The sequence below is a fragment of the Amygdalobacter indicium genome, from assembly GCF_029101545.1.
GTDB classification, from domain to species: domain Bacteria; phylum Bacillota; class Clostridia; order Saccharofermentanales; family Fastidiosipilaceae; genus Amygdalobacter; species Amygdalobacter indicium.
In genome coordinates, this window is record NZ_CP118866.1 from 645,344 (window position 1) to 760,686 (window position 115,343).

General features: G+C 41.1%; 99 protein-coding genes, 2 tRNA genes and 1 pseudogene (2 of these 102 running past the window's edge). 84 read left to right on the forward strand and 18 right to left on the reverse strand.

Annotated features, from left to right (window positions below):
* The 8 genes from PYS60_RS02685 to PYS60_RS02720 all read left to right on the forward strand — a co-directional run.
* A protein-coding gene (locus PYS60_RS02685) for a PP2C family protein-serine/threonine phosphatase (protein ID WP_315570624.1) crosses the window boundary here: on the forward strand, positions 1–671 show its final stretch. Its footprint begins 937 nt before the window's first position; 671 of the gene's 1,608 nt are visible here — the last part of the coding sequence; its start codon lies off the left edge, out of view; the stop codon is at positions 669–671.
* A 109-nt stretch (positions 672–780) separates the two neighbouring features.
* The gene (locus PYS60_RS02690) at positions 781–1,344 is read left to right on the forward strand and encodes a DUF805 domain-containing protein (protein WP_315570626.1); all 564 of its coding nucleotides are present in this window, start codon (positions 781–783) and stop codon (positions 1,342–1,344) included.
* A 109-nt stretch (positions 1,345–1,453) separates the two neighbouring features.
* Entirely contained in the window at positions 1,454–2,821 is a 1,368-nt protein-coding gene (brnQ, locus tag PYS60_RS02695) for a branched-chain amino acid transport system II carrier protein (protein WP_315570627.1), read from the forward strand.
* A 181-nt stretch (positions 2,822–3,002) separates the two neighbouring features.
* Positions 3,003–3,896, forward strand: coding sequence for a sulfite exporter TauE/SafE family protein (locus PYS60_RS02700; protein ID WP_315570628.1), 894 nt, complete (start codon positions 3,003–3,005; stop codon positions 3,894–3,896).
* Positions 3,883–4,881: an ornithine cyclodeaminase family protein gene (locus PYS60_RS02705; protein WP_390866542.1), complete on the forward strand. Its 999-nt coding sequence runs from the start codon at positions 3,883–3,885 to the stop codon at positions 4,879–4,881. The genes PYS60_RS02700 and PYS60_RS02705 overlap by 14 nt, the downstream gene beginning before the upstream one ends.
* A 146-nt stretch (positions 4,882–5,027) precedes the next feature.
* Positions 5,028–5,153: a hypothetical protein gene (locus tag PYS60_RS02710; RefSeq protein WP_315570630.1), complete on the forward strand. Its 126-nt coding sequence runs from the start codon at positions 5,028–5,030 to the stop codon at positions 5,151–5,153.
* A gap of 277 nt (positions 5,154–5,430) precedes the next feature.
* On the forward strand, positions 5,431–8,193 hold the full coding sequence (mgtA, locus tag PYS60_RS02715) for a magnesium-translocating P-type ATPase (protein ID WP_315570632.1): 2,763 nt from the start codon (positions 5,431–5,433) through the stop codon (positions 8,191–8,193).
* Positions 8,194–8,206: 13 nt separating this feature from the next.
* On the forward strand, positions 8,207–8,416 hold the full coding sequence (locus tag PYS60_RS02720) for a hypothetical protein (protein ID WP_315570634.1): 210 nt from the start codon (positions 8,207–8,209) through the stop codon (positions 8,414–8,416).
* A gap of 77 nt (positions 8,417–8,493) precedes the next feature.
* Here PYS60_RS02720 and metE read toward each other — a convergent pair whose 3' ends face one another.
* Both metE and nhaC read right to left on the reverse strand, forming a co-directional pair.
* Positions 8,494–10,755, reverse strand: coding sequence for a 5-methyltetrahydropteroyltriglutamate--homocysteine S-methyltransferase (metE, locus tag PYS60_RS02725; protein ID WP_315570636.1), 2,262 nt, complete (start codon positions 10,753–10,755; stop codon positions 8,494–8,496).
* Positions 10,756–10,768: 13 nt separating this feature from the next.
* Positions 10,769–12,133 (reverse strand): Na+/H+ antiporter NhaC, encoded by a 1,365-nt coding sequence (gene nhaC, locus PYS60_RS02730; RefSeq protein WP_315570638.1) that lies wholly within the window; start codon positions 12,131–12,133, stop codon positions 10,769–10,771.
* A gap of 105 nt (positions 12,134–12,238) precedes the next feature.
* Between nhaC and PYS60_RS02735 the strand changes: the two genes are divergently transcribed.
* From PYS60_RS02735 to PYS60_RS02800, 14 genes are all read left to right on the forward strand, one after another.
* Entirely contained in the window at positions 12,239–12,550 is a 312-nt protein-coding gene (locus PYS60_RS02735) for a glutaredoxin-related protein (protein WP_315570639.1), read from the forward strand.
* 169 nt (positions 12,551–12,719) lie between these two features.
* Positions 12,720–13,733, forward strand: a complete 1,014-nt coding sequence (nrdF, locus tag PYS60_RS02740) for a class 1b ribonucleoside-diphosphate reductase subunit beta (protein WP_315570640.1) — start codon at positions 12,720–12,722, stop codon at positions 13,731–13,733.
* A gap of 1 nt (position 13,734) precedes the next feature.
* A complete protein-coding gene (gene nrdI, locus PYS60_RS02745) occupies positions 13,735–14,169 on the forward strand; it encodes a class Ib ribonucleoside-diphosphate reductase assembly flavoprotein NrdI (RefSeq protein ID WP_315570642.1) in 435 nt (144 codons plus the stop codon).
* The gene (nrdE, locus tag PYS60_RS02750; protein WP_315570644.1) at positions 14,162–16,321 is read left to right on the forward strand and encodes a class 1b ribonucleoside-diphosphate reductase subunit alpha; all 2,160 of its coding nucleotides are present in this window, start codon (positions 14,162–14,164) and stop codon (positions 16,319–16,321) included. The genes nrdI and nrdE overlap by 8 nt, the downstream gene beginning before the upstream one ends.
* 97 nt (positions 16,322–16,418) lie before the next feature.
* Complete coding sequence (locus PYS60_RS02755; protein ID WP_315570646.1) at positions 16,419–18,068, forward strand: alpha-amylase family glycosyl hydrolase; 1,650 nt, start codon at positions 16,419–16,421, stop codon at positions 18,066–18,068.
* Positions 18,069–18,074: 6 nt separating this feature from the next.
* Positions 18,075–18,815 carry a M48 family metallopeptidase gene (locus PYS60_RS02760; RefSeq protein WP_315570648.1) on the forward strand — a complete coding sequence of 247 codons (741 nt, stop codon included), beginning with the start codon at positions 18,075–18,077 and terminating at the stop codon, positions 18,813–18,815.
* A 153-nt stretch (positions 18,816–18,968) separates the two neighbouring features.
* Complete coding sequence (locus tag PYS60_RS02765) at positions 18,969–20,648, forward strand: leucine-rich repeat domain-containing protein (RefSeq protein WP_315570650.1); 1,680 nt, start codon at positions 18,969–18,971, stop codon at positions 20,646–20,648.
* Positions 20,649–20,690: 42 nt separating this feature from the next.
* The gene (locus tag PYS60_RS02770; protein ID WP_315570652.1) at positions 20,691–21,188 is read left to right on the forward strand and encodes a nitroreductase family protein; all 498 of its coding nucleotides are present in this window, start codon (positions 20,691–20,693) and stop codon (positions 21,186–21,188) included.
* A gap of 21 nt (positions 21,189–21,209) precedes the next feature.
* Positions 21,210–21,854, forward strand: coding sequence for a deoxyribose-phosphate aldolase (deoC, locus tag PYS60_RS02775; protein WP_315570653.1), 645 nt, complete (start codon positions 21,210–21,212; stop codon positions 21,852–21,854).
* 43 nt (positions 21,855–21,897) lie between these two features.
* Positions 21,898–22,356 (forward strand): divergent PAP2 family protein, encoded by a 459-nt coding sequence (locus PYS60_RS02780; protein WP_315570655.1) that lies wholly within the window; start codon positions 21,898–21,900, stop codon positions 22,354–22,356.
* A 13-nt stretch (positions 22,357–22,369) separates the two neighbouring features.
* Complete coding sequence (gene ruvC, locus PYS60_RS02785) at positions 22,370–22,900, forward strand: crossover junction endodeoxyribonuclease RuvC (protein ID WP_315570656.1); 531 nt, start codon at positions 22,370–22,372, stop codon at positions 22,898–22,900.
* Positions 22,901–22,914: 14 nt separating this feature from the next.
* On the forward strand, positions 22,915–23,604 hold the full coding sequence (gene ruvA, locus PYS60_RS02790; protein WP_315570658.1) for a Holliday junction branch migration protein RuvA: 690 nt from the start codon (positions 22,915–22,917) through the stop codon (positions 23,602–23,604).
* Positions 23,605–23,785: 181 nt separating this feature from the next.
* Positions 23,786–24,844: a Holliday junction branch migration DNA helicase RuvB gene (gene ruvB, locus PYS60_RS02795; protein WP_315570822.1), complete on the forward strand. Its 1,059-nt coding sequence runs from the start codon at positions 23,786–23,788 to the stop codon at positions 24,842–24,844.
* Positions 24,837–25,526 (forward strand): epoxyqueuosine reductase QueH, encoded by a 690-nt coding sequence (locus tag PYS60_RS02800; RefSeq protein ID WP_315570659.1) that lies wholly within the window; start codon positions 24,837–24,839, stop codon positions 25,524–25,526. The genes ruvB and PYS60_RS02800 overlap by 8 nt, the downstream gene beginning before the upstream one ends.
* Here PYS60_RS02800 and PYS60_RS02805 read toward each other — a convergent pair.
* Complete coding sequence (locus PYS60_RS02805; RefSeq protein ID WP_315570661.1) at positions 25,523–27,595, reverse strand: Rqc2 family fibronectin-binding protein; 2,073 nt, start codon at positions 27,593–27,595, stop codon at positions 25,523–25,525. The genes PYS60_RS02800 and PYS60_RS02805 overlap by 4 nt on opposite strands.
* A gap of 102 nt (positions 27,596–27,697) precedes the next feature.
* A complete protein-coding gene (locus PYS60_RS02810; RefSeq protein WP_315570663.1) occupies positions 27,698–28,039 on the reverse strand; it encodes a rhodanese-like domain-containing protein in 342 nt (113 codons plus the stop codon).
* Between the two features lie 227 nt (positions 28,040–28,266).
* Between PYS60_RS02810 and PYS60_RS02815 the strand changes: the two genes are divergently transcribed.
* From PYS60_RS02815 to PYS60_RS02840, 6 genes are all read left to right on the forward strand, one after another.
* A complete protein-coding gene (locus PYS60_RS02815; protein ID WP_315570665.1) occupies positions 28,267–28,545 on the forward strand; it encodes a hypothetical protein in 279 nt (92 codons plus the stop codon).
* A gap of 323 nt (positions 28,546–28,868) precedes the next feature.
* Complete coding sequence (locus PYS60_RS02820) at positions 28,869–30,449, forward strand: type I restriction-modification system subunit M (protein WP_390866543.1); 1,581 nt, start codon at positions 28,869–28,871, stop codon at positions 30,447–30,449.
* Complete coding sequence (locus PYS60_RS02825; RefSeq protein ID WP_315570826.1) at positions 30,449–31,540, forward strand: virulence RhuM family protein; 1,092 nt, start codon at positions 30,449–30,451, stop codon at positions 31,538–31,540. The genes PYS60_RS02820 and PYS60_RS02825 overlap by 1 nt, the downstream gene beginning before the upstream one ends.
* Positions 31,537–32,796 carry a restriction endonuclease subunit S gene (locus PYS60_RS02830; RefSeq protein ID WP_315570667.1) on the forward strand — a complete coding sequence of 420 codons (1,260 nt, stop codon included), beginning with the start codon at positions 31,537–31,539 and terminating at the stop codon, positions 32,794–32,796. The genes PYS60_RS02825 and PYS60_RS02830 overlap by 4 nt, the downstream gene beginning before the upstream one ends.
* Positions 32,711–33,436 carry a restriction endonuclease subunit S gene (locus PYS60_RS02835; RefSeq protein WP_315570669.1) on the forward strand — a complete coding sequence of 242 codons (726 nt, stop codon included), beginning with the start codon at positions 32,711–32,713 and terminating at the stop codon, positions 33,434–33,436. The genes PYS60_RS02830 and PYS60_RS02835 overlap by 86 nt, the downstream gene beginning before the upstream one ends.
* Before the next feature lie 20 nt (positions 33,437–33,456).
* Positions 33,457–36,732, forward strand: coding sequence for a type I restriction endonuclease subunit R (locus PYS60_RS02840; RefSeq protein WP_315570671.1), 3,276 nt, complete (start codon positions 33,457–33,459; stop codon positions 36,730–36,732).
* A gap of 79 nt (positions 36,733–36,811) precedes the next feature.
* Here PYS60_RS02840 and PYS60_RS02845 read toward each other — a convergent pair whose 3' ends face one another.
* The gene (locus tag PYS60_RS02845; RefSeq protein ID WP_315570673.1) at positions 36,812–38,716 is read right to left on the reverse strand and encodes a M13-type metalloendopeptidase; all 1,905 of its coding nucleotides are present in this window, start codon (positions 38,714–38,716) and stop codon (positions 36,812–36,814) included.
* 160 nt (positions 38,717–38,876) lie between these two features.
* Here PYS60_RS02845 and PYS60_RS02850 point away from each other — a divergent pair, with 160 nt between their 5' ends.
* Positions 38,877–39,527: a redox-sensing transcriptional repressor Rex gene (locus tag PYS60_RS02850; RefSeq protein WP_315570675.1), complete on the forward strand. Its 651-nt coding sequence runs from the start codon at positions 38,877–38,879 to the stop codon at positions 39,525–39,527.
* 78 nt (positions 39,528–39,605) lie between these two features.
* Here PYS60_RS02850 and PYS60_RS02855 read toward each other — a convergent pair whose 3' ends face one another.
* On the reverse strand, positions 39,606–40,631 hold the full coding sequence (locus tag PYS60_RS02855) for a radical SAM protein (RefSeq protein WP_315570677.1): 1,026 nt from the start codon (positions 40,629–40,631) through the stop codon (positions 39,606–39,608).
* 19 nt (positions 40,632–40,650) lie between these two features.
* Entirely contained in the window at positions 40,651–41,826 is a 1,176-nt protein-coding gene (locus tag PYS60_RS02860) for a Maf family protein (protein ID WP_315570679.1), read from the reverse strand.
* 303 nt (positions 41,827–42,129) lie between these two features.
* Here PYS60_RS02860 and rnhA point away from each other — a divergent pair, with 303 nt between their 5' ends.
* From rnhA to brxL, 19 genes are all read left to right on the forward strand, one after another.
* Positions 42,130–42,606, forward strand: a complete 477-nt coding sequence (gene rnhA, locus PYS60_RS02865; protein WP_315570681.1) for a ribonuclease HI — start codon at positions 42,130–42,132, stop codon at positions 42,604–42,606.
* Between the two features lie 29 nt (positions 42,607–42,635).
* Positions 42,636–43,220: an NUDIX domain-containing protein gene (locus PYS60_RS02870; protein ID WP_315570682.1), complete on the forward strand. Its 585-nt coding sequence runs from the start codon at positions 42,636–42,638 to the stop codon at positions 43,218–43,220.
* A gap of 39 nt (positions 43,221–43,259) precedes the next feature.
* A complete protein-coding gene (locus PYS60_RS02875; RefSeq protein WP_315570684.1) occupies positions 43,260–46,739 on the forward strand; it encodes a DNA translocase FtsK in 3,480 nt (1,159 codons plus the stop codon).
* An 18-nt stretch (positions 46,740–46,757) separates the two neighbouring features.
* Complete coding sequence (locus PYS60_RS02880; RefSeq protein WP_315570686.1) at positions 46,758–47,597, forward strand: bifunctional 5,10-methylenetetrahydrofolate dehydrogenase/5,10-methenyltetrahydrofolate cyclohydrolase; 840 nt, start codon at positions 46,758–46,760, stop codon at positions 47,595–47,597.
* A gap of 61 nt (positions 47,598–47,658) precedes the next feature.
* Positions 47,659–47,732, forward strand: a tRNA-Val gene (locus tag PYS60_RS02885).
* Between the two features lie 215 nt (positions 47,733–47,947).
* On the forward strand, positions 47,948–48,565 hold the full coding sequence (locus tag PYS60_RS02890; RefSeq protein WP_315570688.1) for an HAD family hydrolase: 618 nt from the start codon (positions 47,948–47,950) through the stop codon (positions 48,563–48,565).
* A gap of 10 nt (positions 48,566–48,575) precedes the next feature.
* Positions 48,576–49,328 (forward strand): DUF1461 domain-containing protein, encoded by a 753-nt coding sequence (locus tag PYS60_RS02895; RefSeq protein ID WP_315570690.1) that lies wholly within the window; start codon positions 48,576–48,578, stop codon positions 49,326–49,328.
* 198 nt (positions 49,329–49,526) lie between these two features.
* The gene (locus PYS60_RS02900) at positions 49,527–50,030 is read left to right on the forward strand and encodes a PTS sugar transporter subunit IIA (RefSeq protein WP_315570692.1); all 504 of its coding nucleotides are present in this window, start codon (positions 49,527–49,529) and stop codon (positions 50,028–50,030) included.
* A gap of 23 nt (positions 50,031–50,053) precedes the next feature.
* Positions 50,054–51,673, forward strand: a complete 1,620-nt coding sequence (ptsP, locus tag PYS60_RS02905; protein WP_315570693.1) for a phosphoenolpyruvate--protein phosphotransferase — start codon at positions 50,054–50,056, stop codon at positions 51,671–51,673.
* Positions 51,674–51,701: 28 nt separating this feature from the next.
* A complete protein-coding gene (locus PYS60_RS02910; RefSeq protein ID WP_315570695.1) occupies positions 51,702–51,959 on the forward strand; it encodes an HPr family phosphocarrier protein in 258 nt (85 codons plus the stop codon).
* A gap of 52 nt (positions 51,960–52,011) precedes the next feature.
* Complete coding sequence (gene nagE, locus PYS60_RS02915) at positions 52,012–53,511, forward strand: N-acetylglucosamine-specific PTS transporter subunit IIBC (RefSeq protein ID WP_315570696.1); 1,500 nt, start codon at positions 52,012–52,014, stop codon at positions 53,509–53,511.
* A 484-nt stretch (positions 53,512–53,995) separates the two neighbouring features.
* Positions 53,996–55,453, forward strand: coding sequence for an InlB B-repeat-containing protein (locus PYS60_RS02920; protein WP_315570697.1), 1,458 nt, complete (start codon positions 53,996–53,998; stop codon positions 55,451–55,453).
* A 353-nt stretch (positions 55,454–55,806) separates the two neighbouring features.
* Positions 55,807–56,058 (forward strand): helix-turn-helix domain-containing protein, encoded by a 252-nt coding sequence (locus PYS60_RS02925; RefSeq protein WP_315570699.1) that lies wholly within the window; start codon positions 55,807–55,809, stop codon positions 56,056–56,058.
* Positions 56,058–56,666: a DUF1819 family protein gene (locus PYS60_RS02930; protein WP_449224107.1), complete on the forward strand. Its 609-nt coding sequence runs from the start codon at positions 56,058–56,060 to the stop codon at positions 56,664–56,666. Before PYS60_RS02925 ends, PYS60_RS02930 begins: the two co-directional genes overlap by 1 nt.
* On the forward strand, positions 56,666–57,244 hold the full coding sequence (locus PYS60_RS02935) for a DUF1788 domain-containing protein (RefSeq protein ID WP_315570700.1): 579 nt from the start codon (positions 56,666–56,668) through the stop codon (positions 57,242–57,244). Before PYS60_RS02930 ends, PYS60_RS02935 begins: the two co-directional genes overlap by 1 nt.
* A gap of 11 nt (positions 57,245–57,255) precedes the next feature.
* The gene (brxC, locus tag PYS60_RS02940; RefSeq protein WP_315570701.1) at positions 57,256–60,906 is read left to right on the forward strand and encodes a BREX system P-loop protein BrxC; all 3,651 of its coding nucleotides are present in this window, start codon (positions 57,256–57,258) and stop codon (positions 60,904–60,906) included.
* 27 nt (positions 60,907–60,933) lie between these two features.
* Positions 60,934–64,698, forward strand: a complete 3,765-nt coding sequence (gene pglX, locus PYS60_RS02945) for a BREX-1 system adenine-specific DNA-methyltransferase PglX (RefSeq protein ID WP_315570703.1) — start codon at positions 60,934–60,936, stop codon at positions 64,696–64,698.
* Positions 64,699–64,719: 21 nt separating this feature from the next.
* Positions 64,720–67,242 carry a BREX-1 system phosphatase PglZ type A gene (gene pglZ / locus PYS60_RS02950; RefSeq protein ID WP_315570705.1) on the forward strand — a complete coding sequence of 841 codons (2,523 nt, stop codon included), beginning with the start codon at positions 64,720–64,722 and terminating at the stop codon, positions 67,240–67,242.
* Between the two features lie 25 nt (positions 67,243–67,267).
* Positions 67,268–69,385: a protease Lon-related BREX system protein BrxL gene (gene brxL / locus PYS60_RS02955; protein WP_315570707.1), complete on the forward strand. Its 2,118-nt coding sequence runs from the start codon at positions 67,268–67,270 to the stop codon at positions 69,383–69,385.
* A gap of 35 nt (positions 69,386–69,420) precedes the next feature.
* Here the strand turns inward: brxL and PYS60_RS06600 are convergent.
* Positions 69,421–69,546: pseudogene (locus PYS60_RS06600) on the reverse strand (hypothetical protein); the annotation flags it as partial.
* Positions 69,547–69,790: 244 nt separating this feature from the next.
* On the opposite strand from PYS60_RS06600, the gene PYS60_RS02960 reads away from it, so the two are divergent.
* The 6 genes from PYS60_RS02960 to PYS60_RS02985 all read left to right on the forward strand — a co-directional run bounded on the left by PYS60_RS02960 (position 69,791) and on the right by PYS60_RS02985 (position 73,402).
* Complete coding sequence (locus PYS60_RS02960) at positions 69,791–70,363, forward strand: hypothetical protein (protein ID WP_315570709.1); 573 nt, start codon at positions 69,791–69,793, stop codon at positions 70,361–70,363.
* Positions 70,363–71,130 (forward strand): RsmE family RNA methyltransferase, encoded by a 768-nt coding sequence (locus PYS60_RS02965; protein ID WP_315570711.1) that lies wholly within the window; start codon positions 70,363–70,365, stop codon positions 71,128–71,130. Before PYS60_RS02960 ends, PYS60_RS02965 begins: the two co-directional genes overlap by 1 nt.
* 201 nt (positions 71,131–71,331) lie before the next feature.
* On the forward strand, positions 71,332–71,856 hold the full coding sequence (gene infC, locus PYS60_RS02970; protein WP_390866552.1) for a translation initiation factor IF-3: 525 nt from the start codon (positions 71,332–71,334) through the stop codon (positions 71,854–71,856).
* Between the two features lie 41 nt (positions 71,857–71,897).
* A complete protein-coding gene (rpmI, locus tag PYS60_RS02975) occupies positions 71,898–72,095 on the forward strand; it encodes a 50S ribosomal protein L35 (RefSeq protein WP_315570714.1) in 198 nt (65 codons plus the stop codon).
* Positions 72,096–72,117: 22 nt separating this feature from the next.
* A complete protein-coding gene (rplT, locus tag PYS60_RS02980) occupies positions 72,118–72,468 on the forward strand; it encodes a 50S ribosomal protein L20 (RefSeq protein WP_315570716.1) in 351 nt (116 codons plus the stop codon).
* Between the two features lie 85 nt (positions 72,469–72,553).
* Entirely contained in the window at positions 72,554–73,402 is an 849-nt protein-coding gene (locus PYS60_RS02985) for a TrmH family RNA methyltransferase (RefSeq protein WP_315570717.1), read from the forward strand.
* A 101-nt stretch (positions 73,403–73,503) separates the two neighbouring features.
* Here the strand turns inward: PYS60_RS02985 and PYS60_RS02990 are convergent, their stop codons facing one another.
* Positions 73,504–74,046 carry an adenine phosphoribosyltransferase gene (locus tag PYS60_RS02990; RefSeq protein WP_315570719.1) on the reverse strand — a complete coding sequence of 181 codons (543 nt, stop codon included), beginning with the start codon at positions 74,044–74,046 and terminating at the stop codon, positions 73,504–73,506.
* Between the two features lie 261 nt (positions 74,047–74,307).
* Between PYS60_RS02990 and PYS60_RS02995 the strand changes: the two genes are divergently transcribed.
* The 10 genes from PYS60_RS02995 to atpC all read left to right on the forward strand — a co-directional run bounded on the left by PYS60_RS02995 (position 74,308) and on the right by atpC (position 83,989).
* Positions 74,308–74,922 carry a thioredoxin family protein gene (locus PYS60_RS02995; protein WP_315570721.1) on the forward strand — a complete coding sequence of 205 codons (615 nt, stop codon included), beginning with the start codon at positions 74,308–74,310 and terminating at the stop codon, positions 74,920–74,922.
* A gap of 16 nt (positions 74,923–74,938) precedes the next feature.
* Positions 74,939–76,123 carry a GTPase HflX gene (gene hflX / locus PYS60_RS03000; protein ID WP_315570722.1) on the forward strand — a complete coding sequence of 395 codons (1,185 nt, stop codon included), beginning with the start codon at positions 74,939–74,941 and terminating at the stop codon, positions 76,121–76,123.
* A gap of 627 nt (positions 76,124–76,750) precedes the next feature.
* Entirely contained in the window at positions 76,751–77,392 is a 642-nt protein-coding gene (gene upp, locus PYS60_RS03005; protein ID WP_315570724.1) for a uracil phosphoribosyltransferase, read from the forward strand.
* Between the two features lie 105 nt (positions 77,393–77,497).
* On the forward strand, positions 77,498–78,316 hold the full coding sequence (locus tag PYS60_RS03010) for a FoF1 ATP synthase subunit A (protein ID WP_315570726.1): 819 nt from the start codon (positions 77,498–77,500) through the stop codon (positions 78,314–78,316).
* 15 nt (positions 78,317–78,331) lie between these two features.
* Positions 78,332–78,562 carry an ATP synthase F0 subunit C gene (gene atpE, locus PYS60_RS03015; protein WP_315570728.1) on the forward strand — a complete coding sequence of 77 codons (231 nt, stop codon included), beginning with the start codon at positions 78,332–78,334 and terminating at the stop codon, positions 78,560–78,562.
* A 13-nt stretch (positions 78,563–78,575) separates the two neighbouring features.
* On the forward strand, positions 78,576–79,172 hold the full coding sequence (locus PYS60_RS03020) for an ATP synthase F0 subunit B (RefSeq protein ID WP_315570730.1): 597 nt from the start codon (positions 78,576–78,578) through the stop codon (positions 79,170–79,172).
* On the forward strand, positions 79,159–81,177 hold the full coding sequence (gene atpA / locus PYS60_RS03025) for a F0F1 ATP synthase subunit alpha (RefSeq protein WP_315570732.1): 2,019 nt from the start codon (positions 79,159–79,161) through the stop codon (positions 81,175–81,177). The genes PYS60_RS03020 and atpA overlap by 14 nt, the downstream gene beginning before the upstream one ends.
* Positions 81,177–82,124 (forward strand): ATP synthase F1 subunit gamma, encoded by a 948-nt coding sequence (atpG, locus tag PYS60_RS03030; protein ID WP_315570734.1) that lies wholly within the window; start codon positions 81,177–81,179, stop codon positions 82,122–82,124. Before atpA ends, atpG begins: the two co-directional genes overlap by 1 nt.
* Before the next feature lie 18 nt (positions 82,125–82,142).
* Positions 82,143–83,540: a F0F1 ATP synthase subunit beta gene (atpD, locus tag PYS60_RS03035; RefSeq protein WP_315570736.1), complete on the forward strand. Its 1,398-nt coding sequence runs from the start codon at positions 82,143–82,145 to the stop codon at positions 83,538–83,540.
* A 17-nt stretch (positions 83,541–83,557) separates the two neighbouring features.
* The gene (atpC, locus tag PYS60_RS03040; RefSeq protein ID WP_315570738.1) at positions 83,558–83,989 is read left to right on the forward strand and encodes an ATP synthase F1 subunit epsilon; all 432 of its coding nucleotides are present in this window, start codon (positions 83,558–83,560) and stop codon (positions 83,987–83,989) included.
* Positions 83,990–84,067: 78 nt separating this feature from the next.
* On the opposite strand, the gene PYS60_RS03045 is transcribed toward atpC, so the two are convergent.
* From PYS60_RS03045 to PYS60_RS03070, 6 genes are read right to left on the reverse strand one after another with little or no spacing between them, the layout of a single operon-like run.
* Positions 84,068–84,517 carry a hypothetical protein gene (locus PYS60_RS03045; RefSeq protein WP_315570739.1) on the reverse strand — a complete coding sequence of 150 codons (450 nt, stop codon included), beginning with the start codon at positions 84,515–84,517 and terminating at the stop codon, positions 84,068–84,070.
* A gap of 5 nt (positions 84,518–84,522) precedes the next feature.
* On the reverse strand, positions 84,523–85,458 hold the full coding sequence (locus PYS60_RS03050) for a hypothetical protein (RefSeq protein WP_315570742.1): 936 nt from the start codon (positions 85,456–85,458) through the stop codon (positions 84,523–84,525).
* A gap of 16 nt (positions 85,459–85,474) precedes the next feature.
* Positions 85,475–85,759 (reverse strand): hypothetical protein, encoded by a 285-nt coding sequence (locus tag PYS60_RS03055; protein WP_315570744.1) that lies wholly within the window; start codon positions 85,757–85,759, stop codon positions 85,475–85,477.
* Positions 85,760–85,806: 47 nt separating this feature from the next.
* The gene (locus PYS60_RS03060) at positions 85,807–87,477 is read right to left on the reverse strand and encodes a type II secretion system F family protein (RefSeq protein WP_315570745.1); all 1,671 of its coding nucleotides are present in this window, start codon (positions 87,475–87,477) and stop codon (positions 85,807–85,809) included.
* A gap of 2 nt (positions 87,478–87,479) precedes the next feature.
* Positions 87,480–88,715: a CpaF family protein gene (locus tag PYS60_RS03065; RefSeq protein WP_315570747.1), complete on the reverse strand. Its 1,236-nt coding sequence runs from the start codon at positions 88,713–88,715 to the stop codon at positions 87,480–87,482.
* A gap of 8 nt (positions 88,716–88,723) precedes the next feature.
* A complete protein-coding gene (locus tag PYS60_RS03070; protein WP_315570749.1) occupies positions 88,724–89,773 on the reverse strand; it encodes a hypothetical protein in 1,050 nt (349 codons plus the stop codon).
* A gap of 191 nt (positions 89,774–89,964) precedes the next feature.
* On the opposite strand from PYS60_RS03070, the gene metK reads away from it, so the two are divergent.
* From metK to PYS60_RS03120, 10 genes are all read left to right on the forward strand, one after another.
* The gene (metK, locus tag PYS60_RS03075) at positions 89,965–91,167 is read left to right on the forward strand and encodes a methionine adenosyltransferase (protein ID WP_315570750.1); all 1,203 of its coding nucleotides are present in this window, start codon (positions 89,965–89,967) and stop codon (positions 91,165–91,167) included.
* 189 nt (positions 91,168–91,356) lie between these two features.
* The gene (locus PYS60_RS03080) at positions 91,357–92,157 is read left to right on the forward strand and encodes a ComF family protein (RefSeq protein ID WP_315570752.1); all 801 of its coding nucleotides are present in this window, start codon (positions 91,357–91,359) and stop codon (positions 92,155–92,157) included.
* Between the two features lie 47 nt (positions 92,158–92,204).
* Complete coding sequence (locus tag PYS60_RS03085) at positions 92,205–93,305, forward strand: aldose epimerase family protein (RefSeq protein WP_315570754.1); 1,101 nt, start codon at positions 92,205–92,207, stop codon at positions 93,303–93,305.
* Between the two features lie 249 nt (positions 93,306–93,554).
* On the forward strand, positions 93,555–95,072 hold the full coding sequence (gene cysS, locus PYS60_RS03090) for a cysteine--tRNA ligase (protein WP_315570756.1): 1,518 nt from the start codon (positions 93,555–93,557) through the stop codon (positions 95,070–95,072).
* A gap of 2 nt (positions 95,073–95,074) precedes the next feature.
* Positions 95,075–95,533 (forward strand): ribonuclease III domain-containing protein, encoded by a 459-nt coding sequence (locus PYS60_RS03095; protein ID WP_315570758.1) that lies wholly within the window; start codon positions 95,075–95,077, stop codon positions 95,531–95,533.
* Positions 95,514–96,569, forward strand: a complete 1,056-nt coding sequence (gene rlmB, locus PYS60_RS03100) for a 23S rRNA (guanosine(2251)-2'-O)-methyltransferase RlmB (RefSeq protein WP_315570760.1) — start codon at positions 95,514–95,516, stop codon at positions 96,567–96,569. Before PYS60_RS03095 ends, rlmB begins: the two co-directional genes overlap by 20 nt.
* Positions 96,570–96,728: 159 nt before the next feature.
* Positions 96,729–98,333, forward strand: coding sequence for a hypothetical protein (locus tag PYS60_RS03105; protein WP_315570762.1), 1,605 nt, complete (start codon positions 96,729–96,731; stop codon positions 98,331–98,333).
* A 137-nt stretch (positions 98,334–98,470) separates the two neighbouring features.
* A tRNA-Arg gene (locus PYS60_RS03110) sits at positions 98,471–98,544 on the forward strand.
* An 89-nt stretch (positions 98,545–98,633) separates the two neighbouring features.
* Positions 98,634–99,914 (forward strand): DUF1576 domain-containing protein, encoded by a 1,281-nt coding sequence (locus PYS60_RS03115; RefSeq protein WP_315570764.1) that lies wholly within the window; start codon positions 98,634–98,636, stop codon positions 99,912–99,914.
* Positions 99,915–99,957: 43 nt separating this feature from the next.
* Positions 99,958–100,311 carry a hypothetical protein gene (locus PYS60_RS03120; protein ID WP_315570766.1) on the forward strand — a complete coding sequence of 118 codons (354 nt, stop codon included), beginning with the start codon at positions 99,958–99,960 and terminating at the stop codon, positions 100,309–100,311.
* Positions 100,312–100,418: 107 nt separating this feature from the next.
* Here PYS60_RS03120 and PYS60_RS03125 read toward each other — a convergent pair whose 3' ends face one another.
* Complete coding sequence (locus PYS60_RS03125; RefSeq protein ID WP_315570768.1) at positions 100,419–101,480, reverse strand: NAD(P)-dependent alcohol dehydrogenase; 1,062 nt, start codon at positions 101,478–101,480, stop codon at positions 100,419–100,421.
* Positions 101,481–101,739: 259 nt separating this feature from the next.
* On the opposite strand from PYS60_RS03125, the gene PYS60_RS03130 reads away from it, so the two are divergent.
* The 7 genes from PYS60_RS03130 to PYS60_RS03160 all read left to right on the forward strand — a co-directional run bounded on the left by PYS60_RS03130 (position 101,740) and on the right by PYS60_RS03160 (position 109,981).
* Positions 101,740–102,435: an MBL fold metallo-hydrolase gene (locus PYS60_RS03130; RefSeq protein WP_315570769.1), complete on the forward strand. Its 696-nt coding sequence runs from the start codon at positions 101,740–101,742 to the stop codon at positions 102,433–102,435.
* A gap of 149 nt (positions 102,436–102,584) precedes the next feature.
* Complete coding sequence (locus PYS60_RS03135; RefSeq protein WP_315570771.1) at positions 102,585–103,598, forward strand: methionine ABC transporter ATP-binding protein; 1,014 nt, start codon at positions 102,585–102,587, stop codon at positions 103,596–103,598.
* Position 103,599: 1 nt separating this feature from the next.
* Positions 103,600–104,268, forward strand: coding sequence for a methionine ABC transporter permease (locus tag PYS60_RS03140; RefSeq protein WP_315570773.1), 669 nt, complete (start codon positions 103,600–103,602; stop codon positions 104,266–104,268).
* Positions 104,269–104,302: 34 nt separating this feature from the next.
* Complete coding sequence (locus PYS60_RS03145; protein WP_315570775.1) at positions 104,303–105,205, forward strand: MetQ/NlpA family ABC transporter substrate-binding protein; 903 nt, start codon at positions 104,303–104,305, stop codon at positions 105,203–105,205.
* A 115-nt stretch (positions 105,206–105,320) separates the two neighbouring features.
* Positions 105,321–106,277: a DMT family transporter gene (locus PYS60_RS03150; RefSeq protein WP_315570776.1), complete on the forward strand. Its 957-nt coding sequence runs from the start codon at positions 105,321–105,323 to the stop codon at positions 106,275–106,277.
* Between the two features lie 144 nt (positions 106,278–106,421).
* Positions 106,422–108,146 carry an ABC transporter ATP-binding protein gene (locus PYS60_RS03155; RefSeq protein WP_315570778.1) on the forward strand — a complete coding sequence of 575 codons (1,725 nt, stop codon included), beginning with the start codon at positions 106,422–106,424 and terminating at the stop codon, positions 108,144–108,146.
* A 2-nt stretch (positions 108,147–108,148) separates the two neighbouring features.
* Entirely contained in the window at positions 108,149–109,981 is a 1,833-nt protein-coding gene (locus PYS60_RS03160; protein WP_315570780.1) for an ABC transporter ATP-binding protein, read from the forward strand.
* 38 nt (positions 109,982–110,019) lie between these two features.
* On the opposite strand, the gene PYS60_RS03165 is transcribed toward PYS60_RS03160, so the two are convergent.
* A complete protein-coding gene (locus tag PYS60_RS03165; protein WP_315570782.1) occupies positions 110,020–111,474 on the reverse strand; it encodes a TrkH family potassium uptake protein in 1,455 nt (484 codons plus the stop codon).
* On the reverse strand, positions 111,471–112,853 hold the full coding sequence (trkA, locus tag PYS60_RS03170; RefSeq protein ID WP_315570784.1) for a Trk system potassium transporter TrkA: 1,383 nt from the start codon (positions 112,851–112,853) through the stop codon (positions 111,471–111,473). Before trkA ends, PYS60_RS03165 begins: the two co-directional genes overlap by 4 nt.
* A 176-nt stretch (positions 112,854–113,029) precedes the next feature.
* On the opposite strand from trkA, the gene PYS60_RS03175 reads away from it, so the two are divergent.
* The 3 genes in view from PYS60_RS03175 to lysS are tightly spaced (at most 25 nt apart) and all read left to right on the forward strand, a layout consistent with a single transcriptional unit that may run on beyond the window.
* The gene (locus PYS60_RS03175) at positions 113,030–114,538 is read left to right on the forward strand and encodes an IMP dehydrogenase (RefSeq protein WP_315570786.1); all 1,509 of its coding nucleotides are present in this window, start codon (positions 113,030–113,032) and stop codon (positions 114,536–114,538) included.
* Positions 114,539–114,557: 19 nt separating this feature from the next.
* Positions 114,558–115,037 (forward strand): transcription elongation factor GreA, encoded by a 480-nt coding sequence (greA, locus tag PYS60_RS03180; protein WP_315570788.1) that lies wholly within the window; start codon positions 114,558–114,560, stop codon positions 115,035–115,037.
* Positions 115,038–115,062: 25 nt separating this feature from the next.
* On the forward strand, positions 115,063–115,343 hold the 5' end (the start) of the coding sequence (gene lysS, locus PYS60_RS03185; RefSeq protein WP_315570789.1) for a lysine--tRNA ligase. It continues 1,645 nt past the right edge of the window; 281 of the gene's 1,926 nt are visible here — the first part of the coding sequence; its start codon is at positions 115,063–115,065; the stop codon falls past the right edge of the window.

The following is a 115,343-nucleotide window of genomic DNA, read 5'->3' on the forward strand; positions in this document are numbered from 1 at the left end:
ATAATTTTCCGGCAGCGTCGATGCTTGATACCGGCGCAACGGGCGCGGACGGACTTGCAGATGAGGTTGAGACGGAGTTCAAGCATTTAAGTAAGGGTATCAGTAATTTTGACTTGTTGCAGCATCCTTATTTGGATTTTCAGAAGTTGGAAGAACAACAGGCCTTACAAGAAGCGGATAAACATGAAAAACAGCTGTTACAGGAAAAATTGTTGCAGACTCGGAATAATGAGCACGTTGAACGGCATGAGACAGTCGTCGATACTGTTGTTAATACGGGCGAAAACAAGGGCAGCAATATTTTGATCAGCCGCGTATCGGGCAATAATGCATCAGCCAGCACTTTAAGCTTTTTTGATGAAAATCGTACTTTGACGGAGCCGATTACTACCGATGATTTGCAACGCTTTAATCAAGCACGGGAAGCTGCCAGAAAAAGACAGATGGCCCAGCAGTTGAAGCAGAAAAAGCCGGATGAGGGCAAATACATCAGTCGCAATTTGCCGTATGTTACCCAAGCGTCGCCGGCTCAAACTAAAGGTAACTTTTCGGTAATTTGGCGCTTTATTTTGGCTTTGCTCGTTGTTATCGGCCTGGCGGCTTTTATCTATTATCTGTATCGCGTTTATGACTTTAATGTTGTCCTGTTTCTGCAGGATTTATTCAGTTAGGCCGCTTATAATGTGACGACGGTAACATTGATAAAATTGGTTAAAATAATTGTGTCAAAAATATAAACTTATGCTATAATGATAAAAATTACTGAACGGGGGACTTTCTATGTCGTTTATCGGAGATAGCATACGTAATTACTGTGTCAATTATTTTAACTTTAAAGGGCGGACAGGACGAGCCGAATATTGGACAGTAACACTGATTTTAGTTGTTGTGAGTGTTTTGTTGAATAGTTTGAGTTCTTCCTTGCAAACGCTTTTCAACCTTTTAACAATTATTCCAAATATGGCAATGGTTATGCGGCGTGCAAATGACTCTAATCTAAGTAAAGTCGTAGTTGTTTTATATTATGTTTTTTCTTTCATGGGCGTGATTTTAATACTTGTATCCTTACCCGCCGTAGCCGCCGTAACCACGTTTTCCCATGGCTTGAGCTCCACCTCTACAGGAGTTTATACTGTAATTTCTCTGATTTTCATTTCTTTTTTTACTATAGTCTCTACAATCATCGCCATTATTTTATGGCTGATAATAGCCTGCCGTAAGACAAGGGAAATTCCTTTTTCTACCAAGGATTCTGCCGCACATTTTGCCACGGATTTCACCACGGATTCCTCTATGGATTCCAACTCGGATTCCACCGCGGATCGGTATAACGTTAAACGATAATAGATTAAGCAAATTGAATTACTGCCGTTTATTAACCTGTATATCTGCCGGGATATTCGCTGCTGTGATTATGCTTTGCCTCATCTGAATAAAATTGATGGAGAGAATTATGCGGAAAAATTTTTCATTAACATCCACATTACAAGTAAGTTTGCTGCTTTTCGGCTTTTTTTTCGGAGCGGGAAACTTAATATTCCCGCCGTTGATGGGAAAAATGGCCGGAACGGAATTTTTGCCGGCAATCAGCGGCTTTGCTATTACCGCAGTTTTATGTCCGGTACTCGGTATTTTTTCCGTTGCTAAAATGGACGGTATGGACAATTTGGCGAAACAGGTAGACAAGTATTTCGGTTTGCTGTTCCCTTTGGTTATTTGTTTGGCTATAGGCCCGGGATTAGGTATACCGCGTGCCGGCAGCGTTCCTTTTGTGATGGCTTTGGAGCCTTTATTGCCGCCGGAAGTATCGTTACCTGCAGCCAGAGCCTTGTATACTGTAGTATTTTTTGCTATTGCTTTCTGGCTCTGTATTTCACCGGGAAAAATTGTACGGCGCGTCGGCAAATTTATTACGCCGCTGCTGTTGCTGTTGATATGCTCGTTGTTTTTTTCAACTTGGCTGAAATTTCCGTTCAGGCAGGGATTGGCCCAAGGACCTTATGCCGGAGCTTCGTTTTTAACAGGTGTTTTGGAAGGATATAACACCATGGATGCTTTGGCGGCTTTGAACTTCGGTTTTGCAATAACTATTGCTATTAAATCGCTCAATCTCAAAGACGGTAGGCAGAACGGCCGTTTCTATACTTATGCGGCAGCCGTTATCGCCGGTACTTTTCTTCTGATCGTCTACGGTATGCTGACTTATATCGGTGTAACAACAGCCGACTTGTTCCCGACAACGAAAAACGGCGCTGAAATTTTACGGTCTGCAGCCGCTATATCTCTAGGAAAATTCGGCTATGCCTTAATGCTTTCCGTTTTCAGCCTGGCGTGTTTAACGACTTGTATCGGCCTGATTGTCTCTTTATCCGATTATTTCAGTAAGATTTGCCCTTACTTTACTTATAAAAAAATGGTGACGATTATTTGCGTTATATCATGTCTTTTAGCTAATTTCGGTTTGGATGCGATTCTGAAATTTTCTTTACCTACTTTATTTATTATGAGTCCGGTCTCCGTTGTCTTAATTTTACTGGGTATAGGGGAACGCTTTTATCGCGGCAGAAGAATTGTTTTTTCTTTGACAGTTTACGTTTGTCTGCTGTTCAGCTTTATTGATGTCTTCAATAAGGCGTCTTGGATTCCGACACTGTTGCGTGATTTTATGGATTTATTGCCGCTGAGCGAATTCAAGTTGGCTTGGTTGGTGCCGACCTTGCTGGCTTTCGGGCTGAGTTTTATCGGCGATAAGCTTTATTTATGCAGCAGATGTCGTACAGCAGGCGCTTTGGACGTCAGTGAAAAGATGAAAACCGAATAAATTGCTGAATTACGTATTATCTATAAAGCAAATTATAATTATGAATAAAATATTGACAAATTTCTTATTTCTTCTAAAATAGACGTGGTGTGGTTAAGGTATGTTTACCTTTTCCGTGCGAAAATATTTTAGAAGGGATATTTATTTGCCGGTTTTCAGGCAAATAAATAGTAATGCAACAATGTTAGTTCCAATCATTTTAGGCTTAATAGTTATTGTTAACGCCTGTTTTGCTTTCACATTCGTCAAAGATTTGCTGAAGCACAAAAAAGAAACAGCGGCCGAACCGGGCAACCCGGTTGTCATGGCAATCGCCACATTCTTGATTTTCCTGCTTTCAACATTCGGAATTTCCGATTTTGCTATCGGTTCATCTTTGTATCCGAAAGCTAAATGGGTTAGCGACAAGAAATTGCCGGGTACATTGAACACTGAATGTGTTATACCGGTTGCCGTTATGGCTTTAGCCTATATTTCATCAATTAAAGTTGGTTTAATTACATTAGCTACAGCTATTGTTTGCCAAGTTATCGGTGCTTATGTCAGCCCTCGTTATGTTACGAAATTACCCACCAAGGTAATTAAAATTTTCGTATCAATCGGTTTAATTGTAGCGGCAATTTTGATTTTAGCCGGCAAATTCGGTTTGTATCCTGCAGGCGGCAATGAGAGTGCACTTACAGGTGGCAAGTTGATTTTATTTGCAGTTTTGTGCCTCATTTTCGGTGCGTTTAACAATATCGGCATCGGTTCATATCCTTTAACTATGGCTACAGTTTACGCTTTAGGCATGGACCCGGGTGTAGCATTCCCGATTATGATGGGTGCCTGCACATTCTCAGTTCCTATCGGTTCAATGCAATTTGTCAAGCTTGATTCATATAGCCGCAAAATAACGTTATTTACTTCCACTTTCGGTGTCTTGGGCGTATTGGTAGCCGCTTTTGTTGTTAAGAGTTTGAATACGGCAGCTTTACAATGGATAGTTGTTGTAGTTGTCCTTTATTCTGCTTTTACCATGATTCAAAGTGCTGTCAAAATGAACAGGGAGGAAAAGAAAAATGCAGAAAATTAGAATTCTCAGCGCAGCTGATATTAAAAAAGTTATGTCGATGAAGGATGCTATTGCCGCCGATAAAGTGGCTTTGCAAGTTTACTCGGAAAAAAAGTGCAACATTCCTTTGCGTGCCAATTTGAACATCCCGGAATATGACGGCCAAAGTCTTTACATGTATGGTTATGTTGCTCCCGCCAAAGCTTCCGGTGTTAAAATCGTTTCAGTTTATCCGCATAACATTGAAAAAGGCTTAACCAGTGTCCCGGCTACTATGGTGGTTTTGAACAGCGAGACAGGTGAAGTTAACTGTTTGATGGACGGTACTTACCTGACCCAATTAAGAACAGGTGCTGTAGCCGGTGCAGCAACAGATGAATTGGCAAGAGAAGATTCTCATGTCTTTGCTCTGTTCGGCACAGGCGGACAGGCTGAAAGTCAGCTGGAAGCAGTTTTGAATGTTCGTCCGATCAGAGAAGTTAAGGTTTTCGATATTTCGGCGGAACGGGCACAGGCTTTTGCCGCCAAAATGCAGGCTGAATACGGGCAGAAGTTTAATGTGGAAATTAAAGCAGTCGCTTCTGCGGCTCAGGCCTTGGAAGATGCGGATATTGTTACAGCTGTTACTACGGCTAAAAAAGCCGTTTTTGACGGTTCCTTGCTGAAACGCGGAGCTCATGTTAACGGTGTAGGTTCCTATACTCCGGATATGGCGGAAATCCCGGAATATGTTCTTACGCATGCCGGTAAAGTTTATGTTGATACTTTTGACGCTGTGAAAGAATCCGGTGATATTATTCAACCGATTAAAAACGGTGCCTTCAAGGAAACACAAATAACCGGTGAATTGGGCGAGAAATTGGCCGGATTCAAACCGGGAAGAAGTTCACAGGACGAATTGACTTTCTTTGAAACGACAGGCAGTGCCGTCTTGGATTTAGTGGTCAGCCAAAAAATTTATGAGGCTGCCGTCAAAGCCGGTATCGGTCAAGTTATTACATTGTAATTTCGGGAAACTTAACCCCGCAGACTAATACTACGAATCCTCTTTACCGTGTCGGTAAGGAGGATATTTTTTTGCCCGAGTACTGTATTTTTTTGACTTTAGCGTTATAATGACAGAAGTTAAATATTTGCAAGGAGGAAGCAGCTGTGCCGCAATTAATTCTCGGATATTTTAATTCAGTACGGGCGGCAATGAATAAGGCTGTAGCAGTTTTTCTCCTTATCATTGTGCAATTTAAGATTGCACGTCTTAAGTACGGAGCGTCGCATTGATTATTGCGATTGTGTACTGTACGAAGTCATAAGTATTTCAGAAAATTTTATATTCAGCGCTGACAGCCTTTTCGGAGCTTGCTCTGAAGTGGATGTTTTGAATTTAATTTTTTCTAAATTCTTTTTTCCTGAACAATTAGAACGGAGGTGAATGATATGGGACTTGATGATAGCCATAGTCGACGAAAAAACAGGCAGCATAAATTACATGGATTTTCGGACGTACCGTATCATTCATGTAAGATTGTCTGCCTCGAACTGATTGGAGGTAAGAAGAATGCAAATATTAAAAAAGAACAGTTCAATTACGCAAAATGCCAAAAAGGCAGCCATTCTCTCAGCTTTGAAAGTCAATTTGAAGATTTTGGCGGCCGCCTCAGTCTCTGAAGTTTTAGCAAAACTGCACAGCAATATAAACGGTTTGTCTGAGGAAGCGATTGCAGAAAGTTTAAGAGAACACGGGAGCAACGAAGTTACCCGGGAGAAAAAACCGTCGCTGTTTAAGCAATTAGTCAATGCTTTTGTTAATCCGTTTACAGCTATCTTATTATTTTTGGCCTTGGTTTCTATCCTTACAGATATGGTGTTCCCGTATTTTTCTCTATTTGCAAGTGAACCGGAAGATTTTAACCCGCTGACTGTAATAATTATTTTTACCATGGTCATAATTTCCGGTACATTACGCTTTGTCCAGGAAGCTAAAAGCGGTGATGCCGCCGCCAAACTGCTGGCCATGATTACGACAACCTGCACCGTTATGCGGGAAAAGGAAAAAAGAGAGATACCCTTAGATGAAGTTGTGGTCGGAGATATAGTTCATCTTTCAGCCGGCGATATGATTCCGGCGGACGTACGAATTATCAGTGCCAAGGATTTATTTATCAGCCAATCGGCACTGACCGGTGAGAGCTTACCGGTTGAAAAAACAGCCGATATCTGTACTAAAAATGTCTCACTAACTGAATATCCCAATATTGCCTTTATGGGCAGCAATGTTATTTCCGGCAGTGCGACAGCTGTAGTTATTGCTGTCGGTGATCACACTTATTTCGGTTCCATGGCTTTGAACGTCAATCAGGCCCCGGTTGAAACCAACTTTACCAAAGGCGTCAACGCTGTTTCGTGGGTTCTGATTCGTTTCATGATGGTTATGGTTCCTTTAGTCTTTGTCATTAACGGTTTAACTAAAGGTGACTGGTTAGCAGCCTTTCTTTTCGGTATTTCCATCGCCGTCGGATTGACACCGGAAATGTTGCCGATGATTGTTACAACTTGCCTGGCCAAAGGTGCTGTTTCTATGAGCAAGAAAAAAACAATTGTCAAGAATCTTAATTCCATTCAGAATTTCGGAGCTATCGACATTTTATGCACGGATAAAACCGGGACTATAACTCAAGATAAAGTTGCCTTGGAATATCATTGGAATATGGAGGGCAAAGACGATTTGCACGTTTTGCGGCAGGCGTACCTCAACAGCTATTTCCAAACCGGTTATAAGAATTTGATGGATCTGGCGATTATTCGCAAAACGGAAGAAGAAGAGGAACAAAATACCGATTTGTTGGATTTGTCGGAAAATTATACGAAAATCGATGAAATTCCTTTTGATTTTACGCGCCGGCGTTTGACCACCGTTGTTGAAGATAAACAGGGAAAAACGCAAATGATAACCAAAGGTGCGGTCGAAGAAATGTTGAAAATTTGTCGCTTCGTTGAATTGGACGGGCAGGAAGTGGAATTGAGCGAAAATGAACGTTGCCGCATTCAACAAACTGCAAGCGATTTGAACGATAAGGGTTTTCGTGTTTTACTGCTGGCTAAGAAAAATAACCCTTCCGTTGTCGGCAATTTCGGTGTTAAAGATGAAATAGATATGGTTTTAATCGGGTATCTGGCATTTTTGGATCCGCCGAAAGAATCAACAGTTCCGGCTATTAGAGCCTTGTTCGCGCACGGAGTGAAAACTAAAATTCTGACCGGTGATAACGATAAAGTAACACGGGCTATATGTAAACAGGTCAACATTAATTATAAAACCATGCTTTTAGGTTCCGATTTGGAAAAAATGGATGATACGGAGCTGGCGCTCGCGGTTGAAAAAACGGATGTTTTTGCCAAATTAACACCTGATCAAAAAGCCAGGGTAGTAACGGTATTGCGCAATAATAATCATATTGTCGGCTTCATGGGCGACGGTATAAATGATATTGAAGCTATGAAAGCCGCAGATATCGGTATTTCTGTTGACAGTGCCGTGGATGTGGCCAAGGAAACTGCGGATATTATTTTGTTGGAAAAAGATTTGATGGTCCTGGAAGAAGGAATTGTTGAAGGTAGAAAAACTTATGCCAACATGATTAAATACATTAAAATGACCGCTTCGTCTAATTTCGGTAATATGTTTTCCGTCCTTGCCGCCAGTGCTTTGCTGCCGTTTTTGCCGATGATGAGCTTGCATTTGATTTTATTGAATTTAATTTATGATCTTTCCTGCACGGCAATTCCCTGGGACAATGTCGATGAAGAATTTATTTTGCAACCGAAAAAGTGGGACGCTTCCAGTGTCGGCAATTTTATGATTTGGATTGGACCGACAAGCTCGATTTTCGATTTTACAACATATATTTTTATGTACTTTATCATTTGTCCGCTGTTTGTTTCCCACGGCATCTTATTCAACGATTTGCCGGCTCATTTCAGCGGTACGGAATTGGCCCATCTGCAAGAGCTGTATATCGGTTTATTCCAGGCCGGTTGGTTCGTTGAATCCATGTGGAGCCAAACTTTGGTTATTCATATGATTCGTACGCCGAAACTGCCTTTCATTCAAAGTCGAGCTTCCTGGAGCTTAACGTCATTGACTTTGTTGGGAATTTCGGTTTTGACGATTATACCGTTTACAGCAATCGGCAAAGCTTTAGGTTTTGTCGCTTTACCGGCAGCATATTTTGCTTACCTTATTCCTTGCATTTTGTTCTATATGTTGTTGGCTACAAGTTTGAAAAAAGCGTATGTAAGACGCTACGGTGAATTATTATAGGAGGTACTTTATTATGAGTTTTAGACAACTGTGGATATATTTATTCGGTACAAGCGAGTGGTTGGGCTTGGATATCGGCTTTTATGTTTCGTTGGGCTTAGTTGTCCTGTTAATTATTTTGATGAATATAGTGTTCTGGTCGCTTAAACCTTTAAATCCTCCTACCGCCACCGACAAGGTCCCTGTTTCCGCTGCGAAGCACGAGCAGGAAGAAGAGAAGTAAAAAGTAAAGTAAAAGGACTGTTTCTTGCATAAAACAGTCCTTTCGTTTAATATGCGGGTAGACGGCCAAACTGAACCTTATCTCTTCGACAGAGGCAGATTTTGCCGTATTTTGCGGCAGGCGGCGATCATGTTTTTCAGACTCGGGGCAAGCTCCTTGTAAGTCCTTGTTTTCAAGCCGCAGTCGGGAGCCACCCAAAGTGCGGCAGCCGGTATAACTGCTAAGCGCTGCTTAATTGCTGTTAAAAATTCTGCGACAGAAGGGATACATTCCGAATGCACGTCATAAACGCCGAGACTGAGAGCGGCATTTAACTGCAAAAACGCCGGATTTGGCAGACAGCTTTGGGAAGTACGGCTTGCTTCCAGTAAAATTACGTCAGCCTCCAACTTATTCAGCCAAGGTATTATATCGGTGTAATCGCTATAACAGATATGAGTTTGAATCATAGTTTCCGGTCGGCAGGAATTATGCAGGAACTGAAAAGCATTGATGGCAGTTTCCAAGTAAGCGGCCTGATCGACTTTGCGCAAAGGCAATTTTTCTCTCAGGGCCGGTTCATCAATTTGAATAATTTTGCTGCCGGATTTTTCTAAAGCCGCAACTTCATTTTTTAAGGCCGCCGCCAATTGAAGAATGCTGTTTTGCGCCGGAATATCTTCTCTATTAAAAGACCAATTCACAATCGTTGTCGGACCGGTCAGGACAGCTTTTACCGGTTTGGTCGTTAAAGACTGCGCGTATTTTATCCATTTGACGGTCATAGCTTGCCGATATTTAATGTCGCCGACAATAATCGGCGGTTTAACACAACGACTGCCGTATGATTGAATCCAGCCGTTTTGCGTGACGACAAAGCCGCTCAATTGTTGAGCGAAAAATTCTACCATATCGTTACGCTCAAATTCCCCGTGTACCAAAACATCCAAGCCTATTTCTTCCTGGAAACGGATACACTTTTTAATCGCCGCGTAATTGAATTTCTCGTAGTCCTGGCGTTTAATCAGCTGTTTGTTGTAAAGTCGGCGATTTTGTCTTACAGCTTGACTTTGGGGAAAGGAGCCGATTGTCGTAGTCGGCAGAAGCGGTAAATTTAAGTATTGTTGCTGTAATTTCGCTCTTTGTTCGTAAGTTACCTTGGCCTGCAGAGGCAAAAATTTCGCTCTGTTTTTCGTGCTGTTGTCGGTGTTGCTGACGCCAATGCTGTCGGCACTGCAGCAGTTGCTGTTTGCGGCCGGATCAGCGGCAGTCAGCTCTTTTAATAACCGCAATTCCCGGATTTTTTCTTCGCCGAAGGCCAATTTTTCTTTTAGCGCCGGCGGCAAATTTTTTTCGCCTGTCAGACTGTAAGGTACATGCTGCAAAGAGCAGGAACTTTGGAGGACGAGGTTGATGCCCTGTAATTGCAAAGTTTTAATTAACTTTAAGCCGGCAGCAGAAGAGCTGCGCCAAACGTTTCTGCCGTTTATAATTCCGGCAAATAATATCTTGTCAGCCGGAAAGGGCTTGGAACTTACAAGCTGCAGAGTTTTTTCGCCCTCGACGAAATCTAAGCCCAAGGCGTCAAAATCCAGCTTTATCAGGTCGTCATAACAATCACGAACATCACCGAAATAAGTTTGCAGCAGTATTTTCAGCTTACCTTTCCCGGCTAACAGTTCCGAATAAAGAGAATTCAACAAAATTAAATCTTCCGGATGCAAGTCTAAGGTCAAGGCCGGTTCGTCCAATTGTAATAAATCGACCTTCTCCTGTTGACAGCAACGGAAAAATTCAAGATAAGCCCTGATTAAAGTCGGAACATAGGCAGCGGGACCTTTAGAGCCGCTATATGCAGATAATTTCAATAAGGTGAAAGGTCCGAGCAGCAAAAGCTTTTTTTGCAGCTGATAAGAAGCTGCTTCCCGGTATTGCGCCAGAGGAGCGTCACTTATCAGCTTGATAGCGCAATCGTCGGAAAATTCCGGAACTATATAGTGGTAATTGGTGTTAAACCATTTTTTCATAGCTAAGGGAGCGACAGTCCCTTTTTCATCCCGATAACCGCGTGCCAGAGCAAAATAAGTATCGATGGCAGATAAGCCGAGGCGGCGATAACGGGTAGGAATAATATTAAACAAGTAGGCGGTATCCAATACGGTATCGTATAGGGAAAAATCATTAATTGTCAAATAATCCAAAGAGCCGTCAACTTGATTCTGCCAATGTACCTGTCTTAAGGCGGCAGCTTCCTTTTCTAAAGTGGCAGCAGAAATTTCTTTACGCCAATATTTTTCCAACAAATATTTTAATTCACGCTCTTTACCGATATGAGGATAGGCGACAATAGAAGTTTGCATTTTGACCACCTTATTATTTATCTTTTTTCAGACCTAAACCCGTAGCAGCTGAAATTAAGGAGAAAAGCGGCGAGAATAAGCTGAAGAAAGTGTAGGGCAGAAAGTCGCTTACTGCTAAACCTAAAGTTCCGGCAGCGAATGAACCGGCAACCGCCCAAGGCACAAGATAGTTAATGACACTACCGCCATCTTCCAAAGCGCGACTCAAAGTTAAACCGGAAATATGCTGTTGCTTATAAATAGCCTTGAAAGCCCGACCGGGCAAAATGATGGAAAGATATTGTTCGCCTACCAATAAATTAATGGCTATACTGCTGCAAATTGTCAGCAGGACTAAAGGAAAAGTTCTTTTAATTTTCCGACTTAAAGGTGTCAGAGCACTTTGAATGATGGCAAAATGCATCAGCAGACCGCCCAAGGCCAAAGTTGTGATAATCAAAGCCACGGTGTTCATCATGGAGGCAATTCCGCCTCTTGTCAAAAGCGCATTTAAAGCTGCATCCGGCGTAGCGGCAACATAACCGTTGCTGATCAATTGAATAATTGCCGTGAGAGAAATTGTCGGTTCCTGGACAATAATCAAAATCACGGTCAGAAAAATATTGCCGAAAAGAGTGGGAATAGCCGGAATCTTAAGGCGAGCGCAGATAAACATCAGCAGAATCGGCAGCAAAGTCAGGTATGAGAGGGAAAAATCAGACTGTAAAGCTGATATTGTTCCCTGCAGAGCGTGGAAAGAGATATTACTGTTCTGATTAAAAATAGTATAGAGGATAAGGGAGACTAGAAAAGCCGGCACAGTCGACCAAAGCATATTTTTGACATGCGCAAACAGTTCACTTTCCGCTACGGCGGCTGCTAAATTGGTAGAATCGGACAGAGGCGACATTTTATCACCGAAGACGGCCCCTGAAATGATGGCGCCGGCCACCAGACCGGGATTAATTTTCAGACTTATGCCTATGCCGAATAAAGCGATACCGACGGTAGAGATTGTCGTAAAACCGGAACCGATGGCAACGCCGATAATTGAACAGACCAAAAATACCGAAGGAAGGAAAAAATTACCGCTGATCAGACGAAAACCGAGATACATGATCGTGGGAATGGTGCCGCTTTTGATCCAGAGACTGATTAAAGCGCCGATGAGTAGAAAAATAAATATAGGAATTATAGCTACACTGATTCCGTCTTTGATAGCTGTATCAATTTCCTGCCAGGCGAAATGTTTGAATTTGGCCCAGATAATCAGTAATCCGATTGTGAACATAATCGGTACGGTGGGCTGCAAACGCAGATTAATTACACTGATACTTAGCAGCAGAAGCAGAACTGCCAAAATAACAATCGCTTCCCAAAAACTTACTTTCTGTTTCATAATATGCATCCTGTTGTCATCTAATAATTGCTGTAAGTATAATACAAAATATATATTGTAGTAACTTTAATGACTACAAAATATTAATATATAAGGAGAATAATTATGATTATAGTTTATGGTATGGAAAGTTGTCCCGATTGTCGCAAAGTTAAGCAAGTTATAGCAGCAGACGGTCGCTATGATTATCGTGATATCGGTGTTGATGTGCATAATTTGCGGGATTTTTTGCAATTGCGCGATCATAATCCGGTTTTTTCCGCCGTCAAAGCTGCCGGTTCTGTCGGTATTCCCTGCTTTCTTATGGAAGACGGCAGTGTCAGTCTGAAGTTACCTGCCTGCAAGTCGACTGAAGCTACGCAAGTCAAGACAAAAAATTCTACCGCAGCTTGCAGCCTGAACGGTCAAGGCTGTTAAGTAAGTCGTTAATGAAAATCTGTGTCGCAAGGCACGGAAAAATACAATATGTTGTGCTAACCTTTTCTTTGTTCGAGAATAAATCCTTTATTTTGTGCCGAAAGCTGTCGCTGCCGTTGGCGCTGCAGCTGAGTTTTCCACAGTAAAGGAGGCTAAGAAAAGGTGAAAAATGAAAACTGATTATTATCTTAATTCGCAAACGCCGGTGGAATATGCTTTTCACGACAAAGGCAAGGGTTTAAGAGCTGTTAACTGGAATAGAATCAGCGATGAGAAGGATCTGGAAGTTTGGAACAGAATAACCCAAAATTTCTGGTTACCCGAGAATATTCCCGTTTCCAACGACCTTCCTTCCTGGCAGCAGTTGAGCGCTGATTGGCAGCAATTAATTGTTAGAACGTTTACCGGTTTAACCTTGCTGGATACTGTCCAGGCGACAGTCGGCGATGTCGCTCAAATCAAGAATTCTTTGACAGATATTGAAGGAGCGATTTATGCTAATTTCGCCTTTATGGTGGCGGTGCATGCCCGTTCTTACGGTACGATATTTTCAACCCTCTGTTCCAGCGAGCAGATTAATGCCGCCCATGAATGGGTAGTGAATAATGCCAAGCTGCAAGCTCGAGCTTTGGCTCTCATACCTTATTACACTCAGGATGATCCTTTGAAATCGAAAGTTGCAGCCGCTTTGATGCCGGGATTCTTGCTGTATGGCGGTTTTTATCTACCTTTTTATTTGGCTTCACGTTCTAAATTACCGAATACTGCCGATATTATCCGCTTAATTTTGCGCGATAAAGTTATTCATAACTATTACAGTGGCTACAAGTATCAACAGAAGGTCAAATTATTAAGTACGGAGAAGCAAAAAGAAATGCAAAAATTCGTTTTCGATTTGCTTTATCACTTAATTGATTTGGAGAAGGATTATCTGCAGGATTTATATCAAGGATTTGATTTGGCAGGAGAAGCAATTAATTTCAGTATTTATAATGCCGGAAAGTTCCTCCAGAATCTCGGATACGATTCGCCGTTCAGCGAGCAGGAAACTTATATTACGCCGGAAGTCTTTGCTCAATTATCAGCCAGAGCGGACGAAAATCATGACTTTTTCTCCGGCAGCGGTTCTTCTTATATTATCGGAACCAGTGAAGAAACAACAGATGAGGATTGGGAGTTTTAGTATGCAGCCGTTAATTGTCTATTTTTCCAGCAAATCGAACAATACACATCGTTTTGTGCAAAAGCTTGATTTGCCGAATATTCGTATACCGGCGGATGAGCCGATTAAAGTGACAGCCGATTATGTTTTAGTTGTTCCCACTTATTCCGGCGGTCAGAAAAAAGCAGGGAAGCTTGATTTGCGCGGTGCTGTACCGAAAGAAGTAATTCATTTTTTGAATGAAGAGGAGAACAGACGGCATTGCCTGGCGGTAATTTCTTCCGGTAATACCAATTTCGGTGACAGCTACGCTATAGCCGGTCCGATTTTGGCAAGTAAATTACAAGTGCCGCTATTATATCAATTTGAATTACTCGGGACTAAAGAAGATGTAGCCAGAGTAAAACGCTTAGTTAATTACACCTTTGAGAAGCAGGAGCAGACACAAAATGCATGAACATCAGGACGCTTATATTTCTTTAAACGCTTTGAGCAAATTCAAAGATCGTCAGGGACATTATCATTTCGATGCCGATAAAGAAGCCGTTAAACTTTATTTGCAGGCGGTAATCGAACCGAAAAAGCATAAATTTGCCGATCGGGCCACGAAATTGGATTATTTGATTGCCCACAATTATTACGATAAACAGTTGTTGGAACGTTATGACCGCGCCTTTGTTTTGGCTTTATTCGCTGAAGCGGAAGCTTATAATTTTACCTTCGCCGGTTTGATGGGAGCACTGAAATTTTATAGTTCCTATGCTTTGATGAGCGACGATAAGCAGGAATATTTTGAGGATTTTGCCGATCGGGCAGTGATGAATGCCCTGTTTTTGGCTGACGGAGAAGAAAAAGCGGCCCGTGCCGTTTTACGGGAAATAATGAGTCAACGTTTTCAGCCGGCTACTCCCACCTTTTTGAATGCCGGCAAGGCCAGAAGAGGCGAGTATGTTTCCTGCTACTTATTGCGTTTGGAAGATTCGATGGAATCAATCGGCAGGGCTGTAGCGACATCTTTGCAATTGTCCAAGCGCGGCGGCGGCGTAGCTTTATGTCTAACAAATTTAAGAGAAACGGGAGCGCCGATCAAAGGCATGAGCAATCAGGCCTCAGGTGTAGTGCCGGTGATGAAACTGTTGGAAGATTCTTTTTCCTATGCCAATCAATTGGGGCAAAGACAGGGCGCCGGAGCGGTATATCTGCAGGCACATCACAAGGATATTTTACAATTTCTCGATACGAAACGGGAGAATGCCGATGAAAAAGTGCGGATAAAATCTTTGTCTTTAGGTGTAGTGATTCCGGATATTACTTTTGAATTAGCTAAGGCCAACAAAGATATGGCGTTATTTTCGCCGTATGAAATTCAACAAGTGTACGGAAAGCCGATGAGTGATATTTCAATTACCGCAGAATACGAAAATTTGTTGCATAATCCGGCCATTCATAAAACTTATATTTCCGCCCGACGTTTCTTTCAAACTATCGCCGAATTGCATTTTGAATCAGGCTATCCTTATATTCTGTTTGAGGATACCGTTAACGCGAAAAATCCTCAGAAAAATCTGGGACGAATCTGTATGTCCAATTTGTGTTCCGAAATTGCCCAAGTTTCTACCGCCAGTACATATGAAGAGGATTTGACCTTTAAAACGGTCGGTCAGGATATTTGCTGTAATTTGGGCTCATTAAACATTGCCGCAGTGATGGAAAATGCAGTTAATATGGCGGAAACTGTGGACGTTGCTGTCCAAGCTTTGGATACAGTGGCCCACAATACCGATCTTAATTGCGCGCCTTCAGTGAAGGAAGGTAACAGCCGTAATCACGCTATCGGCTTAGGAGCTATGAATTTGCACGGATTTTTGGCGCAAAACAGTATCTATTATGATTCTCCGGCAGCTGTGGAGTTTACGGATATTTTCTTTTATACATTAGCTTATTATGCTTTCTCAGCTTCCAACAAGTTGGCCAAAAAACGAGGAGCATTTGCCGGCTTTGCTCAGACGTCTTATGCCGACGGTTCTTATTTTTCGCAATATGTGCAGGCGGATAAAGAAGTGCAAAATCCGCAAGTTAAGGCTTTGTTGGCCAAGTATAATTTGCAAATTCCGACAGCGGAAAAATGGCGCAAGCTGGTAGCTGCCATTAAAACTGACGGTTTGGCCAATTCGCATTTGTTGGCAGTTGCTCCGACCGGTTCAATTTCTTATTTGACTTCCTGTACTCCGAGTTTACAAGCTGCCGTTTCGCCGGTAGAAGTACGCAAAGAAGGGAAAACAGGGCGGGTTTATGTGCCGGCTTACAGAATAAGTGCCGATAATTACAAGTACTACGAGAAAGGTGCTTATGAAGTGGGAGCTGAAGCGATAATTGATATTGCCGCCGCGGCTGCTAAGCATGTGGATCAGGCTGTATCGCTGACTTTGTTTATGACCGATAAATCAAGCACCAGAGACTTGAATAAGGCGTATATTTATGCTTTCAAAAAGGGCTGTCCGTCAATTTATTATGTCAGAATCAGACAGGAAGTACTTCCGGGCAGTGAGCATCTGGAGGATGATGCCATTATTGATACGCTCAATACCTGTCAGTCGTGCATGATTTAATATGCTTGTTCAGCAGTCGTCATCCGTGGTAAAATTTAACTATGGTTAAATTTGTGACAATTAATCTGCAATTTTCCGGTTGCAAGAAGAGGTTGATATGTATAAGAAATTTTTAGCATTGTTGACGACTGCTTTTTTATTAAGTTCCTTACTTGGTGCCTGCAGCCGGCGAACGCCGACTTTAACTAATTTTCAGGGCCAAAGAATTTATCAAATAATGACTGACAGATTTTATGACGGCGATCCGGGCAATAATGCTACAGGTGCAGCTTTTACTTATTCTGAAGATAAGCTCGAAGATTTTCTCTTAATGCACGGCGGTGACTGGCAGGGAATTATCGACAAACTTGATTATATAAAAGGCATGGGTTATACAGCTATTTGGATTTCGCCTATTTCCGATCCCCAGCTTTGGAGCTGTCCGGATGCAAACGGGAAACAGATGCCCACAGCTTACCACGGTTATCATACTTACGATCCTTATCGTGCCAATCGCTACTTCGGTGCAGAAGATCCCGATGCAAGTAAAGCCAAATTGAAAGAACTTGTAGATAAATGCCATCAGGCGGGTTTACGGGTGATATTCGATGTTGTGCCGAATCACGTCGGCGACTATATCAAAGGGGTAGGAAAAGATGCCCATTACTCTCAATCTTCCTCCGTCCTCCCGGGAACTCAGTTGCAGCCGGTTGCGCCTTTTAATAACCTTAATTGGTATCACAATTTAGGACCGATTGACTGGTCCAAAGAAAGACCGCATAACGAAAGCTCCGATAAAATGTTGTTCACCCATGATTTAGGCGAGCTGGACGATATTAATTATGATGTGCCGGAAGCTAAAGCGGCCATGTTCAAATCTATAAAATATTGGTTCGATTATTGTCATGCCGATGCTGCCAGAGTTGACGCCGTTAAATGTCTGCGCCCGGAAATTTGCGGCGAATTGGAAAAATATTTAGCAGTTCCGACTTTCGGTGAGAATTTCGATTCCAGTCCTAAGTTTATATCCCGGTGGTTGGGCCAAGACAGAGAGACGGGAATGCTTGATTTTCCTTTATTCATGGCAATCGTCGATTGCTTTGCGCAGGGTAAAAATTTCAGTATCATGCGTGATTTGTTCGCTAAGGACCATTATTACGGCGACCATATTAACGATATGGTGACATTCATTGATAATCACGATCGCAATCGTTTCCTGACAGAAGCGCATAACCAAGTACCGCGCCTGCAAAACGCTTTGGCTTTCCTCTTTACAGTCAGAGGTGTTCCTTGTGTTTTCCAGGGCACGGAACAGAATCGCGGCAATGCCGACGGCAAAATTATGAGCGGCGGGATGCCGGATATTTGGAATCGCTGGTGCATGGTTACTAAGGATCGGGACGGCAAGGTTATTCATGATTATTTCCGGACAGATACCGATACTTACAAATTGGTTGCAGCTTTGAATAAGTTACGGGCCGGTGAAAGAGCTTTAAGCTGCGGTAAACAGACGGAATTACTTGTAGAGAACAATGTTTATGCTTTTTCCCGTCAAACTGATAAGCCGCAGGAGGAGATTATTTGCGCTTTCAATAATAGTGATAAAGTCCGGGAGGTTGAAGTGCCGTTAGCGGATAAAAGTAAGCTTACTGCCGGCGCAGAACTGCAAAATGTTTTCGCACCTGAGGAAAAAGTTAAAGTAAGCGACAGCGGTGTGCAAATTAATTTGCCGCCGCAGGGATACAAGATTTATCGTTTGTCCAGGTAGGTGGAAATGGCTGAAAATCGTATTATGTTACCGGCAATTTTACCGCCGGAGTTGAAATTACAAGTCAAAAGACGCAGTGTCTGTCGCCATTTGCAACTTAAAATTTCTAATGTCGCATACGTCTTGACTTTAACTGCTCCGCTGAAATGTCCGGTGCGGCAGATTAATGCTTTTCTGCAGGCGGAGGCTGAAAATATTTTAAGTTTTTTGCAAAAATCCGGACCGGCACGGGAGAACTATCTTAAATTATTGCAAAATAAGGAAGTGTTTTATCTTTTCGGTCAGGAATGCAAACGTTATGTTGTCCGCCAAGCTTCTAAAACGGCAGCAGAAGTGAAGCAGGAGGCTGAAACTTATACTTTTTATGTGCCGCAAGCTTGGACACAGGAAGCTGTCGCTACTTTTATGCATAATTATTTTCGCCGGCTGCTCATGCAAAAAATTGCAGATTTACGTCCTGAGCTGGAAACCCGTTTGGGTCTGACCGCTTCTTATCATATTCGGCGGATGAAAACGCGCTGGGGAACTTGCAATGTCGCCAAGGCGAAAATCAATATTAATAGTGACCTGTTACTTTTTCCCGTATCATGTCTGGAATATGTTATGTGCCATGAATTGCTGCATCTGAAAGAACGGCGGCACAATCGGCATTTTTATGAACTTTTAACTGAATATTGCCCAGATTGGCGCGCGTCCGCTGAGATTTTGTGCAAACGACACTATCTCTGTCTGCTTGATAATTTATAATGCAGATGAAAAATACCTGAAATAATTGTTAAATACACGTTTTTCCTACCTTTTTCAAGCGGCTTAGACTCGTTTCAGACTGCTTCAAATGTCCTCCTTCCGTTAAAATATCAGGGGTTTATTACCCTAATAATTATTTTAAGTGAGGCAGCCATGCGAAAAATCAATCATTGTTCTTCTATTATCCGGAAATTTACTCGGAAATTACTACCTTGTTTATTAATTTCCTTATTTTTATTATTTAATTTTCTTTTCTTGCCGTTAGCGCCGGCCGCTGCCAATAATGATGTCGTTTTTAAAGATGCTAATTTTAAGGATGCAGTTTTGCAGATGTTGCGTAATCAGAACATATTAACTGAATTGGATACAGAAATAAGCAAGGAAAGAGCCGCCAATCTGACTAAACTGACGCTTGAAAATGTCAATATTGCAAGTTTGGAGGATATCGGTAATTTCCCGAATCTTAGAATATTGCAAATCAAAGAAAGCCGTATCAGCGACTTAAGTCCTTTACAAAAACTCGTTTTTTTACGTTCCTTAAATATACAAAATAGTCAAATAAGCAATTTGCAGCCGCTTCAGACCGTTGACACTTTAACTTATTTAAATTTAAGCCATAATCAGATCAGCGATCTTACGCCGCTTGCACAATTGACGAGTTTAACGGAACTATATCTGGCCGATAATAAAATTAAGGATATTTCTGCTTTGGCGAATTTAGCGGAATTGACGGAATTGGATTTAGCCGGCAATAACTTGTCCGATTTAACGCCGCTTGCCGCTATTACCGCTAATTTAGGCAGCCTGATTCTGAATAACAATAATTGGACGTATAAAGCCGAAAAACGGGAGATAGACTTACCTTTTAAAGTAAAAAATAGCGATCAGATTAAATTAAGTATTGCGGCTGCAGAGGCTGCAGACAAAGATAAGGTCGAAATTACGGGCACGAAAATTAAACTGCTGAATTTGCAGGGCAAAACTTCTTTAGAGCTGCAATATACTTCCACTATCGGCGGACGGGAAAATTATCGCAAAAAACAGGAATTCACTTATCAGGGAACGATTACTTTAGATGTCACGGCAATTAAAACTGCGAGAAAATATGCCGCCGATCCCCAAATGCCCTTCGGACAAACGAGAAGTGAATTTGATGAATACGGCAATGAGATTGTTTATAAAGGAACTGCAAGTGTCAGCAGTGAGATTACCGTACCGCATGTTAGCTTGCCGGATAAAGAGAATTTTATTGTTAAAAAGGGGCGGGACGGCAAGAAACAACGTATTAAAACTTACACTGTCAATCCGTTGAACGGAGATATTACGGAAACTGTCAGTGAAAAAGAAATAGTAAGTGCAGTGGACGATACTTACGAGAAAAAAGAAATGGCCACGCCGGATACGCAAGCGAATCCGCAACCTAATAACCCGCAGCCGGGCGCGCCGCAGCCGGATCAAAGCGATTCGTCGGCAACTCAGTCGAATAATCAGCCGGCCACACCGCCGAATACCCAAGCGAAACCGCAGCCGAACCAACAACCGAACCTGCAACCGAACAAGCAGCAGGCAGGCACACAGAAAACGAATCAAAGTACTTCGCCGGCAGCCGCCGATCAAGCAAATCTTGATGTACCTAAAAAGTCGGAGCAACAAATAATCTCTTCGCCGTCTGCATCTTCTTGGCAGCCGAAACGTAAATTACCGGCAAACCCCGTCGGCAAGAGCGGCGAAAAGCAACAAAGTCGTACAGCAGCAGGCCTGATAATATTAATATCGGTACTTGGTATATTAATTGCAACCGGAAAATTACCCATTGTCCGTCGTAAGTGCTAAACTTAAGAATAAGTTAAAGCAACGAAGGAGCTGATTTTTAGTATGAACAGTATTTTTCACCGTGTCAGTGTCAGAAAATTTCAGGAAAAAGAAGTTGAATCCGATAAATTGGAGTTGATTTTACGTGCCGGCATGCAGGCACCTTCAGCTTACAATTTACAGCCGTGGGAATTTTACGTCGTGAGAAATCGGGAAGTAATTAATGAACTGTCGCAGGTCAGCAAACATTTACCCTGTGCCAAAAATGCTCCGCTGGTCATAGTTTCAGTTTACAGAGAAAATGTCAGAGTACCGCAATACAACCACATCAACTTAAGCATTGCGATGGAAAATATGTGGCTGGAAGCCGACAGCTTAGGCTTGGGCGCAGTCTGGTTGGGCGTCTGTCCTTTTGAGGAAAACATGTTGAAAGTCGATCAGATTCTGCATCTGCCCCAAGGACTGCGGACTTTCGCTTTATTAGCTGTAGGCTATCCTTTGACTGAACCGAAAGCACAACAGGATCGTTTCCAACCGGAACGAATTCATTACGTTGATTAGTTAAGAGAGTAGAGAATATATATGAAGAAATTAGATTTGGCTGCTTATATCGACCACACACTTTTACGCCCGACAGCGACAAAGAAGGATATTATCAATTTATGTAACGAAGCGAAAAAATATCACTTTGCCTCCGTTTGTGTCAATCCCTGTTACACTTCTCTGGTAGCGCAGCAGCTTACCGGCAGCGATGTTTGTACCTGTTGCGTTATTTCTTTCCCGTTCGGGGCCGATCCTACGGCAAGCAAGGTTTTTGCTGCTCGGCAGGCGCTAAGCGACGGTGCACAGGAAATAGATATGGTGATTAATATCGGAGCAGCTTTAGAGAAAGAATATCAATTTGTGCAGGATGAGATTGCCCAAGTGGTCAAGGCGGCTTTACCGGCCAAAGTAAAAGTAATATTGGAAACTTGTTATTTTACGCCGGAAGAAATTAAACAGCTCTGTTTGGCAGCTCAGGCAGCCGGAGCAGCCTTTGTGAAAACTTCTACCGGTTACGGAAAAGGCGGAGCTACGACGGCAGACGTAAAATTGATGCGCTCGACTGTAGGTGCAAGCATGGGCGTAAAAGCCAGCGGTGGAATCAGAGACAGAGAGACTGCCGAAGCTATGATCGAAGCGGGAGCGAATCGCTTGGGCACAAGCAGCGGAACATCTTTAATCTAGTTTTATATGTTACAATAGTTAAACTTCAAGATTGGAGGTGCCTATGAGATTTTGGTCACAAATTTGCGACAATTACTACTTGGGTATAGCTTTGCTTGCCTGGTTTATTGCCCAACTTTTGAAAATCTTTATTGACGGCTGGCGTTACCGCAAGTTTGACTTAAAAAAAATAGTCAGCAGCGGCGGTATGCCCAGTTCTCATGCAGCTACAGTTTGTGCTCTGGCCAACAGTGTCGGATTGAATTTGGGTTATAACTCGGTGCAGTTTGCCACTTGTGCCGTAGTAGCGATAATAGTAATGTATGACGCCTCCGGTGTCCGCAGAGAAACAGGTAAACAGGCACGCTTGCTCAATTTACTTTTGTCCAGTGATGCTTTTGCTTTTGACGGCTTGGACAGCTTTGATGAAACTCTGAAAGAATTAGTGGGCCATACGCCGTTACAAGTGTTTATGGGAGCGGTATTGGGCTGCCTTATTGCCTATATTTTGCGTATGTATTGAGAAAGAATGCGATATGAGAATTTTGGGTATTGACCCCGGTTATGCAATATGCGGTTACGGTGTTTTGGATTATGATGAAAATAACGCCGGCTTTCAAGTCGTCGATTACGGTACTTTTCAAAGTCGGGAAGGCACGGCTTTCGCTGAACGGATTTTGATTATCTATGAAGGTATCAGACAAATTATTAAACTCTATCAACCGCAAGTTATGGCTATTGAAGAATTGTTTTTCAGTCGCAATACCACAACGGCTATTGCCACCGGTCAGGCTCGCGGTGTTTTAATTTTAGCTGCAGCTCAAACGCGTTTGCCGGTTTACGAATACAAGCCCGTGCAGGTCAAAAAAGCTGTTACCGGTTACGGCAGAGCGGATAAAAAACAGGTGCAACTGATGGTCCAAACCATTCTTAAACTGGATGAATTACCGGAACCGGATGATGCGGCGGATGCTTTAGCCTTAGCTATCTGCCAGGCATACACAGGTCCCAGACCTGATTTCAAGCTGAAGGGTGCCTACAATTACGATTATTCATTGTTTGAATAGCAGAAAGGAACTTTATGTACGCATACTTATCGGGAAAGATAACTGAAATTTATCAGGAACAAGTATTTCTGGAAGTAAATAATATTGCATATGCTGTCAATGTCGGCAAAAATTTACAGGAAAAATGGCAGAAAGAATTGGCAGCCGGACAGACTTTAGAGGTCAAAATTTATACAACTTTGATAGTGCGGGAAGATGCTCAAATGCTTTACGGTTTTGCCGACCGGCAAAGTAAACAGCTGTTTGAATTATTACTGAGTATTCCGCGTTTCGGCGCCAAATTGAGTTTGGCCGTTGTCGACAATATTAAAGCGGAAAACTTGCTCGCCTGCGTATTGACACAGGATACGAAGGAACTTGTGAAAATTAAAGGCCTGGGCGCTAAAGTGGCGCAAAGACTGCTTTTGGAACTTAATAACAAGTTAAATAAATTACAGGCAGCTTCAGGTGACGTTAAAATCACGGAATCTTCGCATAATTCCGGGGAAACTTGCGATTTACCGTCGTCCTTACGGGAACCTGCAAGTGATTTAACGGCCGACAAACTGAGTAAAAGTCCGGCGAAACAGAAGTATGATGATTTATTGGCAGCTTTGATGGTGCTTAATTTTTCTTTGCATGAAAGTAAACAAATGCTAAAATTAAGTTTCCGACCGGAATTGACGCTGGAGGAGAATTTACGCTTAGCTTTGCAGACCCGTTAAATAGACAGAAGGAGGACTTATGGCTGATAACCGTGATATTTCAGGGAATTACGACTTACCGGATACTTTACCCGAATTAATAAAATCAAGTTATTTGGCGAATAATAAATCCAACGTAACGAATAAAGTTAATTCGCCCGCCCGTCCGCAGGACAGTATGAAGAATCGCACCTATAATCAGATGCAGACGGACGAAAATACTTTGATCAGTCGTAATAAACAACTGAATGACAATGATGAAAATCAATTGCGCCCTTTAGCTTGGAAAGAATATTACGGTCAAAGTAAAGTCAAAGAGAAGTTACAGATTTATATTAAGGCGGCGAAGCAAAGGCAGGAGTGTCTGGATCATGTCCTTCTATATGGCCCTCCGGGTTTGGGTAAAACCACTTTGGCAGGAATAATTGCCAAAGAAATGCAGGCCAATTTAAGAATTACCAGCGGACCGGCGATCGAAAAAGCCGGAGACTTGGCAGCCTTGTTAACTTCCCTGAAAGCGGGAGATATTTTATTTATTGATGAAATTCATCGACTCAGTCGGCAGGTGGAAGAAGTTCTTTATCCTGCAATCGAGGACTTTTCGCTGGATGTGATTATCGGCAAAGGACCGGGAGCCAGATCGATCAGACTTGATTTACCCAAGTTTACTTTGATCGGAGCAACTACCAGAGCCGGATTATTGTCCGCCCCGCTTAGAGATCGCTTCGGCGTCATTGAACAGCTGCAACTTTATCAACCGGAAGAATTAGCTGAAATTATCAGCCGAGCGGCAGCTATTTTACACTTGAATATAGATGAAGAAGGGAAGATGAACATAGCTAAACGTTCGCGCGGCACACCGCGTATTGCTTTACGCCTGCTGAAAAGAGTCAGAGATTTTGCGCAAATTATGAGTGACGGTTTAATCAGCGCCGAAATCAGCGACTATGCTTTGGAAAAATTGGAAATCGACAAGTTGGGACTGGATAAAACGGACTTACGTCTGCTCAATATTATGGCCCTCAATTATGCCGGCGGACCTGTAGGTCTGGAAACTTTGGCAGCCGCCTTAAATGAGGACAGCAGCACGATTGAAGATGTCAATGAACCTTATTTGATGCAAATCGGTTTTTTGGCCAAAACTATGCGCGGTCGGGTTTTAACGGAGCCGGCTTGGAAATACCTGGGTCTAAGTGCGCCGGAAAAATCCAAGCTTAATCGTCAACTGCCTTTAGAGACTGCAGGTGATTGTGATGCCTGATTTATATCAAGAATATGAGTTGACTTATGAGCAGGTACTGGCTCGCTGCCCTGAGCGCAAACCTAAAATTTTGCTGCATGTTTGCTGTGCTCCGTGCGGCGAATATCCTTATGTCAAATTATTGCAGGAAGGCTTCGAAGTTAAGGTTCTGTTTTATAATCCTAATATCCATCCCTTGGAAGAATGGCAATTACGCAAGCATAATGTTGAGATTTTCAGCCATTTGCACCATGTTGACTGTTCTTATGACGATACTTATTTAGAGAGTAACTGGCGGAATATATCAAGTAAATATCAGGAAGACCACTGCCGGATGTGCTACCAGATGCGTCTGGATTTTGCGGCTGAAGCGGCCCTGAAATTCGGCTGTGATACATTTACAACTTCTTTATTCGTCAGCCCGTGGCAGCGGCATGAAATGCTGAAAATCAGCGCGCGTGTCTCGGGGAAGAAATTACATGTGCCTTATTATTATGAGGATTTTCGTGTCGGCTATCGCCAAGGGCAGCAAATGGCGCGGGAAGACGGCTTATATCGTCAACGTTATTGCGGCTGTATTTTTTCCTTGGGCGAAAGTAAATACAGCGACAAAATAATTAAGGACCATCTGCCTTCCATCAGCAAAGCGGATATTCCGCATCGCTATCTCAGAGAGACGGGAGAACTTGTGCCTGTACGTTAATCTTCGCCGTTAGCAGGTGCAGCCGTTAATTTGAGTATTTCCGGGCTTTGAGCTTGTACTCTCAAGGACTTATAGTTATTGTAATAAACTAAACCGGCTTTAGCTCCCGGCGCTTTCTTAAGCTTGCCTGCCTGACAGTAATCGACTGTTACACTTTCCAAATTTGTCTGTTGAAACAAACGGCGTTCTTTCTCCGACCTTGAATACCAGGCGCACAATGCCGCCGCTTCCGCCAGTGTTCTTGGCGGTAATTCAGCTTCAGGACAATGATTTGTCAGGATTAATACATGGCAACCGGGTGCTTTTTGCAAGTGCAGCCAAATATCGTCGCTTGCCGCCAGTTTGAGACTGAGATAATCGTTTTGTTTCGCATTACGGCCGATCAATATTCTATAATTATCCGAGCTGTTGAAAGAGATAAAGTCGTTTTTGCGCGGCAATTTGTCGCCGTTTTGCTTATTGCCGTTCTGTTTTCCCTTCTTGTTTGCTTCCGTCAATTTCAATTTGCGTGCCATTAATAAACGCTTATGTGTCTGCGGCTTTCCCGGCTGATTATTTTCCGCTTTGAAGTTCTCCTTTTCGTTTGAACCTCTGTCGTTGCTTCCGGCAGCCTGCAATTCCGCTTGCAAAACACTGAGATCGGCAAGACTTTCAGCATTCAGTAAGTTGATTTTCAACTCGCCCAGATAGCGGCAATTAGCTTGCATTCCGCTTATTAATTTCTGCACGAAGAGCAGACGGTTTTTCTTCCGCGTATAATTTTTATAGTAAAGTTTGGCATTATCCTGCGCATTTTTGTCGCCTCGCAGAAGCACGGTAATCTCAGGTTCCTGCAAAATATCCCGCAGCTTGAGTTGTTCATTTTCCGGCAAATTGAAAGTGAGCATTTCCTCATTCAAGTCCGACGGTAAAGCCGCCTGATAATAATTACAAACATTCAGAGCTTCCGTTGCGGCGCTGAATTTATGCTGCAAAAAAGCGTTGACTTGAGGTACGGCTGCCAGAATTAAATTACCTTTAATTTTATCGAGGACAAAATCGTAGCTTGTCCGCATTTCCTCAGCATAAGTCAATAATTTTTGCTGAAATTTATCTAATAACTTATCCACAGTGCGTAAAAGATATTGCTGTTTTTGACTGAAAGCGGAATTGAATGAAGCTTCCTGCCGGGCGGCAATAATAGCGGCCGAGAAAGTAGTGAAACTTTTTTGCGCCGTTTGCGGAAATTGCGGCAACGGTAAAATGCTTAAATAATTGGCAGTCGAATTTTTCTGCACTACGGTCGGAATGACGGCCTTACTTTTGATAATATCGCTGAATTCGGCTAAAGAAGCGGCCAAAATTCGGGAACTTGCAGGAGCGGATAAAGTACTTAGTAAAGTTGTCGGCGGTAAAGAAGCTGATAGACAAATTTTTTCAGCTGACAGCGGCGATAGGGCTGTAAACTTTTGCAAAATGAACTTCTTAACTGTAGAACCGGCGTTAAGCGCCCAATCTTCCTCAAGATAAGCTGCTATTTCCGCGGCATTCCTGAAACTCAAAAGGTTCCGTTTACCTTTTTGCTGCGGTGGGGCAACATAGGGCCGTAAAGGTAAAAGCTCTCTTTTGCTGTTGTGTCGACTGTCCACATGATAAAGACAATCTTTGATAATATCGTTTTCGGTCAGAATCAAATTACTGTATCGGCCCATAAGTTCAATAATTAATTTGTATGAAACCGAGTCGAAATAACTGTTTTTGGCGACAATATTTAATACTGCGTAGCGTTCGAAGTCCGGGCAGGTAATGTTTATTATTTCACCGTTGGCCAGATATTTGCGCAAAAACATGCAAAAATTCGGAGCGGTGGCCGGGGATTGAAAATTATTGTCGGTCAAATAAAGCGCCGGATTGTTTTTCGCAACGTCGATAAGCAATCGTTTGTCCCCCTGATTTTGTCCTTTGCGTAAACGCAGGGTAAAAACAAAGAGGCTGTCGGTCAGTTGAACGATTTTAGCGATTCGACTGTTTTGAATTTCCGCATTAATTTCTTCCGTCAGGAAGTGCATACTCATGCCGTCTATTACCATATAGCAAAATTCCTTCTTAATTTGTCAGTTCTCATTCACAAACAGTTAACAATAGCTGAAAGCGGCCGATAAACCCCGAAAATTCGGGGAATTTCGCCGAAGCTAGAACTGTCGATCGTGATATAGAGAATTCAGTCCGCCTGTCAAAGTTAAAGCCCTGAATCCTTTATCTCTCAGTATTTTAGCAGCAATTGACGAACGATTACCGCTGTTACAATAAACAATAATTAAATTAGCCGGTGAAAGTGCATAATCGGCTTGCAACTGTAGCTGAATCAGCGGAATGTTAATAGCCCCGTTTACGTGAAAATCCGCCCATTCCGAGGCATTTCTCACATCCAGCAAAGTAAGCCCGCTTTGGCCGCAGGCGCTTAATTCGGCGGCTGTAATTTCATAATGCGACCGCGCTGCTTTTTCATATAATAATTGTAATTTATCCGGCATGTTGTTACCTCTTTATCTTGATTATTGCAGCAATTTTCAAGCTTCGGCAAAAATGAATTTGATGATTATTATCAAATCTTTTGTTAATTTTGACGAATAAAGTTCAAAAAGTGCTTACCAATTATTTTATGCTCTTTTTGCACATAGTGCTACAATAGACAACGAGTTAAAGCTCAAATATTGCTAAGGCAAAATAACAGACTTAAAGAAATCGAGGTTTTTAAGTTATGAACACATTGAAGAGAAAAGCAACAGCTTTAGGTTTAAGTTTCTTGGTAGCAGCTACAACATTGTACGCTTGCTCTCCTAAGACAACAAAGGATGTCAAGACAACAACTAAGGCAGCTGTAACAACAGCCAAGGAATCCAAGAAGGCTGATAAGACAGAGAAGAAGACAGAGAAGAAGACTGAGAAGACAACAGCTAAGGATACAAAGAAAGCTGATAAGACAGACAAGAATGCTAAGACAACAACTAAGGCTACAACAGCAGCAGCCAAGAAGTGAGTTTCAGTAATCTGATTATTCTTTTCTTTATAAAAAAGACCGGCTCTTTTGGGGCATTCATTTAGGGATTCAATTCCTAAAAAAATATCGGCGTAATCGGTAGTATTACCGGCTACGCCGATTTTATTTATGGGGTGGAATATCAACTGCACCTATGTAATTCCGCTGTATCCATTCTAAATTACAGGCAAAAGAAAAAGCCGACTTTTTAACCTGTCTTAAAAGTTTTTTGACCTTCTACTTGTTATCCACGGCGGAGGATAGAAAAATATGAATTTATGATATGATTATGCCATATAACTGAATGGATACATAAGGAAAGGATGAATAATATAATGGCTCTTGATACTAAAAAAGAACAGGAACGTGACGAACTTCACCGTGCTATATGGGCAATTGCCGATGAACTTCGTGGTGCAGTAGATGGCTGGGACTTTAAGAACTATGTGCTTGGCACTATGTTCTATAGATATATTTCTGAAAACATTACTAACTACATTAACGCAGGTGAAATTGAAGCCGGCAATACTGAATTCGATTACGCACAGATGTCTGACGCTGATGCGGAAGAAGCAAGACAGAGTCTTGTTGAAGAAAAAGGCTTCTTTATCCTTCCGTCAGAACTTTTCTGTAATGTTAGAGCAAAAGCTGAAGATGATGAAAACCTTAATGAAACACTTGAAAATGCATTCCGTCACATTGAAGAATCGGCTAAAGGCAGCGAATCAGAATCAGACTTTGCAGGTCTTTTTGATGACTTTGATGTAAACAGTAATAAGCTTGGTTCTACAGTAGCAAAGAGAAACGAAAAGCTCTGCAAGCTTCTTGATGGTGTGGCTGATATGAATCTTGGTGATGTTAAGAACCACGATATTGATGCATTCGGTGATGCTTATGAATATCTCATGACAATGTACGCATCAAATGCAGGTAAATCAGGTGGTGAGTTCTTTACTCCTGCTGATGTATCAGAACTTCTTACAAGACTTGGTACAGTTGGTAAAACTGAAATTAATAAGGTTTATGACCCTGCCTGTGGTTCAGGTTCGCTGCTTTTAAAGGCAGAAAAAGTACTTGGCAGAGATAAGATTCGTAATGGTTTCTATGGACAGGAAATCAATATCACAACCTACAACCTTTGCCGTATCAATATGTTCTTACATGATATTGGCTTTGATAAATTCAATATCGCTTGTGAAGATACACTTATTGCGCCTGCACATTGGGATGATGAGCCTTTTGAACTGATTGTCTCAAATCCTCCATATTCTATTAAATGGGCCGGTGATGATAATCCATTACTTATCAATGACCCTCGTTTTGCACCTGCCGGTGTTCTTGCTCCAAAGAGTAAAGCAGATTTAGCTTTTATTATGCACAGTCTTTCCTGGCTTGCATCAAATGGAACGGCTGCAATTGTATGCTTTCCGGGTATTATGTACCGTGGTGGTGCAGAACAGAAAATCCGTCAGTATCTGATTGATAACAACTATGTTGACTGTATTATCCAGTTACCTTCCAATCTTTTCTTCGGTACATCAATCGCCACCTGCATTATGGTCATGAAGAAAAATAAGATGGATAACCGTACTCTCTTTATTGATGCAAGCAATGAGTGTGTAAAAGTTACCAACAACAATAAGTTGACGTCCGAGAATATAGACAGAATCGTTGATATCTTTACAAAACGTGAGGAAGTAGAACACATTGCTCACCTTGCTTCTTACGATGAAGTAAAAGAAAATGGCTTTAATCTTTCGGTATCTACTTATGTGGAAGCAGAAGATACAAAAGAAAAAATCGATATTGTAAAGCTCAATGCCGAGATTAAAGAAATTGTTGCGCGTGAGCAGGTTCTTCGTGATGAGATTGACAAAATCATTGGAGAAATCGAGGTGGGATGATGAAAAAGGACAGGCGTGAAATCAACATCCTTCGTTCCTCCGCTGCGGAGTATCTGACATTTGTTGCCTCCACAGGCGCAGACGAAAAGAGCATAGAGATGCGTTACGAAGATGAAAATATCTGGCTGACGCAAAAAATGATGGCTACTTTATATGATGTGGATGTGCGAACCATCAATGACCATATTAAAAAAATATATTCCGATTCAGAATTGGAGCAATCAGCAACTATCCGAAAATATCGGATAGTTCAAACGGAAGGTTCCCGTCAGGTTGCCCGTGAAGTAAATCATTATAATCTGCAAATGATTATTTCAGTTGGCTTCAAGGTGAATAACGAGCGGGCTGTGCAGTTTAGAAAATGGGCAAACCAAATTGTAAAAGATTATACCATTCAGGGTTGGGTTATGGACGATGACCGTCTGAAAAACAGCGGAACGGTGCTGACAAAAGAATATTTTGAAAAGCAGCTGGAAAAAATCCGTGAGATTCGCCTTTCAGAACGAAAATTTTATCAGAAAATTACCGACATTTATGCCACAGCTTTGGATTACGACCCTACCGCAGCGACTACAAAACGCTTTTTTTCGGCGGTACAAAATAAATTGCATTACAGTGTTCACGGGCAAACGGCAGCAGAGGTTGTCTACAACCGAGCAAATGCGGAAAAGGAACACATGGGGCTTACCACATGGGACGGTTCGCCCAAAAGTAAAATTCATGCCTATGATGTTGTGGTAGCGAAAAATTATTTGACCGAAAAGGAGCTTTTCCAGTTGGGACGCTTAGTTTCGGCATATCTGGATTTTGCAGAAGCACAGGCAGAGCGTCACATCCCGATGACAATGGCGGATTGGGAAGAACGGCTGAATGGTTTTTTGAAGGTTTGGGATAGAGATGTATTGCAGGATGCCGGGAAAATATCCGCAGAGCTGGCAAAAAGTCATGCTCTGAGCGAATTTGAAAAATACCGCATCGTACAGGATCGGTTGTATCAAAGCGACTTCGACAGGATATTGTTGGAGGATGCATCGCAGGGCCTGCCGGAAACGATTGCAAAAGAACCCGGGAAGGATGATGGGGACAAATGAGCAGATTAGATGAATTGATTCAGGAGTTGTGTCCTGATGGAGTCAATTACAAAACGATAGCTAGTTGTACCATTAAAAATGATAATATTAAATGGAAAAACACTAATGGAGAAGAATACGAGTACATTGATTTGTCATCCGTAGATAGAGATACTCATCAGATTACAGAAACGCAGACAATAAGTTCTTATACTGCACCAAGTAGAGCACAACAAATTATTAATAGTGGAGATATATTGTTTGGTGCGACTCGACCAATGCTCAAGAGATATTGCATGGTTGACGGTACTTATGATAATCAAATATGTAGCACCGGATTTACAGTATTACGCGCCGATGAGAATGTTGTATTACGTAGATGGTTGTATCATATAATCGCATCTAATGATTTCTTTGCATATGTAGAACAAAATCAAAAGGGAGCTAGTTATCCTGCTATATCAGATAAACTTGTAAAAGAGTATATGCTCCCTGTACCTCCTCTGGAGGTACAACGTGAAATAGTCCGTATTTTGGACAATTTCACGGAGCTTACAGCAGAGCTTACAGCAGAGCTTACAGCAGAGCTTACAGCTCGCAAGAAACAGTATGAATTTTATCGGGATGATTTGCTTAAATTTGACAATGATATACAAATGGTTAAGTTGGGCGAATTATGTAAAATCACAAGGGGAATACGTGTCACAAGAAGTGAGCTTAATGGCGATAGGGGATATCCTGTTTATCAGAACAGCTTAACCCCTATGGGTTATTATAATCAATCAAATAGGAAAGCCAATACATCTTTTGTAATTAGTGCAGGTGCTGCGGGTGATATAGGCTATAGCACCGAAGATTATTGGGCAGCAGATGATTGTCTAACTTTCGAGTGCCCTAGTAGTTTAAATGATAGATTTTTGTATCATTTTTTTAAAACAAAGCAGGAGTATTTATATTCTCGTGTAAGAAAAGCCAGTATACCAAGGTTATCCCGTGAAGTGCTAGAAAAATTGGAAATTCCCTTTCTCCCAATCGAAATACAAAATCGATTAGTGAGCGTATTAGACAACTTCGACGCCATCTGCTCTGACCTCAACATCGGTCTTCCGGCTGAGATTGAAGCACGGCAAAAACAATACGAATATTATCGTGATGCACTCTTGACATACGCAGCAACAGGCAAGATAATCCTTGACAGACAGACAGACAGACAGACAGACAGACAGACAGACAGACAGACAGACAGACAGACAGACAGACAGACAAGCAATAATTAGGCTTATTCAGTATGTCTTTGGTTATGCTCCTGTTAAACTGGATGAAATTGCAACGATTATCCGTGGAGGCAATTTTCAAAAGAAGGATTTTGCCGAACACGGAAAACCTTGCATCCATTACGGTCAGATGTACACACACTTTGGAGTTTATGCATATAAAACTTTAACATTTGTGAATGATGAAGTATTTGCAAAGTCAAAGACTGCAAAACCGGGAGATATTGTTATGGCGGTTACAAGCGAAAATGTTGAAGATGTTTGCTCTTGTACTGCATGGCTTGGCGATGAAGAAATTGCTATCAGTGGACATACGGCAATCATTAGTCATAATCAGAATGCTAAATATATGTCTTACTTTTTCCATTCAGCTTCTTTCTTTGAACAAAAGAAACGATTAGCACATGGTACAAAGGTAATTGAAGTAACACCAAGCAAATTAGGTAGCATTGAAATAATGTTGCCGACTATGGCAGAACAAGAAAGAATTGTGTCTATCCTCGACCGATTCGATGCTCTCTGCTCTGACCTCAACATCGGTCTACCGGCCGAGATTGAAGCACGTCAAAAACAATACGAATACTATAGAGATAAACTGCTCCATTTCCCTCTAAAAAGGATGCGTGAGCCGATGACAAAATAAATACGAAAGAGGTGATGTATGTGCCTTATTTTAATATCGTAGCCGAAACAAATGAGAACACAGTTGTTACAGAATATGAGTCGGTAAAAACACGCTCCGGCAATTATCAGTCTGAAGCAGCTTTGGAAAAAGAATTTATTCGTATGCTCACGGAACAGGGATACGAATATCTTACAATACATCATGAAAAAGATTTGCTTGCCAATCTTCGTACTCAGCTTGAGAAACTGAATAGTTACCATTTCTCTGAAACGGAATGGGATAGATTTTTCAAAGATTCCATCGCCAACCGGAATGAAGGAATCGTAGAAAAGACCCGTAAGATTCAGGAAGATAATGTTCAGGTGTTGAAACGTGATGATGGAAGCACGAAAAATATCACTCTTATTGATAAGAAGAATATTCATAACAACTTTCTTCAGGTCATCAATCAGTATGTTATTGGTACTGGAGAAGGTGCAAAGCACGACAATCGCTATGATGTTACGATCCTTGTGAATGGTTTGCCACTTGTTCATATAGAACTAAAACGCCGAGGTGTGGCTATTCGTGAGGCATTTAATCAGATTAACAGATATCAGCGTGATTCGTTCTGGGCTGGAAGCGGTTTGTTTGAATACACACAGATTTTCGTTATCTCAAACGGAACAAATACAAAGTATTATTCCAACAGTACACGCTTTAACGCAATTAAGGATGTTAATGCTGCTGCCGGTGCCAAGAAAGGTAAAACAAGCAATAGCTTTGAATTCACTTCCTTCTGGGCAGATGCAAACAATCGTGTCATTACTGACCTGATTGATTTTACAAGAACATTCTTTGCCAAGCATACGATTTTAAATATCATTACCAAGTACTGCATTTTCACATCAGAGAATATGCTTATGGTAATGCGACCATATCAGATAACTGCTACTGAGCGTATTTTGAATCGTATCGAGATTGCCAATAACTACAAAAAATATGGTGATGTTGCAGGTGGTGGTTACATCTGGCATACAACAGGTTCAGGTAAGACCCTTACATCATTTAAGACGGCAAGACAAGCTTCATTACTTCCTTATATCGATAAGGTGCTCTTTGTGGTTGACCGTAAGGACTTGGACTACCAGACAATGAAGGAATATGATCGTTTTGAAAAAGGTGCAGCAAACAGCAATACCTCTACTGCTATTTTGAAAAAACAGTTAGATGATAGTAATGCTCACATTATCATTACGACTATTCAGAAGCTTGCAACATTCATCAAAAAAAATAAAGAACATGAAATATATAATAAGCACGTGGTTATCATCTTTGACGAATGCCATAGAAGTCAGTTTGGTGATATGCACGCTGCTATTGTAAAAAGCTTTAAGAAATATCATCTGTTCGGCTTTACAGGAACACCAATTTTCCCGGCTAATACGGGAAGTGTCCGTAAGCCACAGTTCTTTACAACCGAGCAGACTTTCGGTGACCAGCTCCATACATATACTATTGTCGATGCTATAAATGATAAGAACGTACTTCCATTCAGAGTTGATTATGTAAAGACAATGGATATGGGTGAAGATATTGATGATGAGCAGGTGTGGGATATTGCCCGTGAAAAGGCTATGATGGCACCTGAAAGAATCAAGCTTGTTACGGAATATATCCTTAATAACTTTGATAGAAAAACCTATCGTGGTGATAAGACTTATATCTATAACACTCTTACAAACATTTCTGAAGTTGCTTCCGGCAAGAATGGTGCGGTAGAAGAAATCAAGCAGAAACAACGAGTAAGTGGATTTAACTCTATCTTTGCCGTTGCTTCTGTTCCGATGGCAAAATTATATTATCAGGAATTTAAGAAACAGATGGAGGCTGACCCTACCAAAAAACTCCGTATTGCTACTATCTATAGCTATGGTGCAAACGAAGCTGAATGTGATGAAGGTACAAGCGGTATTCTTGATGAGGAAAATTCAGAAGATACATCTGCACTTGATCAGTCTTCAAGGGATTTCCTTGAGGCTGCAATTAAAGATTATAACGAGATGTTCCATACGAACTACTCTACAGATAGCGACAAATTCCAGAACTATTATAAAGACGTTTCCCTTCGTATGAAGAACAAGGAACTTGATTTACTAATCGTTGTAAATATGTTCCTTACAGGCTTTGATGCCACAACCTTGAATACATTATGGGTTGATAAGAATTTGAAGATGCACGGACTCATTCAGGCATTTTCAAGAACAAACCGAATTCTTAACTCGATTAAGACCTTCGGTAACATTGTCTGCTTTAGAAATCTTCAGAAACGTGTTGATACTGCTATTTCACTTTTTGGTGATAAGAATGCAGGTGGTATTGTCCTGATGAAGGGCTTTAAAGATTACTACTATGGCTATGAAAGTATTGACGGCAAGTTGCATCCGGGATATATGAATATGATGGATGACCTTACTTCCAAGTTTCCACTTTCACAGTCACAGATTACAGGTGAGCAGAATCAGAAGGATTTTATCTCCCTATTTGGTGCAATCCTACGTATGAGAAACCTTTTATCTGCATTTGATGAATTCGCCGGCAAAGAAATGATAACGGAGCGTGATTTACAGGATTATCTTGGTATATATCAGGACTTGCATGATGAATGGAATGAAAAACGCAAGAAAGGTGAAAGCACCGATATTATTGATGATATTGTCTTTGAGGTTGAACTTATCAAGCAGATTGAAATCAATATCGATTATATCCTTATGCTCGTTAAGAAATATCACGATAGTCACTGTGAAGATAAGGAAGTCCTTGTCACAATCAAGAAAGCTATTGATGCAAGTCCTGAACTTCGTAGCAAGAAGGCTCTCATTGAAACCTTTATTGCAGGAATTAATGATGTCGAAGATGTTATGAAAGAATGGCATGATTATGTAGCTGAAAAGCGTGAAGAGGAACTTGTTCAGATTATCAAAGAAGAAAAGCTGAAAGAACCTGAAACAAGAAAGTTCATAGGGAATGCCTTCCGTGACGGTGAAATTAAAACCACAGGTACAGACATTGATAAGCTTATGCCTCCTATATCTCGTTTCGGTGGTGGAAAAAAAGCTGTTAAAAAACAATGCGTAATTGACAAACTGAAATCATTCTTTGAGAAGTTCTTCGGGGTTGGAGGTTCATTTACTACTGAAAAGCCAAAGCTTTTTTATTACGCCGATGCGATGGCTCAACAGCCTGTTCTTATGGCTGCAGAAGATTCCGCAACTTATGAGACAAAGAAAGCTGACAAGACAGACAAGAATGCTGAGACAACAACTAAGAAGTGAGTTTCAGTAATCTGATTATTCTTTTCTTTATAAAAAAGACCGGCTCTTTTGAACCGGTCTTTTTTCTTATCAAATTTTCTTACCAAATACTGACTCGCTTTTCTTTTGCCAAATACATGCCGTCGTCGGGCTGTAATTTATAATATTCCGCAAAAGGACTTAAGTTCATTAACTGGCGATTAGCCCTGAGAATACAAGGTGCATGCGGATCCAAAGACAAGAGAATTTTCTCAAATTGCGGCGTAAATTTGGAACGCCAAACCCGCGCCCAGGACATATAAAATTCCGCTTCATGTTCTTTATCGTTCGCTATTGCAGCCGTATAAGCACAGGCAAGGCCGCCGGCATCGGCGATATTTTCCGAAACAGTTAATTTGCCGTTGCATTTACCTGCCGGAGTAGGATAGTTATCGAATAAAGCAATCATTTCCTGCGTTTTCTTTTTGAAAGCCTCATAGTCTTCCGGCTGCCACCAGTCCTCTAAATTACCGTTTTCATCGAAACGACAACCGTTATTGTCAAAAGCATGAGAAATCTCATGGGCCATAACAGCTCCGATACCGCCGTAATTGGCAGCTTTAGGCGACTCCAGGTCATAATAGGGCTTTTGCAATATTGCCGCCGGAAAAACAATGCAATTCTTAGAAGGGGAATAGTAGGCGTTAACCATATCAGCCGGCATCGACCACAGTTCAGGATCAATTTCCTGCGCAAAATTATCAATAGTGTACTGATAAATAGTCTGATTCAATTGCGTACAGGTTAAGAGCAGAGACGGCTTATTTTCATCAATTACCGGCAAAAGCTTATCATACAAAGGCGAGATTTTATCCGGATAAGCAATATGCAGCTGCAGCGCCTTTAACTTTTTAATAGCCTTTTCTTTGGTAGAAGCCGATAACCAGGTAATTTGACTGAGCCTTTGCTCATAGACTTGAATCATCTGCTTCAACATTTCTAAAACATCCATTTTAGATTGTTCGCTGAAATTGGTATGAGCATAATACAGACCGACAGGATCGCTGTAATACGAATTAGCTAAATCAAAAGTATATCTCTCAAAATTACGCGGTTCGGCCGCTCCGAGCAACATACGCCCATATTCGCCGCCTTTAATGCGCAAATCGTCAGTTAAATATTTGCTGTTGTGCAGGAGAAAATTAACCAGAGCCCAAGCCTTAAAAGCGGAGAAATCAGTCGAATTGACAAATTTGCTCAAAGAGGCTGTAAATTCCGGTTCACTGTCGCTGACAATATCATCAGCGGACAGATGGAAAATATTCTGCAGTTCCGTTCCCAATGCCTGCAGCTCCGCCGGCAATTTATCAATGTAGGTTTGCAAAGTTTGCGGATGATAACTGTCGACATAATCGGCCTTTTGCTCATTACTCTTGGTGTAAATAGCGAAAGAGGCATCGAATTTCATGGTTAATTCTACCAACTCTTCTACGTTGCTCAAACCTAATGCCTGCAGGTAAGCTGAGGTGCAGTGCTTGTAATTATCCAACAGTTGCGCAGCTTGCGGATGCCCCGGTTGATAATAGGTAGAATCGGGTAAAATTGTTCCGGCCGGTCCGAAATAAAGGATTTTTTTGCGTGCCCGCTTCATATCTGCCTCTATATCTATGGTCAACGGAAAAGGCAGGCCTGTAAACTTATATTTACCATAATTTCGGCAAATTTCTGCAAAGGAAGTATACTTATCCAATTCGGCGGAAAGCCCCAATAATGCGGGAATTTCGTTGCTTTCGCGGCTTTTCTCATCTCTGGCCAGGCGTAAAAGCTTAACATAAGCCGACAAGTGCGGATTATCATTTACCGATTCAGGCTTTTGCAGCCAAGTTTCGGACAGTTTCAACAAGTATTTCTCAATAGATTCATCTAATTCGTGAAACGTGCCCGTAGCGGGGCGATCCGGCGGAATTACGGCATTTTTAAGCCATTCTGCATTAACGTAGGTGTAAAAATCGTCTTCTAACCTCATTGTTCCTCCTAACAGCCTGTCATTTGTGGCTTGTTTATAAATCTTTTTTAATTTTTGATTAATCTTGATTATACCATATGTTGTATACCGATAAGTCTGCTATAATATAAAAATATTAGTATAATATGTAAATTATGATTAATACTGAAGGAGATTTAATATGTTTAGACGTGTTAGAACTGAAAGTGTTCCGGCTCCTACAATTCGTAGAATGCCTACTTATTTGAATTGCCTGTTGCACATGCAGGCTAAGGGAATGACAGCAATTTCCTCATCGACAATTGCTTCCATGCTCAGCTTGACCGGTATTCAGGTCCGTAAGGATTTGGCTTGGGTTTCAGACTCAGGTAAACCCCGTACAGGTTTCCCCATCGATCGTTTGATTAACGATATTAAGAGCTTCCTCGGCTACAACAATGTTCGTGAAGCTGTCTTAATCGGTGTTGGTCACTTGGGCGGTGCTTTCCTCCATTACTCAGGTTTCAAAGAGTACGGTTTGGCAATTTCCGCTGCTTATGATATCAATCCGGATTTGATTGCCAAGTACAAGGATTCCGAAGTCCCTGTTTACAACATTAACGAGATTGAGAAGCACAAGTTGCCGGAATTGGCTATTTTGACCGTTCCTCATGATCAGGCTCAAGCTACAGCCGAGAAGTTGGCACAATTAGGCGTTAAAGCTATTTGGAACTTCTCTACCGTTCATCTGAATTTGAACGATGCAGTTATTGTTGAGAACGTTGACTTGGCACAATCATTAGCTTTGTTGTGGAACCAATATGAATTGAAACGTTTGAATGCCAACGGCTGAGTTCTCAGCTGAAAAAGCATTGTAAATTATTAAGCGCCTGTTCCGTTAAGCGGGTTTATCCCGTACGGACGGGCGTTTTTATATGTCGGGATTATACATTTGAAAATCGGGGATAAAAGAATCGCTCTGAGTACTTTCATCCTGCGTAAAGGCATGTTTAACGCCCAGATCAAGCGCGAAATTGACAAATTCTTCGTATTCTTCCGTTTTCACATGTCGATTAAGTTCAGGATATTTTCGCAGTATTTGGGGAATAGGAGTATACTGGTTCATCAAACTGATGTAGATATTGTCCGAAAAACAGGTGTAAGCGTAACTTAAAACCGCTTTGGCATCGTTCAGATAGCCGGGCATGAGCAGAATCCGCAGGACAAGCCCTTTTTTCAATAGCGGAAAATGACAGGCGGCCTTAGAAGTTGCAGTCACAGGCTGCTTTTGAAACTTTAATTTACCGACTTGACGGTACATTTCCCGCACAACACTGAAACTTACTTCCGGATAATCGGGGCAACCCAGATATTTTGCAGCTAAATCGGAACGATAAAATTTAATATCAGGCAAATAAATATCAATAAGACCGTCGAGCTTTTTAATCATCTCCAAATTTTCGTAAGAAGAACTGTTATAAACTAGAGGAATTTTTAAGCCCGCCTTTTTCAAATTTTCCAAACAGGGAATTAAAGTCGCCAACTGATGGCCGGCGGTAACCAAATTTATGTTACATGCACCTTGATCCTGCAAATCAAAGCAGGTTTGCAGAAATTCTTCCTGACTGAAAACTTTGCCGAGTTTATTCACATTTTTCCGTCTTCTGGAAGTGGAAATAGCGCAGTTCTGGCAAAAAACACAAGACATATTACAACCGGTAAAGAAAATTGCACCCGAGCCTGAAGCCCCGGAAATCGGCGGTTCTTCGTAAAAATGCAAAGCGGCGCGCGCAATGTGCAAATCTTTATCGGTCAAACAGAAGCCCAGCTCTCCGGCCAAACGATTGACCCGACAATTCTGCGGACAAATTTGACAACAACGATATAGTTTTTGCCAGGAATTGAGGTCGGAATCGAGCTTCAGACTGTTTAATATTTCCAGATTTTCCTGATTCATGTCGGATTAAACTGCTGACTTAATTTTTTTGCAAAAATGACGGTAACGAAGAATCATTTCGTCTTAACTCCTGCAATTTGCTTTGCAAACTGTTGACTTGGCCGACTGCAGTTGCCGAATTATCGAAAATTAGAGGTCGACTCAAGCTTAAGTCCGGTACCATTGGCGTTTTCTCCGTCCCGCTTTGCTGTTTTAACTGTCCGTCTGCAGTCGGAGAGGCAGGCAGGGTATTGCTTGCTTTCTCTTTATTATTCATGTGCATTAAAGCGGAATTGAAGCGGCTGAAAGCGCTTTTACGCGTATTAGTATTTATGAGTTCCGGTTCAGGCGCAGATTCGGCTTTTAAAGCAGTTTCTTCGGCGACAGTACGGACTTTCACTTCCTTAACCTCGGGGACGTCTGTTATCGCCTCGGCAGCTCTTAACGGCAATATTTCGTTGCACTGTTCCAAAAGCGCGTGTAAAGGCAGGCCCATAACAGTATAGACATCGCCGACAATGCCGTTAATTAAAGCGGCAGTACTTTCCTGGACGGCGTAAGCACCGGCCTTGTCATAACAATTACCGGCAGCAATATAATCATCCACCGTTTTTTGCGCAAATGCCGTATCTCCCTGCATATATACACCGGCCTGTTCGACAAAGGATAATTTGTAATATTCGTTCAATTCCGGATAGGCGGTCTTTACCTCTTTCAGGCGCTTGGACAATTCCGGGGATAAATTGCTCTGATAATAATTTTTATGAACTAATAGACAGACACCGGTTGAAACTTGGTGATATTGTCCTTTAATTTGATGTTGCCGATCTTCCTCCGTCGCTTTGGGGGTACCGAGAAGAGCAAGATCTTCGGAGCTTAACTGTTTACCCAACAATAAATTGAACATACTGTGAGCAACGGCGGCATCCTGAGGTTTGCCCAAAATATAACCGCGGCACATAACTAAAGTATCGGCAGCCAGAATAAGAGGAGCTTTCGTCAAATAAGCGGCGGCCAGAGCTTTCTGCAAGGCCAACTCGCCTGTAATAATTCGGCCCATAGCCGATTGACAGGCGCCCTTATATATTTCAAGCAGTTTGTTGCTAATAGCAGATTCATCAACCTGTGGACTATATGTAATAAAATCTATATTTGCCAAATTAAGAATACTTCTGCGACGAGGTGAAGAACTGGCTAATAATAATTGAGTAGACATGTTAATTCCTCCATATTTGCATTACAAAATAATATTATAGAATAGATAGTGAGTTTATGGATTGCAAATTTATAACAATTATTCCGTTTGATAATTAGGCCGTATATTTCAGCTGTATAATTCAAACTTACAGTGCAAGCGGAAGTGTCGGCAGAAATCTGCTTCGACCGGAAAATTTGCCGTACATTATCCTGCCCGCTTTGTAGTTGTTCTGCCTTAGGCCCTTCTGCCGGCTCCTCTGTCGCCTGAAGGCATTGATGATATAATTAAAAGAATCAATCCAAAATCTTGAGGAGCGGAATTATGAGTGCCGAACCGGCAAAAGACAATATTTTACGTATATATACGGACGGTGCCTGCTCGGGTAATCCGGGAGTAGGAGGTTGGGCGGCCGTGTTGATTTATCAGGGACACGAGAAAGAAATCTCGGGTGTAGCGGCGGACACAACCAACAACAGAATGGAAGTAACGGCTGTAATTCGCGCGCTGGAATGCATCAATCGTCCGATTAAAGTGATAGTCCACAGTGACAGCAGTTACGTGGTCAATGCTTTCAATTCCGGCTGGATTAGAAGCTGGAAAGCGAACAATTGGGTCAATAGTGCCAAAAAAGCAGTCAGCAATCAGGATTTGTGGAAACGTCTGGCGGAACTTGTAGAAAAATATGACGTTACATTCGTTAAAGTAAAAGGCCACGCCGACGATTATTACAACAACAGATGTGATGTTTTGGCAGTTAAAGAGTGGCAAACTTACAAACGCTTGCATCCTTCGGATTAACGGACTGCTATTGATTAAAGGGAGGATTTATGGAAAAATTAACAGGCGACAAAACGGATTCTATATTTTTAGAAAAAGAAATAGGCAAAGAGAGCAAATTTCAGGGCGCAGTTTTTGAAACGATAAAATACACTATCCAAGGACCTGATCAATGCGCTTATCCGCGTGAAGTTGTGCAACACCATGGCGGTTGCTGCATCGCGGCGGCTTTGCCGGACGGCAGATTTTTAATGGTGCGACAGTATCGCTTTGCCGTTCAGCAGGAATTGCTCGAATTTCCCGCCGGTAAAATCGAAAAAGGAGAGGATCCGGCAGTCTGCGCCCAAAGAGAGCTGGAAGAAGAAGGTGGATATTTGGCCGCGTCTGTCAAAGAAATGGGCTATGTTTACCCGACATGCGGCTATTCGACCGAAAAAATATTTCTGTATTACGCCGATCAGTTAAAACGAACGGCACAACATTTGGATGAAGGCGAGCACGTTAAAGTAGAATATTTGACTTTGTCCGAAATTTTACAATTAATCGAAGAGGGGCAAATTCATGATGCCAAGACAATCATTTTGGCCTATAAGATTAAGACGATGAGGGAAAAGGGTTGCCGTTGCAGCGAGTAATTTGCAGATAATAATTGACGGAGAATGGAATAGTAAGTAATGGTGAATTATAAGAAGAATGGCAATATTGGCGTGAAGGAAATTACAGTTCTTGTTTTGCTGTGTTTTCTTTCTCTGCTGTTTATTTCGTTTTATTTACCCCCTGATGTTTCAGGTGCTATGGGAGTAGCTTTGCGTTATATCTCCTGCGGTCTTTTCGGACCTCTTTATCATTTTTCGCTCATCCTTATTTTGCTGGCTGCTTTTATTGTCGCGCGCAGCAGCAGACATCCGTTGCCGGGTGCTTTGATTTTTCACAGTATCATTCTCTATTTACTTGTAGCGTCACTTTTGCAGTTCTTTACCCTTGATCAGAAGGATTTTATTAATCAGGTTCAGCAATTAACCGGTTATTACCGGCAGACACAGGGAGAGAGCCTTTGGTTGAATACCAGCACTTTGCGGGCAAGCACCGCTTTCAATTTACTTTGGCAGGCCGGCATTTCTCCTGATAATTATCCTTTGCTGCATAATTGCAGACCGATGGGAATTATTGCCGGAACTTTCAGCCTGGCCTTTTATGAAATGTTCGGTTCTTTGGCGGGAAAAGTTGTGTTATTTGCTTTAACTTTGGGCGAATTGCGCATTATTTTCGGCTTTTCCGCTTTGGAATGGCTGCTCAATTTGAGTGATATTGTGCGTCGCTCGCACAGTAATATTAAGCAGGCGGTGCAGGAAACTTTGGCCGATATGCATGCTGCCGAATTGCAAAAAGAAAATTATTATACTGAAGCTGAATTGGAAAAACCGTCCGAGCAGATTAAATTGCCGTTGAGAAAATTGCCGCAAATAGAAGCAGGTGCAGATGAGATTTCTGCCGCTGCTGCAGATGAGGCTGCAACCGGTACCGGTTCGAATACAAGTGCAGTGACGCCGCTTTTACCGGACGCAGAAGATGCACCGAGCACAGAAGAGAATAAGGTGGAAGAAGCGGCAACGACTGTACCTGCCGTTATACCTATAAATACCGCCCAATATTTAAGTGATGCCAAGCAGCAGCCTCAAACTGCAGATGCGAACGAGCAGCAGCTACAGCATTCAACTCACTTAACAGCGGAAAACGATTCTGTCGGGAAAGAAGAATTACCGGAACCGCAATTGATAGACATGAGTCGCTGGCAACAACAGGCGGCAGGTAAAATTTTGCCGGAAATCAGACACAGTAATATATTTAATCCCGCTTTTGTCGAAACTTTGCCGCCTGAAAGCCTTGAACCTGATCGGGAAATAGAGGTGAACGTGCATAATCAGCCTGTAATTCTGCCCGCTTTTAACGCTGTGGACAATTCCTTGCCGAGTTTTCTGCAAAAACAGGCGCAAGCTGACAAAAAAGAATTTCCCGGTACGACCGGCGAAAAGTTGCAGGCTCAAGCTGAAAAAGTCGGTAATCTGGTAGCTGATTTACAGGAACCGCATACCGGTAAAATCGCTAATGAAGCGGAAAATTCAGCTCTGGCCCGTGAGTATCGCGTGCTTAACAGTTCTTCGCTGCAACCGCAATTTACAACGGTTAAGCATCTTGTCGATGTTGATCCTTTCAAATTGAATACAACAGCTGCAAGCGCAGATGTTGCCGGAACTTTCGGCGATTATAACCCTTTGAACAATATTACGGCCGACATTTCGCCGCTAAATTCTTCCGCTTACAGTTCACCTGCGCCTGCGGCCATAAAGGAGCTTGCTGTCGAACCTGAAACTGCTGTCGCTGCCGAACCTGAACTTGCGCACGAGTCGGAAACAGCCGCCACAGCGGAAACAGCCGTACTTGCGCCTGTTCCTTCTGCTTCGAGCCAAACAAACGGCCCGACAGCAACAGACGCTGTAGCAGCTGCTCATTTAACGGACAAAAAAGTTGAAGTAGTTGCCGACTTGGATTTGTCGAAAGACAACGTGGAAGAAGAACATAAAACAACGGCAGCCAATTCAAGACAGCTTATATATACTGAAAGAGATCGTAAAGACAGTTTGCTGAAACAGGCAGCTTTGGACGAACTGACAAGGAAGCCCGATTCTCCCAAAAAACCGTATATTTATCCCGACCTTGACTTACTGACGCCGGTACAGAACAATCGCAACAATAATTCTGAAGCTGAAATCAGAGCCTTAGCCGATAAATTGGAATTTACTTTGAAAAGCTTCGGCGTAGATGCCGAGGTTATCAACATCACAACCGGTCCGACAATCACCCGCTTTGAATTAAGCCCGGGCGTAGGCGTTAAAGTCTCAAAAATTGTCAACTTGAATGACGATATAGCCTTAAGCCTGGCGGCAACCGGAGTGCGAATCGAAGCTCCGATTCCCGGCAAATCCGCCATCGGCATAGAAATACCGAACAAAGACAAACGCATCGTTGATTTACGTTCAATACTGGCCGGTAATGATTGGAAAAACAATAATAAGCCGCTGAAAGTTGCTTTGGGCAGAGACATCCCCGGACAACCGATTGTTGCCGACTTGGCCGATATGACCCACACTTTAATCGCCGGTGCAACCGGAAGCGGTAAATCTATTTGTATAAATGCCATTCTGATCAGTTTGCTGTATCATTGCCATCCCAAAGACCTCAAACTGATAATGGTTGACCCCAAAGTGGTGGAACTGAGTGTCTATAACGGTATCCCGCATTTATTAGTACCGGTAGTAACCGATCCCAAAAAGGCGGCCGAAGCTCTGAACTGGGCCTGTGTCGAAATGGGCAGAAGATACGAATTACTGGCCCGGGCGGCCGTGCGGGACATCAAGTCATATAATGAATATGTCGCCAAAAATCAGGGAGTCAGGAAAACTGTTAAACAGACTGACGGTCAGATGGTTTATGAAGTCATGGAACATATGCCTTATTTGGTAGTTATTATTGACGAATTGGCCGATTTGATGATGACGGCACCTCAGGAAGTAGAAGACGCAATCAACCGTATCGCCGCCAAAGGCCGAGCTTGCGGTATCCATTTGATTTTAGCTACCCAAAGACCTTCCGTTGACGTTATTACGGGTGTTATTAAAGCCAATGTACCTTCCAGAATCGCTTTCGCCGTTTCCTCTCAAGTCGACTCGCGTACCATCCTTGATGGTTCCGGCGCCGAGAAGTTATTAGGTAAAGGAGATATGCTCTATAATCCCAGAGGTGCTATTAAGCCGTTGCGGGGACAGGGCGCTTTTATCAGCGATCAGGATGTGGAAGCTGTCGTAGATTTTCTCAAAGAAGCAGATGCCGATTATGTTACGGAACCGGTAGATATTTTTACCTCGCAAAATAACGGGACGGGAGATAACAGCACGGATAATGACCGAGATGAGTTGTTCGATGCGGCAGTCGAAATTATAATGGAAGCCGGATATGCGTCCGTTTCCATCTTACAAAGACGGCTGAATATCGGTTATCCCAGAGCCGGCAGGTTGATCGACAGCTTGGAAAGGGCCGGGATAATAGGACCGGCAAACGGTTCCAAACCGCGGGAAATCAGAATCAGTCGGAATTGACGGCAAGGAGAAACTTAAATGATATTAGCAGGAAAAGATGTAGCAAGCGAAATGAAGCGGCAGGCTAAGACCGTGATTGAGAGTAATTTGCAACGCTTGGGCCGAGCCCCCAAATTAGCTATCATAATGGTCGGCGAAGATAATGCAGCTTCGCAGGCGTATGTACGGAATAAACTGAAAGCTTGTGATGAAACGGGCATAATTAATGAAACGATTATTTTGCCGCAAAACTGCACACAAGCTGATATTTTAAGCAAAATAAAAGAGCTTAATCAGGATAAGACAACTGACGGAATTTTGGTGCAATTACCTTTACCGGCTCATATAAATGTAGCTGAAGTGCAGGAGGCTATCAGACCGGATAAAGACGTTGACGGCTTCGGGAAAGAGCATATGGGTGCCTGCTGGCTCAATGTCCCGGGTATTAGACCTTGTACCCCGGCGGGAATTATGGCTCTGTTACATTATTACGATATACCTTTGGCAGGGAAAAATTGCTTAATCATCGGCCGCAGCAATATTGTTGCCAAACCCCTGGCCGCAATGTTGCTCAGTGAAGATGCAACCGTTACGATAGCTCATTCCAAAACCAAAAATTTATTTACGCTCAGCCAAACGATGGATTTGATTGTTGTCAGCGTCGGCAAACCGGAATTTTTACCGCCTGCGGCCGTGAAAGACGGCGTTATTTTGATTGATGTCGGAATTAATCGGAATGAACAGGGAAAACTGGTCGGGGACGTTAATCATTCCTGCTATGACAAGGCGGCAGCTTATACGCCGGTACCCGGAGGCGTAGGACTTTTAACAGTGGCGCAATTGATCTGCAATTGTGTTCAGGCCTGGTTGACGCATTAGTCTTATGCGCCGGGCCTGTTAAGTTGCTTTGTGTCGATTTAATGATATAATTAGCAACAACGGGCGGTTAGCTCAGCTGGTTAGAGCGCATGCTTCACACGCATGAGGTCGCAGGTTCGAGCCCTGTATCGCCCATTTTCGCACCGATATTTGCATCGGTGCTTTTTACTGCTTTTTTCTGCTAAGCAGCAGGGCAGCAAAACTTGGATAACTTAACTAATAAAAAATGATAAAAGTAAGTACCACTCGTGTAAAATGGAGAAAAGCCCGTAAGTTTATCTAATTTTAATTTAATTGTAAAAATATCCTTGTAAAGTAGTATAAGCCTACAGAAGTGAGAGAAAAGGAAGATGAAATATAAACATATTGTTTTCGATGTTGACGGCACCTTGGTGGACAGCGAGTTGAAAGTCCTATCAACACTCAGACAGGCGGTAATTGACATGCGCGGTGTTGACCATCCGGTTGAAGATTTAGGCTGGGCGATGGGGATGGCACCGGAACCGATTTTAACTAAATTGGGATATGACAATGTAGAACCTATCATTCGCTTGTGGGAACGCTATCTGATTGAATATCAGGAACCGCCGAAATTTTTCGACGGTATCGAACAGACAATAATGCAGTTACACGCCCGGGGCGTTAACGTGGGCATCGGCACAAGCAGAATATATGCGGAATATTTAGCAGATTTTGAAAAATTGCCTCTTTATTCATATTTAGGCACAGCCGTTTGCGGCGATATGGTGCAGAAACGCAAACCGGCGCCAGATATATTGTTGTGCTATATGGAAAAAACGGGAGCTTCAGCGGCGGATATTCTTTTTGTCGGCGACACACTTTTCGATTTGCAATGTGCGGAGGCTGCCGGCATCGATGCGGCGTTGGCCGGTTGGGGCACGAAATTACCTGTTTCTACTGCCTGTGCCTATTACTTGAAGCGGCCGCAGGAATTATTGGAGCTGTAAAGCGTTAACTATGGGCAAGTATCAACGAAACGGATTACAAATAAGTTTGGCTGTAATAATGAGCCTGAGTCTTACCTGGGTCATCTTATTACAAAGTTTAACTTACTGTTGCTTTAATCGACAGTTTTATCAGGATAATTTCCGCAAATTACAAACGTCGACGAAAGTGGACATTGATGCGGCGGATCTGAATAAATCCGTAGATTGCCTTTTCGACTATCTTTTGCAGCGACGTGACGATCTTAATCTGCAAGTTCGCTTGCTCAGTACCGGACAGAAGACGGAAATGTTCAACCGGCGGGAAAAGGACCACATGGTCGATGTCAAGAGCTTGCTGCAAAGAGTTATGTTCAGCCAAAAAGCGGCTCTGACCTTATTCGTACTTTTGTTTTTGTTACTGCCTTTGCTGTATCGCCGAGCTGCGGCAACTTTATGGACAGATTATCTTTTAAGCTATCGTGCCGGATTTATCGGCGGTATTGTGACGGCGTTGGTGTTTATCGCCCTTGTTGCCGTCTTTGCTGCCTGTGATTTTTCCACTTTTTGGTGGAAATTTCATGAATTGCTCTTTACTAATGATTTGTGGCAACTTGATCCGGCTGAATCCCGCCTGATTAATTTGGTTGAGGGTGAGTTTTTTTCCAATCTGGTTCAATACATTATTTCAGTCACTGTCACTGCTTTAGTCGTAGCCTATGCTTTAATTTTGCTCGTGCTTCGAATTTTGCTCAAATTAAGTCGAAAACTGCGTACACTCGGCTGATTTTGTTGCATTTTACACAAAATGGAGCGGAATAAATTATAAATTTTGTGCAAACAAGCTGAATAAATGGACTTTATTGGCGCCTTTTCCGCTTACTGCAGTGCATTTAATATCAGCGAATATGTTAAAATATGCTTATTGTCTGCTTAAAAATAAGCGGGCTTATTCTACACATGTATTAGAATAGGACGTAAGTGTATGTTTAAGAATTTATTATCATCATTACTGGGTAAAGACGGAGAAGCGGCGCAAGTTGTGCTGTGTGCTCCGGTTGACGGTCAATTTGTCGCACTGAAGGACGTTGCCGATCCGGTATTTTCAGGCGAAATGTTAGGTAAGGGCGTGGCAGTTGAGCCTAGCGGTGATACTTTGGTTGCTCCGGCCAGCGGCAAAGTTACACAAGTTTTCCCGACCAAACATGCTTTAACTATGCAGGTGAAAGATGCCGAACTGCTTTTGCATATCGGGATTGATACGGTTAAATTGCAGGGAGAAGGCTTTACGGCTTTGGTAAAAACCGGTGATGAAGTTACTAAAGGTACGCCTTTAATCAAGTTTGATAAGGCTGTTTTGCAGGAACATAAGCATCCGGCAACAGTTATGATGGTTATTTGCAATCACAATGAATTTAAGCACTTTGAAGTTAAAGATGCCGCTCAGGTAACTGCCGGCGATACGGAAATGGTAGTTTTACGCAAATAGTATTTGAAAGGTGATGAAATATAATGACTACATATCAAGGTCGGGTTATATCGCCCGGTTTGGTTGTTGCGCCTGTTTTTGTTTATGAGAAATTTTCCTTGGATAAATGCGAATATGTCAAGGGAACGATAGCGGAAGAACAGGCTAAGTTCGAACATTCGCTCAAGGTTGCTACGGAGCAGCTGAAACAATTATTCACTAAAGCTTTGAACGAACTGGGAAGGGATAAATCCTTGCTGTTTGAAGTTCACAGGATGTTGATTCAGGATGATGACTTCAAAGATGAAGTGCGGAATCTGATTAATTCCGGGGTTGATGCGCCGCATGCCGTTTATACGGCCGGAGACAATTTCGCCAAAATGATGCAAAGCCTGGATGATGCGTACATGCAGGAGCGGGCTTTGGATTTTAAGGATATTTCCAATCGCTTAATCCGGATATTGTGCAATGTGGAAGCTCAAACGGAATTAACCGTACCGTCTGTGATTCTGGCAGATGATCTGGAACCGTCTGAAACTGTGACTTTCCGCAAAGACAAGATATTGGGCTTCGTTTTGCGGCAAGGGTCGGCCAATTCCCATACGGCGATTTTAGCAAGAGGGATGAACGTCCCTGCTTTGATTCAAACTCCCGTGAAGCAGAAAGACCTGAAAACCGGCGATCTTGTAATTTTGGATGCGGTGAGCGGTTGTCTGATAAGTGATCCGGATAAGGAATTGTTGGCCGATTACAAAGTCAAAATTGCCGACAGACAGGCGGAACTGGAAGAGCTGAAACGCTATCTGCATAAGCCCAGCGTCACGAAAAGCGGCCGAGTTATCAAATTGTACAACAATATCGGTAGCGTCGATGATATTGCGGCCGTTGAAGCTAACGGTGCCGAAGGTGTCGGCCTGTTCCGTTCCGAATTCTTGTACATGGGGCGTTCGAGCTTACCGACAGAAGAAGAACAGACTGAAATTTATACCAAAGCCTTAAAAGCTTTGCAGGGAAAATTGCTGATCGTCAGAACTATGGATATCGGTGCAGACAAACAAGTTACCTGTTTACGCTTGAAAAAAGAGGCTAACCCGGCTTTGGGCAAAAGAGCTGTGCGCATCTGTCTGGCCGATAAACCTTTGTTTAAAGAGCAGCTGAAAGCCCTGTTACGTGCTTCCGTATACGGTAAATTGGCCATTATGATTCCGATGATTATCTCGGTAGACGAAGTCAGACAGTGCAAGCAGATAATCGCCGAGTGCAAGGAAGAGTTGTTAAAAGCCGATTATAAAGTTGCCGACGATATTCCTTTCGGCATTATGATCGAGACACCGGCAGCCTGTGTACTGGCGGATGAATTAGCGGCGGAAGTTGACTTTTTCAGCATCGGTACTAATGATTTAACGCAATATACTTTAGCCTGTGATCGCCAAAATCCGGATGTCGCATACTTATACGACGATACGAATGAAGCTGTCTTACGCTTGATGAAAATGGTGGCCGAAGCTGCCCAGAGACACGGCATTTGGGCCGGTATCTGCGGCGAACTTGCCGGCAACACCTCTTTAACCTCGAAACTGATCGAATACGGTTTTACGGAATTATCAGTTTCTCCCGCTAAAACATTGGCCGTACGCCGCGCTATTGCACACACTGCTTTTTAGTGTATAATATATCATAATTGGAGGAAATATGACAGAATTTACTTACACAATCAAAGATGATTTAGGCTTGCATGCCAGACCGGCAGGATTGTTGGCCACCAAGTGCGCTTCTTTTAAGTCTAAGGTGAGCTTAACGTTCGGTGACAAAACAGTCGACTGCAAGAAATTGATCCGCCTGTTAACTTTAGGCTTGAAAAAAGGCGATACTTTTACCGTCAGTGTTGAGGGTGAAGACGAAAAAACGGCAGCTTCCGAGTTGGAGAAGTTTTTTGCCGAAAATTTATAAGTAAACCAAATTTATGTTCTGACCGAGGTCGGAATTAATAAAGGGGGATATTATGATTAAGTACTTACAAAGATTAGGTAAGTCGTTGATGCTTCCTGTTGCCGCTTTACCTGTTGCAGGTATTTTGATGGGCATAGGATACTGGATTGATCCTCAAGCTTGGGGCTCAGGTAACATTATTGCAGCTTTCTGCCTGAAAGCCGGCGGTGCTTTAATTGACAATATGGCGCTGCTGTTTGCTATCGGTGTTGCTGTCGGTATGGCCAAAGATAAAGAAGGTACGTCGGCTCTGGCCGGTTTGGTATCTTTCTTGGTCTTTACAACCGTTTTGAGCACAGCTTCCGTAACTGCGTACTATAAGGCTTTGGGCCTGGATCCGACGACAGTTCCTGTTGCTTTTGCCAAAATTTCTACACAGTTTATCGGTATTATTTCCGGTCTGATCGGCGGACATACTTATAACGCCTTCAAAGATACGAGATTGCCAAAATGGTTGGCTTTCTTCTCCGGTCGCCGTTCCGTCGCTATTATGACGGCTCTTATTACTTTAGTTTGTTGCATTCCGCTGTTCTTCATCTGGCCGGCAGTCTACAACGCTTTAGTAAATTTCGGTCAGGCAATTATCGGCCTCAGAGGTGTCGGCGCCGGTATTTACGCTTTCTTTAACCGCCTGTTGATTCCTGTCGGTTTGCATCATGCTTTGAATTCCGTTTTCTGGTTTGATATTGCCGGTATTTCGGATATTGCAAGATTCTGGGGTTCAGGTGCCAAAGTTCTGCCTTTGTCGGAAGTTATGATTAATACTTTGGGAGGCGGGCAGGTTTCCGCTACCGGTATTTATATGACCGGTTTCTTCCCGATTATGATGTTCGGTTTGCCGGCTGCCGCTTTGGCTTTCGTTGTTACGGCTAAACCAGAGAAAAGGAAGATGGTTATCGGCCTTTGCGCTTCGGCTGCTTTGTGCTCCTTCTTCACAGGTGTTACCGAGCCTTTGGAATTTGCGTTCATGTTCTTGGCTCCGGTCCTTTATCTGGTGCACGCTTTGTTAACCGGTATTTTTGTTGCTCTGTGCGCTTACTTACCTGTTCGCGCCGGCTTCCAATTCTCCGCCGGTTTTGTCGATTGGGTCTTGAGCTTCAATGCTCCGGGTGCCAAAAACGGTCTGCTCTTATTGTTAATCGGTGTGGTCGCCTTTGTTGTTTATTTCGTTGTCTTTACTGTTTTGATTAAGACTTTGAATTTGAAAACTCCCGGCCGCGAGGATAATACCGAGGCGGAAGAAGCTGATGATTCGCATGTTAATAAAGATTATCAGCATATGGCGCAGGAAATTTTTTCAGCTTTGGGCGGACGTGAGAATATTGTTTCTATTGACAATTGCATTACGAGATTGCGTTTGGAATTGGTTGACGATAATCTTGTCGATGAGAAGAGAATCAGAAATTTACATGTTTCAGGTTTGCTGAAGCCGGGCAAAAATGCTTTGCAGGTTATTATCGGACCGGATGTGCAGTTTGTGGCTGATGCGTTGCACAAGATTGCCGGCATGTAAGGTGCATTTGTAAATGTCGCTTAAAGTGGCGTAATCGGTAGTTTGCCGGTTACGCCTTTTTTGTCGCTGCGTTGCCGGGTTGCAAGCTGCTTTGTTGCGGACAGCGCCAGGTATTCGCTGTTTGTCACAGCATGAGTACAAGCAAAATTTGAGACTTTCTTCAGCGAGTTTTAGAAGGTGATAATTTAGTGAAAGTTTTGGAGGAGTAGGAGTATATGGAGCGCAATTGTGGATTTGAAGAGGGTAATAATTGATTTAGATGTTGCACAGATGGAATCATAATTAAAAATAATAAAATGCTTATATATTATTACAAGAACAATACAGTTATGTTGGGTGCGAGATTTTTAATAGTTAATCTGATACACTAACGATAGTGATTATGCATATTTACATGCATTTTTAGTTTTGCATTTGCACTATATAAATTTTTAATTTAATAAAAATATTATTACTATAATCATTAATTTGGTTGGGAACAAAAATGAATAATAAAAGAATAAATAAAGTTGTTAGTTTAGTAGTTGCTTTTATAGCAGCGATTGGACTTTTTGCCGGTATAGTCACTGCACAAGCAGTTGAAGTTAATAATACGAATAAGCAACCGCTACAAATATCTATAAACTATGCAAAAGAATTAGGCAAAGGTCATACAACGCCCGGGGCGCTTGGACAGCTTAGTCCTGAAATGGAAAATATGTGGAAAAATCTTCCCATAACAGTTATCGACAGTCAGGGGCAAGAACTTGAAGTTGCGAAACAATTAAATAATAGATGTGAACGTACGGTTGGCAATTTTGCAAATGGTGAAAAAGTAACTATCAAAGTTGATACTTCAAAGCTTCCTGATAACTATAATCTTTCGTGGGAGTCTGATTATACGTATCCTAAACCAACTGGAAATTATGCTGAATTTCAAGTAGTTGTTGATAGTAGTATGCCTGTACGTATTTCGCTGGATCAAATGAAGGTGAAATTCGACTTACAGGGAGGAAAAGTTGACGGTCAATCAGATGCAATCGTCAATACGGTAAAAAAGGATAATACGGTTGATTTTCCAGCTGATCCAACAAAAGATAATTTAGTATTTGGCGGATGGTTTACCGAGTTACCCGATACTGATTCGTATAGACAAAAAAATGTTGTAGGCAAGCGCTACTACTGGAATAGCAAATCGCCATTTTCTGATTATAGTCGCGATTGGATGTTGTGGAACGATGAGAAATTAGACCCATTGTATGACGGCATATTTTTACTCCGTGCACAATGGAATGCTCGTGCGACTTTTAACGCAAATGGAGGAGTGTTCAATAATAAAAATGAGAACACGAAGTACGAAGTAACTATAGCCGGTAAAAAAATTATGTTTGCTCAAGCGCCTACGCGCGAAGATTATCAGTTCTTAAACTGGGTAGATGCTGCCGGTCAAACTTATAATCCGGGTGATACGTATATTTTGAATGCTAATACCGTGTTCAATGCTAATTGGAAGCAAATTCGAAGCACGGTTACTTTCAAGGACGGCGATAAGACGCATGCAACAGTAAAGGTAGAAACCGGTAAGGCTATTGATACTGATGAGTCTATGCCTAAGAATCCAACGAAGGCCGGTTATACTTTCAAGGAATGGAATACGAAGGCTGACGGTAAAGGTGATGCGTTTACGGGAGCAAGCTTAGTTAATAGCGATATGACTGTGTATGCTATTTACACGAAAGATTCTGTGCCGACACAGGATCCAACTCCGGCACCGAATCCGGAGCCTAATCAGCCTACGCCTACGCCTACGCCGGAACTCAAGCCGCAGCCTGAAAAGCATATTGGCATGATTTCTAAGACAGGTGAATCGGCATCGTTTGCAGGCTTGCTCACAGCGCTAGGTTTCTCGATTGCCGGACTTGCAATTCTTCGTAAGAAGAAAATGATGGAAGAAAACAAATAAGTAGGCACTGCTTGTTTTAAGTAACCGGTATTGTTTATTAGAAGGTGGCTCTAGCGATATGTTAGAGCCATCTTTTTGTATGCTATTTTTTAAGTGTTATTTGAGATGTAAGCTTTCTTATTCTCAATAAGAAATAATATGATGCTCCAAGGCAAAGTTTCATAGTGTCTAATGTTTAAGGACATTAAAATTCATTTATGATCGCAAGTGAGAGAATAATTATTATCAATCAAAATAAATATCGCGAGCACATGATTATTTATCAAAAACCGATTCAAATTTAGACGGAATTGTAGTATTATGTTTTTTATAATGCAAAAATTGTACAAAGATATGCCAGAGAGGTGCAAACTATGGCTGTTTCCTACAAGAAATTATTTAAGATGTTGATTGACAAAGATATGATGAAAAAAGATTTTCGGAAGCTTACAGGAATTAGTGCAGCTACTGTAAGTAAGCTTGCCAATGGTGAGAATGTTACGATGGATGTGATTGAGAGAATTTGTGTCAACATGCGTTGTAATGTAGAAGATATATTGGAAATCATCCCTAATCCGATATTGGAAGATAATAAGGACAAGGCCGAAGAACAAAAGGGAGAGTGATGAGTGTGGAAAGAAAATCTTACAGTGCAGGAGCTGTAAAGATGTCTTTCTGGTTTATGGAGTTTCGCAAGGTGGTGAGTTTCATGGCAGAAGGAAAATCTTTAGATGAGATAAAATATCTGAACAAAGAACAGAACATATTCGGAGCGCCAACAACTCTTCGAAGTGAGCAGATTTATAGCACGGTAGCAGGCAGAGTTCGAACATTAGATGAAAGTTTTTGCTCGGTGTTTTTAGAGAGCGACGTGGCTTCGCAGAAATTATTTGCGCTAGTTGCTGCAATGGCGTATGACACTCTGTTTTTTGATTTCGTGTATGAAGTTGTTAGAGAAAAGATGATCATTGGAAGCAATATATTTTCAGATAGTGATATCCGCATTTTCTTCAAGGATAAGCAGCTTCAGGATGAGAAAGTTGCCAAGTGGACAGATGCAACTCTTACAAGACTTGGTAGGTGCTATAAGACGATGCTTTTTGAAGCTGGTCTTACGGATAAGGGCAAGGATGAGAGAAAAATTTTGAAACCGATTCTCGATCTGGTGATGCAGCGCTGGCTCGAAGATCATGATATGGAAGCGTGCGTCAAAGCATTAACAGGGGTGAGATAATGGCAGACTTAGCAGCACGGCTTGATGAGATGGAGGTAGAAATTAAAAAGCCAAAGTTTCGTCAAAGTAGTGGCAGAGCAAATGAAGTGAATTACTGGGTATTTGATTATCCGCCGGAACAAGAAATGGAAGTGCGTGATCGAATTGAGTATCTGAAAAATAAAAATAAGAATGGTACAGATGATTTCGAACTGGTTGTGTTCGATCTCTACGACATCATTATCGACTTTTTGGAGAAGAAGAATTTCATTGAAAAATGCTTTGATTTCGAGAAGAACAAAGGTTTGGAACGAATTACAAAAGCAGTAAGTAATTCTATGAAGTTTAATGACGATGACAGCATCATCGTGCAGTACATAAAAGATCATACTCCGGATAATGCAATCGTGTTTTTAACTGGAATTGGAAAGTGTTATCCGATTCTGCGATCACATAAGGTACTGAACAATTTACATCAGGCTTTTGTAAAGGCACCGGTGGTCATGTTCTTTCCAGGAACATATAACGAACAAGAACTGATTCTCTTCAACGAGATTAAAGATGATAACTACTACAGAGCATTTAAGCTCGTGAAATAGGGGGAAGTAAAATGCAAATCAAAGATATGTTTGCCAAGAAGATTGACCGTGAGATTCAGGGAGTCATCATTGTTGGCCAGGGTGAAGAAACAAATGTGGCACAGGAGCTGGAAGAGTATGTGGTCACAAGAGAACTGCAGAAGCATTTTGCTGATTTTTTCTCTGCATACAAAAAAGGAATTAACGAAAACACACCTAAGATGGGTGTATGGATTTCCGGTTTCTTTGGAAGTGGTAAATCTCATTTCCTAAAGATTTTATCTTATCTGTTGGATAATAAGCAGGTCGGGGATAAGAGAGCACTCGACTACTTTATCAAGGATAAAAAGATTGTTGATCAAATGGTTCTAGCTGATATGAAACTGGCGGCAGAGACACCGACCAATGTGGTTCTTTTTAATATTGATTCGAAGAGTGAGTCAGATGGAAAGCATAAGGATGCCATCGTCAATGTATTTCTGAAAGTATTCAATGAGATGCAGGGATTCTGTGGCTCTATGCCTCATGTTGCTGACCTGGAAAGAAAATTGACAGAAGCTGGTAAATTTGATGAGTTCAAAGAAGCTTTTGAAGAGAAAAAAGGTGATTCTTGGGAAGCGTATCGGCAGGATTTTGACTTCATTCAGGACAGTGTAGTAGATACTCTTGTATCTATGGACTTTATGAGTGAAGATGCTGCGAAAAACTGGTGTAAGAAGGCAACAGAGCCTTACACCATCAGCATTGAAGACTTTGCTAAGAGAGTCAAGGCTTATATTGATAGTAAAGGAAAGAATCACCATGTGGTCTTCTTGGTAGATGAAATCGGCCAGTATATCGGAGATGACTCCAAATTGATGCTGAACCTGCAGACTGTTACAGAAGAACTCGGTAAGGAATGCATGGGTAAAGCTTGGGTGATTGTTACATCTCAGCAGGATATTGATTCTATTACAAAAGTAAAGGGAAATGACTTTTCTAAAATTCAGGGACGGTTTGATACACGTCTCTCTTTGTCATCTGCGAATGTTGATGCGGTAATCAAAAAGAGAATTTTGGATAAGACAGAAACAGCAGCACAAGCTCTTCGTCTTCTTTATGAGCAGAAGGCTACGATTATCAAGAATCTGATTGTATTCAATGATGGTGTAGAGAAGAAGTTGTATGCAAACGAAAATGATTTTGCGGAAGTATATCCTTTTGTACCATATCAGTTTAACTTGCTCGCAAGTGTTCTGACATCGATTCGTACTCATGGTGCATCCGGTAAGCATCTATCCGAAGGCGAACGTTCTATGCTGGCACTTTTCAAAGAGTCCGCAGCGAAGCTGAAAGACCGAGAAATGGGAGTGATTGTGCCATTCCATCGCTTCTATGATGCTTTGGAGAATTTCCTGGATCACAGTCACAAGGGTGTTATAAGCAAGGCATATGACAATAATTACATTAATCCGGAACACAAGCAAGAAGACATATTTGCGATCAATGTTTTAAAGACATTGTTCATGATCAAATATGTTTCTGCGATTGAATCCAATATCGATAACATCACCAGTCTGATGATTAAGAATATTGATGATGATCGGATCGAATTGAAGGATCGAGTCGAAGAAGCACTTAAGGTTCTGATGAGCCAGATGATGGTACAGAAAAATGGCAATCTCTATATTTTCCTAACAGATGAAGAACAGGAAATCAATAATGAAATCGAAAAAGAAAATGTTGAGATGCCGGATGTTATTACAAAGATTGCTGAGATGATCTTTGAGGATATTTTGACCGATAAGAAGTATCGTTACCCGGAATTAAACGGCAGATATTCCTTCTCCTTCAATCAGGTTGTAGATGATCGTCCGTATAAATCAAATCAGAACTTTGATATCGGACTTCGCATTCTGACACCTTGGTATGATGGCGGAATGGACGATGCGACCCTTCGCATGTTGTCCGGTCAGGGTAAGGAAGTACTTGTGGTTCTTCCAAATGATGATGAATTCTTGACGGAGATGCGTGAGTACTTAAAGATTGAGCGCTTCCTTCGTAAGAATACCTCTACTCAGCTTGCCAAATATAAAACCATCAAAGAAGCAAAACGTGTGGAGATGAGAGAGCGTAATGCGAATGCTAAGCTCTATCTCACAGAAGCACTCAAAGAAGCAACCATCTATGTGAATGGTGATGTTGCTCGTGTTGCGGCAAAGGATGTCACATCCAGAATCAATGAAGCTATCGGACGTTTGGTTAAAACTGTTTATAATAAACTCTCTTATATCGATACTCCGATGGGAGAGGCTGATATCCGCAAGATGCTTCGTACAACAAACCCGGTGTCATCGCAGCTGGAAGGCGGCACTGAAGCTAATACCCATGCATTAGATGATGTACAGGGATATATTACTATGAATTCTCATAATCACATGAAGACTTCCATGAAGTCCGTAAAGGATCGTTTCATGAAAGCTCCATATGGATTCGTGGAAGATGATATCAACTGGCTCGTTGCTCGGCTGTATAAGCGTGGAGATTTGGAATTCACGGTAAATGGAGCATCCGTAAATCTGAATAATAAATCTGATGAAGAGATCGTAGGTTACATCACAAAGAAGGCCTTTGCAGAGAAGCTCCTGCTGGAAGAGCGTATTCGCGTCAGCGAGAAAGATAAGAAGGCAGTTCGTGATGTAATGAAAGAGCTATTCCATACCACTGTATCTGTAGAGGATGAGGATACTATCATGAAGAATTTCCAGAGTTACGCGTCCAATATGGTAAATGCGATGGATAAGCTGGAAGTCTATTATAAGCAGTGTGATTATCCGGGAAAGAAAGTTCTGGATAATGGAAAACCACTGATGCAGTCCGTGGTTCAGATCACCGTAGCATCAGAATTCTTTAGCTCTGTATCAAAGATGCGTGAATCCTTCTTTGATCTGGCAGAGTATTATGAGCCGGTGAAGGCATTCTTCAATGGAAGGCAGCAGTCTATTTTTAAGGATGCTCTGGATATGCTTGCCATCTACGAAGATAGTAAGACATATATCGTAGATGCAGACTTGGAAGCAGTCGTTGATAAGATGTATGCGATTGTAAAGCAGGAGAAGCCTTATAAGAATATTCCACAACTTCCGGAACTTTGTGAGCAGTTTAGGAACGCTTATGAAAAGGTACTGGAAGTAGAAGAAGCACCTGTATTGGATTCCATCGATCAGTCCAGACAGCGTGTATTGGAAGTTCTGAATACAAAGGAATATGCAGCGCAGAAGAAAGAACATTATTTGAATCAGTTTGCAGAGATTCGTCAAGGTGCGGAGCGATGCAAAAATGTTTCTTCTCTCAGAGGCTTTGCGGATAAAGCAGAGGCGCTCAAGATTCGTCTTATGAATGAGATGGATACAATGGACCGTCAGATTGCAGAAAAAAAGCAAGCAGAAGAAATCCGTAGAATTGAAGAAGAAGCAAAGAAACAAGGCGCTGATGTGACAGATACGGAAGTCGCTCATAAGGTCGCTGAACAAAAAGCACAGTACAAAGTCCACAAGACAAAGAATATTTCTATTAAGAAGGTGACAGGTACGTCTTCTTGGAGACTGGAAAATACACAGGATGTAGATAAATACATCGAAGAACTGAGAAAGACTCTTGTAGCTCAACTGGATGATGATACGATTGTTAATGTTGAGTTCTAATTGCGAGACAAAGGAGAGAGCAAAGGTATGAATAAGTCATCTATCAAAAACTTTGCGATCCGGGCTAGAAACAAGCTCATTGCAGATATTCGTTACCGTGCAGGCTTGATGGGAATTACGGCTGACGGCATCAAAAATGCCCTGCCTCAGTCCACAGGTACAACTGAATTTTATGATATTGGAACAGCTGAGCCATATTCCATCAGTGGAGATGCTGTAAAGCAGAGAAAAAAGTTAGTAGAAGTAATTTGCCAAAAAGAAAAGGACACAGACTATCAGACCGCCTATGAGTACATCATCGAAGAGGTAGCCTATACCTGGTTTAACCGTTTGATTGCGATTCGTTTTATGGAAGTGAATGATTATCTTCCTTCTCACATGCGTGTCCTATCTTCGGATACTGGAAAACTGGAACCGGATATTGTCACAAATCCGTTTTATGCTGAACTTGATTTCACAGGTGACGAAGAGCAGACTATCATGCAACTTAAAAATGATAATCAGCTGGATGAGCTTTTCCGTATGCTTTTCATCAAGCAGTGTAATGCATTAAATGAATTCTTGCCGGCATTATTTGAAAAGACAAAGGATTATACAGAAGTGCTTCTGAATCTCTCTGTTATTGATCAGGAAGGTGTTATCTACAAGCTTGTTCATGATATTGACGAGGATGACTTTAATGTCGAAAAAGGTGGACAGGTTGAGATTATCGGCTGGCTGTATCAGTACTATAACAGCGAAAAGAAAGACGACGTATTTGCCGCTCTTAAAAAGAATATAAAAATTACAAAGGAAAATATTCCTGCAGCCACGCAGCTTTTCACACCGGACTGGATTGTTCGTTACATGGTCGAGAACTCCCTAGGCCGTTTGTGGGTGGAAGGTCATCCGAATGATGAACTGAAATCTCAGTGGAAGTATTATCTGGAAGAAGCAGAGCAGGAGCTGGATGTTCAGTTGCAACTTGCGACCATTCGTGAAGAATATAAAGCATTGAAACCGGAAGATATTCTGTGCATCGACCCTTGCTCCGGTAGTGGCCATATTCTGGCTTATATGTTTGACGTGCTGATGCAGATTTATGAATCTTACGGCTATACCACCCGTGAAGCGGTGGCAAGCATTGTGGAGAACAATCTGTACGGCTTGGACATTGATGACCGTGCGGTACAGCTTAGCTATTTTACTGTTATGATGAAAGCCTGCCAATACGACAAGAGATTCCTTCGCAGCAAGGTGCAGCCGCATGTGTTTGCTATCGTTGAAAGTAACCACGTAGATCCGGATGTAGTGGACTATTTTTGCAATGGCGATGCTAAGCTAAAAGAAGCAATGGACACCATCATCAGTGAATTGCATAATGCAAAGGAATATGGTTCTATCATCACTGTTAGCCAGCAGGATTGGGAAGCACTGTATGCTCGGTTTGATGAAATTCAGAATAAAAGTGTGATATCTACTTACACGGATGAAGCGCTTAAGTTGCGTTCCATCGTGAATGTAGCTAAAGCCATGGCTCAAAAATATCATGTTGTAATCACCAATCCGCCGTATATGGGCGCATCAGGTATGAGTGCAAAGTTGTCGGATTATGTGAAAAAGAATTATCCTGACAGCAAGAGTGACTTGTTTGCTGTGTTTATTGACCGAGGTAATCAAATGGTCGTTTGTAATGGAATTAATTGTATGGTAACTATGCAAAGCTGGATGTTTCTATCAAGTTTTGAAAAACTTAGGGAAAAATGTTTAAGGAATAAAACGATAATAAACTTAATGCATATGGAAAATATGGTTATGGGGATAGCTTTTGGTACTGCAGTTACTGCATTTAGAAATAATCACATACCACAGTATAAAGGCACTTACAATTATATAAAACATAAAGATATAGTAGATGATGTGCCTAAAGAGTTTCCTATAAAGGTAAATCGTTTTGCACAAGTAACTACCGACAACTTCTCCAAAATCCCCGGCTCTCCGGTGGCATATTGGGTGAGTAAACGTATTGTTGGAACCTTTGGGAAAGAAGTGTTAGGAGATATTCTAACAACAAGAGAAGGAATGGCAACAGCGGATAATGATTCTTTCTTAAGACTGTGGTCAGAAGTTTCAATTGATAATATCGGATTTGGATGTACGGATACATTGGATGCAAAGGAGATTGGGTGTACATGGTTCCCATACAATAAAGGTGGTGATTATCGTAAATGGTATGGTAATAATGATTATGTTGTTAACTGGGAAAATGATGGACAATTAATCAGAAACAACAAGGATGTAAAAACAGGTAGAATTCGTTCGCATAACTATAATGGTGGATTTGCATTTAGAAAAGGAGTGACATGGTCTGCATTAAGCTCAAGTAATATTTCTGTTAGATACGCAGATTCAGGATTCCTTTTTGATTCAAAAGGTGCAAAGGGATTTGCAGCATCCGAGGACGAATTGTATTATGCGATGGCGTTAATTAATAGTAAGGCTGGTTTAAATTACCTTTCATTTATTTCTCCAACAATTGATTTTAAGGTGGGGGATATAATCCAGATTCCGTTGATACGTGAAAGAATAGAGGACATCATTGAAAGAAGCAAAAGGTGTGTACAAATTAGTAAAATAGATTGGGATTCATTTGAAACTTCATGGGACTTCCAGCGTCACCCGCTGCTTCGCAATGTTTCTACCATTGCAGAGGCATTTAACCAGTGGCATGCTGAATGTGATAACCGATTTAACCAGCTGAAAGCCAATGAGGAAGAACTGAACCGCATTTTCATTGACATTTACGGTTTGCAGGATGAGCTGACACCGGAAGTGGCGGACAAGGATATTACGGTGTACCGGATATTCGACAGCAAGGAGGATGTGCCGGAGAGCATGAAGGGCAGTAGGTATATCCGCACGAAAGAGGACGAGGTCGTCTCATTTATTTCCTATGCAGTAGGTTGTATGTTCGGTCGTTACTCTCTGGATGTGGATGGTCTTGCTTATGCAGGCGGTAACTATGATTCTAAATATTGCAGATGGATTCGCCAATTAGGTAATAAAGCAACCGAAGAAATTGACGAAAATGGCAAGCTAATTCACGGCGGTTGGGCAGGTTGTACCTTGTGGGAGTATGATGGGGTCCGGAAAGACGGTAAGTGGATTCCGGCTTCTTTTGCACCGGATACCGACAACATTATTCCGATCTGTGATGATGATTATTTCGACGATGATATTGTCGGTCGGTTCGTGGAGTTCGTGAAAACGGTTTACGGCGCAGATACGCTGGAGGAAAATCTGAAGTTTATTGCTGATGCTCTTGGCGGCAAGGGTCAGCCGAAGGATGTGATTCGGAATTACTTCCTGAGCGACTTCTACTCCGACCATTGCAAGATTTATCAGAAGCGCCCGATTTATTGGCTGTTTGACAGCGGCACAAAGAACGGCTTTAAGGCACTCATTTACATGCATCGCTATACACCGGATACTATCGGTAACTTACGTGTAGATTATCTCCATAAGATGCAGCGTATTTATGATAGTGAAATCAACCGTATGCAGGATACGATTGACCATAGTACAAATCCTCGTGAAGTGGCAGCAGCTACGAAGCGAAAAGAAAAGCTGCAGAAGCAGTTAAAAGAATGTCGTGAATATGATGAGAAGATCGGACACTTAGCATTGAGCCGTATTGAACTTGACTTGGATGATGGCGTGAAGAATAACTACAGAAAAGTCCAGACAGCAAGTGATGGCAAGTTCTATGAGGTGCTCGCAGATTCGAAAAATATCATGGCGAAGGAAAAGTAAGACATTACAGAGGTGAGGTTGATGGCTGAATTAAACCTAAAACAAATTATAGACCGTCTGAATGCAGAGTTTGCCGGTGACACAAGAAAGTTGGTTTTCTGGTATGACGATAAGGGCGAATTTGAAGAAGATATGCATAGCGTAGAGCTGGCAAATGCGAAGGTGTACTTTTTACAGCCGGATAACCAGTTCTATACAAAATATTTTCTGGAGCGAAAGGATCGGAAGAACAACTACTTGATCTATGCTCCTTTTCCAAAACCGGATGTAAAGGATAACCATCTGGAAGATACGATGCTGTATTCCAAGAGATTCTTTGCAGATCGTGCGGCCTTACTGTCAGTAGATCTGGGTATCGACGAGAAGTATAAGCCAATCATCGAGAAGCATATTAAGTTTTTTGCTAATAAAGAACGCACACAGAGATTCTATGACTTGGAAATCGAGAACTTCAATGAGGAGAATATCCTCATTGGGCTTCTCAGCAGCATTTGTAAGACAAGAACCTGTTCATTTGAGGAAGTCATTCGACTGATTCTTACAGATGGTGAACTTCAGGATAATAAGTTCCTTGCCGAGATTCAGAAGTATGATTTACTGGATATCTTTTGGAAACTATGTGAACAACACTTTGGCTATACGGATGTGAAGCCAACTTTGGAGCGATTTGTCTATACATTATTTGTGACATATACATCGAAGTATATACCGTCAGAACTGCCGAAGAAATGGAAACCATTTGTATCGTATAAATCCGGTAACATTGTTGCGTTCATGGATAATCTGATGAACAACGTATTGTACAGAGAGAAGTATGATGAACTTTCTTACTTGGTTGCATCTAGACTGGATGCAATGAGTGTATTCAAGGATTATCTTCCGGAAGAATTACTGAATTGTGATACATTCCTGTGTATCGATCAGATTTTGGTGAAGTGGATTGTAGATCGTTTGTTAGCGGAAGATACTGGTGCAAAGTTAGATGATCTGACTATTCCGGAGATTGCTGTAAAACGGGAGAAGATGCACTTTGGCGGAAAAACAGGACGTAAATACAGGTTACTTAACAGTGCGTATCATCTTGTTGCAACCGGAACTTATAGTTGTCCAGATGGATTTGCAGATATCATTGCTCAGTATCGTGCGGAAGACTACAAGATTGATCAGGCGTACCGTGATTTCTACTATGAGTTCGATCAGTTAGAAGATACTACGGCATTTGAAGAACTTCGTGACCTTGTTGAGAACATCTATACCAATGAATATCTGGATAAGCTGATTCCAAAGTGGAATGCAGGATTGCAGGAAGAAAATTCGCTTACAAAACTGCCGGCACAGATTGCTTTCTACACCCGCAACATTTGTAATGTGAAGGAACGCACGGTTGTCATTATCTCTGATGCAATGCGTTACGAAGTAGGGCAGGAATTATTCCGGGCATTGTCTGATGACCCTAAGTGTACAGCTAAACTTGAAACACAGCTCAGCGTGCTTCCATCCTATACAAGACTTGGAATGGCTGCGTTATTGCCACATAATCAGATTACGATGACGGATGACTATCAGGTACTGGTTGACGACGTTCTTTGTGATAATTTGGCAGGACGACAGACTGTTCTGCAGAAATATTCACCGAATAGTATCTGTGTGCAGTTTGATGACATTAAGGGACTGAAGAAAACAGAGCTTCGAGACATCTTTACCGGCAAACAGGCAATCTATGTTTATCATAATCAGATTGATGCAAGAGGTGATAAGGCAAATACAGAGGATGAAGTATTTGTTGCTTGTAAAGAAGCAGTAGCAGAAATCATTGATCTGATTCGCCGTATCTCTGCCAACGCTAATACATATCACTTTATTGTAACAGCTGATCATGGATTTATTTATAAGAGAGATAAGCTTACTGAGAGTGATAAGATTGGTGGCGTAAACGTTAAAAAAGCGTTCGTAAACCGTAGATTCATTGTTGCACCGGAAGCTATTCAAGAGGACGGCATCGCACACATGAGCATGGGAACAGTGCTTCGCAATCAGGATGAAAAGGTGGTATCCTTCCCAATCAGCAGTAATGTATTCAAGGTTGCAGGTGGTGGACAAAACTTCGTACACGGTGGCTCTTCCCCGCAGGAAATGCTTGTGCCTGTATTGGAAGTGAAGATGGAGCGTGGACACAGGGAGACAAAGAATGCAGAAATTGCTCTTGTCAGCACAGTTCAGAAGATTACAAACAAAATTACAACGATGGATTTCATTCAGTCAGAACCTGTCAGCGATACAGTTAAAGCTACAACATATAAGATTTTCTTTATATCCGAGGATAATGAGAAGATTTCAAATGAAAATAGCTATATTGCAGATAGCAGAGAGCCAAATGCACAGAAGAGAATCTTTAGAATGAAGTTCCAGTTTAAGGATAAGAAGTATGACCCGGACAAGCAGTATTACCTTGTTGTTTATGATGAAAATGCCAGATTAGAAAGCTTTCGCCATCCAATCATTATGGATTTGCCATTTACAGATGATTTTGGGTTTGGGTTCTAAATACAGTTGAATGGAGGTGCGACTAATGCCGGATTTTATGGAGAATAGTGATATACGTGTTGTAATTAAAGAAAAATTGCGTCGGAACTTTGACGGTAAAATTGTCCGTAAAGATCTGACAAAGAAAATCAAGGAGGGTGCAAATGTACCGGTTTATGTTCTTGAGTTTCTGTTGGGCCAATATTGCAGTTCAGACGATGATGAGGTTATCGAGCAGGGTGTGCAGAATGTAAAGCGTATCCTTGCCGATAACTTTGTAAGACCGGATGAAGCGCAGAAAGTATTGTCTCGCCTCAGAAGCAGAGGCAGTCACACAATCATTGATATGGTAACGGTACGATTGGATATTAAGAAGGACAGCTTTTTTGCGGAGTTTTCCAATCTGGGATTATCTAATATCCCTATCACGGATGAATACCCGGAGAAGTATGACCGGCTTCTTTGCGGCGGTATCTGGTGTATCGTTCAGCTTGATTATGAGACCGAAGGTGATAATAATTTCGGAATCATAGATGCAGAAGGAAACAAACTCCAGTCCAAACAGAAAAAGCAGAAGGATATCTCTCCAATCAGCATTCGTAAGCTGACTCCAATTCAGATGCCTCATATCGATATTGAGGACTTGAAACAGGGACGCCAGGCATTTACCAAGGAAGAGTGGATGGATGTTATGCTGCGCTCCATTGGTATGGAGCCGGATGAATTGACCTATCGTGAGAAGTGGCTTCTTTTGACTCGTATGATTCCGCTGGTGGAGAACAACTTCAACCTTTGTGAGTTGGGACCTCGAAGCACCGGTAAATCTCATCTTTATAAGGAGATTTCTCCGAACAGTATCCTTGTGTCCGGAGGTCAGACTACGGTAGCAAACCTTTTTTATAACATGGGTCGTAAGACTGTTGGTCTGGTTGGTTTATGGGATTGCGTAGCTTTTGATGAAGTTGCTGGCATTCGTTTCAAGGATAAAGATGGCGTGCAGATTATGAAAGACTACATGGCATCCGGTTCCTTTGCAAGAGGCAAGGAAGAAAAGGCTGCATCCGCTTCTATGGTATTCGTTGGTAATATCAATCAGAGCGTAGATGTACTTCTGAAGACATCAAGTCTGTTTGACCCGTTTCCTCCGGAAATGGGGACAGACACGGCGTTCCTTGACCGTATGCATTGTTATCTGCCGGGATGGGAAATTCCGAAGTTCCGTCCGGAGCATTTTACAAACGACTATGGATTCATCAGCGACTATCTTGCAGAGTTCATTCGCGAGCTTCGAAAGGAACAGTATGGTGATGCCATTGACCATTATTTCCGCCTTGGCAAGAACCTCAATCAGAGAGATACCATCGCTGTGCGTAGAATGGCAGATGGATATTTGAAGCTTCTGTATCCAGATGGCAATTTTACAAAAGAAGAAGTAGAAGAAGTTCTCCAGATTTCGTTGGAGATGCGCCGCCGTGTAAAAGAGCAGCTCAAGAAGCTGGGCGGTATGGAATTCTACGATGTAAACTTCTCCTATATAGATAATGAGACCTTTGAGGAGCACTATGTTTCCGTACCTGAGCAAGGTGGCGGAAAGCTCATCCCGGAAGGAATGTGCAATCCGGGACAAGTTTACACTGTATCTCAGGGAAAGAGTGGCATGCTTGGCGTATTTCTCTTGGAAAGCCAGATGCTTCCGGGTAATGGAAAGTTCGAAAGAACAGGTATTGGTAGTGACCGTGATTCCAAGGAATCCACTAATACAGCTTTTAATTTTTTGAAGGCAAACGGGAATCGCATCAGTGGAGCTATCAGTACCACAACAAAAGATTATATTATTAACTATCAGGATTTGCAGGGCATCGGCATGACAGGAAAGCTGGCCCTTCCTACACTGATTGCGCTGTGCTCGATTGCACTTGGAAAGCCAACACTCAGCAGTCTTGCCGTACTTGGCGAAATCAGCATCAGTGGAACTATGATGAAGGTGGACGAGCTGTCAAATTCTCTGCAGGTATGTTTGGACAGTGGAGCAAAGAGAGTGCTCTTACCTATCACATCAGCAGCAGAACTTGGTACCGTACCGGCAGACCTAATTGGAAGTTTTAATTTGATTTTCTATAGCAGCGCCGAGGACGCAGTGTTTAAGGCTCTAGGTGTAGAGTAAGGAGGTGAGCGTTAGTGATGTATTACGATATTAGTTCAATACATTCTGGATTTAAGAAATCCGTTTAAGGTATTCCGGCACACACTCGAAGGGGTAGAAAATTTGAGAGCAAAATGCGGTCGTTCGTTGTTGTAAAATGCTAAATAATCGTCTATTTTTCGTTGAGCGGCATTTAATAATGCTTCCTATAATGTCCTGTTAAATCGCTCAATCTTTCCGTTATATATCGGTTTTCTAACATGGTTAAAGCAATGAATAATGTCCATCTCTTGTGCTTTAGTATGGAATAAAGCTGTAGCTAACAGATTCACACCCGCCGGAACCTCCTCCCACCAATTCACGCTCCGCCCCCTTATTATTCAGAATTTATATTTGCTATAATAAAGACGACAGAAAGAGGAAAATATGGTGGACAACGAAATTAGCGCCGAAGATTTGGCAATCATGGCGGCAGTAAAAGCGGCCGTCAAACAGGGAGAAAAAGTAAAATCACAGGACTTGCTGCACAGCTGGGAAAACGCCTGCCAATGCTGCTACGGTGAAGGCAAAAGCCAAAACTTGACCGAGTGGGACGGCGAAACTTACATCGACGAACAGCAAGATACGAACAGTGCTGCCGCCGACTTACCCATTACAGAGGCCGATAAACAAGCAATGGCCCGGGCCAAACAACTGTGCGAAGAAACGAAAAACTTAAGCGAAGAAGAAATTTTGGCAGCGTGGCAAAGAGCCTCCGCCGGTTGCTGCGGCGAAGGACAAATGGTCCATCACAACTGGGGGCTTGATTACACTTTAACCGATGAATTGGCCGACGTTTCCGAACAGGAAGCTCAGCTGGCGGAACAAGATAGGGCCGAAGTTGAAGAATTGGCGCAAGCGGAAGCGGAAACAGGTTACAATTATGCTGCCCTCAAACAATTAATCAGCGACGAACTGCATAAAAACGTTCAAGCAACAGAAAGTAAGAGAAAACACTGATGCATCATTTTTTTGTTGACCGTTTAGAGAAAAGTGCCAAATTTCCCGACGCTTTTATGACCACGATTGTCGAAAAACAGGCACATCATCTGATTAACGTTTTACGCGCCGAAATAGGAGAAGAGATATCAGTTGCCTGTCTCGGCCATAACTATCAGGGCTTTATCAGCGAAATTCGCCCGACGCACGTTGTAGTAGAGCAATTGACCTTGCAGGAACAAAAAGCGGAATTACCTTTTGAACTAATCCTCGTACAGGGCTTGCCCAAAAGTGACAAGCTGGAATTCATTATCACTAAAGCCTGTGAATTGGGGGTCAGCAAAATCTTGCCTTTGCAATGCGAACGCAGCATTACCAGAGATAAGGCGGAGAAAGCGGAAAAAATTACAATAAGACGCAATGAAATAGCCTTAGCCGCTTGCAAACAGGCGCATCGCAGCCAACTTGTAAAAGTTGAAAAAAGCATTGCCGGCCGAGAACTATTTCAAAAATATCAATTTGATTATTGCCTGATAGCCTATGAAAAGAGTGATTTGACTCAAAGCCTGGCCAAATATTGGCAAACTGTCAAGAAATCGATTTTAACAGCGCCGAAACGCAAGCAGATTGCCGTAGTTGTAGGCCCGGAAGGGGGATTTACGCCCGCAGAAATTGCTTATTTTACAGCCAACAATGCCGATATAGTGAATTTAGGCGCCAGAATTTTAAGAACGGAAACAGCCGGCTTGGCTTTACTTTCTTATATCATGTTGGACAGCGAACAATAACAGCGAACAATAATTGTGAAATTTCTGATTTTAGACTTATTTATCCTTGACAACAGGGCGTTAATTGCTTATTATAGTTGAGAAAAGTAGATTAAATCTCACCTCAAGCTCAGTGAAGAGGTTCTTACAAGAATTTTTATGATTTAACTTGTTGGAACAGAGCGTGAGACTCTGTTTTTTTTTATTACAGGAGGTGTTACCATCGCTAAGAAACAAGAGCGTGTGCTGGTCAATGAAGCTATTACATATCATAAGTTGCGTGTTATCGGCCAGGACGGTGAACAATTAGGCGAACTGAGTTTGAGCAGTGCCTTAGCCAAAGCTGAAGAAGCAGATTTGGATTTGGTTTTAGTAGCAGACAATCCGACTAATCCCGTTGCCAAAATTATGGATTTCGGTAAGTACTTATTCGAACAGAAAAAGTACAAAAAAGAAGCGAAAAAGAATCAGAAAGTTCAGGAACTTAAGGAAGTTCAGCTTAAATTGACGACAGATGAACACGATTTGAGCTTCAAACGGAGAAATGCTTGCAAGTGGTTAGATGATGGAAATAAAGTTAAAGTAGCTATCAGGTTCCGCGGTCGGGAAATGACCTACATAGATCAGGGAATTGAAGTAATGCGGAAATTTTCCGAGTCATGTGCCGATAGTTGCGTGATTGAGAAAGCACCGAAGCTGGAAGGTAGAAACATGTACATGTTTTTAGCTCCAAAAAAAACTAAATAACTTATTCTAAGTTAGGTAATAGATATTGAGGAGGAATTCTTATGCCAAAACAAAAAACTCACAGCGCTTCCAAAAAGCGTTTTAAGATTTCAGGCAGCGGCAAGGTTATGCGCTTCCACTCTGATAAGAAGCACAAATTAACTTGTAAGTCACCACGCCAAAAACGTAATTTGCGCGGTTCAACCGAGATGGTCGGTCAATTTGCTAACAACGTTAGACAAATGATTCCTTATAACTAAGTAGAGCGTGGAGGAAAAGTAAATGTCCAGAGTTAAAAGAGGCGTTACACAACGCGCCAAACACAAGAAAATTTTGAAAATGGCTCGCGGTTATTATGGCCGTAAGAGTAAATTGTTTAAAGTCGCCAAGCAACAGGTTTGGAAGTCGGGTAATTATGCTTTTGCCCATCGTCGCTTGAAAAAACGTGATTTCCGCAGCTTGTGGATTGCTCGTATCAATGCTGCTGCCCGTTTGAACGGTATGTCATACAGCCGTTTTATGGCCGGATTGAAGAGCTTAGGTATTTTGCTTGACCGTAAGGTCTTGGCCGATATGGCTTTGAATCAGGCTCAAGATTTTGCCAACTTGGTTGAGATGGTTAAAAACAAGTAATTTCAGCAGATATTTCAGAAAAGTCCCTTTGTCTCGCGAAGATAGAGGGATTTTTTCATATCGCAGAAAGAGTGCAGGTATTTTGATGGAGCCGAAAATAATTAACAGCAGACAAAACAAACAGTATAAATATTTTCTCAGCATAGCTAAGCGCAAAATCGCCGGCTTATGTTTGCTTGAAGGGCAGCGCTTAGTGCATGAATTGCTGCAGAGTCGCTATGCTGCAAATTGTTCAACGGTATTATTAAGTAAAGAGCAGTGGCCCATATTAACCGAAGAGGAAAAAAAGACAATTTCCAACGGCCGTGAATGCGTTATTTTAGAAGATTCGCTCTTAGAAAGTTTGGTTAATACCGTAAGCTCTCAAGGCTGGGCGGCCGTTATGCAAATCCCGTCTCAGGCCGATTTACAGTCGCTCTTAACTCATAAAACAACATTTAACTTTTATCCGCCGGTGAAAAATTTTCAGACCGCTGAAATTGTACTTATTCTTGATGCCTTGCAAGACCCGGGAAATATGGGCAGCATTATTCGCTCAGCCGCCGCTTTTGGAATTAAAGCAATTTTTACCCTGCCGGCAACTGTTCACGCCTGGCAAAGCAAAGTCATTCGTGCTGCTATGGGCGGCATGTTCAAAGTCCCGCTTGTAGAGCAAATTGAGGCAGCGCAGCTTTTTTCCCTTTTGCAGCAGCATAATTATCAAATTCTTGGAACCGGTTTTAACAATCAAAGTATTTATGATTACTTACAAAGCAAGACAGCTGCTGCCGACTTAAAATTAGCTGTAGTTATCGGCAATGAAGGCAACGGAATCAGGGAAGAAACGCAAAAATATCTGGATGCCGTCTTAACTATACCAATGCTGCCGAATAACGAGTCTTTAAATGCTGCCGCCGCCTGTGCTGTGACCTTGGCAGCTTTACGCTTCAGATAAAAGACTGATGATATAAGACCGGAGAGGGCAAACTTGCAAACTGCAAGGCTGCAAATACAAGCCTGCAGAATGCAGGCCTGCAAAATCGCAAAGATGGATTATTAATCCTGACTCAAGTCATCCTCATGCACAAGATACAGAGAGCGTACGTCATATTTAGTCAAACGTTGACGGCCGTTAAGACCCGCCAATTCAACAAAGAAAAGCACGCCTGCCACCTCAGCTCCGGCAGACTCGATTAATTCGCAAGCAGCCTCAGCCGTACCGCCGATAGCCAGCAAATCATCGACGAACAGCACTCTTTCTCCGGCTTGCAGCGCATCTTTATGCATCTCAATTGTCGATTCGCCGTACTCCAACTTGTATGTTTTCTTGTAAATAGCGGCAGGCAATTTGCCGGCTTTACGTACAGGTACAAAACCTTTTTGCATAATATAGGCCAGGGCAGAACCGATAATAAAGCCGCGCGCTTCGGCAGCAACAATTTTATCAAAATTCAAATCCGCACAGGCAGCCTGCAATTCCGCAATTAAATCGTGAAAATCCTGCGCATTCTTCAAAACTGTAGTTATATCAATGAAATCAATTCCGCGTTTGGGATAATTGTGTATATGCCGCAACTTCCGATCCAAGTTTTTGCTCATAGGGTTACTCCGTCTCCAACTGTAAACAGTCTAAAATAAAAACATTTACTATTTTATCATATTATTCGTAAAGTAACATGCACAAGCACTGCTGACTGCCGAATAACTTGCAGGATGAAAATTTTCCAATTTCAACTTTTTCGGCGGGAAATTATTTTTTGGGGGCAGGGAAATTAGGTCTGAAGTTAGCTCGGAACTTAGGCCGGGAAATTGGGCCGGGAGTTAGGGCGGAAATTCAACCGGGAAATTCGGTCGAGAAAAATGTATAATAACTTAAAGATGAAAGAAAGGGAATTATGTGCAGCTATGCAAATGCGAAGCGGATTTTTCCATAAAAGAAATGTATACATAACACTGGTAGCGGCAGCTTTGCTCTTAACAGCCTGTTTTCACGGAAAAAACGGCAAATCACAGGATAACCTTACGCCGTTGCCTCAAAGTACAAAAAAAATTACCGTCTCTCACCAAGATGAGACAAACAATTTTGAAAAATTGCTGCATACCAACGATTTTGAAATTATCAAATTGTTAGGAGATAAACGCCTGAAAATTGATTTTAACGCTCAATTTACAGATGAGATAGCAAAATCCAAAAGGCCGACAGTTATCTTCGGGGTGACCAATTGGTCCGAAGCGGCGCATAAATATTTGCCCGTAATATTGGATTTAAGCAAAAACTACAGCAACGACGTCGATTTTTTTGTAATCAATATAGAAAAAACTGTCGATTTTACCGAAAAGTATAAGATTAAAACTGTGCCTGTATTACTTCTCTTTCAACAGGAGAAATTAGTTTGGGAAAAAATGGAAGACTGGGATAATCTCAGCCCCGATTTGAACAGTGAACTGAGACAATTGCTGCCTAAGCAGAGCTAAAAAGGGGGTAAACTTTATGGCTAACAAAAAAATGGCCAATCAGGCCGAAAAAACACTCTTTCAACGAAATGACGGCGACGAAAAAGAGCGGGCCATCTGCTTCAGCGTTTGTCTGAAGACGCAGGATGAAAAAGAAGTTCTGGCCGGCTTGGAAGAACTGAAAGAATTAGCTCATACGGCAGGGGCGGAAGTTCTGGCAGAAATTTATCAAAATAGAGATAAAATCGACGCCAAATATTATATCGGAGCAGGTAAATTGGCGGAGATCAAAGACCTGGCCGAAAAATTAAAAGCTAACTGCTTAATTTGTGACGATGAACTGAGTCCGGCACAATTGAGAAATATTGAAGATTATACGAAGTTGAAAATAATTGATCGTTCACTTTTAATTTTGGATATCTTTGCCGGAAGAGCCACAAGCGCCGAAGGTAAACTGCAAGTGGCCTTGGCCCAGGCGCAATATCGCTTACCGCGCATCCAGTTCATGTTGGGCTTCAACTCCCGTTTGGCAGGTGGTATCGGCACAAGAGGTCCGGGCGAAAGCTTGAAAGAAACCGATCGCCGTCATATTCAAAGACGGATAAATACATTACGGGAAAAACTGGCGGAATTAGGGAAAAAGCGGCAAATTGTCCGCCAACATCGGACCAAAAGCGCTTTAACTGTTGCTGTGGTAGGCTATACCAATGCCGGCAAATCGAGTTTAATCAATTCTTTATGCAAAAGTGATTTATATACGGAAAATCAGGTCTTTGCCACCCTTGATCCTGCCTGCAGACACTTATGGTTGCCTAAATTGGCGACAGACAGCTTACTGATTGATACCGTCGGCTTTATCAGGAAATTACCCCATCATCTGATCGAAGCTTTCAAAAGTACCTTGGAGGAAGCGGCAAAAGCGGATTTACTTTTGTTGGTTCTGGATGCTGCCGATACCCAGGCTGTCGCCCAACTTGAAGTCGTAGAAAATTTACTTAAACAAATAGGTGCGGCTGAAGTGCCCCGCCTTTATGTCGCCAATAAAATGGATCTGTTGCATAACGATCTTAGTCAGGTAGACTCTTTACTTTTAAACAAATTGCATACGTTGTGTCAGCCGCAGGATTTATTTTTTATCTCGGTTAAAGGCAATTTTCAGATCGAAAAATTACGCGCTGCCTTGCAGAACAAATTGCAGGAAATAGCAGAAAATGGCGATTGAAACGTATTAAACGCTCTGCCCCGGGTCCTACTGCTGTGAGCCTTAGGTCCGGCTGCTGCCCTTGGTTCGGCTGCTTTCTGCTCCTGGTTCAGATGAGCTGTCTTTGGTTCGCCTGCTGCACTTGGTTCGGATGCGCTGTCTTTGGTCCGGCTGCTGCACCCCTCGGCTTGCCTACTGCTGTAAGTTAGTCCGGAAGTGAGAATGTAATCTGCCTGCATTTGCTGCCTGTGCAGAGTATAGAAATATGTCATGCTTACCGGATAAAAAAGGATATAAGACAAATAATTGTTACATAATTGTTATATTGCACTTTTACAGCAAAAAGCAGTCTGAGGGTCGCCTGAAATTGTAAATTGCGCTAAAGGTAAAAAAATAAGAATATTAACAATTATCTAAGACCAGGATAGGGAAAAACCTATTAATATTTGGGCTTTCAGTGCCTTATTCGTTAAAAAATGCAAAAACATAAGAAAAATATAATTGTGCATTTTGTTGATAAAACTCACTGAACGCACCTAAAAACAGGACAAAATGACGATAAAACTGCTTTTTATCGAATGATGCTTTTTCCTTGCTTTGACTGAGACTAAGTATTAAAATTGAAAGAAACAAAGAAGGTTGTAACAAATGAGAAAAATCGACGATAACGTTTATGTGTTTGATCATCCTTTGATTCAGCATAAAATTTCAATTATGCGTTCTAAGGATACTTCTACCAAGATTTTCCGCGAGTTGGTTAACGAAATAGCCATGTTGATGTGCTATGAAGTTACAAAAGATTTGCCTTTGGAAACTTATGAGGTAGAAACGCCTATCGCTAAAACTACCGGTTATAGAATATCCGGCAAGACATTGGCTCTGGTTCCGATTCTGCGTGCAGGTTTAGGTATGGTTGACGGTATTATGAGTATGGTGCCGACAGCAAAAGTCGGTCATGTAGGTCTTTACCGTGACCCGAAAACACATGAACCTGTAGAATATTACTGCAAATTGCCGGATGATATTGAAAATCGCAGCGTTTATGTTTTGGATCCGATGCTGGCAACCGGCGGTTCGGCTGTGGCAGCTATCAGTTTCCTTAAACAGAGAAATGTCAAGTCAATCAAATTTCTTTGCTTAGTTGCAGCAGATGAAGGAATCCGTCATTTGCACACAACGTATCCCGATGTAACTATTTATTGTGCGGCGAACGATAAGTCTTTGAACGAAAATAAATACATCGTTCCGGGCTTGGGTGATGCCGGAGATCGTATTTACGGCACTAAATAGTTCATTACTAAATCAGATTTTAACACTCAACTTAACCCCACTGGACTTAACGGCTAAGGTAGTGGGGTTTTCTTACGAGTGATTATAGAAAGGAGAATCGCAGACATGCTGGAATTTCTAAAAGAATTTTTGCAGCAGTTGGTCAGATATTTTCAAATCGGCGGTCGCGATATTGGTAAAGGAATCGAGGAAGCAATAAACTTCGGACCTGTTTTCAGTGTTACAACTCCATGGGGCGTTGTACCGATTCCATTGGCAGTAATCGGAATTGAATTTACCGTACTCGTAATTTTGATCTTCGCTGTTTGGTTCAAATATCACGTTAAAGTTTATGATATTTCAACTGTGCAAAGTCTTGTAGAAAAAATGTTTAACATGGTGGAGAACGCTTGTGGGCAGAATCATTTGAATGAAAAACAGACACATGTGATGGCACCATATATTGTCAGCGTCGGCGCATTTATTACTTTAACGAATTTGGTTTCGTTATTTAAAGTTGCACCTCCCGCCGGCAATCCCGCTTTCCCGATTGCGTTAGGTATTTTTACCTTGTTTTTTGTGATTGTCATGGGTATTTACTTTGTCGGTATTAAGGGCTTCCTTAAGACTCTGTTGTATCCGAAAGCAGTTTTGTTACCATTTAACATTTTGGACTATATCATCAAGCCTATATCATTGGCCTTCCGTCTTTTCGGTAATATCTTCGGCGCATACATTTTAATTGAATTTATCAGCTTGGTAATTCCTTTGTTCGTACCGTCGATTTTGGGCTTATGGTTTGATGTCGGTGACGGCATAATTCAAGGCTTGGTATTTGCTTATTTAACGTTGAATTATGTTGGTGAAATCGTGGATAAATTGGCAGAAATGGAAAGAGAAGCTGCCGACAAAGCTCACGAAGAACAAAGATTACGTGAAATTTAATATTGGAGGAATAATATGGATAGAGGTTTAATTGCATTGGCGGCAGGCTTAGCCATCACATTTGCTGCCGGTTTAGCAGGTTTAGGTATCGGTTTATCATCAGGTAAGGCGTTTGATTCCATGGCACGTCAACCGGAAATGGCAAATAAAATTCAAAGCTTGCTTTTTATTGCTATTATCTTCATTGAAGCTACAGCTATTTATGCTTTGGTCGTCAGTTTGATCCTGCTGTTTGTTTTCAAATAAGGAGGCAACTTAAATGGGTTTAGATTTAATAGATACCTTGCTCGCCCCTTGTACACATACATTTCTGTTAGAAGTAAATGTTTTTTCACCGGAAAATGTTTCCGGCTATATAGTTACGGCAATAGCGGCAATAATTAATCTGTTAATCAGTTACTTTATCATTCGTCATTTCATTTATAAGCCGATAAAGAAAGTCTCGGCTCAAAGAAAGGCGGATATCGCTAAAAATTTGGATAGTGCCAAGGCGGCTAAAGCTGAAGCCGAAGCGGAAACTGAAAAAGTTAAAGCGGAATTGGCAGATGCCAAGTTGAAAGCGGCGACAATTATTGCTCAAGCGAAAGAACAGGCGGATACTAAACGTCAAATAATGTTGGATGCTGCTAAAAAAGAGGCCGATCGTTATTTAGCGAACAAGGAAGCAGAACAGAAACTTGTCTGGGAAGCGAAGGAACGGGAACAGAGAGATCAAGCAATCAGTTTGTCTTTGCGAGTTTTGCAACAACTCAATAGTGAGAATAATGCCCCCAATACCGATCAAGCTTTAGTTTCACAAGTTGTTGATGCTTTGCAAAAAGTAGAGAAAGACGGGAAGAAACATGACGCAGAATAAAATTATAATAACATCTGCTAAACAAATGGCTTCCCCGGCTGTTGATAAGTTAGTCAGTGCATTAGCGAAACGTTATGACTTTGCTGCAGATGATTACAGTGTTGAAAGTAAGATTGACCCCAAATTGGAGTCGGGCTTTACAATTAAAGTTAATAACGATTTCTATGATTATTCTCTATTGGGCAAATTGAAAAATTTGGCCGGTGCACTGTATAGCAGTGATGTTGATTTGGATGACATAAGCAAAGAAGCTTTACGCGATATGTTATTCAATCACAACCAATTCGGTGCCGGTTCAGTCTGGGATTTGACAGCCGGTAAGGGCTCGTTAGAGGTCGAAAACGGTGATAAGAATGTAATTGAACCGCATGCCAAAACATTTTCCACTTCCGCTTTTGCTAAAGAATCCAGTTTGTATGCCAAATTGTTATTAGCAAAAAAGGTCAGTGATCTCAGTGACGATACTCAAAATAAGTTGTCGGATATCTTTGATAATCAAAAACAGGAGATGGCCGACGTACTGAGTGTCAGTGATGGTATTGCGAAAGTTCGCGGCCTTAAGCACTGCGTTAACGGTGAGATGATTATTTTCAACAGTGGCGCCATCGGCTTAGCTATGAACTTGGAAAAAGATGAAATCGGTGTGGTTCTGTTGAATTTGGAAGACAGTGTCCAATCCGGTTCCAGCTGTAAAGGCAGCGGACAAGTTTTGAGTGTTCCTTGCGGTAACGCTTTCTTAGGTAGAGTTATTGATCCTTTGGGTAGACCTTTGGACCATGAACAACATTTACAGGCGACTCACTACAGACCGATAGAACATCCGGCACCTGCTATTATTGACCGTAAGCAAGTTAAGGAACCGCTTTATACCGGTGTAACAGCTATAGACTCAATGATACCTATTGGTAAAGGACAACGTGAATTAATCATCGGCGATCGTCAAACCGGTAAATCGACTATAGCAATTGATACTATTCTTAACCAAAAAGGTAAGAATGTCATTTGTATCTATGTTGCTATCGGCCAGAAAATGTCTACAGTTAAAAGTCAAGTTGCTTTGTTAAGAGCTCGCGGAGCTATGGCATATACCATTGTAGTTGCAGCTTCAGCTTCTGTAAGTGCGGCTATGCAGTACATTGCACCGTATTCAGCTTGTGCTATGGCCGAGGAGTATATGTATGAAAACCATCAGGACGTTTTGGTTATTTATGATGATTTGAGCAAACATGCGCAGGCTTACCGTGCAATTTCTTTGCTTCTCCACAGACCACCGGGACGTGAAGCTTATCCGGGCGATGTTTTCTACATCCATTCCCGTCTGTTGGAGCGTGCAGCTTGCTTAAGTGATAATAAAGGCGGCGGATCGATAACAGCTATCCCGATTGTTGAAACTCAGTCAGGTGATATTTCCGCGTATATTCCGACAAACGTAATTTCAATTACAGATGGTCAAATATATTTGGAAAGTGATTTGTTCTTCGCAGGTCAACGCCCGGCTATTAACGTCGGATTGTCAGTTTCACGTGTCGGCGGCTCCTGTCAGGCAAAATCTATGCGTAAAGCCGCAGGTCCTTTGCGTGTCAGTATGGCTCAGTTCCGTGAATTACAGGCATTCTCGCAATTGTCCGGTGAAATGGATGCTACTACGGCACAGCAAATTGCTCGTGGACAACGTCTGAATGAAATTTTGAAACAATCTGAGCATCTGAATCGTTCGATGGCCCTCAGTCTGTTGCTGATTTCTCTGTGTACAAATGCAGGATTCGACGAAGTGCCGGTGAAAGATTTGCGCCATTATATCGATAGCTTCTCTGAGTATTTGATCAAAGAGCGGAGCGATGTTTTGACGGAATTTGAAAATATTGAAGTAGTAACTGATTTGGAAGTCAATATGCTGAAAGATATTTTCAACGACTTTTACCATAACAGTTTGTCGGAAAAACAACAGTCCGATGCCGCTGCAACTGCTGAAACAGCTGAGACAGCTGAGGTTAAGGAGTCATAATGCCGCAGAACAGTGAAATTAAAAAGCATATTCGTTCAATACGGGAAATAAAACAAATAACCCGAGCGATGCAGTTAGTTTCGCAGGTTAAAATGAAGCGTTCACGTAAGCTGTTGGATTTAACTAAACCATTTTTCCTCGGTTGTGTTCGGACAATGGAAGAAATGATGATTGCTGAACCTGAAGCATTGTCCAATTTGTTTCAGATTAAGCAAAAGCCGGCCGGTAGTGAATGGAAAGTTTTGTTCTTTGTCTTCGGTGCAGAACAAGGCTTATCAGGCAGCTACGGCCTGAATGTAGTGCGATTCGCCGAAAAGGTGATCAACGATACCAGGGTCCGCATAGAAAAAGACGGTTATGTTTTTAGCTATGAGATTCGTTTCTTAGGAAAAATCGGCAGAGAACGTTTGGTAAGAGATGGTTATCAGGTTAATGCTTCATGGAATTGTCATATAGATAATCCCAACTTCTACGATGCAACTGATATTGCCAATAATATGTTTGACTTGTACCATGAAAACAAGGTCGATTCTATTTACCTTATTTATTCGACGATGAAAAACAAAATACAGGCACATCCTATATATACCCGTCTTATGCCGGCTGACTACCAGGGACTGCATCTGCTGTTGAGTGAGCTGTTCAGCCAAGCTGAAATTGAAGAAGAGGAACAACGCTGCAATTTTTATCAGCATGAGACGATGGAATGGATACCTAACGCGCATAAGGTGAAAGATTATTTAAGTCTGACTTATATTTACGGTATGGTATACGGTGCGTTTACCGAATCTTTCGCCAGTGAGCAGGCGGTGAGAATGACCGCTATGAATCAGGCAACTGATAATGCAGATGAGTTGTTAGGTAAGTTGCAAATTGAAAAGAATAGGGTGCGTCAACAACAGATAACCCAAGAATTGAACGAAATTATTTCCGGCTCAATTCTATAAGTGAGCTTGGAGGTTTATATGAAAGATGCAAAAGGAATAATAACAAGAATTATAGGCTCAGTTATCGATGTTGAGTTTGCAGTTGAGCAAGCAGCAACTTTGAGAGAAGCTTTATTGATCCCGGCTAACAATTTCCATGGTCAAATCACTTTAGAGGTTATGCAGGATTTGGGAAATGGAACGGTGCGCTGTATCAGCTTGAATCCGACTGAAGGTTTGAGCAGAGTAGAAAATGTTATAGCTACCGGCGCAATGATTACCGTACCTGTGGGACCGAAATTATTAGGAAGAATGTTGGATGCTACAGGTAAAGCAATTGACGGTTTAGGTGCGATTAACAGTACAGAAAATTGGCCGATTCACCGTAGTGCTCCGAGTTACGAAAAAATTGATGAAAACATTGCCGTATTGGAAACGGGCATAAAGGTCTTGGACATCCTTGTTCCGTATTGTAAGGGCGGTAAAATCGGTTTGTTCGGCGGCGCAGGTGTAGGTAAAACCGTTCTGATTCTGGAGTTAATTCGTAACATTGCGCAGGAGCACGGCGGCTATTCGGTATTTACCGGTGTCGGTGAGCGTTCGCGTGAAGGTCAGGAACTGTGGCAGGAAATGCAAGCCTCAGGTGTTAGTAAAAATACCGTTATGACTTTCGGTCAGATGAATGAAACGCCGGGTGCCCGTATGCGTGTACCTCAAACAGGTTTAACAATGGCGGAGTATTTCCGTGATGTTGAACATAAAGATGTTTTGTTCTTCGTTGATAATATTTTCCGTTATGTGCAGGCAGGTTCGGAGGTTTCAGCTTTGTTAGGACGTATACCTTCAGCTGTAGGTTATCAACCTACATTGGCTAATGAGGTAGGTGCCTTGGAAGAGAGAATTTCTTCAACCTCCGACGGCTCCATCACGTCAATTCAAGCTGTTTATGTTCCGGCGGATGATTTAACGGACCCGGCTCCGGCTACAACTTTCGCCCACTTGGATGCTATTACTGTTTTAAGTCGTTCCATAGTTGAATTAGGTATTTATCCGGCTGTAGATCCTCTGCAGTCATCTTCGCGTATATTGACAGCCTCAGTTTTAGGTGACCGTCATTATAAAGTTGCTCGCCAAATTCAAAAGGTCTTACAACGCTATATGGAATTGAAAGATATTATAGCTATCTTGGGTATGGACGAGTTGGGTGAAGAAGATAAAGAGTTGGTCCAACGTGCTCGTAAAATTCAAAGATTCCTTTCACAACCTTTCTTTGTTATGCAGGAATCAAGCGGATATCCCGGAAAGTATGTTAAGTTAGCCGACAATATTCGTTCGTTTGAAGCAATTATCGGCGGTGAATGCGATCGTATACCTGAGCAGTGCTTCTTCATGCAAGGCGATATCGATGACGTATTCAAAGCCTATAAGTCGCTTTAAGGTTGAGGAATTGAACTATGGCAGTGAATGATTTAATCAAATTAACTGTAGTTACTCCTTACAGAGAATTGGTAAATGTAAAATGTAACTTAGTGGAGTTGAATACGGAAGACGGTATTAACGGTGTGATGTACGGACATACACCTGTTATTATGGCTATCATTCCCGGTTTACTGCGTTATCGAGTTGCCGATACTTACTACAATGCCTTTTTATCCGTCGGCTATGCTACAGTTCATAAAGATGAGGTAACTGTTATCTGCAATGCTGCTGAGTGGCCGAACGAAATCGATGTTTCTCGAGCTAAAGCCAGTTATGAACGTAACCGACTGAAGTTCAATGATTCTAAGAGCAGCAAAACTGTTAAAAGCCACGCTAAACATGCTATGAGACGGGCAAAAGCCAGAATCCATGTAGCTGAACAGTATGGTGATAAGCCTGCTGAATAAGGCAGTTAAAGCAGTATTCCATAGGAAGCGTCATTGATGACAATGACGCTTTTCTTTTATATAAATTTCAAGGTGCTTTCAAGGAGCAAAGTACAAGAAGTGATTGTTGTTTATAGTAATCAGATCACCATGGTGTAGCGGTAAGTCATAATTTTCTTGTTTATTCGCCTCACTTTGAAGGTTGAAAGTACTTTTATTTGCGGCACAAATTATTTCTAAAGGCAGAAAAACTGCAACAACAGAAAACTTTAACCTGTAATTATCATTTTCCTGATCGTAAAACATCAACAATTCCCAATTAATCAGCTCCTTCCAATAGAAATCACAATATCCTTTCAAACCGCTGAAACTACAATTCGGCAGTAGAAAAATCGCGTCTTTTGCTAAATTGCTGCTGCAAGTAATCCAATTTCCGATTTTTATGCAGTAATCATGAAACGACAAATTTTTAGCTAATATTTGCAGCTGAGTAAATTTTTCTGCAGAAAGGCGAATCAAACATGCTTGCTTAAAATAAATGTTTTTCACAATAATCAGCTCGCTAAACGTCTGACAGTACGGTTGAACTGTTGCAGATAACTGATTGCTTTCATAATATCTTCGTTAATTAATTTGATTAACTTAGATAAATCAGGATATTCCATAATAAAATTTGTTTCTTTTCCTTTGAAGCGGTTAAGCGATAGTTTATTTATCGGTGCATGACGACAGAGAAGATCCAATTTTTGAAGAATAAACTGCATTAAATTATCAATATTTTCCTGCATCGGAGGATACTCTAAAACGCCGCCACTTTTATTTTCGCTTGTGCCATTGATCGTGCTATTTAATGTATTGTTGAATTCTACAATATTTTCCTGCATGCCGCTTTCGTAAGTATTCATATTGTTACCGCTTATACTCAGTGTCTTTGATTGATGATATTTAATCGGCAACAGACAAAATACCCAAGTGGATTTTTCCTGATTATAAAATATTTTGTCTCTATCCAGGACCAAATACGAATGTAAAAACCAGGAAGAGTTGTAAAAATTGATAATTTGCAGTAAAGCACTCAATAAACTGCATAGTAATTGGACGCTATAAGGATGATCATAGTTAAAGTTGTAATTATTCAGGCACCAAAGATTATTAATCGGTGCCAAAAAATAATTCGGCTCATAATACGTAAATTTCAAAAACGTAAAAGCGTTATGATTCTTTTGTATTTGACATTTATGCAGATATTCTAAAGTTAAATGATTTATTTGATCATGCGGTTGTAAACGAAAGAACAAACATTTTTCCAAGCCGACTATACCCGTGGAAATTTGCATATTATTCAGAGCATAACGGCGTAAACTGTTTACGGATGATGATAAACAGTGTTTTCGGTCATTGGCATTGTTATTGTCTGCAAAATCCGCAGTAAGATTACGTTTGAGAGTAACATTTCTTATTTTAGAATGATGATTTATGAAGTTAATCATGATTTGAATTCTCCTTTTATACACCCGGTTTAAGACTGTCGAAGAATGAACGTTCGCCGAAGACAACGTTAATCAGACTATTGGCATATTCTTTCAAGGTTTTGTTGAATATCAAAGCTACAGCAATAATTACGGCAATAACTATGACAACTTCAAGCACTACGGAACCCTGTTCGGAATGATGCAGACATTTACGCATATGCTTGTGCCAAATATTTTTCAAGCAAATTTGACTGAACAAATACTTTCTTTTGTAGTTGAGATTGATAATCCTGTTGTTTTTGTCTTTTAATAATTTCATAAAATTACCTCTTTCTTTTTTATTATTAATTTCTAACGGCCGTTAGTTTAATAAGCTAAATTGGGAATTATAGGAGCCAAAGTGATTAATATTACCGCAATCAGGTCCAGCATCATCGGTAAGACAAAAGCACTTTGTCTTTTACTTTGAGCTTTTTTTTGTTCCTGTAAAGCGCCGATAAACAATTGTTCGGTTTGCTCACTTAACATTTTGAGACTGATAATATCACCTCCGGTAATATAAGCGCGTAAAGCACTCAGGCAGTTATTTAAAGGCATAATTTGCAATTTTTCTCCGAAGCGAAAAAAGGTATTATCGCTGTATTTTCCCAGGGCGTTTTCATGGTATATTTCCGCAAATTTTTGCTTTAATATGTCATTATCAGGTAGTAACTTTTCCAGTTTACCTATGCTGTTAATTAAGCTGTAATTGTTTTTCAAAAGCAAAATCAGTAAACTGAAGTCCCAGGGAAAGGTATGCAACAACAAAAGCTTATATTTTTGACATTTACGATTAAGTGTAAAATCAGGTTCTACGAAAGCAATAATTATTGCCGGCGGGAGCAATAGAATGAACAATATATTGCTGAGGCAGAAAAGCAGGACAATTCCGCTCATTAGTAAAATTAAACGAATTTTTGCAGCAAAATAGGTGATTAATAAATTTTGCATTTGCGATAGGTTATCCTGTTTATCATTATTTTGCTTTTCAACAAGAGAATAAAGTAAAGTTAAGTTGCTTTTTAGTTTATCAATATAATTGACCGGTGCAGCTACCAGGATAAACGGCCAGATTAATCCGGCTATCTTTTGAATATAAGAATTAGGCAGCGGCAGCTTTTCTTTATTAATATTCAGTTTTTGCGGTAAAAAAAGGCGAAAAAGCACAAGCATTGATAAAATTATGAAAAAGAAGGCAGCAGTCAGCAATAAAGGACCGGGCATTGTAGTTAATGCGGGTGAAAAAAAGTCACCTTGTAAAAAACGTAAAGCATAAATAATTATAAAAGGCATAATTGCTAAAATTACAGCTTCCATTTGTTGTTGGGCAGCGTTAGCGGCAATTTCTTTTTCCAAATTACTTTTAGCGCTTATGTTTTTGCTGAATGTACGGCTGAGGCTGAGCAGATGGTTACTGATGCTTACAGGATCATGTAATATTGTGAAATAATTGTAAGCATAATTATTGGGAAACAAACGCATAAACTCACGATTCAAATCGTTTATTGTCCAGCCGTTACTGATAGCACTGCAGATATTTGCCAGTATATCGGCTAAAGGCGATTTTTTGCCGTAATAGTTGGAGAGGTGCGGCGCTATTTCCAAAATAGCATTTTCCATCGAACAACCGTTGTGAATCAAGGCTGATAATTCCTGCAAAAAGCTGTGAAACGCTAATTCATTTATTTGCAATTTTCTTCTTCCGATTAAGTGATTGAACAACTTAAAAATAAAGCACGCTAATATGAAGGTCGCAACAAATAAAAACGTAATATTGTTGACAAACGGTGTTACCAAAAAAATTGCTGTACATACGGCCAGGAAAAAACTGCACAGATAAATGGATTTCTCTATTCTTAATATCGGACTTATTAAGTCATCACGAATATATCCGGTTTCTAATTGCTCATCATTAGGTTGACTTTGCTTTAATTGCCAAGGTAAATCCAGAATATATTTGTATAAATATAAAATTCTTAATTTTGCTTTCTCTAACATAGTTATTCTCCTGAATTGTTCGAAAATAAGTAAACGGGGGATAAGATAAATTGATTGTTGCTATAGTCAGTCAGTTCTTCAATTTCCACAACATGTCTAAGTCCGTCCGCTTCTCTTTTAATAAACACCAAGTAATCTATGGCGGAAGCTAAACTGCGCTGGATTGCTTCATAGGGGATTTTACTGTTGGCAAAGATCAAATTGCTGAGACGATACAGCATATCAAGGCAGGAGTTGCTGTGACCCGTTGATAAGGCTCCGGGATGACCGGTATTCATGGCATTTAATAAGTCGACTGCTTCTTCTCCTCTTACTTCACCCACGATAATTCTATCGGGTCGCATACGCAAAGATGCTTTAATAAGATTACTCAGATTAATTTGGGTAACTGTGCCGGCATCAATTCTTTGAGCTTCCAGTCGGACCAGATTACTGATATTTTGCAACTGCAATTCACAAGCGTCCTCTATTGTAATTACCCGTTCATCGGTAGGAATAGAAGCGGAAAGAATATTGAGTAAGGTTGTTTTACCGCTGCCTGTACCGCCGCAAATAAAAATACTCTTTTTATCTCGTACCGCATTTTCTAAAAATTCCATATATTTTTCCGGAATCCCTTTCCGGGAAATGTAAAAATTACGATCTGGTTTTACATTGCTGAATTTACGAATATTCAATATCGGGCCGTCAGGAGAGGCAGGAGGAATAACAGCATGAGCTCTGGAGCCGTCAGGTAAACGTAAATCAGCTATGGGATAACTGTGGTTTAGCGGACGATTAGCTTTAGCAAACCAGTGATTAATGAGTTCTCTGTATGCCTGCTCATTTTCAAATTTGATTTGACTATGAAAAATTTTGCCGCCCTGTTCGTAGAATATCCTGTCATATTTGTTGACCATGATTTCGGTGATTAGAGGATTGCTTATCAGCGGTTGCAATAAGTCATAGCCGCGTATTTTATCAAATATCTCCTGAATTATTCGCCTTTGATCTGCAAGAGTTATATTATATTGCAGCATAATTACACGTGATTCAATATTTATTTTTTGCCATAATTCCTGATTGCTTAAATTATGTACTTGCTTAATATTTTGATATAAGGCGGAACGAATGGCGTTTTTTATCGCTAAAGTATTTGTTTCGCGTTCATCTCTATTTACTTGTATTGCTTTTAGTTGCGGTAACCCTTTGTGCTTATCAATATATTTGCGTAATTTTTCTTTGAGAGATAATTTCATACTGCACCTCATACTTGTTCATTTGAAGGTATGAACTTAATTTGCGTTTCTTGGGTGAGAAATTTTTTCCAGTTTTCCGGTATTAGAAATTCCGGGCATGATTCCAAGTTACGCTTACAGGTATATATAAGATTGCCGGCTTTTAACGTAGCTTCCCAGGCAGCTTCGTTGTGGACGTCAAGTTGACAAATGATTTTGCGGATATGTTTTTGTTTGCTTATAAATAATTTCAAAGAGTCCCAGAAATTTTCCCAATTATTGGGATTTATCCGGGAAATACTGTGCTCTTTATCTATTAATTGCAAAACGCCGAGCAAACCGTCTTTACTATATTTAATGTATCGATTAAAATCGATGTCTTCCACATCATTAAAACTGTTGGACAGCCATATGTTTTCGCCGTTCGGTTCATAAGGCGGGCAAATATCGGATATAGCTGCTAAATCCAGTGCTTCAAAATCGGAAATTAAAGGTATGTAGAGGCAGGCGGAGGCAGTTTGTATAAAGCTATGCAACATTTCCAGAAAAAAAGCATTGCAATCCGAAGTGTAAGGATAATTAATAAAAGATATGAATTCACAACGATCAATTTTTTCTATTAACCGATTGACCCTTGCACATATTTCCGCCAAAGAGGAATATTTGAGCAGAACAGATGATTGAGCCAAAATGTCGGTATCAATCAGATAAGATTCATTATCAAGTGAAAACAGAGATTTATTTGATCCGTCAATTTCAGCTAATTCTATACGATTAATTTTAGTAAATTTATTTACTTCATGCAGGGGAATTAAGAAGCATTGCTGCTCTTTTAATTGCTCGGAATTTTGCTCTACAAAATTTTTTTCGTCTATTGTCAGATATTCAGGACAATAGAATATAAACATCTCATCGAACTTGGAACACAGCAGTTGATTTTGCAGTTTGTCCAAAGTAACAACGAATATTTGAGATGAATTATAATAGCGAGCTAAAGCTGTTTTTAACTCTTGTATATATGTGTTATTTACTGCTTTAATTGCAGAAAACAGTCCCCAAATAGCAAAAATTGTTTTCATTTTTTTCTCCTTTACTTATTGCTTCAGCTCGCAGCGGCTTGATGTTTTTCAGTTTATGCTCTTCTGCAGTCGGGAAAAGCGGAATTTTAATTCAAAAATTCGCAAAATTCGACAAAAATTCGTGAAATTGGGAAATATAGGTGATTGTTTGCTATAATAAGTGTTTGAAACAAAATAAGGAGGAACACGGAATGGGAGAACGAGTTTATCTTACTTCAGAGTCGGTTACCGAAGGTCATCCTGATAAAGTTTGTGATCAAATTGCCGATGCTATCTTAGATAGAATATATGAGCATGATAATCAGGCACGTGTAGCTTGTGAAGTTTGCGTAAGTACAGGTTTGGTAGTTTTGTTGGGCGAAATTACAACCGATTGTTATGTTGATTTCAACCAAGTTACCAGAGAAGTGATTGATAGAATAGGCTATAATCATCCTGACCTTGGATTTGAGGCTAAAAATGTTGCCATTATTACGGCAATTAAAGAGCAGTCGCCGGACATCAGTTTCGGTGTCAGTCATGCTATTAAAGACAGTTCAATTGTCGGTACTCAATCTGAAAGAAAAACAAGTAATTTAACAGGAGCCGGAGATCAGGGCATGATGTTCGGTTATGCAACGGATGAGACAGCGGAATTGATGCCTTTACCTATTGTGTTGGCGCATAAGTTGGCACGAAAATTAGCCGATTTAAGGCATAAAGGTGTTTATGAATGGCTGCGGCCCGACGGTAAGACTCAAGTAACGGTAGAATATAACGACAATAAACCTGTTCATATTCAAAGCGTGGTGGTTTCAACTCAACATTCGGAGGATGTGGATTTACCTACAATTAGGAAATCTTTGATTAAAGATTTGATTAAACCGATTGTTCCTGCGAATTTATTGGATGATAAGACTGAGATTTACGTAAATCCTTCAGGTCGTTTCGTTGTCGGCGGACCTGCGGGCGATTCAGGTTTGACGGGCAGAAAAATAATTGTTGATACCTATGGCGGTGCAGTTTCACACGGAGGCGGTTCTTTCAGCGGTAAAGATCCTACCAAAGTTGATCGTTCCGCCGCTTATGCCGCAAGATATGTAGCTAAAAATATTGTTAAAGCCAAGTTAGCTAAGCGGGCCGAGGTCAGATTGGCTTATGCAATAGGGTTGGCTGAGCCGTTGGAAATTTCAATTGATACTTTCGGTACATCCGATTACAGCAATGAAGAATTGGCTTGTGCAGTTCGGAAAGTGTTCGATTTGACTCCGGACGGAATTATTTCCGGTTTGAATTTACGTCGTCCGATTTATAGTCAAACCAGCTGCTATGGCCATTTCGGTCGTACGGATAATTCTTTGCCTTGGGAAATATGTGATAAAACCGAACAGTTAATTGCAGCTTTAACTAAGTAATTTGTATTTTTAAGCCCTGATGTTTTGAACTGCGTCCCTGAATTTGGAGAAATAAAAAAAGAACCGATTCAGAAGGTGCAGTTCATTTCAGCATCGGGGCTTTTGAATTTTTGAGGAATTTTTGTTCGAAAATTTTACTGTTGCTTCGCGTTGAGTTTGTTATGCTGAGATCAACGGAGGTGAGGTAGAATGAATTTATTTAGCGGACTGACAGATATTTTACGAGCTTTGGAAGACTATTATCGTTATGAAGCTTGTTACATCTGTAATAATCATCCGATAAAAATTGACTACACAGAAGATGAGATTTTATATTGGCCGTTTTGTGCAGAATGTTTTGCTATATTGCCGTGGCGTTTAACAGTAAACAGTGTTTTGAGATTTATAGAAACAGATGATAATTTTGAATTCAGCAGTCTGGTTTGTCTATATTATAGGGGAATTGTGCGGACGTTAATTAGAAAATATAAATTTTATCAGGAAAGAAATTTATCTAAGCTATGGGGATTTATTGCCGCTTTAACTTGCGCAGGATATAGAAAAGCTTTGAGCTCAGGCAATATAGCTCCTGTAAGCAGTGATATGTTGCACATAGATGCAGTCAGTTTTTTGCCTTTACATCCTGCACGAAAATTGGAAAGATCATATGATCAGGCCGAACTTTTGGCAATAGCATGTGCCGAATATTTGCAAATACCTTGTTTATCAACCTTGAAAAGACAACGTGAAACGCAAAGACAAAGCAGTTTACAAAGCCGTTCGGAAAGATATAATAATATTAAGTCTGCATTCGTTGCCGATGATTCTGTTCTTATTAAAGGAAAGAATATTTTGTTGCTGGACGATGTTTTGTCTACCGGTTCTTCCTTAAGCGCAGGTGTTAAAGCTTTGTATGATGCCGGTGCTTATGGCGTTTTAGCCCTGGCTCTTGCAAGTAATTTATCTGCACGGGAATTGCATTTTGTCGGTAAAATCGGTAACAAAATTTAGTTATAATAAAATTTATTTAATCTTTAAGTTTGAAAAGGAAAAGTTATATGTTTAGAGAAAGCCAAGTGAAATTAGCTGATGGTCATAACATCAGTATCTACAATGCCGGTACGGAAGAACAGGAGATAACTGTTACCAGTTACGGTGCTCGTTTGCTTAAATGGGAAGTTCCTTGTACGGAAGCTGAAAATGAGCGCTTAAATCTGATTGTCAATCATGCCGATTATAATCATTATGCGGCCGATCCTGCGTACATGGGAGCTGTTATCGGACCTATTCCTAACAGATTCGCTAGCGGTAAAATTCATCTTGCCGGTAATGATTATCAATTGGAACAAAATGTGTCGCCCGATACGCTTCACAGCAGCAATATTGCTTTCAGTGAATTGGATTTTGAATTATTTGATCATGGAGAAGATTATATTATCTTGAAACATGAGTTTACACCTGAGCATGTTTTGCATCCCGGAAATAGAATTTTATATGTTTCTTATATCTTACAAACCAATTCTCAAGGGAAAACTTTAAAGATTAATTATAAATTGACAACTTCGAGCGATTGCTATATTGATGTTACCAATCACAGCTATTTCCGTTTGTGGGATAGAAGTATTCTGCAAAAATATGATATTTCACCCAAAGAAGCTTTGCTTCAGACACGGGTAAAAATGCCGTCTGCTTTTTATACACCGACAGATAATTTAATTTGTACAGGTGAAATATTGCGTATTAAAGAAAATAGCATTTTAGATTTTCAAAATGGCAGAACCTTGGCGGATGGTATTAAGGAGTTGGCAGCTACTACTATCGGCGGTTATGATCACAACTTTATTTTGGCGCGGGATTATCATAATTATGATTCTGCTTCTTCAAGATATTACAGTAAACCGACAACTTTCGCTTCCAATTTTAATAACGTCTCTTTAAGTGCTGTTACGACTGAAGTCGGGGCACAGTTATATACGGCTAATTATTTGGATGCGGATGTTACAAGTGACGGAATGGAATATGGTAAACATTGTGCATTTTGCTTTGAAACACAGGGAATACCTAATAATGTCGTGTACGATCATTTTCCGTCTACCTTACTTCGGGCCGGTGATACTTATAATTCGACGACATTATTTACATATCGTCAGAAACTTTGAGGCTTATTGAAAAACTGACAAGAACCGACACTTTATGTTATACTTGGTTTACCGAAGAATCATTATTTTGTACCTACACGACTAAAAAGGGAGTTCGCGTCGGCATGGAATACGGTCAAGCCCGTGCTGATTTGATTTAGCGGGAAGACTTAAGACCATCGTAGAACACCCACCTTGTTTTAACAGCAAGGTGTCAAAAGATGATCTTCGGTTTTTTAATAATTGCGGAAGTTAAGCAGGTGAGGGCACATGTTAAAGGATTTGCAGAATAAGGTTAGTATCTATAATACTCTAAATAATAGAAAAGAAAAATTTGTTCCGCTTAAAGCCGGTAAAATTAAGATGTATGTTTGCGGGCCTACTGTTTATGATTTTATTCATATAGGTAACGCTCGACCTATGATAACTTTTGATGTTTTTCGCCATTATATGGAAAGCATCGGCTTTGATGTGTGTTTCATGCAAAATTTTACGGATGTGGATGATAAATTGATAAAAAGAGCAGCTGCAGAAAATTGCCGCATGTTGGACATCGCTGAAAGATTTATCAAAGAATATGAAATCGACAGTAAGGCGCTCAATGTCGAAAAAGCTGATATTTGTCCGCGAGCTACCGAAACTATGCCCGAAATTGTAAAAATGGTTAAAGATTTGGTAGATAAAGGTTATGCCTATGTAGGTAAAGAAGGTGTCTATTTCAGAGTCAGAGCACTCAAGAATTACGGACGTTTATCCGGTCATAATTTAGATGAATTGATCGAAGGCCAAAGAGAATTGGTACATGACACGGGAAGTGATAAAGAGGACAGCTTTGATTTTGCTATTTGGAAATTTCAAAAACCGGGTGAACCGGCTTGGCCGTCGCCGTATGGAGCTGGAAGACCGGGATGGCATATTGAATGCAGTGCTATGATTCATGCTCATTTAGGTGAACAGATTGATATTCATTGCGGCGGGCAGGACCTGATTTTTCCGCATCATGAGAATGAGATGGCGCAATCATATGCGTATACCGGTAAAACCTTGGCTAATTATTGGATGCATAATGCTTATATCAATGTTGACAATGTCAAGATGAGCAAATCGTTGGGTAACTTTTGGACAATAAGAGAACTGGCCAAAAAATTTGATTATCGTGTTATTCGCTATTTTATGCTCTCGGCTCATTATCGCAGTCCGATTAATTTCAGTTTGGAAGTTATGCAGGCTGCAGAAAAGTCTTTACAAAGGGTGGATGAAACTTTACAGGATTATCTGTTCCGCTTTAAGCAGCAGGAAGCTGTAGCGCTTTGGACGGAAGCAGATTTACTGCAGAAACTTGACAGCCTTACATGGGAAGCGCCGGAAGAAGAACCTGATTTTAAAACTGTCAATTATGACTCGGCATTATTGAAACAGGCGATCGCTCACAGCCAAAGAATTTTTATGACAGCTTTGGCGGATGATTTGAATACGGCTTTGGCTATGTCGGAAATATTTAATTTGATGTATTATTGCAACCTTTACTTGGACAATGTAACAAAAGTTGATTACAACTTATTGGCTGAGGTTATTGCGACAATATTGTTTTATGAGAAAATTTTAGGTATTTCCGCTAAGGAAATTAAAGATGAGTTGCCGGCAGAAGCTTTGACATTGTTGGAGCAACGCCAGGAAGCCCGTAAGACGAAAAATTATGCATTGGCAGATGAAATCAGAAACCAATTGCAGAGTATGGGTTATACTGTCAAAGATACACCACAAGGACCGCAATTATTGAAGCTGTAAGTATGTTAATCGGACGAGATGTTGACAATTTATTGGTTCCTATTTTGTGGAACATAGATTATAAGGAACTTAATATAGCAAAGCTGGCTTGGTTGGGAGACAGCTTGTATGAGCTGTATATTCGGCAGTTGCTGTTTTTACACGCAGGCAGTAATTCGCTTTTGCATCGTCGTGCCATACATTATGTTAATGCGGCTTTTCAAGCGAAACTTTTGCGTTTTTGTCTGGAAGATAATTGCTTGAATGAGGAAGAAAAAGCGCTGGTTAGACGGGCGGAAAATTTTCGTGCGCACAGCCGGGCCAAGAACCAAGATCCGCAGGATTACCAGGCGGCAACAGCTTTGGAAGCTTTGTTGGCATATTTATATTTGCAAGGTAAGACGGATAAAATAACTGCAATAATCGGCAAAATTGCCGCTATGGAAATGAAAGAGATAAAAGATGACAAAGAGAGACGTTAAAGCTTTAAACAAATTCAAAGGTTTTGATAAAACAAAAAGAGCTGATTTTACAGGTAATAAAAATTTTAAGAACACGCGGAAAAAACGCAATTTTGCTGAAAATTCCAAGTTCAATACCAAAGCATCTTTGAGAAAAAGGGCGGCCGGAACGAGTGCGGAGGTGGAGACTGCAAATTCAGTGGGAGATGACGGTGATTATGTTAAACCGGAAAATCGTGTTGATCGTTTGCGCGGACGCAATGCCGTTAATGAAGCTTTAAGTGCCGGCAGACCGATTGAAAAGCTCTGGCTCAATAAAAACTCAACATTCGATATCGGCTTGCAAAGGCTTATATCCAAGGCTAAAGCTGCCGGTGTCGTAATCGTAGAAACGGATACTAAAGCTTTGGAACGCCTCGGAGGCCGTAATCATCAAGGAATTGTGGCCCAAGTTGCAGTTAAGGATTATCTGGATTTTGATGAGTTGTTGAAAAAAGGTACAAGTGACGAACAAATTGTCGAGTCGCCGACAGATGAAATTTCTTCCGCAGTTTCGGCAGATACGCAGAAGCAGTCGAGCAGACAACCGTTGGTCATTATGTTGGATCAAATAAATGATCCGCACAATCTCGGCGCCGTTTTACGTGTTGCCGATTGCTTGCAGGCTACAGCGGTGGTAGTGTCCAAACATCGAGCTTGTACTTTGGATGCTACGGTTGCCAGAACCAGTGCCGGTGCTATTGAAAACGTTGATTGTTGTAAAGTTACTAATATTGGACAGGCTATTGAAAAATTGAAGGAGAACGGTTATTGGACAATAGCTTTGGATATGAACGGAGAAAATCTTTATTCTTCTACCGCTCTGCGCAAATTGGTCAATGATAAGTTGGCGTTGGTTATCGGAAATGAAGGAGCAGGTATTAGTCCGAGTGTACGAGCTAAATGTGATTTGGTTCTGAGCATACCTATGTACGGACAAGTGAATTCTTTGAATGCTTCTGTTGCCTTGGCAATTGTAAGTTATGAAATTGAACGATTGAGAAATTTTGCACAATAAAGCTATTTTTCTTGTGTATTTAATGAAATAAGCAGAAAAAACCCGACAAATAGAGATTAAGTTGCTATACTGAGTGTATGAATAAATTAATTGAGGAATAAGATGCATTCGAAAAATGATAGATTAGTAATATTTTTAATTGTAGGCGGTTGTTTGCTGATGCTTATTGGTGCTGTTTCGTTTTTACTTTCCGATTTACAGCAGAAGAACCTGCCCGGAGCTGTTACCAATCAAACTGATAATGTGACGGCTTCCGAACCGGCTGTCGTTGCCACGGATAACCCCGGTGAAAGTACGGTGCCGAGCGAAAAAAAGATTTTGGATCAGATTATTAACGCGTTGAATGATGAGAATAAGGAAGAAGAAGCGTACAAAAATATTTTGGGATTACAAGTTGAAAAATTCGAGTTGGAAGATTTTAAGTTGTATATGAATGTGCTTCGCTTGGCCTGTAACGGTAATGTTGTCGGCTATAAACCTGTGAGTGCAACGGAGGCTAAAGCTATTAATTTGGAAATGAGCTATAACAACAGCTCGAATTTACCGTTCATTGATAAATATAAGTACTTTAATTTGGTGTCGGAGCACATGAACGGTAACAAGAAAATTACAAAAATGAATTTGCTGGTTTTTTCTTACAGTACCGGAAAAATTCAGTTGACTCAACGTCTTTTAACAGATATGGTTGAGCCTTATTACATGGCACGTTTATATGCCAACGGCTTACAATCGGGTGAAACTAATCTGATCGCCAATGTCTTATATACCGATTTACCGCAAGAAGAAAATTTACGGGTTTTACAAGCGGAAAAATATTTATTTTATTATCGCAATAACGTCAGAGCCGGATTCGATAATTGCCGCATCGAAGAAATCAGACCTGATTATTGGTTGGTCTCTTTTCCTTTGCTTGATGCTCAGGCGCAGAAAAAGGAATTTAAGCAAACAAGCTCCAAAACTGCTGCAACAAATTCTAAAAATGTTGCCGTTTCGGCTACGTCAATCAGCGAATCTGCAAATAGTAAAGGCAATTCAAATCGGGCTTTTTATGATCAGGTCGCGCCTTTTAATGAATTGCATTATTCAAGTAAATTCTATGTTCGTCTGCAAAAAGATAAGATGCGGCATTATGTACGCTTCGTTCGTCAGAATAATACTATCGTGGCGTTCGACAACTTGCCGGAGCAGGAATTGGCCGGTGCCTGGAATATAACCAGATTAGGCAATAAACAATATATAAATGTTGCCGCTCCTTATAATCTGGCACAGGTAAAAAATATGATTGCCACGCCGGGAGAGCAGAATCTGTATCAGTATAGTGAAGCTATTTACGGATCTCTTATAAGGCCGCAAATAAAAGATACGGACAAGGCGGAAAAAATTTATTCACGTGTTATGAATTATAAAACCTCAGATTTTGAAGCTTTCAGTTTTGTACGCGGTTCGCTGGCAGATAATAAGTTGATGGTGGATTTTTTGGCCGGTAGGAATGAACAGTTGGTAACCGACAGCAATATCGGCATCGGGATGACGAGGGAAGATCTGCTGAAGATGTACCCCGATTTAGCTATGTCTAAATATCGCTTGATTAAAGGACCTACTATTCTGGAAATTCAATTTGATAATCAAAGCAAGAGCGGTATATTGCAACGTTCACCGGCAGCAAGTGATAAAGTAACTGGTATTTTGTTTTACTCTTTGGAATGGTATCAGCAGAATTTTGATATGGCAAATTTGCGAAAAGTAGCCGGAGAAATAAAATAGTTTTACTGTAAGGTTGTGTTTGCAGCAAGCACAATCGCTTACCGAATAGCTTTCAAATTGATTCTAAAATATCGTATAAACTTCCGCCAAAAGCCCTTGACAAAAATTTCAATCACCATATAATAGATAGTGCAAATGCGCTCGTAGCTCAACTGGATAGAGTGTCTGACTACGGATCAGAAGGTTGTGGATTCGATCTCTGCCGGGCGCATGATTGAGACCAAGTTTAGGCTTGGTCTTTTTTATTAACTTTAATATATGGTAGAATAAACCTGAAATCTTACAGCGAGGAAAGACAGTTTGGATAAAATTAAAAATCAAAAATCGGTTCTTTATATTCGCGGAGAAGAGAAGCAAACTATATTATGTTTCGCTGTTTTAACTTTTATTTTTGCCTTTTTGATGCCTGATCGGGCAACGATGTTGAGCGATTATCGTAAAATTATTACAAGTCAGGCTTATTTAATCCACGATTTTGTCGCTGTCGGCGGCTTGGCGGCCACCTTTTTTAATGTCGCGCAACATTTGCTTTTGGCATATATTTTGTTACGGCGTAATAATCGCGGTAAATTCAGCGGCTTTGAAATAGCTGCAACCGGAGTTTTTACTGCTTTAGCTTTTTTCGGCACGAATATTATCAACGTAATACCGATAATTTTAGGTGTCTATTTTTATTCTCTGCGGCTCAAAAAAGCATTTTCTTTGTATTCAACATTAAGCTTGTTCAGCTGTGCTATGGCACCTTTAGTCAGTTATATTATGTTTGTGCACGGATTCAGTTTGCTTGCCGCAACGGCAGCTTATGCGGTGGGCATATTGATCGGATTTGTTACCGTACCTTTGGCTGAAGCTTTTATCCGTTTCCATCAGGGATATACGCTGTTCAACGTCGGTTTTACTACCGGATTGGTTGCTATGTTAATTACGTCTTTTTTCGGATACTTTGATTTGAAAATTGACAAAGTAATGATTTTAAGTAAGGACGAGCATTATTATTTGTTGGCGTACGTTCTACTGTTCATAGTTTTTCTTTTTGTTCTTTTTGTTTGGCAAAAAGATGGGAAATGGTGGCATGAATGTCGCCAAATATGGCGCAGTAACGGTCGAGCTCCGAGTGACTTTTACAGTGTTTACGGTCGAGCAGCTACATTATTTAATATAATTTTGAATGTCGGCTTTTATTTGGTACTGGTTTTGCTTTTACGTTTCCCGTTGAACGGAACGATAATAGGGGGATTGCTTACTGTAGCAGGATTTTCTTCTTTTGGAATGCATCCTTTTAATTGTTTTAAAATTTCTCTCGGAGTACTGGCTGCAGCTTTAATTGCCGGCAGAGACCTTGCAAGTCAACAGGTGATCAGCACGTTGCTTTTTGCTAACGGTCTGGCACCGCTGGGAGGAGCGTACGGTTGTCTGATAGGAATTATAGCCGGATTCATTCATTTTAATTTAGTCAATGTCGTTTTTTCTCTGCATTTGGGGATGAGCTTATATAACAACGGATTTACGTCCGCTTTTGTAGCGGCGGTTATCGTACCTTTAGCAGAAATTTTGCTTGCAGATAAGTGGCGACAGGAATAATGGTGCCGGCAATAACGGCATAGTATGAATTAAAGGTGTATTTATGATTAATGAAAAAGATAAGGCTAATAGGCTGGTGAAAGAATTTTTAAGCTATTTTTTTACGCACAACCTTTTGGATATTACGATGAATTTGCTGATTAATGAGCAGGCAACAACTATAGATTTTACTGTTAAATGTTCCGAAGAACCGGCTGATTTTGCCGAGTTTGTTCAAGCTTTGAAGCTGCCGCGACAGTACGAATTGGAAGAGTATTTTAACAGCTTGTTGGGTGCCCATCACGGTTCGCGACATGACTATACTTTTTTGGGGCAGGCGATCGATGAGGCAGAAGGAAAATATGCCGATTCCAAGTTGTTTTTGCATATAGTGCGCTATCAGGAAAAAGAAAAATAACTGCAGCCCCGGCACCGACTTACAAAAGTCGCTACGAGGGCTGCAGATTTGGAACTGCGTAAATTTGCCGATGTTTAATAAAGATAAATGCCCGATTACTTCGGCTTTTACCATTCCATTTTGACTACCGGTTTAATTAAGTCGGCCGGCTTTTCTTTCATCAATTTAATGGCATCTTCGACATGCGCAAAACCGCTGAATTTATGGGTCAACAGCAGAGAAACGTCAAGTTTGTGATAATGGACGAGAGACGCCAGCTTTTCCAAACGCAATCTGCCGCCGGGCATCAAACCGCCGACAATTAATTTGTGTCCCATACCGACACCCCACTCGCTGCGCGGAATCTTGACGTATTCACCGTCACCGAGATAGTTGACATTACTGATATAGCCGCCGGGTTTTAAGCATTTGACTGCCGGAATAAAAGTATCGCAATCACCACCGGCAATAATTACTCTATCGACAAATTTTCCACCGGTTAATTCCAACACCTGCTTATCAATATCGCCGTCTTTATAACTGATGAAGTCGGTTGCGCCGTATGCCTTTGCTACTTCTATACAAGCCGGGCGGGTGCCGACACAAATAATGCGTGAAGCTCCGCGTAAATTGGCACCGGCTACAGACATTAAGCCGACGGGGCCGATTCCTATAACTAAAACTGTGTCGCCGAATTGAACATCAGCTAATTCAGCTCCGTGAAAACCGGTAGGTACCATATCGGAAAGCATACAAGCTTCAGTAACATCTATTCCGGCAGGAATTAAAGCGAGATTGCCGTCGGCGTCGTTGACATGAAAATATTCTCCGAAAACGCCGTCTTTAAAATTGGAAAATTTCCAACCGGCCAACATACCGTGCGAATGCATCGGATAACCGTCCTGAGCTTCCAAAGAATTCCAATCGGGAGTTATAGCGGCAACTAAAACTTTATCGCCTACGTGGAAATCTTTCACCAAACTTCCGACTTCAACAACTTCACCGCAAGCTTCATGGCCTAATATCATATTATGACGTTGACCGATAGCACCTTCCCAAACCGTGTGAATGTCGGATGTGCAGGGTGAAAGAGCCAACGGGCGAACGATGGCGTCCATAGGACCGCATTTCGGTCTTTCTTTTTCAATCCAACCGGTTTTACCGATTTCCAACATGGCGAAACCTTTCATAACATACCTCCATAGTGTACAACAAAAAAACAAAAAAATAGCAAAAACACATGGTCACATTTACCAAATAAGTAAAAAAACAAACAGGTATTTTGTGCATATCCACTTATTTGTTTGCTTTAATAATAATGCCTAAGCAAAAAAATGTCTACCGTCACAGTTTTTTTAGTGACAGTGTGTTATAAGCGCCTTGCAGACGGCTTGCAGCAAATTTTTTGGATGCTATACTAGAGACATTAAAGATTGGAGGAGAGACAATATGATTAAGACTTGTAAGTTAGCTGCAGAATCGTCCCTGCTCCAAGTGTATTTGTTACCGGGAACTAATGATCGCAGTAATAGTTATTTGATTGCAGCGGCAGAAGGGGCCTATTTGATTGATCCTTCAGTAACACCCGATATGTGGGGTGATTATGCTTCTAAAGTCAGAATGATTTTCGCTACGCACGGTCATTATGATCATATCAGAGAGTGTGATAATTGGCGTGCCGTTTATCCTACTGTACCTTTGTGTATCGAGAAGGATGAAGCGGAGCATATGCAGCATGCAGTTACCAATGTCAGTACGCTTTTCGGTTGTGAGGCCGAGTTTGCAGCTCCGGATCGTTTGCTGGAGCCGAATGAAGTTGTCGAGTTGGAAAAAGGTATTGAGTTGACAGTTCTGCATACTCCCGGTCATACCCCCGGTTCTTCCTGCTATTTGCTTAAAACGGTAGAAGAAGGCCCTCTGTGCCTGTTTACGGGAGATACTTTATTTTCCGGTTCTGTCGGCAGAGTTGATTTCCCCGGCGGTAACGCCATGATGATGAAGAGCACCATTGATTACATGTGCAGCTTAGCTGCCGTATTACATTTGCCTGAAAAATTTCCGGTTTATCCCGGACATGGTGCTTGCACTGATTTAGATTACGAGTGTCGTTATAATTTGTTTTTGAACGGCACCTTACATATTTAAGCGTAGATCGGCTTAAATTCCGCTTACAGCGGGATATTTCAGTTTTTGTACCGTCGCCAAGACGAGTTAAACCGTTATTTTATTTTTTCACCGTACTATTAATGCAGCTTGGTGTGTTGTGGTACATTATTTCTTGAGTTGGAGAAAATATGGAACAGTCACAAAATGTTATTTTACAAACAGTGAATTTGACTAAAGAATTCAGCAGCAAAAGCGGTTCTGTTCAAGCTTTAAAAGATATTAATTTGAGTATCAATTCCGGTGACAGCTTCGGTATAATCGGCTTGAGCGGTGCCGGTAAAAGTACTTTAATTCGCTGCTTCAACTTTTTGGAACGTCCAAGTTCAGGTAAAGTCTTCTTTCAAGGCCGTGATTTAGCCGTGCTGAGCGAGAAAGAGTTACGGCAGGTTCGGCGTAAAATCAGTATGATTTTTCAGAATTTTAATCTTTTGGCTCAGAGGACCGTGCTGGACAATGTGATTTTTCCATTAGAAATCAGCGGAGCAGAAAAAGATTATTCTTTAGCCAGAGCCAAGGAATTGTTGGAATTGGTAAGTATGGGCGATAAATTGAACGCTTATCCCGATCAACTTTCCGGCGGTCAAAGGCAGAGAGTAGCAATTGCCCGAGCTTTAGCTAATAAACCGGACGTTTTATTGTGCGATGAAGCTACAAGTGCTCTTGATCCCGATACGACGGAACAAATTTTACATTTGCTCAAAGAGATTCAACATAAGCTGGGAATTACCTTGGTGATTATTACGCACCAGATGGATGTAGTAATTAAGGCCTGTGATAAGGTCGCTGTAATGGAAAACAGCAGAATTGTTGAAGAAGGTAAGGTAAAAGATGTTTTTGTTAAGCCGCAATCGGACATAGCTAAACGTTTAATAATGCCGCATGGTGAGTTGGTAAAAAAGATTGACAGCAATCGTTTGATTCGTTTAACTTTCGACGGCTTGGCTGCCGGTGAACCGATTTTGGCCAATTTAATTCTGGCCTGCCGGGTACCTGTCAGTATTTTACAAGCGGACAGTAACACTATAGACGGAGTAACTTACGGGCAAATGTTGATCCGAATTCCCGATGATAATATCAGCGAGAGTCGTATTTTGGCCTGGCTGGAGGAAAACAATATAAATTATAAGAAGGAGAGAAAATAAAATGAGCAGTACACAAATAGTACAATTATTAGCCGACAGTTTGGTTGAAACTTTGGTTATGACTCTAATCTCAGCCTTTGTTGCTTATATTTTAGGTTTGCCCTTAGGTATTTTGCTGTTGACAAGTTCAGATAAAGGAATTTGCCCGAACAAGCTTGTACATCGGACACTCGGTGCTTTAACGAACTTTTTGCGTTCCATTCCTTTTTTGATTCTTTTGGTTTGGATTATGCCGTTTACACGTTTGATTTCCGGAACTACTATCGGTCTTCGAGGTGTGATAGTACCTTTGGTTATTGCCGCTTTTCCTTTTGTGGCTCGCTTAGTAGAATCTTCTCTGCAGGAAGTAGATCCGGGAGTTATCGAAGCTGCTCAGGCGATGGGCGCCAATAATTGGCAAATTATCACGAAGGTTTTATTGGTTGAAGCTAAACCGTCCCTGTTGGTCGGAGCAGCTTTAGCAGTAACTACAATTTTAGGATATTCGGCGATGGCCGGTTTCTGCGGTGCCGGAGGCCTCGGTGCTGTAGCTATCAATAACGGCTACCGGCGCTATGATAACAAATTGATGGTTCTGACGGTTATTGTTTTAGCCGTTGTCCTCCAAATTATTCAAGAATTAGGTTTATATATTGCCAAACGAATTGATAAACGTCGTCAGGCAAAATGAGTTTATGTTCATAAAAAAGAAAGTAGGATAGATTATGAAATTAAAAAAAGTATTATTAGCAACTTTAGCTGTGGCCTTGGGCTTAAATTTGGTAGCTTGCCAAAAATCAGTTAAAAATACCGGCACAGAGAAGAAAACTGAAACTTCTGCCCAAACAAAGGTTAAAGCAACTGATAGTAAGTCCGGCGTTGAAACAGTGACTTTAAAAATTGCCGCCAGTGCAACACCGCATGCCGATATTCTGAAATATGCTCAGGGTGTTTTGGATGCCTCTTCTACTAATAAAAGAGTTAAATTGGATATTAAAGTTTTTGAAGATTATGTTTTACCGAATAAGGTAACTGAAGACGGCACAGTTGATGTCAATTATTTTCAACATGAACCTTTCTTGAAAGACTTTAATGAAAAGAACGGTACACATATTGTTACTTTAAAGAAGATTCATTATGAACCGTTCGGCCTTTTCGGCGGCAAACAAAAAAGCTTGGATAACTTGAAGGATGGTGCTACAATTGCCGTTCCGAACGACGGTACCAATGAAGGTCGGGCTTTAAGACTCTTGGAAAGTGCCGGTTTAATTAAATTGAAGCAGGATGCCGGATTTAATTTAACCAAGCAGGATATTGTGGAAAATCCGCATAAACTGAAAATTGAAGAAGTAGAAGCAGCTCAGGTCCCGAAAGTTTTACCGGATGTTGATTACGGTGTAATTAACGGTAACTTTGCTCTTTTAGCTAATTTGAATGTTTCTAAAGATGCTTTATTAGTGGAAAAATCAAAAGATGCCATCAATGAGTTTGCTAATTTGCTGGCTGTTAAAAAGGGCAACGAAAACTTGCCCGGCCTGAAAGAGCTGGTTGAGGCTTTGAACAGCAAAACTGTGCGTGATTATGTAGCTGAAAAGTATAAGGGCTCCGTTATTATGTTGGATAAATAGCTTTTAGCATAATCCGTCATTATTATTAACACAATCAGAAACAATAATGTTTCCGGTTGTGTTATTTTTTATCTTGGTGTTTTCCGGTACCGAAAACACTGATGGAGCATGTAATATGAAAGATAAAAAAATTTCTAATGCAGCAGCCGGTACGCTGTCGACAATTATGGGAGCAATTTGTTGGGGATTTTCTGGCTTTTGTTGTGATTTCATGTTTTCCGTCCACCATATGTCGCCTTTATGGGTTACGCCGGTAAGAATGATTTTAACTTCGCTTTTGTTGTATATAATATGTTTTATCACGTACGGTTGGCGCAAAACTCTTGAACCTTTGAGCAACAGGTATGACCTTATAAGAGTAATTTTTTTCGGTGCTGTCGGTTTAAGTTTAGCCCAATATCCGTACTTGATGGCCATTTCTTATTCCAATGCGGCTACAGCGACAATTTTGGAATTTTTGGGAGTTTCCTATTTGGTGGTGTTTGTGTGCATCCGACAAAAACGTCTGCCGAAAAAATTTGAATCATGGGCTTTAATTTGTGCTTTAATCGGTACTTTGTTAATTACGACACATGGCGATTTCAGTTCGTTGATTATTACGAAAGCCGCTTTATTTTGGGGAATTTTGAGCGGGATAGGAATTGCTGTTTATACTTTGTTACCGGTCAGACTGCTTTGCCGTTATAACAGCATGATTTTAGTTTGTAACGGCATGCTTTTTGCCGGTATTACCATGTCTTTAATTTGCCAACCTTGGAAATACACTGTAAGTTGGGATGAACAGACAATTTTACCGATGGCTGCTTTGATTATCATCGGTTCAGTTTTTGCTTTCAGCTTTTATATGTACGGAATTAATAAAATAGGTCCGGTTAAAGCGAGCATGCTCAATACATTGGAACCTCTTTCCGCCATTGTTTTTTGCGCTTTATTTTTGCATTTGCGTTTGCATTTGTTGGATTATCTCGGATTCTTATTTATACTGTCCACCATTTTTATCTTAAAACTTGATAAAGAAAAACAAATAAAGACTGAAAATTCGGCTAAGAAAGCCGAAATTCAACACGAATAGCAGGTATGTAAAAGCCGGCATTTTGCAATAGAGTGTAACAATATTTTTGACTTGAAAAAATTTTATATTTATGTTAATTTTAACGAAATTGTTTCATAATGATAATAGAGTCGGGTGTAATAGAAGAATTTCAAGGAGAATAAAGTGGAGCGGATTAAGTTTTCAGCATTTTTAGGTAAGTCGAAGTATTTACTTTATATTTTGCCGCCGGCGATAGCCTTGGAACTGTTCTTTACCTTATTTATTCCCGGAGTTATGGCCAATGTTATTGATCAGGGAGTTTTGCAACTTAACCCCGCTTATATCGGACAGACTGCTTTATCTTTGTTGGCAGCTTCTGTTGCCGAATTGCTGACAGCTTTGTTGACTTCTTTTATAACAGCTTACGGCTGTTCGATTTTGATATCCAATCTGCGCCGCTATCTGTTTCAACATATTTTGCAAATTTCTTTAGCCGATTTTGAAAAAATCCAAAGTTCAAGTTTATTGACCCGTTTGACCGGCGATTTGTTAACTATCCAATTTTCTTTGATGTTGACGTGGAAGTCGGCTTTTCGCCTGCCGATTTTAATAATTTTAGCTTGGTTTTTAACTTGGCGAATTAATTATAAGATAGCGATGATGTATATTCTGCTTATGTTTGTTTTATCGCCGATTTTAGGTCTGATAGCTTATAAAGCATATCGTTATTTCAAAGAGCTTTTTCAAAAAAATGATGAATTAAATAAGTGTGTGCGGGAAAACATTACGGGCATTAAAGTCGTAAAATCTTATGTCAGAGAGCAGGCGGAAATTGATAAGTTTCAGAATATTGCCCGAATAATTTGTAATATAAACATTAAAGCTGAAAAAATAGCCAATTATTTTAATCCTTTAATGAATGCGGTAGTGTATCTTGTTGTCCTTTTTATTCTTTATGCCGGCGGTAAAAGTTTAGTTTTCGGAGAAATGAAAATCGGTCAAATTACAGCTGTTATGCTTTATACCATGCAAATCATTATGGCATTTTTCTATTTAACTTTTGTTTTGCTGATGAATATTTTTGCTGCAGCAGCACGGAAACGGATAATGGAAGTTATGCAAATTCAACCGAAAATTTTGCCAAGTACGGCAGCGTCTACTTCTTTGCCGGATAATTCCGTTAAATTCGAGCATGTCGTTTTTTCTTATAAGCAGCAGAATACTCCGACAATAAATAATCTGGATTTTTTCTTGCCTGCCGGTAAAAGCTTGGCAATATTAGGAGCCACCGGTAGCGGTAAAAGCACGATCATCAATTTGCTTTTGCGTTTTTATGATGCCGATGGCGGGACTATTAAGATCGGGAATCGGGATATTAAAACTTACGATCCGGATTTTTTGCATGCGCAAATTGCCGTAGTTCTTCAAAATAATTTTTTGTTTAACGGTACAATTAAAGAAAACTTACAGGTAGGTGCAGCTGCTTGTACGGAAAAACAGATGGAGCAGGCTTGCGCATTGGCAGCTTGTGATTTTGTCTTTTCTTATCAGGACAAGTTCGAGCATGAAATTGCCAAAGGTGCAGCTAATCTTTCCGGCGGTCAAAAACAACGTCTATGTTTGGCTCGTGCTTTCATAAAAAAGCCGGCAATATTGATTTTAGATGATGCAACAAGTGCTTTGGACACGGTGACGGAGACGAAAATTTTCCGTAATTTACAGGAATACTTACCCGATGCCACTAAAATAGTAGTGACGCAAAGAATTAGCGCTGTGGAAAAGTGCGATTTTGCTTTAATTATGCAAAACGGGCAGATGCAGGATTTCAATACTCCGGCTGAATTGGCCCGCCATAATGCTGTTTATCAGGAAATAATGTTAAGTCAGGGGAGAAAGGAGGCTTGCTAATAATGCTTAAGAAAGATAAATTTTCTTTTGGAAGTTTACTTAGATTATTGCGCGATTTTTCTCAAGGTAACGTCAGAGCCTTAGTATTTGCAGCTGTGGCGGTTTTAGTCAGTACTGTCAGTCTGGCGGCAGTTTCTTATTCTTTGAAGATTTTATTGGATAATTATGTTTTACCGATGCTTGCCGCCGACAGCCGTGATTTTCAAGCGTTTTATTACTTTTTGTTGAGCTTATTTCTGCTGTTTGCCTGCGGTACATATTCCTGCTATTTTTACAATCTGACTTTAATTAATATCGGTCTGAAATTTTTATTGAAGTTGCGTTTGCGGCTGTTTACCAAGATGCAGAAACTCAGTATGACTTATTTTGACCGTCAACAAGTCGGGAAAATTATGAGCATGTATACCAACGATATTTCTTCAATGCAAAATTTATTTACGCAGACAATTGCCGTTATTTGGCAAAATACATTGCAAATTGTTTTTTCCCTGTGTTTGATGTTTTTTCTCAGTTGGAAATTAACTTTGTTTGCGCTCGCTTTTGTCTTTTTTATGTATATTGTCGGTCAAAAGTTGGGTGCTTATTCCGCCGCTTACTTTGCGCAGAGGCAGAAATCTTTGACGGAACTTACCGGCTTTCTGGAAGAACAGCTGCAGGCAATTAAGATTATTAAAAGTTACAATCAAACGGATACCTGTTTGCAGAAATTCAGGCATATTAACGACAAGTTGACCGATTCGCAAATCAAAGCGACTGTTATCGGTCAAAGTATGGCACCTTTAATCAGCAGTATAGGTAATCTGCAATTTGTACTTATAGCTTTAATCGGAGCTTTTTGGGCAACTAATCCTGCTAACGGCGTGACTATCGGCAATTTAGCGGCGTTCTTACAACTTTCGCGCAGCTTTAATGAACCTTTTATCGAATTAACATATAATTTCAATAATTTAATTATGGCAGCCAAAGCGGGAGAGCATATTTATAAATTAATTGATGCACCGGAAGAAAATGATACAGGCATGGTGGAATTGACTTACACACCGGCAAAATTACCGGCTTGGAAAATTTATGAGCCGGATAATCAGATTGAAGTACGGACAATTAAGGGCAAAATTGTTGTGCAGCATTTAGATTTTGCTTATGAGCCGCAGAAAGAAATATTACACGACATCACTTTTACTGCCGAACCGGGAGAAAAGGTAGCTTTAGTCGGTTCTACCGGCGCCGGAAAAACGACAATTATCAATTTAATTAATCGCTTCTATGAAGTTGCGGACGACAAAATAATTTATGACGGTATAGATATTAATACTATAAAGAAAGCCTCATTGAGAGAATCTATGAGCGTAGTGCTGCAGGAAAGCCATTTATTCAGCGGTACGATTTATGATAATATTCGCTTCAGTCGACCGGAAGCAACATTGCAGGAGATAGAAGCGGCGGCAGAACAGGCGCAGGCTGATTCTTTTATCAGGCGGCTGCCGGCAGGCTATGATACTTTCATTGATCCGGAAGCTACGGAATTATCAGGCGGACAAATTCAACTTTTATGTATTGCCCGCGCTATTCTGGCCGATAAGCCGTTGCTGATCTTGGATGAAGCTACCTCAGGAATAGATACAGGTACGGAACATCTGGTACAAAAAGCGATGAATAATTTAATGCGAGGCAAAACTGTACTTATAATTGCCCATCGCCTTTCGACTATTCGTAATTGCGATAAAATTTTGGTAATGGATCAGGGAAGTATCAAGGAAGCGGGTAACCATAAACAATTATTAGACTTAAAGGGTATTTATTATCACTTGTGGAATGGCACTTTGGAGTTGGATTAAAGTCATTTTTTGCCTCCGTTTAGGCGATGTCCGGGCAATTAGCCGCGCTTCCAGGCGTGACGGCTGAAACAAATAAGGACGGGCAAAATTTCCAAGCGACCGGCAATCATGGAAAAAGTCAAAGTTAACTTGGAAATATTATCATAGAAAGAAAAGTTGCCGCTCGGACCGACAGCGCCGATGCCCGGACCTATATTGTTAAAAGTAGCCACTGTCGCGCCGAAAGCCGTCTGAAAATCAGGACTGTCATGACTTATAATCAAAGTAATTAGGAAAAATACCAACATATAAATGACAAAATAAGCGTGAATGCTGTTGTAGGTTGCATAAGGCAAAGATTTACGATCCATTTTGACAAAATATACGCGTCTGGGGGAAAGTAGATGAATTAATTCAGCTTTAATTGTTTTGAAAAGCACAATTATACGATAAACTTTGATGCCGCCGGCAGTTGAACCGGCACAGGCGCCGATTAAGGTAATAAGCACGATTATAGTTTGCGAAAGTACCGGCCATTTCGTGTAATCGACCGTGCAAAAACCGGCACTTGTCATCAGAGAAGTAACATAAAAGAAAGCGTGCCTGAAGCTGTCGGCAAGATTGTCATATAAACTACGGATATTCCAGAAAATTATTAAAATAGCACTCAGCATAATGCCCAGATACCAACGCAGTTCTTCATTTTTATAAAAAGCTTTAAATTGTTTGAGCAGCAACAAATAGTATAAATTGAAATTAAGGCCGAAAGCGATTAAAGACAAACCGACAACATATTCAATATAGGGAGATTGATAGGCGGCAATACTTTGAGCCTTATTGCTCATACCGCCGGTGCCGGCTATACCGAAAGCGTGAATCAGAGCGTCGAATAGAGGCATTTTCCCCAGACAAAGTAAAATCACGACAATTGTTGTCATCCCTAAATATATCAGATAAAGAGTTCTGGTCATATCCTTAATTTTGGGCAATAATTTGCCGAAAATCGGTCCGGGAATTTCCGCCTTGAGAACATTAACATTGGCCGAATTACTTGCCGAATTAGGCATGATGGCAATTACGAAAACTAAAACGCCCATACCGCCGATCAAATGGGTAAAACTGCGCCAGAATAACAAACTGTGCGGTAAAGATTCAATATCGTTCAGAATACTGGACCCTGTGGTTGTAAAACCGCTGGCAGTTTCAAATAAAGCATCAATATAATTCGGAACATAGGCGCTGAAGAAAAAGGGTAAAGCACCTAAACCGGATAATAAAAACCAGGAAAGAGCGCAAACAATAAAACCTTCTTTGGTATCAATTTCTTTAATAGGAGGAATTTTCCGCCCCCAGATAAAACTTAAAATCAGACAAATAATGATACACATAATGAAGCTGAAAAATATCCGGCTCTCTTCCCGATATATACAGGCCACTACTAAAGGCACAATTAATAAGGCTGCCAACAGCAACAAAATACGGCTCAGCATAAATTTAATCATTCTGTGGTTCATACAGTTCCTCCGACGAGAATATCGTCAATATCGTCGAAATTCTTATGCGTAGTCACAATTAAAACTTTATCTCCTGTTTGAATAATATCGGAACCTCCGGGAAAAATAAGTTTATTATCTCGAATAATATAAGCGATTAAAATGTTTTTCTTAGTTGCCAAATTGGCCAGAGGAATATTACAACAGGCTGCATGGGCTTTAACATTAAATTGTAAAACTTCCACTTTATCGCCGCACAAACGATATAAAGCATCAACGTTCGAACCGCTGGCATTACCGTAAGCTCGGACAAAACGGACTATCTGATCGGCTACCAGGAGACGCGGGGTAATAATTGAGTGACTGTCAATATGATTATGATCTTCCCGATACAGCAGACACAATAAATTGGTCCGATTAACTTTGGAAATTACTTTGGTTACGTTGAGCTTTTCGGCATATAAGCTTATAAGTAAATTTTCTTCATCGATACCTGTAAGAGCAATACTGACATCATAATCAGCCAAATGTTCCGCATCCAATATTTGTTGATTGGTCCCGTCTTCATTGATTACGGTAATATCGGGATAAGTCATACTTAAATTTTCCGCTGCAGTTCGATTAACTTCGATTACCTTCGGTTCAATTCCGCCGCGTAATAAGCGCGGAATAAGGTGATTGGTAATTTTGCCGGCACCGACAATTAAAGCGTTTTTAATTTTCGTCTGACTATAGCCTAAATAAGCATAGAATAAATTCAGTTCTTTAATATCTCCGGTAACGAAGATACGATCGCCTTCGCAAATTTCCGTCAAACCGAAGGGAATAAGGACCGAACCGTCTTTCCGTTCGATTGCCAAAATGATAACGCTGTTGAAACGATTACGGACAGCAGCCATATTAAGCCCGATAATCGGACTTTGAAAAGGTAACTTCAGGTTTAATAAATAGCCCCGATCGTGGGCAAATTGTTCAACGTTGCTTGCCTGCGGAAATTGTAAATTTCCGGCAATATCCCTGGCTGCCTGCAATTCAGGATTAATGATCATGTCAATTCCCAATTTATTGCGTAAAAAATTAGCTTGTTTAGTGTAATTGGGATTACGTACGCGGGCAATAGTTTTTTTGGCACCGAGATATTTGGCCGTTAAAGCGGCAATCAAATTGGTTTCGTCCTGCGGCGAGACGGCAATAAAGATATCAGCTTCCGCCACATTGCTTTCTTTTTGAACATCATATAAAGCACCGTTACCGACAAAGCCGGTGATATCAAATGAATTAATCAATTTGGAAATCAAATCGGCATCCGTGTCGATTAAGGTAACGTCATGCTTAGCTGCAGCCAAATCCTGACATAACGTTTCCCCGACTTTACCTCCGCCGACAATTGTAATATTCATAAAAAAACATCCTTCAAATAACATGAAAGAGCTCGCCGTAAAATTAACGCAAGCACCAAAAACTTAAGCTATATTATACCTGATTTTTCAGATGAAAGCTTTAATATTCAGCTCCTTTGTGTTACTCTATAAAACAAATTGACACAAATTACGCTTTATATTGCTTAGGAGGCAAAATGGCACGCATTTTTCAAGAAGAATCGCATACTTTCAGCGAGTATTTGTTAATTCCCAATTTAACTACACAAGCTTGTCAGAGCCAGAATGTCAGTCTGCGGACTGCCATTACCCGTTATCGAAAGGGGCAAAGAGAACAGGCGTTATCTATTAATATTCCTTTAGTCTCGGCTATTATGCAGGCTGTATCCAATCATACGCTGGCGATCGCTTTAGCCAAAGAAGGCGGATTATCATTTATATACGGTTCACAGTCGGCTGAGAGCGAAGCTGAAATGGTTCGCCTGGTCAAAAGTTATAAAGCCGGTATTGTCAGCAGTGATTCCAATTTGCGGGAAAATAACACATTGGAAGATGCGGTAAAATTGAAAAATAATACAGGGCATTCAACTATTGCTATTACAAGTGACGGTACGAACAGCGGTAAATTATTGGGTTTATTGACTTCGCGTGATTACAGATTAAGTCGAACGGCGATGAATACTGAAGTCAAGGATTTGATGACACCGATTTCCCGCCTGGTGACGGCAAAGGAAGGTGTTTCTCTGACTGAGGCGAATGATATCATCTGGGAGCATAAGCTTAACCAATTACCTATTATTAATGAAAAAGGAAATTTAGTCGGACTGGTTTTCCGAAAAGATTATGATTCCCACAAAGATCATCCCAACGAAATACTGGATCGACGCAAACGTTTACTGGTAGGAGCCGGAATCAACACAAGAGATTATAAAGAGCGTGTACCTTTATTGGTTCAAGCCGGTGTCGATGTTTTATGTATCGATTCATCAGACGGTTTCTCCGAATGGCAGTATGAAACTATCTCATGGATTAAACATAATTATCCTAATATACCTGTAGGTGCCGGTAATGTTGTGGATGTTGACGGATTTAATTATTTGGCTGATGCCGGAGCAGATTTCATCAAAGTCGGTATCGGCGGCGGTTCAATTTGTATTACACGTGAAACGAAAGGTATCGGTTGCGGCCAGGCTACAGCAGTTTATAACGTCGCCCGGGCACGTGATGCTTATTACGAAAAGAACGGTGTTTACATTCCCATCTGTTCCGACGGCGGTATTGTGCATGACTATCATATGACCTTGGCTTTAGCTATGGGTGCCGATTTTATTATGCTGGGCCGTTATTTTGCCCGCTTTGACGAAAGCCCGACCAAACGCATGGTGGTCGGCGGTAAATACGTCAAGGAGTATTGGGGTGAAGGGTCCAATAGGGCCAGAAATTGGCAACGGTATGATGAAGGCAACAATAAAGGCGGTATGCTTTTTGAAGAAGGTGTCGATTCTTACGTGCCTTATGCCGGTTCGTTGGCATTGAATGTTAACAACAGCTTGGCTAAAATGAAAGCTACAATGTGTTCGGTCGGCAGCTTGACCATTCCTGAATTGCAGGCCAAGGCGCGTCTGGTCCGTGTTTCGGCAACAAGTATTGTTGAAGGCGGCGCACATGATGTTATTCTTAAGAACAGTCAAAGTGTAGATTTATAAGGAGATAAGAGGAGAAAGTATGGCAGAAGAATTTTATGAGATGACGCAGGAAGGCGTCAATCGTTTGAAAGAAGAGTTGGACAGACGCAAAGTTGAAGAACGTTCTTCAATTGCCGAGAGAATGAAGATTGCTCGCGGCTTCGGCGACTTGAGTGAAAATTCGGAATATGATGAAGCCAAACAGGCTCAAAGTGAGAATGAGCAGCGCATTTTGGAATTGGAGAATATTCTTAAGTACGCTAAAGTTGTCGAAGACACGGATGCCAACAGAAATAAAGTAGCAATCGGTACGACAGTTAAGTTACAGGATGTTGAATCCGGTGAGACGGAAGAGTATAACATCGTAGGTACGGCGGAAGAGGATATTTTCTCCAATAAAATCAGCTCCGATTCACCTGTCGGCCAGGCCATAATCGGCAAACGAAAGGGACAAACTGTTGAAGTTGATACACCTTACGGTATATTTAAGTACAAAATTACAAGTATTTCTCGTAAATAAGCAATAAGTGCGAGAAGGAGCGAATATGGATAAGCAGAACAACAAATCAACAAGTGAGCAAATAGAAATAAGACGAGCCAAGTTACACGATTTGCAGGCTCGCGGTAAGGATCCTTTTGTCATAACCAAATATGAGCGTACAAATCTGGTACAGGATATTAAGGCTGATTATAATTCTTTTGTCGGCAAAAATATTAAACTTGTCGGACGTATTATGGCCAAACGCGGTATGGGTAAAGTTAATTTTTCCGATTTAATGGATTCTACCGGTAAAATTCAAGTCTATACACGTAAAGATGTTTTGGG

Bases quoted from the DNA above. Each gene is read 5' to 3' on its own strand.
- hflX (WP_315570722.1), top strand. From the start codon at position 74,939: ATGGCTAACAAAAAAATGGCCAATCAGGCCGAAAAAACACTCTTTCAA.
- nrdE (WP_315570644.1), top strand. From the start codon at position 14,162: ATGCATGAACATCAGGACGCTTATATTTCTTTAAACGCTTTGAGCAAA.
- cysS (WP_315570756.1), top strand. From the start codon at position 93,555: ATGTTAAAGGATTTGCAGAATAAGGTTAGTATCTATAATACTCTAAAT.
- mgtA (WP_315570632.1), top strand. From the start codon at position 5,431: ATGCAAATATTAAAAAAGAACAGTTCAATTACGCAAAATGCCAAAAAG.
- PYS60_RS02875 (WP_315570684.1), top strand. From the start codon at position 43,260: ATGGTGAATTATAAGAAGAATGGCAATATTGGCGTGAAGGAAATTACA.
- rlmB (WP_315570760.1), top strand. From the start codon at position 95,514: ATGACAAAGAGAGACGTTAAAGCTTTAAACAAATTCAAAGGTTTTGAT.
- trkA (WP_315570784.1), bottom strand. From the start codon at position 112,853: ATGAATATTACAATTGTCGGCGGAGGTAAAGTCGGGGAAACGTTATGT.
- PYS60_RS02760 (WP_315570648.1), top strand. From the start codon at position 18,075: ATGGCTGAAAATCGTATTATGTTACCGGCAATTTTACCGCCGGAGTTG.
- rnhA (WP_315570681.1), top strand. From the start codon at position 42,130: ATGAGTGCCGAACCGGCAAAAGACAATATTTTACGTATATATACGGAC.
- PYS60_RS02735 (WP_315570639.1), top strand. From the start codon at position 12,239: ATGATTATAGTTTATGGTATGGAAAGTTGTCCCGATTGTCGCAAAGTT.
- metK (WP_315570750.1), top strand. From the start codon at position 89,965: ATGGGAGAACGAGTTTATCTTACTTCAGAGTCGGTTACCGAAGGTCAT.
- PYS60_RS02920 (WP_315570697.1), top strand. From the start codon at position 53,996: ATGAATAATAAAAGAATAAATAAAGTTGTTAGTTTAGTAGTTGCTTTT.
- PYS60_RS03130 (WP_315570769.1), top strand. From the start codon at position 101,740: ATGATTAAGACTTGTAAGTTAGCTGCAGAATCGTCCCTGCTCCAAGTG.
- PYS60_RS03065 (WP_315570747.1), bottom strand. From the start codon at position 88,715: ATGAAATTATCTCTCAAAGAAAAATTACGCAAATATATTGATAAGCAC.
- brxC (WP_315570701.1), top strand. From the start codon at position 57,256: ATGCAAATCAAAGATATGTTTGCCAAGAAGATTGACCGTGAGATTCAG.
- PYS60_RS03145 (WP_315570775.1), top strand. From the start codon at position 104,303: ATGAAATTAAAAAAAGTATTATTAGCAACTTTAGCTGTGGCCTTGGGC.
- PYS60_RS02805 (WP_315570661.1), bottom strand. From the start codon at position 27,595: ATGGTAATAGACGGCATGAGTATGCACTTCCTGACGGAAGAAATTAAT.
- ruvC (WP_315570656.1), top strand. From the start codon at position 22,370: ATGAGAATTTTGGGTATTGACCCCGGTTATGCAATATGCGGTTACGGT.
- PYS60_RS02720 (WP_315570634.1), top strand. From the start codon at position 8,207: ATGAGTTTTAGACAACTGTGGATATATTTATTCGGTACAAGCGAGTGG.
- PYS60_RS02985 (WP_315570717.1), top strand. From the start codon at position 72,554: ATGGAGCCGAAAATAATTAACAGCAGACAAAACAAACAGTATAAATAT.
- pglZ (WP_315570705.1), top strand. From the start codon at position 64,720: ATGGCTGAATTAAACCTAAAACAAATTATAGACCGTCTGAATGCAGAG.
- PYS60_RS02995 (WP_315570721.1), top strand. From the start codon at position 74,308: ATGTATAATAACTTAAAGATGAAAGAAAGGGAATTATGTGCAGCTATG.
- PYS60_RS03070 (WP_315570749.1), bottom strand. From the start codon at position 89,773: ATGAAAACAATTTTTGCTATTTGGGGACTGTTTTCTGCAATTAAAGCA.
- pglX (WP_315570703.1), top strand. From the start codon at position 60,934: ATGAATAAGTCATCTATCAAAAACTTTGCGATCCGGGCTAGAAACAAG.
- PYS60_RS02705 (WP_390866542.1), top strand. From the start codon at position 3,883: ATGCAGAAAATTAGAATTCTCAGCGCAGCTGATATTAAAAAAGTTATG.
- atpG (WP_315570734.1), top strand. From the start codon at position 81,177: ATGCCGCAGAACAGTGAAATTAAAAAGCATATTCGTTCAATACGGGAA.
- PYS60_RS03095 (WP_315570758.1), top strand. From the start codon at position 95,075: ATGTTAATCGGACGAGATGTTGACAATTTATTGGTTCCTATTTTGTGG.
- atpA (WP_315570732.1), top strand. From the start codon at position 79,159: ATGACGCAGAATAAAATTATAATAACATCTGCTAAACAAATGGCTTCC.
- PYS60_RS02850 (WP_315570675.1), top strand. From the start codon at position 38,877: ATGTTTAGACGTGTTAGAACTGAAAGTGTTCCGGCTCCTACAATTCGT.
- nrdI (WP_315570642.1), top strand. From the start codon at position 13,735: ATGCAGCCGTTAATTGTCTATTTTTCCAGCAAATCGAACAATACACAT.
- PYS60_RS02990 (WP_315570719.1), bottom strand. From the start codon at position 74,046: ATGAGCAAAAACTTGGATCGGAAGTTGCGGCATATACACAATTATCCC.
- nhaC (WP_315570638.1), bottom strand. From the start codon at position 12,133: ATGAAACAGAAAGTAAGTTTTTGGGAAGCGATTGTTATTTTGGCAGTT.
- PYS60_RS02855 (WP_315570677.1), bottom strand. From the start codon at position 40,631: ATGAATCAGGAAAATCTGGAAATATTAAACAGTCTGAAGCTCGATTCC.
- metE (WP_315570636.1), bottom strand. From the start codon at position 10,755: ATGCAAACTTCTATTGTCGCCTATCCTCATATCGGTAAAGAGCGTGAA.
- nagE (WP_315570696.1), top strand. From the start codon at position 52,012: ATGATTAAGTACTTACAAAGATTAGGTAAGTCGTTGATGCTTCCTGTT.
- PYS60_RS02755 (WP_315570646.1), top strand. From the start codon at position 16,419: ATGTATAAGAAATTTTTAGCATTGTTGACGACTGCTTTTTTATTAAGT.
- PYS60_RS03125 (WP_315570768.1), bottom strand. From the start codon at position 101,480: ATGAAAGGTTTCGCCATGTTGGAAATCGGTAAAACCGGTTGGATTGAA.
- PYS60_RS02810 (WP_315570663.1), bottom strand. From the start codon at position 28,039: ATGCCGGATAAATTACAATTATTATATGAAAAAGCAGCGCGGTCGCAT.
- PYS60_RS02930 (WP_449224107.1), top strand. From the start codon at position 56,058: ATGAGTGTGGAAAGAAAATCTTACAGTGCAGGAGCTGTAAAGATGTCT.
- PYS60_RS02910 (WP_315570695.1), top strand. From the start codon at position 51,702: ATGACAGAATTTACTTACACAATCAAAGATGATTTAGGCTTGCATGCC.
- PYS60_RS03085 (WP_315570754.1), top strand. From the start codon at position 92,205: ATGTTTAGAGAAAGCCAAGTGAAATTAGCTGATGGTCATAACATCAGT.
- brnQ (WP_315570627.1), top strand. From the start codon at position 1,454: ATGCGGAAAAATTTTTCATTAACATCCACATTACAAGTAAGTTTGCTG.
- PYS60_RS02965 (WP_315570711.1), top strand. From the start codon at position 70,363: ATGCATCATTTTTTTGTTGACCGTTTAGAGAAAAGTGCCAAATTTCCC.
- PYS60_RS02830 (WP_315570667.1), top strand. From the start codon at position 31,537: ATGAGCAGATTAGATGAATTGATTCAGGAGTTGTGTCCTGATGGAGTC.
- atpE (WP_315570728.1), top strand. From the start codon at position 78,332: ATGGATAGAGGTTTAATTGCATTGGCGGCAGGCTTAGCCATCACATTT.
- greA (WP_315570788.1), top strand. From the start codon at position 114,558: ATGGCAGAAGAATTTTATGAGATGACGCAGGAAGGCGTCAATCGTTTG.
- ruvA (WP_315570658.1), top strand. From the start codon at position 22,915: ATGTACGCATACTTATCGGGAAAGATAACTGAAATTTATCAGGAACAA.
- PYS60_RS02770 (WP_315570652.1), top strand. From the start codon at position 20,691: ATGAACAGTATTTTTCACCGTGTCAGTGTCAGAAAATTTCAGGAAAAA.
- PYS60_RS03105 (WP_315570762.1), top strand. From the start codon at position 96,729: ATGCTTATTGGTGCTGTTTCGTTTTTACTTTCCGATTTACAGCAGAAG.
- PYS60_RS02690 (WP_315570626.1), top strand. From the start codon at position 781: ATGTCGTTTATCGGAGATAGCATACGTAATTACTGTGTCAATTATTTT.
- PYS60_RS02935 (WP_315570700.1), top strand. From the start codon at position 56,666: ATGGCAGACTTAGCAGCACGGCTTGATGAGATGGAGGTAGAAATTAAA.
- PYS60_RS02700 (WP_315570628.1), top strand. From the start codon at position 3,003: ATGTTAGTTCCAATCATTTTAGGCTTAATAGTTATTGTTAACGCCTGT.
- ruvB (WP_315570822.1), top strand. From the start codon at position 23,786: ATGCAGACGGACGAAAATACTTTGATCAGTCGTAATAAACAACTGAAT.
- atpD (WP_315570736.1), top strand. From the start codon at position 82,143: ATGAAAGATGCAAAAGGAATAATAACAAGAATTATAGGCTCAGTTATC.
- PYS60_RS03150 (WP_315570776.1), top strand. From the start codon at position 105,321: ATGAAAGATAAAAAAATTTCTAATGCAGCAGCCGGTACGCTGTCGACA.
- deoC (WP_315570653.1), top strand. From the start codon at position 21,210: ATGAAGAAATTAGATTTGGCTGCTTATATCGACCACACACTTTTACGC.
- PYS60_RS03080 (WP_315570752.1), top strand. From the start codon at position 91,357: ATGAATTTATTTAGCGGACTGACAGATATTTTACGAGCTTTGGAAGAC.
- brxL (WP_315570707.1), top strand. From the start codon at position 67,268: ATGCCGGATTTTATGGAGAATAGTGATATACGTGTTGTAATTAAAGAA.
- PYS60_RS02820 (WP_390866543.1), top strand. From the start codon at position 28,869: ATGAATAATATAATGGCTCTTGATACTAAAAAAGAACAGGAACGTGAC.
- rpmI (WP_315570714.1), top strand. From the start codon at position 71,898: ATGCCAAAACAAAAAACTCACAGCGCTTCCAAAAAGCGTTTTAAGATT.
- PYS60_RS02900 (WP_315570692.1), top strand. From the start codon at position 49,527: ATGTTTAAGAATTTATTATCATCATTACTGGGTAAAGACGGAGAAGCG.
- PYS60_RS03055 (WP_315570744.1), bottom strand. From the start codon at position 85,759: ATGAAATTATTAAAAGACAAAAACAACAGGATTATCAATCTCAACTAC.
- PYS60_RS02895 (WP_315570690.1), top strand. From the start codon at position 48,576: ATGGGCAAGTATCAACGAAACGGATTACAAATAAGTTTGGCTGTAATA.
- PYS60_RS02780 (WP_315570655.1), top strand. From the start codon at position 21,898: ATGAGATTTTGGTCACAAATTTGCGACAATTACTACTTGGGTATAGCT.
- rplT (WP_315570716.1), top strand. From the start codon at position 72,118: ATGTCCAGAGTTAAAAGAGGCGTTACACAACGCGCCAAACACAAGAAA.
- PYS60_RS02825 (WP_315570826.1), top strand. From the start codon at position 30,449: ATGAAAAAGGACAGGCGTGAAATCAACATCCTTCGTTCCTCCGCTGCG.
- PYS60_RS02960 (WP_315570709.1), top strand. From the start codon at position 69,791: ATGGTGGACAACGAAATTAGCGCCGAAGATTTGGCAATCATGGCGGCA.
- PYS60_RS02880 (WP_315570686.1), top strand. From the start codon at position 46,758: ATGATATTAGCAGGAAAAGATGTAGCAAGCGAAATGAAGCGGCAGGCT.
- PYS60_RS02890 (WP_315570688.1), top strand. From the start codon at position 47,948: ATGAAATATAAACATATTGTTTTCGATGTTGACGGCACCTTGGTGGAC.
- PYS60_RS03010 (WP_315570726.1), top strand. From the start codon at position 77,498: ATGCTGGAATTTCTAAAAGAATTTTTGCAGCAGTTGGTCAGATATTTT.
- PYS60_RS02925 (WP_315570699.1), top strand. From the start codon at position 55,807: ATGGCTGTTTCCTACAAGAAATTATTTAAGATGTTGATTGACAAAGAT.
- PYS60_RS03160 (WP_315570780.1), top strand. From the start codon at position 108,149: ATGCTTAAGAAAGATAAATTTTCTTTTGGAAGTTTACTTAGATTATTG.
- PYS60_RS03050 (WP_315570742.1), bottom strand. From the start codon at position 85,458: ATGATTAACTTCATAAATCATCATTCTAAAATAAGAAATGTTACTCTC.
- PYS60_RS02800 (WP_315570659.1), top strand. From the start codon at position 24,837: ATGCCTGATTTATATCAAGAATATGAGTTGACTTATGAGCAGGTACTG.
- PYS60_RS03135 (WP_315570771.1), top strand. From the start codon at position 102,585: ATGGAACAGTCACAAAATGTTATTTTACAAACAGTGAATTTGACTAAA.
- PYS60_RS02815 (WP_315570665.1), top strand. From the start codon at position 28,267: ATGAACACATTGAAGAGAAAAGCAACAGCTTTAGGTTTAAGTTTCTTG.
- PYS60_RS03175 (WP_315570786.1), top strand. From the start codon at position 113,030: ATGGCACGCATTTTTCAAGAAGAATCGCATACTTTCAGCGAGTATTTG.
- ptsP (WP_315570693.1), top strand. From the start codon at position 50,054: ATGACTACATATCAAGGTCGGGTTATATCGCCCGGTTTGGTTGTTGCG.
- nrdF (WP_315570640.1), top strand. From the start codon at position 12,720: ATGAAAACTGATTATTATCTTAATTCGCAAACGCCGGTGGAATATGCT.
- PYS60_RS03140 (WP_315570773.1), top strand. From the start codon at position 103,600: ATGAGCAGTACACAAATAGTACAATTATTAGCCGACAGTTTGGTTGAA.
- PYS60_RS02845 (WP_315570673.1), bottom strand. From the start codon at position 38,716: ATGAGGTTAGAAGACGATTTTTACACCTACGTTAATGCAGAATGGCTT.
- PYS60_RS03060 (WP_315570745.1), bottom strand. From the start codon at position 87,477: ATGTTAGAGAAAGCAAAATTAAGAATTTTATATTTATACAAATATATT.
- PYS60_RS02765 (WP_315570650.1), top strand. From the start codon at position 18,969: ATGCGAAAAATCAATCATTGTTCTTCTATTATCCGGAAATTTACTCGG.
- upp (WP_315570724.1), top strand. From the start codon at position 76,751: ATGAGAAAAATCGACGATAACGTTTATGTGTTTGATCATCCTTTGATT.
- atpC (WP_315570738.1), top strand. From the start codon at position 83,558: ATGGCAGTGAATGATTTAATCAAATTAACTGTAGTTACTCCTTACAGA.
- PYS60_RS03020 (WP_315570730.1), top strand. From the start codon at position 78,576: ATGGGTTTAGATTTAATAGATACCTTGCTCGCCCCTTGTACACATACA.
- PYS60_RS02860 (WP_315570679.1), bottom strand. From the start codon at position 41,826: ATGTCTACTCAATTATTATTAGCCAGTTCTTCACCTCGTCGCAGAAGT.
- PYS60_RS02870 (WP_315570682.1), top strand. From the start codon at position 42,636: ATGGAAAAATTAACAGGCGACAAAACGGATTCTATATTTTTAGAAAAA.
- PYS60_RS03120 (WP_315570766.1), top strand. From the start codon at position 99,958: ATGATTAATGAAAAAGATAAGGCTAATAGGCTGGTGAAAGAATTTTTA.
- PYS60_RS03165 (WP_315570782.1), bottom strand. From the start codon at position 111,474: ATGAACCACAGAATGATTAAATTTATGCTGAGCCGTATTTTGTTGCTG.